Origin of the sequence: Pseudomonas sp. PAMC 26793 (assembly GCF_000313235.1) — a bacterium.
GTDB lineage: Bacteria > Pseudomonadota > Gammaproteobacteria > Pseudomonadales > Pseudomonadaceae > Aquipseudomonas > Aquipseudomonas yamanorum.
This window is the reverse complement of sequence record NZ_AMXG01000035.1, coordinates 1-113508: the sequence shown is the minus strand read 5'-3', so window position 1 is coordinate 113508 and position 113508 is coordinate 1. Positions and strand designations below refer to the sequence as shown.

General features: G+C 61.1%; 107 protein-coding genes and 1 pseudogene (1 of these 108 only partly in view). 29 read left to right on the top strand and 79 right to left on the bottom strand.

Annotated elements, in window-relative coordinates; all coding sequences use genetic code 11:
• Positions 1 to 1079, top strand: partial view of a glucarate dehydratase gene (gene gudD, locus D109_RS0114555; protein ID WP_017477547.1) — the 3' portion only. 271 nt of this gene lie to the left of the window's left edge; the window shows 1079 of its 1350 coding nt (coding positions 272-1350); the start codon falls outside the window, past its left edge; it ends in the stop codon at positions 1077 to 1079.
• Positions 1080 to 1081: 2 nt separating this feature from the next.
• Here gudD and D109_RS0114550 read toward each other — a convergent pair whose 3' ends face one another.
• On the bottom strand, positions 1082 to 1969 hold the full coding sequence (locus D109_RS0114550; protein ID WP_017477546.1) for an NAD(P)/FAD-dependent oxidoreductase: 888 nt from the start codon (positions 1967 to 1969) through the stop codon (positions 1082 to 1084).
• A gap of 144 nt (positions 1970 to 2113) precedes the next feature.
• Between D109_RS0114550 and D109_RS0114545 the strand changes: the two genes are divergently transcribed.
• On the top strand, positions 2114 to 2563 hold the full coding sequence (locus D109_RS0114545) for an Rrf2 family transcriptional regulator (protein ID WP_026077973.1): 450 nt from the start codon (positions 2114 to 2116) through the stop codon (positions 2561 to 2563).
• A gap of 7 nt (positions 2564 to 2570) precedes the next feature.
• On the opposite strand, the gene D109_RS0114540 is transcribed toward D109_RS0114545, so the two are convergent.
• Positions 2571 to 3188 carry a TetR/AcrR family transcriptional regulator gene (locus D109_RS0114540; protein WP_017477544.1) on the bottom strand — a complete coding sequence of 206 codons (618 nt, stop codon included), beginning with the start codon at positions 3186 to 3188 and terminating at the stop codon, positions 2571 to 2573.
• A 146-nt stretch (positions 3189 to 3334) separates the two neighbouring features.
• Here D109_RS0114540 and D109_RS0114535 point away from each other — a divergent pair, with 146 nt between their 5' ends.
• Positions 3335 to 3775, top strand: coding sequence for a hotdog fold domain-containing protein (locus D109_RS0114535; RefSeq protein ID WP_026077972.1), 441 nt, complete (start codon positions 3335 to 3337; stop codon positions 3773 to 3775).
• Between the two features lie 822 nt (positions 3776 to 4597).
• Here D109_RS0114535 and D109_RS01000000131935 read toward each other — a convergent pair.
• Both D109_RS01000000131935 and D109_RS0114525 read right to left on the bottom strand, forming a co-directional pair.
• Positions 4598 to 5200: pseudogene (locus D109_RS01000000131935) on the bottom strand (HAMP domain-containing protein); the annotation flags it as partial.
• Positions 5201 to 5236: 36 nt separating this feature from the next.
• Entirely contained in the window at positions 5237 to 6241 is a 1005-nt protein-coding gene (locus D109_RS0114525; protein ID WP_017477541.1) for an amidohydrolase family protein, read from the bottom strand.
• 140 nt (positions 6242 to 6381) lie between these two features.
• Here D109_RS0114525 and D109_RS0114520 point away from each other — a divergent pair, with 140 nt between their 5' ends.
• Together D109_RS0114520 and D109_RS0114515 are read left to right on the top strand one after the other, a co-directional pair.
• On the top strand, positions 6382 to 6798 hold the full coding sequence (locus tag D109_RS0114520) for an OsmC family protein (protein WP_017477540.1): 417 nt from the start codon (positions 6382 to 6384) through the stop codon (positions 6796 to 6798).
• 63 nt (positions 6799 to 6861) lie between these two features.
• Positions 6862 to 7734: a pirin family protein gene (locus D109_RS0114515; RefSeq protein WP_017477539.1), complete on the top strand. Its 873-nt coding sequence runs from the start codon at positions 6862 to 6864 to the stop codon at positions 7732 to 7734.
• A gap of 135 nt (positions 7735 to 7869) precedes the next feature.
• On the opposite strand, the gene D109_RS0114510 is transcribed toward D109_RS0114515, so the two are convergent.
• From D109_RS0114510 to D109_RS0114495, 4 genes are all read right to left on the bottom strand, one after another.
• On the bottom strand, positions 7870 to 8598 hold the full coding sequence (locus D109_RS0114510) for a dienelactone hydrolase family protein (RefSeq protein WP_017477538.1): 729 nt from the start codon (positions 8596 to 8598) through the stop codon (positions 7870 to 7872).
• A 66-nt stretch (positions 8599 to 8664) separates the two neighbouring features.
• Positions 8665 to 10569 (bottom strand): molecular chaperone HtpG, encoded by a 1905-nt coding sequence (htpG, locus tag D109_RS0114505; protein WP_026077971.1) that lies wholly within the window; start codon positions 10567 to 10569, stop codon positions 8665 to 8667.
• Between the two features lie 89 nt (positions 10570 to 10658).
• A complete protein-coding gene (locus tag D109_RS0114500) occupies positions 10659 to 11111 on the bottom strand; it encodes a PaaI family thioesterase (protein ID WP_017477536.1) in 453 nt (150 codons plus the stop codon).
• Complete coding sequence (locus D109_RS0114495; RefSeq protein ID WP_017477535.1) at positions 11108 to 11584, bottom strand: PaaI family thioesterase; 477 nt, start codon at positions 11582 to 11584, stop codon at positions 11108 to 11110. Before D109_RS0114495 ends, D109_RS0114500 begins: the two co-directional genes overlap by 4 nt.
• Before the next feature lie 158 nt (positions 11585 to 11742).
• Here D109_RS0114495 and D109_RS0114490 point away from each other — a divergent pair, with 158 nt between their 5' ends.
• A complete protein-coding gene (locus tag D109_RS0114490; RefSeq protein ID WP_017477534.1) occupies positions 11743 to 11985 on the top strand; it encodes a hypothetical protein in 243 nt (80 codons plus the stop codon).
• 244 nt (positions 11986 to 12229) lie between these two features.
• The gene (locus tag D109_RS01000000131930) at positions 12230 to 15952 is read left to right on the top strand and encodes a dermonecrotic toxin domain-containing protein (RefSeq protein WP_152416369.1); all 3723 of its coding nucleotides are present in this window, start codon (positions 12230 to 12232) and stop codon (positions 15950 to 15952) included.
• A gap of 127 nt (positions 15953 to 16079) precedes the next feature.
• Here D109_RS01000000131930 and brnQ read toward each other — a convergent pair whose 3' ends face one another.
• The 10 genes from brnQ to sdhC form a co-directional block, all read right to left on the bottom strand.
• Positions 16080 to 17393: a branched-chain amino acid transport system II carrier protein gene (brnQ, locus tag D109_RS0114480; protein ID WP_017477532.1), complete on the bottom strand. Its 1314-nt coding sequence runs from the start codon at positions 17391 to 17393 to the stop codon at positions 16080 to 16082.
• 417 nt (positions 17394 to 17810) lie between these two features.
• Positions 17811 to 18692 (bottom strand): succinate--CoA ligase subunit alpha, encoded by an 882-nt coding sequence (gene sucD / locus D109_RS0114475; protein WP_003210566.1) that lies wholly within the window; start codon positions 18690 to 18692, stop codon positions 17811 to 17813.
• Positions 18692 to 19858 carry an ADP-forming succinate--CoA ligase subunit beta gene (sucC, locus tag D109_RS0114470; RefSeq protein ID WP_003210567.1) on the bottom strand — a complete coding sequence of 389 codons (1167 nt, stop codon included), beginning with the start codon at positions 19856 to 19858 and terminating at the stop codon, positions 18692 to 18694. The genes sucD and sucC overlap by 1 nt, the downstream gene beginning before the upstream one ends.
• Positions 19859 to 20072: 214 nt before the next feature.
• Positions 20073 to 21509, bottom strand: coding sequence for a dihydrolipoyl dehydrogenase (gene lpdA, locus D109_RS0114465; RefSeq protein ID WP_017477531.1), 1437 nt, complete (start codon positions 21507 to 21509; stop codon positions 20073 to 20075).
• A gap of 94 nt (positions 21510 to 21603) precedes the next feature.
• A complete protein-coding gene (odhB, locus tag D109_RS0114460) occupies positions 21604 to 22839 on the bottom strand; it encodes a 2-oxoglutarate dehydrogenase complex dihydrolipoyllysine-residue succinyltransferase (RefSeq protein ID WP_017477530.1) in 1236 nt (411 codons plus the stop codon).
• Between the two features lie 44 nt (positions 22840 to 22883).
• Complete coding sequence (locus tag D109_RS0114455; RefSeq protein WP_017477529.1) at positions 22884 to 25715, bottom strand: 2-oxoglutarate dehydrogenase E1 component; 2832 nt, start codon at positions 25713 to 25715, stop codon at positions 22884 to 22886.
• A gap of 261 nt (positions 25716 to 25976) precedes the next feature.
• Positions 25977 to 26681 (bottom strand): succinate dehydrogenase iron-sulfur subunit, encoded by a 705-nt coding sequence (locus D109_RS0114450; protein WP_003210571.1) that lies wholly within the window; start codon positions 26679 to 26681, stop codon positions 25977 to 25979.
• Between the two features lie 11 nt (positions 26682 to 26692).
• Positions 26693 to 28468 (bottom strand): succinate dehydrogenase flavoprotein subunit, encoded by a 1776-nt coding sequence (gene sdhA, locus D109_RS0114445; protein ID WP_003210572.1) that lies wholly within the window; start codon positions 28466 to 28468, stop codon positions 26693 to 26695.
• A 3-nt stretch (positions 28469 to 28471) separates the two neighbouring features.
• Positions 28472 to 28840, bottom strand: coding sequence for a succinate dehydrogenase, hydrophobic membrane anchor protein (gene sdhD / locus D109_RS0114440; protein WP_003210573.1), 369 nt, complete (start codon positions 28838 to 28840; stop codon positions 28472 to 28474).
• Positions 28834 to 29208: a succinate dehydrogenase, cytochrome b556 subunit gene (gene sdhC / locus D109_RS01000000131925; protein ID WP_008433998.1), complete on the bottom strand. Its 375-nt coding sequence runs from the start codon at positions 29206 to 29208 to the stop codon at positions 28834 to 28836. The genes sdhD and sdhC overlap by 7 nt, the downstream gene beginning before the upstream one ends.
• A 363-nt stretch (positions 29209 to 29571) precedes the next feature.
• Between sdhC and gltA the strand changes: the two genes are divergently transcribed.
• Entirely contained in the window at positions 29572 to 30861 is a 1290-nt protein-coding gene (gltA, locus tag D109_RS0114430) for a citrate synthase (RefSeq protein ID WP_003210575.1), read from the top strand.
• A gap of 161 nt (positions 30862 to 31022) precedes the next feature.
• On the opposite strand, the gene D109_RS0114425 is transcribed toward gltA, so the two are convergent.
• The 3 genes from D109_RS0114425 to D109_RS0114415 form a co-directional block, all read right to left on the bottom strand.
• Positions 31023 to 32681 carry a cation acetate symporter gene (locus tag D109_RS0114425; protein WP_017477527.1) on the bottom strand — a complete coding sequence of 553 codons (1659 nt, stop codon included), beginning with the start codon at positions 32679 to 32681 and terminating at the stop codon, positions 31023 to 31025.
• The gene (locus tag D109_RS0114420) at positions 32678 to 32989 is read right to left on the bottom strand and encodes a DUF485 domain-containing protein (protein ID WP_017477526.1); all 312 of its coding nucleotides are present in this window, start codon (positions 32987 to 32989) and stop codon (positions 32678 to 32680) included. The genes D109_RS0114425 and D109_RS0114420 overlap by 4 nt, the downstream gene beginning before the upstream one ends.
• 239 nt (positions 32990 to 33228) lie before the next feature.
• Entirely contained in the window at positions 33229 to 34080 is an 852-nt protein-coding gene (locus D109_RS0114415; RefSeq protein ID WP_026077970.1) for a glycine betaine ABC transporter substrate-binding protein, read from the bottom strand.
• Positions 34081 to 34410: 330 nt separating this feature from the next.
• Here D109_RS0114415 and D109_RS0114410 point away from each other — a divergent pair, with 330 nt between their 5' ends.
• Positions 34411 to 35964, top strand: coding sequence for a glycosyl hydrolase family 17 protein (locus tag D109_RS0114410; RefSeq protein ID WP_026077969.1), 1554 nt, complete (start codon positions 34411 to 34413; stop codon positions 35962 to 35964).
• 87 nt (positions 35965 to 36051) lie between these two features.
• On the opposite strand, the gene D109_RS0114405 is transcribed toward D109_RS0114410, so the two are convergent.
• Positions 36052 to 36420, bottom strand: a complete 369-nt coding sequence (locus D109_RS0114405; protein WP_017477523.1) for a hypothetical protein — start codon at positions 36418 to 36420, stop codon at positions 36052 to 36054.
• A 236-nt stretch (positions 36421 to 36656) separates the two neighbouring features.
• Here D109_RS0114405 and D109_RS0114400 point away from each other — a divergent pair, with 236 nt between their 5' ends.
• Positions 36657 to 37955 (top strand): serine protein kinase PrkA, encoded by a 1299-nt coding sequence (locus D109_RS0114400; protein ID WP_017477522.1) that lies wholly within the window; start codon positions 36657 to 36659, stop codon positions 37953 to 37955.
• Complete coding sequence (locus D109_RS0114395; RefSeq protein ID WP_003210582.1) at positions 37948 to 38736, top strand: VacJ family lipoprotein; 789 nt, start codon at positions 37948 to 37950, stop codon at positions 38734 to 38736. The genes D109_RS0114400 and D109_RS0114395 overlap by 8 nt, the downstream gene beginning before the upstream one ends.
• Positions 38737 to 38766: 30 nt before the next feature.
• On the opposite strand, the gene D109_RS0114390 is transcribed toward D109_RS0114395, so the two are convergent.
• From D109_RS0114390 to D109_RS0114365, 6 genes are all read right to left on the bottom strand, one after another.
• Positions 38767 to 40758, bottom strand: a complete 1992-nt coding sequence (locus tag D109_RS0114390; protein WP_017477521.1) for an FUSC family protein — start codon at positions 40756 to 40758, stop codon at positions 38767 to 38769.
• Positions 40759 to 40830: 72 nt separating this feature from the next.
• Positions 40831 to 41814 carry a GlxA family transcriptional regulator gene (locus tag D109_RS0114385; protein ID WP_017477520.1) on the bottom strand — a complete coding sequence of 328 codons (984 nt, stop codon included), beginning with the start codon at positions 41812 to 41814 and terminating at the stop codon, positions 40831 to 40833.
• A gap of 95 nt (positions 41815 to 41909) precedes the next feature.
• Positions 41910 to 43331, bottom strand: coding sequence for an efflux transporter outer membrane subunit (locus D109_RS0114380; RefSeq protein ID WP_017477519.1), 1422 nt, complete (start codon positions 43329 to 43331; stop codon positions 41910 to 41912).
• Positions 43328 to 46453: an efflux RND transporter permease subunit gene (locus D109_RS0114375; RefSeq protein ID WP_026077968.1), complete on the bottom strand. Its 3126-nt coding sequence runs from the start codon at positions 46451 to 46453 to the stop codon at positions 43328 to 43330. The genes D109_RS0114380 and D109_RS0114375 overlap by 4 nt, the downstream gene beginning before the upstream one ends.
• A 5-nt stretch (positions 46454 to 46458) precedes the next feature.
• Positions 46459 to 49521 (bottom strand): efflux RND transporter permease subunit, encoded by a 3063-nt coding sequence (locus D109_RS0114370; RefSeq protein WP_017477517.1) that lies wholly within the window; start codon positions 49519 to 49521, stop codon positions 46459 to 46461.
• A 13-nt stretch (positions 49522 to 49534) separates the two neighbouring features.
• Complete coding sequence (locus tag D109_RS0114365; protein WP_026077967.1) at positions 49535 to 50662, bottom strand: efflux RND transporter periplasmic adaptor subunit; 1128 nt, start codon at positions 50660 to 50662, stop codon at positions 49535 to 49537.
• A gap of 241 nt (positions 50663 to 50903) precedes the next feature.
• On the opposite strand from D109_RS0114365, the gene D109_RS0114360 reads away from it, so the two are divergent.
• Together D109_RS0114360 and D109_RS0114355 are read left to right on the top strand one after the other, a co-directional pair.
• Entirely contained in the window at positions 50904 to 51509 is a 606-nt protein-coding gene (locus D109_RS0114360) for a TetR/AcrR family transcriptional regulator (RefSeq protein ID WP_017477515.1), read from the top strand.
• A 210-nt stretch (positions 51510 to 51719) separates the two neighbouring features.
• Positions 51720 to 52178 carry a transposase gene (locus tag D109_RS0114355; RefSeq protein WP_017477514.1) on the top strand — a complete coding sequence of 153 codons (459 nt, stop codon included), beginning with the start codon at positions 51720 to 51722 and terminating at the stop codon, positions 52176 to 52178.
• A gap of 118 nt (positions 52179 to 52296) precedes the next feature.
• Here the strand turns inward: D109_RS0114355 and D109_RS0114350 are convergent, their stop codons facing one another.
• Positions 52297 to 52737 carry a heme-binding protein gene (locus D109_RS0114350; RefSeq protein ID WP_017477513.1) on the bottom strand — a complete coding sequence of 147 codons (441 nt, stop codon included), beginning with the start codon at positions 52735 to 52737 and terminating at the stop codon, positions 52297 to 52299.
• Between the two features lie 267 nt (positions 52738 to 53004).
• Here D109_RS0114350 and gcl point away from each other — a divergent pair, with 267 nt between their 5' ends.
• The 8 genes from gcl to D109_RS0114310 all read left to right on the top strand — a co-directional run bounded on the left by gcl (position 53005) and on the right by D109_RS0114310 (position 62462).
• Positions 53005 to 54780 (top strand): glyoxylate carboligase, encoded by a 1776-nt coding sequence (gene gcl, locus D109_RS0114345; protein ID WP_017477512.1) that lies wholly within the window; start codon positions 53005 to 53007, stop codon positions 54778 to 54780.
• Positions 54781 to 54790: 10 nt separating this feature from the next.
• Complete coding sequence (hyi, locus tag D109_RS0114340; protein ID WP_017477511.1) at positions 54791 to 55573, top strand: hydroxypyruvate isomerase; 783 nt, start codon at positions 54791 to 54793, stop codon at positions 55571 to 55573.
• Positions 55574 to 55749: 176 nt separating this feature from the next.
• On the top strand, positions 55750 to 56640 hold the full coding sequence (locus D109_RS0114335; RefSeq protein ID WP_017477510.1) for a 2-hydroxy-3-oxopropionate reductase: 891 nt from the start codon (positions 55750 to 55752) through the stop codon (positions 56638 to 56640).
• Between the two features lie 153 nt (positions 56641 to 56793).
• On the top strand, positions 56794 to 58059 hold the full coding sequence (locus tag D109_RS0114330) for a glycerate kinase (RefSeq protein ID WP_017477509.1): 1266 nt from the start codon (positions 56794 to 56796) through the stop codon (positions 58057 to 58059).
• 17 nt (positions 58060 to 58076) lie between these two features.
• A complete protein-coding gene (gene pyk, locus D109_RS0114325; RefSeq protein WP_017477508.1) occupies positions 58077 to 59492 on the top strand; it encodes a pyruvate kinase in 1416 nt (471 codons plus the stop codon).
• Between the two features lie 128 nt (positions 59493 to 59620).
• Positions 59621 to 60496, top strand: a complete 876-nt coding sequence (locus D109_RS0114320; RefSeq protein ID WP_017477507.1) for an urea transporter — start codon at positions 59621 to 59623, stop codon at positions 60494 to 60496.
• A gap of 31 nt (positions 60497 to 60527) precedes the next feature.
• Positions 60528 to 61352: an ion transporter gene (locus tag D109_RS0114315; protein WP_017477506.1), complete on the top strand. Its 825-nt coding sequence runs from the start codon at positions 60528 to 60530 to the stop codon at positions 61350 to 61352.
• Between the two features lie 105 nt (positions 61353 to 61457).
• The gene (locus tag D109_RS0114310; protein WP_017477505.1) at positions 61458 to 62462 is read left to right on the top strand and encodes a sulfate ABC transporter substrate-binding protein; all 1005 of its coding nucleotides are present in this window, start codon (positions 61458 to 61460) and stop codon (positions 62460 to 62462) included.
• Positions 62463 to 62603: 141 nt separating this feature from the next.
• Here the strand turns inward: D109_RS0114310 and D109_RS0114305 are convergent, their stop codons facing one another.
• Positions 62604 to 63218, bottom strand: coding sequence for a DUF5666 domain-containing protein (locus tag D109_RS0114305; protein ID WP_017477504.1), 615 nt, complete (start codon positions 63216 to 63218; stop codon positions 62604 to 62606).
• 178 nt (positions 63219 to 63396) lie between these two features.
• On the opposite strand from D109_RS0114305, the gene D109_RS0114300 reads away from it, so the two are divergent.
• Entirely contained in the window at positions 63397 to 64593 is a 1197-nt protein-coding gene (locus D109_RS0114300) for an MFS transporter (protein WP_026077966.1), read from the top strand.
• Here the strand turns inward: D109_RS0114300 and D109_RS0114295 are convergent, their stop codons facing one another.
• Together D109_RS0114295 and D109_RS0114290 are read right to left on the bottom strand one after the other, a co-directional pair.
• Positions 64594 to 64998 carry a type II toxin-antitoxin system HicB family antitoxin gene (locus D109_RS0114295; protein ID WP_017477502.1) on the bottom strand — a complete coding sequence of 135 codons (405 nt, stop codon included), beginning with the start codon at positions 64996 to 64998 and terminating at the stop codon, positions 64594 to 64596.
• Positions 64999 to 65019: 21 nt separating this feature from the next.
• Complete coding sequence (locus D109_RS0114290) at positions 65020 to 65208, bottom strand: type II toxin-antitoxin system HicA family toxin (protein WP_026077965.1); 189 nt, start codon at positions 65206 to 65208, stop codon at positions 65020 to 65022.
• 215 nt (positions 65209 to 65423) lie between these two features.
• On the opposite strand from D109_RS0114290, the gene D109_RS0114285 reads away from it, so the two are divergent.
• The gene (locus D109_RS0114285; protein WP_017477500.1) at positions 65424 to 66305 is read left to right on the top strand and encodes a LysR family transcriptional regulator; all 882 of its coding nucleotides are present in this window, start codon (positions 65424 to 65426) and stop codon (positions 66303 to 66305) included.
• Here D109_RS0114285 and phnP read toward each other — a convergent pair.
• The 13 genes from phnP to phnC form a co-directional block, all read right to left on the bottom strand.
• A complete protein-coding gene (gene phnP / locus D109_RS0114280; RefSeq protein ID WP_017477499.1) occupies positions 66302 to 67051 on the bottom strand; it encodes a phosphonate metabolism protein PhnP in 750 nt (249 codons plus the stop codon). The genes D109_RS0114285 and phnP overlap by 4 nt on opposite strands.
• Positions 67042 to 67605 carry a phosphonate metabolism protein/1,5-bisphosphokinase (PRPP-forming) PhnN gene (gene phnN / locus D109_RS0114275; protein WP_017477498.1) on the bottom strand — a complete coding sequence of 188 codons (564 nt, stop codon included), beginning with the start codon at positions 67603 to 67605 and terminating at the stop codon, positions 67042 to 67044. Before phnN ends, phnP begins: the two co-directional genes overlap by 10 nt.
• Positions 67605 to 68753: an alpha-D-ribose 1-methylphosphonate 5-triphosphate diphosphatase gene (locus tag D109_RS0114270; protein WP_017477497.1), complete on the bottom strand. Its 1149-nt coding sequence runs from the start codon at positions 68751 to 68753 to the stop codon at positions 67605 to 67607. The genes phnN and D109_RS0114270 overlap by 1 nt, the downstream gene beginning before the upstream one ends.
• Positions 68743 to 69462, bottom strand: coding sequence for a phosphonate C-P lyase system protein PhnL (gene phnL / locus D109_RS0114265; protein WP_017477496.1), 720 nt, complete (start codon positions 69460 to 69462; stop codon positions 68743 to 68745). The genes D109_RS0114270 and phnL overlap by 11 nt, the downstream gene beginning before the upstream one ends.
• A complete protein-coding gene (gene phnK, locus D109_RS0114260) occupies positions 69462 to 70271 on the bottom strand; it encodes a phosphonate C-P lyase system protein PhnK (RefSeq protein ID WP_085988730.1) in 810 nt (269 codons plus the stop codon). Before phnK ends, phnL begins: the two co-directional genes overlap by 1 nt.
• Positions 70232 to 71098, bottom strand: a complete 867-nt coding sequence (locus D109_RS0114255; RefSeq protein WP_017477494.1) for an alpha-D-ribose 1-methylphosphonate 5-phosphate C-P-lyase PhnJ — start codon at positions 71096 to 71098, stop codon at positions 70232 to 70234. The genes phnK and D109_RS0114255 overlap by 40 nt, the downstream gene beginning before the upstream one ends.
• Positions 71091 to 72167, bottom strand: coding sequence for a carbon-phosphorus lyase complex subunit PhnI (locus D109_RS0114250; protein ID WP_017477493.1), 1077 nt, complete (start codon positions 72165 to 72167; stop codon positions 71091 to 71093). Before D109_RS0114250 ends, D109_RS0114255 begins: the two co-directional genes overlap by 8 nt.
• A complete protein-coding gene (phnH, locus tag D109_RS0114245; protein WP_017477492.1) occupies positions 72167 to 72757 on the bottom strand; it encodes a phosphonate C-P lyase system protein PhnH in 591 nt (196 codons plus the stop codon). The genes D109_RS0114250 and phnH overlap by 1 nt, the downstream gene beginning before the upstream one ends.
• A complete protein-coding gene (gene phnG, locus D109_RS0114240) occupies positions 72757 to 73194 on the bottom strand; it encodes a phosphonate C-P lyase system protein PhnG (protein WP_017477491.1) in 438 nt (145 codons plus the stop codon). The genes phnH and phnG overlap by 1 nt, the downstream gene beginning before the upstream one ends.
• A gap of 11 nt (positions 73195 to 73205) precedes the next feature.
• Positions 73206 to 73910, bottom strand: a complete 705-nt coding sequence (gene phnF / locus D109_RS0114235) for a phosphonate metabolism transcriptional regulator PhnF (RefSeq protein ID WP_166742177.1) — start codon at positions 73908 to 73910, stop codon at positions 73206 to 73208.
• Between the two features lie 35 nt (positions 73911 to 73945).
• Positions 73946 to 74728, bottom strand: coding sequence for a phosphonate ABC transporter, permease protein PhnE (gene phnE / locus D109_RS0114230; RefSeq protein WP_003210621.1), 783 nt, complete (start codon positions 74726 to 74728; stop codon positions 73946 to 73948).
• A gap of 148 nt (positions 74729 to 74876) precedes the next feature.
• Complete coding sequence (gene phnD / locus D109_RS0114225; protein ID WP_017477489.1) at positions 74877 to 75878, bottom strand: phosphonate ABC transporter substrate-binding protein; 1002 nt, start codon at positions 75876 to 75878, stop codon at positions 74877 to 74879.
• Between the two features lie 32 nt (positions 75879 to 75910).
• Positions 75911 to 76744 (bottom strand): phosphonate ABC transporter ATP-binding protein, encoded by an 834-nt coding sequence (gene phnC, locus D109_RS0114220; RefSeq protein WP_017477488.1) that lies wholly within the window; start codon positions 76742 to 76744, stop codon positions 75911 to 75913.
• A gap of 373 nt (positions 76745 to 77117) precedes the next feature.
• Between phnC and D109_RS0114215 the strand changes: the two genes are divergently transcribed.
• On the top strand, positions 77118 to 77528 hold the full coding sequence (locus tag D109_RS0114215; RefSeq protein WP_017477487.1) for an NUDIX domain-containing protein: 411 nt from the start codon (positions 77118 to 77120) through the stop codon (positions 77526 to 77528).
• Between the two features lie 141 nt (positions 77529 to 77669).
• Here D109_RS0114215 and D109_RS0114210 read toward each other — a convergent pair whose 3' ends face one another.
• Positions 77670 to 78566 carry a LysR family transcriptional regulator gene (locus tag D109_RS0114210; protein ID WP_026077962.1) on the bottom strand — a complete coding sequence of 299 codons (897 nt, stop codon included), beginning with the start codon at positions 78564 to 78566 and terminating at the stop codon, positions 77670 to 77672.
• 136 nt (positions 78567 to 78702) lie between these two features.
• On the opposite strand from D109_RS0114210, the gene D109_RS0114205 reads away from it, so the two are divergent.
• Entirely contained in the window at positions 78703 to 79902 is a 1200-nt protein-coding gene (locus tag D109_RS0114205; protein WP_085988729.1) for an MFS transporter, read from the top strand.
• Positions 79903 to 80084: 182 nt separating this feature from the next.
• On the opposite strand, the gene D109_RS0114200 is transcribed toward D109_RS0114205, so the two are convergent.
• The 10 genes from D109_RS0114200 to ccmA form a co-directional block, all read right to left on the bottom strand.
• Positions 80085 to 80489, bottom strand: a complete 405-nt coding sequence (locus D109_RS0114200) for a hypothetical protein (protein ID WP_003210627.1) — start codon at positions 80487 to 80489, stop codon at positions 80085 to 80087.
• Positions 80490 to 80504: 15 nt separating this feature from the next.
• Positions 80505 to 81698 carry a c-type cytochrome biogenesis protein CcmI gene (gene ccmI / locus D109_RS0114195; protein ID WP_017477484.1) on the bottom strand — a complete coding sequence of 398 codons (1194 nt, stop codon included), beginning with the start codon at positions 81696 to 81698 and terminating at the stop codon, positions 80505 to 80507.
• Positions 81691 to 82164, bottom strand: coding sequence for a cytochrome c-type biogenesis protein (locus tag D109_RS0114190; RefSeq protein WP_010166149.1), 474 nt, complete (start codon positions 82162 to 82164; stop codon positions 81691 to 81693). Before D109_RS0114190 ends, ccmI begins: the two co-directional genes overlap by 8 nt.
• A complete protein-coding gene (locus D109_RS0114185) occupies positions 82161 to 82697 on the bottom strand; it encodes a DsbE family thiol:disulfide interchange protein (RefSeq protein ID WP_017477483.1) in 537 nt (178 codons plus the stop codon). The genes D109_RS0114190 and D109_RS0114185 overlap by 4 nt, the downstream gene beginning before the upstream one ends.
• Positions 82694 to 84682, bottom strand: a complete 1989-nt coding sequence (locus D109_RS0114180) for a heme lyase CcmF/NrfE family subunit (RefSeq protein WP_017477482.1) — start codon at positions 84680 to 84682, stop codon at positions 82694 to 82696. Before D109_RS0114180 ends, D109_RS0114185 begins: the two co-directional genes overlap by 4 nt.
• A gap of 3 nt (positions 84683 to 84685) precedes the next feature.
• Positions 84686 to 85141 carry a cytochrome c maturation protein CcmE gene (gene ccmE / locus D109_RS0114175; protein ID WP_008434786.1) on the bottom strand — a complete coding sequence of 152 codons (456 nt, stop codon included), beginning with the start codon at positions 85139 to 85141 and terminating at the stop codon, positions 84686 to 84688.
• A complete protein-coding gene (gene ccmD / locus D109_RS0114170) occupies positions 85138 to 85314 on the bottom strand; it encodes a heme exporter protein CcmD (protein ID WP_008434788.1) in 177 nt (58 codons plus the stop codon). Before ccmD ends, ccmE begins: the two co-directional genes overlap by 4 nt.
• Positions 85311 to 86066, bottom strand: a complete 756-nt coding sequence (locus D109_RS0114165) for a heme ABC transporter permease (RefSeq protein ID WP_017477481.1) — start codon at positions 86064 to 86066, stop codon at positions 85311 to 85313. The genes ccmD and D109_RS0114165 overlap by 4 nt, the downstream gene beginning before the upstream one ends.
• Positions 86067 to 86151: 85 nt before the next feature.
• Positions 86152 to 86820, bottom strand: a complete 669-nt coding sequence (ccmB, locus tag D109_RS0114160) for a heme exporter protein CcmB (RefSeq protein ID WP_003210635.1) — start codon at positions 86818 to 86820, stop codon at positions 86152 to 86154.
• A complete protein-coding gene (gene ccmA / locus D109_RS0114155) occupies positions 86817 to 87398 on the bottom strand; it encodes a cytochrome c biogenesis heme-transporting ATPase CcmA (protein ID WP_017477480.1) in 582 nt (193 codons plus the stop codon). Before ccmA ends, ccmB begins: the two co-directional genes overlap by 4 nt.
• Before the next feature lie 252 nt (positions 87399 to 87650).
• On the opposite strand from ccmA, the gene D109_RS0114150 reads away from it, so the two are divergent.
• From D109_RS0114150 to D109_RS0114140, 3 genes are all read left to right on the top strand, one after another.
• Positions 87651 to 89234, top strand: a complete 1584-nt coding sequence (locus D109_RS0114150) for a flagellar hook-length control protein FliK (protein ID WP_017477479.1) — start codon at positions 87651 to 87653, stop codon at positions 89232 to 89234.
• The gene (locus D109_RS0114145; RefSeq protein ID WP_003210638.1) at positions 89231 to 89560 is read left to right on the top strand and encodes an EscU/YscU/HrcU family type III secretion system export apparatus switch protein; all 330 of its coding nucleotides are present in this window, start codon (positions 89231 to 89233) and stop codon (positions 89558 to 89560) included. The genes D109_RS0114150 and D109_RS0114145 overlap by 4 nt, the downstream gene beginning before the upstream one ends.
• A gap of 228 nt (positions 89561 to 89788) precedes the next feature.
• Complete coding sequence (locus D109_RS0114140; protein ID WP_017477478.1) at positions 89789 to 90952, top strand: hypothetical protein; 1164 nt, start codon at positions 89789 to 89791, stop codon at positions 90950 to 90952.
• A 33-nt stretch (positions 90953 to 90985) separates the two neighbouring features.
• On the opposite strand, the gene D109_RS0114135 is transcribed toward D109_RS0114140, so the two are convergent.
• The 14 genes from D109_RS0114135 to flhA form a co-directional block, all read right to left on the bottom strand.
• Positions 90986 to 91381, bottom strand: coding sequence for a DUF2802 domain-containing protein (locus D109_RS0114135; protein WP_017477477.1), 396 nt, complete (start codon positions 91379 to 91381; stop codon positions 90986 to 90988).
• On the bottom strand, positions 91382 to 91867 hold the full coding sequence (locus tag D109_RS0114130; RefSeq protein ID WP_003210641.1) for a chemotaxis protein CheW: 486 nt from the start codon (positions 91865 to 91867) through the stop codon (positions 91382 to 91384).
• A gap of 73 nt (positions 91868 to 91940) precedes the next feature.
• Positions 91941 to 92717 carry a CheW domain-containing protein gene (locus tag D109_RS0114125; protein WP_017477476.1) on the bottom strand — a complete coding sequence of 259 codons (777 nt, stop codon included), beginning with the start codon at positions 92715 to 92717 and terminating at the stop codon, positions 91941 to 91943.
• A 151-nt stretch (positions 92718 to 92868) separates the two neighbouring features.
• Positions 92869 to 93657, bottom strand: a complete 789-nt coding sequence (locus D109_RS0114120) for a ParA family protein (protein WP_017477475.1) — start codon at positions 93655 to 93657, stop codon at positions 92869 to 92871.
• A 51-nt stretch (positions 93658 to 93708) separates the two neighbouring features.
• Complete coding sequence (gene motD, locus D109_RS0114115; protein WP_003210644.1) at positions 93709 to 94596, bottom strand: flagellar motor protein MotD; 888 nt, start codon at positions 94594 to 94596, stop codon at positions 93709 to 93711.
• A gap of 15 nt (positions 94597 to 94611) precedes the next feature.
• On the bottom strand, positions 94612 to 95352 hold the full coding sequence (locus tag D109_RS0114110; protein WP_017477474.1) for a flagellar motor protein: 741 nt from the start codon (positions 95350 to 95352) through the stop codon (positions 94612 to 94614).
• Positions 95352 to 96473, bottom strand: coding sequence for a chemotaxis response regulator protein-glutamate methylesterase (locus D109_RS0114105; protein WP_017477473.1), 1122 nt, complete (start codon positions 96471 to 96473; stop codon positions 95352 to 95354). Before D109_RS0114105 ends, D109_RS0114110 begins: the two co-directional genes overlap by 1 nt.
• A 49-nt stretch (positions 96474 to 96522) precedes the next feature.
• Positions 96523 to 98745, bottom strand: coding sequence for a chemotaxis protein CheA (locus tag D109_RS0114100; RefSeq protein ID WP_017477472.1), 2223 nt, complete (start codon positions 98743 to 98745; stop codon positions 96523 to 96525).
• 11 nt (positions 98746 to 98756) lie between these two features.
• The gene (locus D109_RS0114095) at positions 98757 to 99545 is read right to left on the bottom strand and encodes a protein phosphatase CheZ (protein WP_017477471.1); all 789 of its coding nucleotides are present in this window, start codon (positions 99543 to 99545) and stop codon (positions 98757 to 98759) included.
• Between the two features lie 18 nt (positions 99546 to 99563).
• Positions 99564 to 99938, bottom strand: coding sequence for a chemotaxis response regulator CheY (locus D109_RS0114090; RefSeq protein WP_005790040.1), 375 nt, complete (start codon positions 99936 to 99938; stop codon positions 99564 to 99566).
• A 170-nt stretch (positions 99939 to 100108) separates the two neighbouring features.
• On the bottom strand, positions 100109 to 100849 hold the full coding sequence (gene fliA / locus D109_RS0114085; protein ID WP_003214541.1) for an RNA polymerase sigma factor FliA: 741 nt from the start codon (positions 100847 to 100849) through the stop codon (positions 100109 to 100111).
• Positions 100846 to 101679, bottom strand: coding sequence for a flagellar synthesis regulator FleN (fleN, locus tag D109_RS0114080; protein WP_003192912.1), 834 nt, complete (start codon positions 101677 to 101679; stop codon positions 100846 to 100848). Before fleN ends, fliA begins: the two co-directional genes overlap by 4 nt.
• A 105-nt stretch (positions 101680 to 101784) precedes the next feature.
• A complete protein-coding gene (flhF, locus tag D109_RS0114075) occupies positions 101785 to 103101 on the bottom strand; it encodes a flagellar biosynthesis protein FlhF (RefSeq protein WP_017477470.1) in 1317 nt (438 codons plus the stop codon).
• A gap of 11 nt (positions 103102 to 103112) precedes the next feature.
• Entirely contained in the window at positions 103113 to 105227 is a 2115-nt protein-coding gene (gene flhA / locus D109_RS0114070; protein WP_017477469.1) for a flagellar biosynthesis protein FlhA, read from the bottom strand.
• Positions 105228 to 105836: 609 nt separating this feature from the next.
• On the opposite strand from flhA, the gene D109_RS0114065 reads away from it, so the two are divergent.
• Positions 105837 to 106109 carry a DUF6124 family protein gene (locus tag D109_RS0114065; RefSeq protein WP_017477468.1) on the top strand — a complete coding sequence of 91 codons (273 nt, stop codon included), beginning with the start codon at positions 105837 to 105839 and terminating at the stop codon, positions 106107 to 106109.
• Positions 106110 to 106275: 166 nt separating this feature from the next.
• On the opposite strand, the gene flhB is transcribed toward D109_RS0114065, so the two are convergent.
• From flhB to D109_RS0114020, 9 genes are all read right to left on the bottom strand, one after another.
• Complete coding sequence (gene flhB / locus D109_RS0114060) at positions 106276 to 107412, bottom strand: flagellar biosynthesis protein FlhB (RefSeq protein ID WP_017477467.1); 1137 nt, start codon at positions 107410 to 107412, stop codon at positions 106276 to 106278.
• Positions 107413 to 107415: 3 nt separating this feature from the next.
• Positions 107416 to 108192 (bottom strand): flagellar biosynthetic protein FliR, encoded by a 777-nt coding sequence (gene fliR / locus D109_RS0114055; RefSeq protein WP_003214551.1) that lies wholly within the window; start codon positions 108190 to 108192, stop codon positions 107416 to 107418.
• A gap of 13 nt (positions 108193 to 108205) precedes the next feature.
• The gene (fliQ, locus tag D109_RS0114050; protein ID WP_003214552.1) at positions 108206 to 108475 is read right to left on the bottom strand and encodes a flagellar biosynthesis protein FliQ; all 270 of its coding nucleotides are present in this window, start codon (positions 108473 to 108475) and stop codon (positions 108206 to 108208) included.
• Positions 108476 to 108478: 3 nt separating this feature from the next.
• Positions 108479 to 109222, bottom strand: coding sequence for a flagellar type III secretion system pore protein FliP (gene fliP, locus D109_RS0114045; RefSeq protein WP_003214554.1), 744 nt, complete (start codon positions 109220 to 109222; stop codon positions 108479 to 108481).
• Positions 109222 to 109656: a flagellar biosynthetic protein FliO gene (gene fliO, locus D109_RS0114040; RefSeq protein ID WP_026077957.1), complete on the bottom strand. Its 435-nt coding sequence runs from the start codon at positions 109654 to 109656 to the stop codon at positions 109222 to 109224. The genes fliP and fliO overlap by 1 nt, the downstream gene beginning before the upstream one ends.
• Position 109657: 1 nt before the next feature.
• Positions 109658 to 110125 (bottom strand): flagellar motor switch protein FliN, encoded by a 468-nt coding sequence (gene fliN / locus D109_RS0114035; RefSeq protein WP_017477465.1) that lies wholly within the window; start codon positions 110123 to 110125, stop codon positions 109658 to 109660.
• A 34-nt stretch (positions 110126 to 110159) separates the two neighbouring features.
• The gene (gene fliM, locus D109_RS0114030; protein WP_017477464.1) at positions 110160 to 111128 is read right to left on the bottom strand and encodes a flagellar motor switch protein FliM; all 969 of its coding nucleotides are present in this window, start codon (positions 111126 to 111128) and stop codon (positions 110160 to 110162) included.
• A gap of 9 nt (positions 111129 to 111137) precedes the next feature.
• A complete protein-coding gene (gene fliL, locus D109_RS0114025) occupies positions 111138 to 111638 on the bottom strand; it encodes a flagellar basal body-associated protein FliL (protein WP_017477463.1) in 501 nt (166 codons plus the stop codon).
• A 223-nt stretch (positions 111639 to 111861) separates the two neighbouring features.
• Entirely contained in the window at positions 111862 to 113232 is a 1371-nt protein-coding gene (locus D109_RS0114020) for a flagellar hook-length control protein FliK (protein WP_017477462.1), read from the bottom strand.
• Positions 113233 to 113508: the final 276 nt, after the last annotated feature.

Genomic DNA, 113508 nt, shown 5'->3' with positions numbered 1-113508 from the left:
CCATGCGCCAGACCTTCGCCGCACGGGATTCGGCGGGCCGGGGTTTGCAGACGTTTGACCTGCGCATCACCATCCATGCCGTCACGGCGATGGAAGCTGCACTGCTGGACTTGCTCGGCCAGTTTCTTGAAGTCCCAGTGGCAGCCCTTCTCGGCGAAGGCCAGCAACGCGACGCAGTGAAGATGCTTGGCTATCTGTTCTACATCGGTGATCGCCAGCAAACCGACCTGGCTTATCGCAGTGAAGACAACGCCGAAGACTGGTTCCGCCTGCGTCACGAACAAGCCATGACCCCCGAAGCCATCGTGCGTCTGGCGGAGGCGGCCAAGGCGCAATACGGCTTCAATGACTTCAAACTCAAGGGCGGCGTACTGCGCGGCGCCGAAGAAATCGAAGCGGTCACGGCGCTGGCCGAGCGCTTCCCCGATGCGCGCATCACCCTGGACCCCAATGGCGCCTGGTCACTGAAAGAAGCCATCACCCTGTGCCGCGACCAGCACCACGTACTGGCCTACGCCGAAGACCCTTGCGGTGCGGAAAACGGTTACTCCGGGCGTGAAGTCATGGCCGAATTCCGCCGTGCCACCGGACTGCCGACCGCCACCAACATGATCGCCACCGACTGGCGGGAAATGGGGCACGCGATCCAGTTGCAGTCCGTGGACATCCCCCTGGCCGATCCGCACTTCTGGACCATGCAGGGCTCGGTACGGGTCGCGCAGATGTGCCACGAATGGGGCCTGACCTGGGGCTCGCATTCCAACAATCACTTCGACATTTCCCTGGCGATGTTCACCCAGGTGGCCGCCGCCGCGCCAGGGGAAATCACCGCCATCGACACGCACTGGATCTGGCAGGACGGCCAGCGGTTGACCAAGGCTCCATTGAAAATCGTCGACGGGCATATCAAGGTGCCGGCCAAACCGGGCCTGGGCGTGGACATCGACATGGACGCCGTGGCCCACGCCCACGAACTGTACAAAGGCATGGGCCTGGGGGCGCGTAATGACAGCGTGGCGATGCAGTTCATGATTCCGGGCTGGACGTTCGATAACAAGCGGCCGTGCCTGGTGCGCTGACCTCAGCTGAAGATCATCGAAAAGTGCGCGCCCACCCCGGCGCGCACGCCCTCACCTACTGCCAGCGCTACCGAGCCGCCGGCCAGGTTGGCATCACCACAGGCAAACACGCCAGGCACCGTGGTTTGGCGCGTTTCGTTGGTCAGTAGATAAGGTCCGGTCGGCCCCTCGACAAATTCACATCCCAACTGCTCGGCCAACGGGCTGGTTATGCGCGTTCGGGACAGGGTGAAAATACCGTCCAGGTTGATCACCCGGCCGTCTGCCAATTCCACATCCGCCCGCTCCCCGACAATCCGCCGTACCGCCTGGCTTTCGATATGGACGCTACGCCGCTCCAGTTGCGCCTGCTGATCGGCATCCGGCACAAATACGCCGTTGGTAAACAGCGTGGTGGTGCCCCAATCCGGCAGCAGCATGGCGTGATGCATCGCCAGCGGCGAAGTCGCCAGCACGCCGATGCGGCCTTGATCCAACTCGTAGCCGTGGCAATACGGGCAATGGAACACATGCTTGCCCCAGCGCTCCTTCAGCCCTTCCACCTCGGGCAACTCATCCACCACGCCGGTAGCAAGAATCAGGCGCTTAGCGTTGAACCCACCGTTGCAGCGGGTGTGCACCACGAAACCGTCCTGGCGCTGGGTCGCTTCAACGGCGGTGTCCTGCACCCAGGTCACCGTCGGATACGCCATCAACTGCCCTCGCCCTTCGGCGGCGATCAGCTCCGGCGGCTGGCCATCCTGGCTGAGGAAACCATGGGAGGTGGCCGCAAACCTATTGCGCCGCTGCCCGGCATCGATCACCAGCACCTTGCGCCGAGCCCGCGCCAGTTGAAGCCCAGCGGACATTCCGGCGTAGCTGCCGCCCACGATAATCACGTCGTAAACCATGAATATGACCTCTCTGATGCCCCTGGCATCGGTTGCCGGGCATTCACGACACACCATAAGTTACATAAAAATACCTCGTCAAGTGTCTCGCAACTCTAATCGTTACGAACGATACTTTCGGGCAGGACATCCAGAGGTTTGCAGATGAGAAACGACACTCGACTTTCGCGCATGCTCCACGTGCTGATCCACATGGGCCGTCACGAGGAACGCGCCACCTCGGAGACCATCGCGCAGATGCTCGGCACCAATGCGGTGGTGGTGCGCCGCACCCTGGGCCTGCTCAAGGAGAAGGGTTATGTGCGTTCAGAAAAAGGTCATCAGGGCGGCTGGAGCCTGGGCAAACCCTTGAGTGAAATCACCCTGCTGGACATCCACAACGCCCTCGGCACGTCGTCGATCTTTGCCGTCGGCTTGTCCACTGATCATCCGCAATGCCTGGTGGAACAGGCCGTTAACGCGGCGCTGAACCAGGCCTTTGATGACGCCCAGGCGTTGCTCCTGCAGCGCTTGGGCGAGGTGACGCTGGCCCAGTTGGCGGATGATTTTGATGAACGCTACCAGGTAGCGATGACGCCGGTGCCGTGCGCGTAACGGCGCCCTAAGCACCGCCCACCGAACGCCACGCGGCCTCGGCCAGGGCTTCCCGGTAAACCCGCGGGCTGCTGACTGACGGGCCGGCCAGCCAGGCGCGGCAATAGCTGTCGGCCTGGCCGATAATCAGTGATGGCAAGAGTTCGGCGGGTACCTGGTTGAGCTGATCACTACGCCCAGGCAGCGCCATCCAATCCTTCAGCACGGCATTGCGCGCCTGGTTACGGCTTTCCAGTTCGGCGGCGAACGGCCCCTTGGTCACGGCGAAATGCGCGTGGTACTGGAAACGCGCCCATTGCGGTTCGCTGTCGACCCAATCGACATAGCTGTGGACCAGCGCGTACACGCCCTCCTTCGCCGTTTCGGCCGACTCAAGATAGCGCCCACGCAATTCGGCCTGGTCCTCCAGCGCGGTGAAAAACAGCGCGGCGACCAGGCCTTCCTTGTTGCCGAAGTGGTGATAGATCGCGCCGACGCTGGTGTCGCATCGCGCACGAATCATCTCGATGGTGGTGGCTTCAAGGCCCTGTTCGTTAAACAGGTCGAGGGCGGCCTTGAAGATGTCGCGCTTCAATTCGGCCCTTCGGCCAGGGAAGCAACGCTGGAGCAGATCCGGGGTTTGCATGCTGAACACGAACTCAATCGCTGAAGAAAGGATAAGCCCGGGCAGCTTGACAGATTTCCCGTGGGCAGAATAGTGTTCCGTTACAGAACACTATTCTGTAACGGAACAAGATTCCGTAAATCTCACACCCTCAGCGAGGCAGCACCATGAGTCAGGCTTTGAGCATGTTCAACAGTGTGGGTCCCGAAGCGTTCAGCACACTGGCGTGTCAGATGGCGCCCTACTTCAGCACCATCAATCCGTTGATGACCCAGTTGCGTCCGGGTTTTGCCTCGGTGGAAGTGCCGTTCAGCAAGGCCATTACCAACCACCTGGGCACGGTGCACGCCATTGCCATGTGCAACGCTGCGGAGTTGGCGGCGGGCACCATGACGGACGTTTCTGTGCCGGCCGGGGCGCGGTGGATTCCCAAGGGGATGACGGTGGAGTATCTGGCCAAGGCCAAGAGCAGCGTGACGGCGACGGCTAATGGTGAGGGGATTGATTGGCAAACGGCGGGTGACAAGGTGGTGCCGGTGGAGATGCTGGATGCGGAGGGGAAATTGGTGTTTACCGCGCGGATTACCATGAATGTGAAATTGGGGTGAGGGGGTTGGGGGTTGGGGGCATATCCTTTGCTGCGGTAACGGCTGCTGACGGTTCCGCTCTTACAGCGGCTCACTTTTGAAGATCGCAAAAGTAAGCAAAACGCTCTTGCCCCACCACTCGGCTCCTCGCCCAGGCTCGGTGTGCCCACTCCGGCTTTGGACCGTGGGCCGCCGCGATGGGCCATCCATGGCCCAGCGCGGCTAACCCGGCGTCCTGCCGGGTTACCCACGCTCCAAAGCCTGCGTTCGGCCAGCGTGGTTTAACGGGGCGCCTAAGATCAAGATCAAAAGCAGATCAAGAGCACAGCGGCCTACCGGCCGGCTTGAGTGTTGAAGAGCAAAAGCCAAATCAAAATCTAAAGCGGGCACGGTCCAAAAAATGTGGGAGCGGGCTTGCTCGCGAAGGTCGTTAACGATGACGCTGGCATCCTGAATGAACGCGGCGCCCTCAGGTTTTTCGCGAGCAAGCCCGCTCCCACAGAAAAGCAGCTTTGCTTTCGCTCTGGCTTTTAACACTCAAGCCGGCCGGGAGGCCGCTGTGCTCTGCTTTTGATCTGCTTTTGATTTTGATCTGCAGGTCCCGTTAACCACGATGGCCGTGCCGGAGTGCGGGCATGCCGAGCCTAAGCGAGGCACCGAGTGGTGGGGCAAAGACCTTTTGGTTACTTTTGGCTGGGCCGGCATTCCGGGCGTTTGCCAAAAGTGACCCGCTGTAAGAGCGGAACCCTAAGTGGCCGTTACCTAGATAACGGATATACACCCCACTCTCCAAAAAACACGGGCCTACACAGCAAACCTAGCCACCATGGTGTTGAGTTCCACCGCCAACCGCGACAACTCCTGGCTCGCCGCACTGGTCTGATTCGCCCCCGCCGACGTCTGCTGCGCCGAATCGCGAATATTCATCAAATTGCGATCCACCTCCCACGCCACCGCCGCCGTCATCTGGTTCACCGCCGTGGCCGCCTGCTCAATTTCCTGACTTTGCTGATGCAGCCCACGGGTGGCATCTTCCGTTACACAACTGAGCTCTTCGGAAGCCGACGCCAATTGGCTGGACGAATCGGATATACGCCGAATGGTTTCCCGCAGGCTCTCCTGCATGCTTTTCAGCGCCTGCTGCAAACGCGCCGGTTCATCCTTGCCACTGACGGTAATCACGCCGGTAAGATCGCCACTGGCCACGCCCTGGGCGACTTTCAGCGACTGGGATAACGGCAGCACGATGCTGCGGGTCAGCAGCAACACCAGGCCAATGGTGATCAGTGCCGTCACGGCAATCATGCCGACCACCCAACTGCGCGATTGGGTGAATACACTTTGGGCCAGGCTCGGCGCCTGATTGGCGCTGACCTTGTTCAGCGTCACCAGCTCACGCAGGGTGCCGGCCAACTCATCGGCCAACTGGTTCATCTCACCGTTGACCGCCCCGCCTCGGCTGTAGCGATTCAGCTAAACCAATCACCTGGGCTTAGGCAGAATCGCCAGGAAATTGTCCCGTGCGACCTTTCTGGCCACGTCTTCAGGCAGCGCATCAAGGAACGGGTCAAAGCTGCGCATTTCCTTACCCAGCTTGTTGAACCGTCCTACCACGTCTGAGCCGAGCATGAAGCGGTCCGGGAAGCGCTCTACCAGCTTTATCCACTCAGGGCGTGGCTTTCCCGCCTCATCCAGCAAGTAAGGCGTGAGCACGCTCCAGGACAGGTCGACGTACAGGTTCGGATAAGCCTCCAGCATCCGCGCCAGGGTCGGCAGCAGGAAATCCATCTGCGTCTGGTGCCGGTGGATTTCCATGCTGCTGCCCGCGTGGGCCCAGATAAACCGGGTGTGCGGATGATTGCGCAGCGGCTCTTCCATTTCCGCCAGGTACAACGGATTTTTCTCACGCTTGGAGGTGATGTTGGAATGCACCATCACTGGCAGATCATTCTCCGCCGCTAAGTGATAGATGCGCGTCATCGCCTCGTTATTGGCCCTCGGGGTGTCGCCGGAGGTCAGCGCAGTCAGGTCGTCGTGACGGGTGAAGACTTCACCGATGCCTTGCCACAGCCCTGGATTGAGGTCGAGCATGCGCTGGATGTGGGACGCGGCGTTTTTATCGTTGGGGTTGAAACCGCTGAGGAACGGGTGAAAGTGCTGGCGTTGCTCCGGGGCCAGCTTATTCACCGCATCGGCGACAAAGACGTCAGTGGCGCTGTACCAATACGCGTCGGCATCGTCACCGGCGTAATAACGCGGACGCTTGGGTTCGTCTTCATGCCATTTCTTGGCCACGGGAATGCCGGAAATCATCACATGTTCGATGCGATTATCGGCCATAGCCTTGAGCAACTTGTCCATGCCCGCCGACTCCTGAAAGAAGTCGACATAGTGCAGGTGTGCATCGCTGTAGGCATAGTCGCGGGCCTGCACCGCAAGGCTCGCGGCGGCCAGTAACAGGGCAATACTCAGGCGGGTCCGGCGCACAGGGGTCTCTCAAACAAGGGCTAATGAAGGTAGACCTCAGGCCTCATCCGCGGGTTCAGCGGTAAACAATGGGGAACACCAAGGTGCCAGCATGCTCTATAACTGCATGACCTTCTCCCTGCCACCCTGTGAGGTTTGCCATGCCTGTTACCGTGAACACGCTGAACGCCGAAAACTTTCGCCACAGCGTCAACATCAATAACCATGAGCTGTTTACCGACCTGCCCAAGAGCCTGGGCGGCGACGATTCGGCGCCCTCTCCCCACGATTACTTCGATGCCGCGCTGGCGTCGTGCAAAGCCCTGACGGTCAAGCTCTATGCGCAGAAAAAAGACATTCCGCTGACCGGCGTCACGGTGGAAGTCACCCACGACAGTACCGAAGAGCAAAAGGGCAAATACAAGCTCAGCGTCAAACTCACCCTCAAGGGCGTACTCACCGACGAGCAGCGTGATGAACTGCATCGCGTGGCGGATCGCTGCCCGGTGCACAAGCTGATGACTACCGCCGAAGTCACCATCGAGACCAAGCTCTCGGAAGGCGCCTTCAGCCAGTAGCGGCAACCTCAAGTCGAGCGGGTTATGCTCATGCCATCTAACCCGCTCAGACTGGGATGCACCATGACCACAACGACCGTGATCCGCCCGCGCGCCGAAGATGTGGAAGGCCAACCGATCCTGCGCCCGCTGCCCTCCCGGCAATGCCGCAGCGTCGGGCCTTTCGTGTTTTTCGACCATATGCTGCAAACCCGTTATGCCCCGGGCACCGGCATGAATATTCGCCAACACCCGCATATCGGCCTCTCCACCCTGACCTACCTGTTTGAAGGCGAACTCCTGCACAAGGACAGCCTCGGCTCCGACCAGTTGGTCAAGGCCGGGGACGTCAGCTGGATGACCGCCGGCAGCGCCATTGCCCACGTTGAACGTAGCCCCGAGGCGTTGAAGGCCAGTGGTTTCAGCCTGCACGGGTTGCAAGTGTGGCTGGCCTCGCCCCGGGAACATGAGCAAGGACCTGGGCACTACAGCCATCACCCCGCCGCCAGCTTGCCGGTAAGTGACAACCTCGGCGTGCAGATTCGCCTGATTGCCGGCAGCGGCTTTTGCCTCGAGTCACCCGTGCCGGTGTTGTCGCCCACCTTGTATGCCGAGGTGCGGATGCAGACGGCTACGACGCTGCTGATCCCGGATGAGCATGCAGAACGGGCGGTGTATGTGCTGGAGGGTGAGGCGCAGTTGGATGGCGAGGTGCTGGAGGTGCATAGCCTGGTGGTATTGCCGGCAGGCGAAAGCATGGCGCTGTTTGCCGAGACCGATTGCCATCTGGTGGTGTTCGGCGGCGCGGCGCTGGATGGGCCACGGCGGATTAACTGGAATTTTGTGGCGAGTGATCCTGCGTTGATCGAGCAGGCTCGGCAGCGTTGGGCGGCTGGGGATTGGCCGACAGTGCCGGGGGAAAGCGAGCGGATTGAGTTGCCTGGAGGCAAGGCTTAAGCGCTTTATTGCCGGTGAAACAGCCTTCGCGAGCAAGCCCGCTCCCACATTTTGACCGTGTACACCCTGAAGGAACGCGGTCGAAAGGTGGGAGCGGGCTTGCTCGCGAAGGGGCCAGCTCAGGCAACCGAACTATCAGCCCTTGAACACTTCATCCAGCAAGTTATGCATCGACTGGAAGGCCCGTGCAGCGGTCTTCGCGTCATACATCATCTTGCCCGGAACGTTCGCGTGCGGATCGGTAAACGAGTGCACCGCACCGCCGTAGCTCAGCAATTGCCAATCCACACCAGCCGCGTTCATTTCATCTTCAAACGCCGGCAGTTGCTCTTTCGGCACCAACGGGTCGGAAGCACCGTGCAACACCAGCACGGAACCCTTGATGTTTTTCGCATCGTCCGGGTTCGGTGTGTCGAGGCTGCCATGGAACGAAACTGCCGCTTTCAACGGCGCACCGGTACGCGCCAGCTCCAGGGAGCAGCAGCCACCGAAGCAGAAACCGAAGGTTGCCAGCTTCGAGGTATCCACCGCGGCTTCGGTCTGGTGTTTCAGGTGATCAAGGGCGACCTGCATGCGTTTGTTCAGCAGTACCCGGTCATTCTTCAACGGCATCATTGCCGCGCCCGCTTCATCGCCATTCGACGGGCGAACCGTTTGCCCGTACAGGTCGGCGAGCAGCACCACGTAGCCCTTGCTGGCCACACTCTTGGCGATCTCTTCAGCACCGGCGCTGACACCCATCCAGTTCGGCGCCATCAACAACCCTGGCAGCGGGCCTTTATGACTGGCATCAAACGCCAGGCGGCTTTCATAAGGCTGGCCATCAATCTGATAGACCACGGAACGCACGGTGATTTGGCTCATCATTTACTCCAGGTGAAAGGCTCTAGAACGAAAAAACCCGCCGAAGCGGGTTTTTCTACAACGGTGTTAAACCGACAGTTCAACCAACAGCTTGTTCAGTCGGCGCACATAAGCGGCCGGGTCTTTCAGGCTGTCGCCGGCAGCCAGGGCTGCCTGGTCGAAGAGGATGTGCGACAGGTCGCCAAACCGCTCTTCGCTCTGCTCGCCGTCGAGTTTCTCGATCAGCGGATGAGCCGGGTTGAATTCGAAGATCGGCTTGGAGTCCGGAACCTTCTGGCCGCTGGCTTCCAGGATCTGACGCATCTGCATGCCCAGGTCCTGCTCGCCGATGGCCAGGATCGCCGGGGAATCAGTCAGACGGTGGGAAACCCGCACTTCGCTGACGGCATCGCCCAAGGCGGTCTTGATTCGCTCAACCAGGCCCTCTTTGGACTTGGCCACTTCTTCGGCAGCTTTCTTGTCTTCTTCGGAATCCAGGTTGCCCAGGTCCAGGTCGCCACGGGCGACATCAACAAAGCTCTTGCCGTCGAAGTCGCTGAGGTAACTCATCAGCCACTCGTCGATACGGTCGGTCAACAGCAGCACTTCAATGCCTTTCTTGCGGAAGACTTCCAGGTGCGGGCTGTTCTTGACCTGAGCGTAGGTTTCGCCGGTCAGGTAGTAGATCTTGTCCTGACCTTCCTTGGCGCGAGCCAGGTAGTCGGCCAGGGAAACGGTCTGCTCACCGTCGTCACCGTGGGTCGATGCGAAACGCAGCAGGCCGGCGATTTTTTCCTTGTTGGCGAAATCTTCTGCCGGGCCTTCTTTCATGACCTGGCCGAAGTTTTTCCAGAAGCCCTTGTATTGCTCAGGCTCGTTCTTCGCCAGTTTTTCCAGCATATCGAGGACACGCTTGGTCAGCGCCGACTTCATCGAGTCGATGATCGGGTCTTTCTGCAGGATTTCCCGCGACACGTTCAGCGACAGGTCGTTGGAGTCGACCACGCCTTTGATAAAGCGCAGGTACAACGGCAGGAACGATTCCGCCTGGTCCATCACGAACACGCGCTGCACGTACAGCTTCAGGCCTTTCGGCGCTTCACGCTGGTACAGGTCGAACGGAGCACGGGCCGGTACGTAGAGCAGCGAGCTGTATTCCAGCTTGCCTTCGACCTTGTTGTGGCTCCAGCTCAGCGGGTTCTCGTAGTCATGGGCGATGTGCTTGTAGAACTCCTGGTATTCCTCGTCTTTGACTTCGGTACGAGGACGGGTCCACAGGGCGCTGGCACGGTTGACCACTTCCCATTCCTGGGCAGGCGCCTCTTCGCCTTCGGCCGCCGCTTGTTCTTTCGGCAACTCGATCGGCAACGCAATGTGGTCGGAGTACTTCTTGATGATATTGCGCAGGCGCCAGCCATCGGCGAACTCGTCTTCACCGGACTTCAGGTGCAGCACGATGCGGGTACCACGGTCTGCCTTGTCGACGGTGGCAATTTCAAATTCGCCCTCGCCTTTGGACGACCAGTGCACGCCTTCGCTGGCAGCAAGGCCGGCGCGGCGGCTGAATACTTCAACCTTGTCGGCAACGATGAAGGCCGAGTAGAAACCCACGCCGAACTGGCCGATCAGGTGCGAATCTTTCTTCTGGTCGCCCGACAGGTTTTTCATGAAATCAGCGGTGCCGGATTTGGCGATGGTCCCCAGGTGGGTGATCGCATCGTCACGGCTCATGCCGATACCGTTGTCTTCGAGGGTGACGGTTTTCGCGTCTTTGTCGAAGCTCACACGGATTTTCAGTTCCGCGCCGCCTTCCAGCAACTCAGGCTTGGACAGGGCTTCGAAACGTAATTTGTCGACAGCGTCAGAGGCGTTCGAGATCAATTCGCGAAGGAAAATTTCCTTGTTGGAATACAGCGAATGGATCATGAGGTGCAGCAGTTGCTTCACCTCGGTCTGGAAGCCCAGGGTTTCCTTTTGAGTTTCCACACTCATGGTCATCAAACTCCAATTGGATGGCAGTGGCCGCGCCCTTGAGGGTTGGCGGCGGGTTGTCATCAAAGTTGGGGGCTAAGACCAGGATTTCAAGGGCGGGCCGATTCCTCAATCTTGAAATGTGCACGGGCGGTGGCAATCGGTTCGGCCTGGGTACTTTGCCACGCGGTAATCGCCACATTGGCTACCCGTCGGCCCTGGCGCCACACCTGGCATTTGGCGTAAGTGTCGCGAAACTGGCCGGCGCGCAGGTAATCCAGGGAAAAGTCGATGATTTTGGGGACGCCTGGTGCACCGGTAAATACCAGCAAATGCAAGGCTGCGGACAGCTCCATAAAGCCTGCAATCACACCACCATGGATTGCCGGCAATATCGGGTTACCAATATTGTCCTTGTTGGCCGGCATGCGGAACAGCAATTCATCCCCCAGCCGCGTGCATTCGATGCCAATTAGCTTGGCGTAGGGAATCAGGTTGAGCAGTGCCTCATAGTTGCCCCGCTCGTGGGCTTGCTGCAGACGGGTCTTGAACTGATGTTTCATGGTTGTTCTCCCTTGATCGTACTGCCCAGTCCCTGACTGCCCTTGAGGCGCTTGCCCATGCGCATGAAGGTGCCCACCACATGGGCAATCGGCTGCTGTGGGTCGTCCTGATAGGCGAAGCCGCGGGTGAAGATCACGTCGGTGGTCACCCGGTAGCACTGGGCAAAACCGAATACCGGCTTGTGGGGCTCGGCCGGGTGCATGTAGTCGACACGCAGGTCCAGGGTCGGGCAGACCTCGAACTCCGGCAACACACACAAGGTGGCCATGCCGCAGGCGGTGTCCATCAAGGATGTGAGCGCGCCGCCGTGGATCACACCGGTCTGCGGATCACCGACAATATGCGGTCCATAGGGCAGCACCAGCGTCATGCCGTCTTCACTGGCGGCATGGACCTGGATACCCAGCACCTGGCAGTGGCGCAAGGCTGAAACAAAGCGCGTGGCACGGGATAAAAGAGGATTTTCGGTCATTCAGTCTGGACTCTTATTAGTGTTGACCCGCTGTGTAGACCGTGCGGGTGAAAGTTCCTTGGCGGCTGTGGTTTATATATCTGTGTAATAAAAGGAACTAATGCTGAACCCCTACGCTCGAAAGGCCAGAAGATATCTTCAATAAGGAGAAACACCCCATGCGCAAGACTTTAGCTATTTCCATGATGCTGGCCGCTGCCCTCGGTCTCGCTGCCTGCGACAAGAAATCCGAAGACAAAGCCCAAGATGCCGCAGCACATTCTGAGCAAGCTCAGAAAGACATGGCGAAGGCTCAGGATAAAGTGAATGACGCTGCGAAAGAAAACGCCGATGCTGCCAAAGCTCAGGCCGAATCGAACGAAGCCGCTGCAAAAGAAGCAGCACCTGCAACCGGTTCTTGAGTCTGACGACTTGAACACCGTGGCTTGAAAAGCCAATGCTGCAAAGAAAGCCCGCCAAGTGCGGGCTTTACTTTGCCTGCTGTTTTTATCAGCGCAGCAAAGTGCAAAAGGTTGGACTAAGCCTCAATTGGCCTGAGGAACCAGCCCCACTCTTTGAATCACTCAATAGACGCCCCGAGGGTACGGAGCTCCGCCATCGATGGAATAAAAGGGAGTGCCATGCTACTTCAGAGATAGAACCCTCATGCTCGCGCCCTCCAAACGCTCCAGCCCGGCATCCACTCCACACTTTGCCCCGCCGCCCACCAACAAACCGACGGCGCCCGCGGGGCCGCCAGCGCGACAAATTACGCAGCCTTATACAGCGGGCTTGAATCACAGTGATTTCGTCACACCCACAGTGCGCGGCATAACGCCGGTCGTCGCGAATACCAACCGCCCCGCCACCGTCACCGCTCAATCCCAATTGATTGATCAGCACCGGAAACTGAACAAACAAATCACTGACCTGCTAAGCCACCAGACGACATTCCATCGATTTATTCAGGTCCAGTTGAAAAAAGCCTTTCCCGAACTTGAATCAATTGATCCGAATTCCATTCACGTCAAAACGTACGGTCAAAAGCCCGGCGCAGAACGCATCCTGACATCTACACAAACGCTGTCCCAGGCACTGTTCGACAAGATCATGGAAGTGAACCTGAACGCGCTCACCGGTTCGCCTGACAAAGAAACTGAGACCGCCTTTTATATTGATGCACCAGACGGTGGTGCTCAGCGTAAGCTCGAACCCCGTTGTTCATTGCTCACGATCGCCCAAAATATTGCGACCCGGCTTCCCACCGCGCTCAGCAGCTATTGGAAAAAACCACCCTCAGGCCCCGGGCCCCAAGCGCCGCGACAAGAGCAGTTGCTGGCCTTGCACCGGCAGATGCTCTCCACCGAGGCGGCGCTGCGCGTTGAAGACGGGACACTTAGCCACCCCGGCAAACAGCTGATCGACGCAGCGTTTCAGTACCCGACACTCGCAGCACGCGAAGGTGCATTTGCATCAGGCAGTCGCCCCGGGGTGTACCCCATCAGGATTGATGACAATACCCCCAATGGAGCCCTGCTAGCCGGCTGCTTCCTTATCACCAGCAAAGACGGATCGTCAGCTGAAGCGCCCTACTCAGCAACGGACATCCGAAATATAGGGCTCGATGCGCCTAACGGGCCCGTTGTGCTTTACACCCCCTGCGACGGTTTCGAGGAGTTCGCGACCCCGGCTGATGCCCGTGAAGCCTTGTTACGCAGGATCAACGGTGATGAGGAGAAAGCAGGCGTACTGCTGAAAAGCTTGCCGCTGTCGGTGCAGCACAGTCGCGACCCGCAATGGGGCGACGACTTGATGCTGGGGTTCGCGCCGGTATCGGGAGACGTGGTGGCCCAGACACTGCCCTTGCTGCTGAAGCGCCAGGCAGATGAGGTCAAGGAAACGCTGCAGTTCGCCTTCACCGCCGAGCCCGGCAAATATGGCACCGGGAATTTGCTGGATCCCGCAATCGCCACGGGCATCAATGACGCCGCCGACCTGTCGCTGCAATTTGATGGCAGCAATGCGATGCTCGCACGCAACGAAAAGCTAATGGAAAAACGCCAGCCACCGTGGCTAAAAGAACTGACTCCGGAGCAGGAAGCCCACTACCGGGAGCTTGAACAGGCGGAACAGGCCAGTTTCTCCCGCCTGCAACCGCTGCTGGAGAAACTTCCCTCCCTTGGAGGTTTTGCAAAAGAACGGCTGGCGCAGGCACTGAAAGACAAATTGCAAAAGCGCCACCCGAAGGAGGACATCGACCCCGACAAACTCATGGTCCGGGTCACGACAGAAAGATCCATAAACCTTCGTCAAATTGTGCTGCCCCGTATCCCCTTGCCGCCTACCACCGAAATGATATCGCTGACCGACCTGGCCCTGAGGAACACCTCGGCCTGGGATTCTGGCGTTTCACTGCTGTCCACCCAAACAATCTGGGAAGCGCACTGGGTCGGCGCCGACGGAAAACGCGTGACACTGGATAAGCAATGGCTTGAGGAGCTGATCAAGCCAGCCGATGTGGGTGGCAACTACCTGAGGCTGCTCGGTGAAAAGCTGGACCCGAGCGTCACATCGGGAGAGGCTGCGGCGTTGCGCAACGCCTGGAAGCACAACCAACAGGCGAGGCTGGCCAAGGACGCTTTTTTGACATCCCTGGATCCGGATGCCTATCTGAACAAGCAAAGAATCGCCGAGCAGTGGATCAACGCAACAATAGCCCATGCCGATCCCACCACATGGCCGGTTGTGAATGGGTCCTCCATCATCTCCCACCGTGTCTCAAGGGATGGAAAACCGGTTCGAGGCATGCTGGTCATCAAGCCGGCCGACCATCCATCGTTGGTGCTATACAGCCCGGACGCCCCCGACGGACGTCCCTTCAGGGAAATAGTCGGCCAGGGCCAACTGAACACTCTGCTGGCCAAACCTGAGTGGCAAACCTATATGGACCAGCGGGTTTCACCTGCAGACAAGTACTCGATTCACGACAAACTCTTCATACACCCGGTCAACATGATCCTGAAGCAGCTGGCAGTCGACCATGAAGCCGGTATCGCGCTCAAACCGATCAAAGGCTCACTCGGCGACCATCTCTACGCGCAAAACGTGGCCTTGGTGGCCGCCAAAGCCGGTGCCCAATTCATCACGAGCGCTGAAGTAGCGGCCCAAAGCACCACCAACCAGCTGATATTTGCCGGTGAGGTGGCAATGTTGGTAATGGACTTGATCCCTGCCACCAAAGGAATTTCCACTGTCAGCAGGCTCTCCAAAGCCGCCTTGAAAGCCTTGCGCGTTCCCGGGCGAAGCTTGCCTAAACTACTCACCCAGCCGGGCCAATGGGGCGCCGTCTATTCGGACTTTTCCATGGCCGCGGCAGGCCTGCCATTGCTTAGAAAAGCACCGTTACGCCCGGTGTTCAGAGCGCCCGCGCGCGTACCTCAACAGCGCTTGGCAATCACTGCCGGCAAAGCTACCGGGCCAAGCCGTCACGTCGCGCCGGTTCCGGGGACGTCTATGTCGGCAGCCCGCCCCTCCAGCCCCCCTACCCCACTGGCAACCCCGGCTCGCCCCGTGCAGACGTTGAACCGTGGAGATCTCGCCGCTCATGCTTTGGATAATCAACTGCTGGCAGGACGCTCCATGCCTACCGCTGGCCCCCAGCAAATCGGAAACAAATGGCTGATTCGTTACACCGATAACTCAGGGATCAGCAAGGTTTACGAGGTAAGCCCGGCGTTTAAATTCGAATCGGGGTATGTAAACGTTATAAACCCACAGACGGGACGACGGGTTGTCACGCTACTGAACAAGGGAAACCACGAGTGGGTACCCACCGGGTTGCCAGGAGGCGTCAAGCTCCCCCAACCGTTAAGGAACCTGCTGCGTCGCCCACCTGTGCCCAAGCCTGTAACGTCGGTGGAAATGGGCATTTCGAAAACCATTCAGGGCGGTAAATCCACGCTGTCCACTCGCGGTCTCTCGGACTGCTCCGCAATCGCTGTTTTGTCAGACTGGAATGGCAAGACCTACGGTACCCGAACGCTGATGCACCTGCAGGGCAGCACCCTCGAAGCCAACTTGAACGGACGCAAGGGTTTTGATGTAGTCAAAGAACTGCAAGCCACATTGAAAAGCGGCGACAAAGTCATCCTGGTGGGCGGGGACCTTTCTCAATCCAGAACCGGCCTGGCGATCACCCTGGGTCAGTCAGACAGCAGCGGCCGGCAACCGCTGTTGGATTTGATCAATACCAACGGCGTGTCCTTCGAAATGGCAGGATCCTCGGGGGTTGATGTTATGGCCGATGGCAGCTTCAAGTTGATGGACGGCGGCATTGGCGTAGTGGATGAAGCGACGATGAAGTGGGTTATTGACTTCGCCCAGGACTAAGGCGAGCAATTGGCGACAGTTTTTGCGCTCGGGGTCTCACGCTGGCGACTTCCAATAATTGCCAATAAAAAATGCCCCGAATCGGTTGATACGGGGCATTTTCGATTACAGCACGTGAACCAAGGCTTTAAGCAATCGCTTCGCTACGTTTGCCCAGCACGCGGTCAACTACCACAGCGACGACCAGGGTCATCACCGAAGGCACCAGCCACGCCAGGCCCTGCTCGCTCAGCGGCAGGTGAGCCAGTTGCGATGGCATCCAGTCCGCCAGGCCAGCGCCCTTCAGTGCGTCAATGCAGCCGAAGATGAAAGACACCAGCATCACCGGGCCGACGATCCGGCCCTGCTCCTGCCAGAAGTCCTTACAGAAGCTCAGGGCCACCAGCACGATGCATGGCGGGTAGATCGCGGTCAGTACCGGAATCGAGAACGCAATCAGCTTGGTCAGGCCCAGGTTGGACACAAACAGCGAGAACACCGCGAGGATCACCACCAGGGTCTTGTAGGACAGCGGCAATACACGGCTGAAGTACTCGGCGCAGGCACAGGTCAGGCCTACAGCGGTCACCAGGCACGCCAGGGAAATCAGCACGGCGAGGAAGCCGCTGCCCAGGGAGCCGAAGGTGTGCTGGACGTACTCGTGCAGCACGGCGGCGCCATTGGCGGCGCCGGCGGCCACTTCATGGCTGCCCGAACCGAGGCGGAACAGGCTGATGTACACCAGCGCCAGGCCCACGCCGGCAATCAGCCCGGCAATGATCGCGTAGCGGGTAATCAGCTTCGGCGACTCAACACCACGGGAGCGAATCGCGTTGACGATCACGATGCCGAACACCAGGGCGCCCAGGGTATCCATGGTCAGGTAACCATTGATAAAGCCTTGGGAGAACGGTGCAGCCACGTATTCAGGAGTGGCAACACCCACATCACCGGCCGGCAAGGCAAAGGCGGCAATGCCCAATACGGCCAGGGCGATGATCTTCAACGGTGCCAGGAAGCGACCAACCGTATCCAGCAGGCGGCCTGGGTACAGGGAGATGAAGAACACCAACAGGAAGTACACCGAGCTGTAGAGGAACAGCGCCAGCGGGCTTTCACCGGTCAGCGGCGCCAGGCCCACTTCAAACGACACGGTCGCGGTTCGCGGGGTAGCGAACAGCGGGCCGACTGCCAGGTAGGCAGCCGCTGCCAGCAAGCCACCGGCGATCTTGCCGATCGGGCTGCTCAACGCGTCCATGCCGCCACCGACCTTGGCCAGGGCGACAACGGTGATCACCGGCAAACCAACGGCGGTGATCAGGAAGCCCAGCGCCGCCATCCAGACATGAGGCCCGGACTGCAAACCGACGATAGGCGGGAAGATGATGTTGCCGGCGCCCACGAACAGGGCAAAGGTCATAAAGCCCAACGCCAGGATGTCCTGGCTTTTCAACACTTTCATTTGAGGAAATACCACACTACTGAATCGGAATTTAGAGAGGGCTTCCCTATGGATGAGGGAAATACTGCCGGTCCTGATGGGGACCGACCGGTCTGGCGCGGGGCTTCCTTTTGGGATGCGTACGCATAAAGAGGCGGCTAGCCTAACGAATTTGCGGGTCAAACGCACTGTTGGGGGGCGAACTGTCCGATAAGCGACATTTTTATGTCGCGTTTTTATATTTAAATTTTGAAATGCGATGGAATGTGGGAGCGGGCATGCTCACGAAGGCAGTCTTTCAGTTGTGAATCTGTTGACTGATACACCGCCTTCGCGAGCAAGCCCGCTCCCACAAGTTGATCTCCACCAACCTTCAGAAAGCACAAAGGCCACCCGAAGGTGGCCTTTGTGGGGTGAAGCGTCAGTTAAGCACGAGGCTTATTTGACAGCCCAACCGGTCAGCTCGGACAAAGCCTTGCCGATGTCTGCCAGCGAACGCACGGTTTTAACGCCTGCGTCTTCCAGGGCAGCAAACTTCTCGTCTGCAGTGCCCTTGCCGCCAGAGATGATTGCGCCAGCATGGCCCATGCGCTTGCCAGCAGGGGCAGTCACACCAGCGATGTAGGAAACAACCGGTTTGGTCACGTGTGCCTTGATGTAGGCAGCCGCTTCTTCTTCAGCCGAACCGCCGATCTCACCGATCATTACGATCGCTTCGGTCTTCGGGTCTTCCTGGAACAGCTTCAGGATGTCGATGAAGTTCGAGCCTGGGATCGGGTCACCGCCGATGCCGACGCAAGTCGACTGACCGAAACCGGCGTCAGTAGTCTGCTTGACAGCTTCGTAAGTCAGGGTACCGGAACGCGAAACGATACCGACTTTACCTGGCAAGTGAATGTGACCTGGCATGATGCCGATCTTGCATTCGCCTGGAGTGATCACGCCAGGGCAGTTAGGGCCGATCAGGACTACGCCCAGCTCGTCGCACTTAACTTTAGCGTCCAGCATGTCCAGGGTAGGAATGCCTTCGGTGATGCAAACGATCAGCTTGATGCCGCCGAAGGCTGCTTCCAGGATGGAGTCCTTGCAGAAAGGAGCTGGAACGTAGATCACGCTGGCGGTGGCGCCAGTGGCAGCTACAGCATCTTTCACGGTGTTGAACACTGGCAGACCCAGGTGCTCGGTGCCGCCTTTACCAGGAGTAACGCCACCGACCATCTTGGTGCCGTATTCGATGGCTTGCTGGGTGTGGAAACTACCTTGGGAACCGGTAATACCCTGGCAGATAACCTTGGTGTCTTTATTGATCAGGACGCTCATTATTTGCCCTCCGCAGCTTTGACAACTTGTTGAGCAGCGTCGGTCAGGCTGGTAGCAGCGATGATGTTCAAACCGCTTTCTGCCAGTACTTTAGCGCCCAGTTCAGCGTTGTTACCTTCAAGGCGCACAACAACCGGGATTTTAACGCCGACTTCTTTCACTGCACCGATGATGCCTTCGGCAATCATGTCGCAACGAACGATGCCGCCGAAGATGTTGACCAATACTGCCGCGACGTTGGAGTCGGACAGGATGATCTTGAACGCTTCGGTAACGCGTTCTTTGGTGGCACCGCCGCCTACGTCGAGGAAGTTGGCTGGTTTGCCGCCATGCAGGTTGACGATGTCCATGGTACCCATGGCCAGGCCAGCACCGTTGACCATGCAACCGATGTTGCCTTCCAGGGCTACGTAGTTCAGTTCGAACTTGGCAGCGTGCGCTTCGCGCGGATCGTCTTGCGACGGATCGTGGAAAGTCTTCAGCTTAGGCTGACGGTACATGGCGTTGGCGTCGATGTTGATCTTGGCGTCGAGGCAATGCAGATCGCCGTCAGCCTTGATCACCAGCGGGTTCACTTCCAGCAGGGCCAGATCGTGATCCTGGAACAGTTTGGCCAGACCTACGAAGATCTTGGCGAACTGGGCAACTTGCTTGCCTTCCAGACCCAACTGGAATGCCAGCTCGCGACCCTGGAATGGCTGAGCGCCAACCAGTGGATCGATAGTGGCTTTCAGAATTTTTTCTGGGGTTTCTTCGGCGATCTTCTCAATGTCCACGCCACCTTCGGTGGAGGCCATGAACACGATGCGACGGCTCGAACGGTCAACGACAGCGCCCAGGTACAGCTCTTTAGCGATATCAGTGCACGATTCAACCAGGATCTTGGTGACTGGCTGGCCATTGGCATCAGTCTGGTAAGTCACCAGACGCTTGCCCAGCCACTGCTGAGCGAAGGCCTTGGCGTCTTCTTTGCTGCGAACCAGCTTAACGCCGCCCGCTTTACCGCGACCACCAGCGTGAACCTGGGCTTTGACAACCCACTCGGTGCCGCCGATTTTGTCGCAAGCTTCTGCTGCTGCTTCCGGGGTGTCTACTGCGTAACCCTTGGATACTGGCAGGCCGTATTCAGCGAACAGCTGCTTACCCTGATACTCGTGAAGATTCATGCTTATTACCGTCTTCGTTAGGTACTGCGCATTCGGCGCTGCGCTCTTTATTGAGTGCCGCGCCACCTGTGACTGCTGCTTGCACAGTCAAACCACCAAAGGCCTGGAGCCTGGGTGGTGAAACTGCGCAAGACTGCGTCCGGCGGATATTCCGCGGTGAGTCTTGCGCACAAGGCTCACGACGGGCAACCGCCGTGGTTTCTTATTATCTCGCTTAGCGCTTCTTCTTGTTGGCGATGTGGATGGCATGGCCATTCACTGCCAACGCGGCTTCGTGCAGCGCTTCAGACAGGGTCGGATGGGAGAAAACCATCATGCCGATGTCTTCGGCGCTGGTGCCGAATTCCATACCGATTGCGCCTTGCTGGACCAGTTCTGCTGCGCCTGGGCCAATCACGTGGACGCCCAATACGCGGTCAGTCTTGGCATCAGCGATGACTTTGACAAAACCACCGGTGTCGTTGGCTGCCATGGCACGGCCAGAAGCGGCAAACGGGAAGGTGCCGACGTTAACTTCAACGCCTTCAGCTTTCAACTGCTGTTCGTTCTTGCCGACCCATGCAATTTCCGGGTGGGTGTAGATAACAGACGGGATCAGGTCGTAGTTCATCTGGGTCTTGTGACCCTTGATGCGCTCAACAACCATGATGCCTTCTTCGGAAGCCTTGTGCGCCAGCATCATGCCGCGAACCACGTCACCAATGGCGTAGACGCCTGGCACGGTGGTAGCGCAGTGATCGTCAACGTGGATGAAGCCACGCTCGTCGATGTTCACGCCGCTGTCGGAAGCCAGCAGATCAGTGGTCACTGGACGGCGACCAACGGCTACGATCAGCTTGTCGAAAGTGATGGTCTTTTCGCCATCCTTGTCGGTGTAGGTCACGACGACTTCTTCACCGTTAACCTTGGAACCGGTAACGCGAGCGCCCAGCTTGATGTCCAGACCTTGTTTGGTCAGGGTTTTCAACGCTTCTTTGGACACTGCGGTGTCGGCAGCCAGCAGGAACGTGTCCAGGGCTTCCAGCACGGTCACTTCGGAACCCAGGCGGGACCAGACCGAACCCAGTTCCAGGCCGATCACGCCAGCGCCGATCACGCCCAGACGCTTTGGAACCGATTGGAATTCCAGGGCGCCGGTCGAATCAACGATCACCTTCTGGTCAACAGGAGCCGGTGGAATGTCGATTGGACGCGAACCTGGAGCCAGGATCACGTTCTCGGCTTCGATGACTTCTACCGAACCGTCAGGCTTGGTGATTTCAACTTTCTTGCCGGCCAGCAGTTTGCCGTGGCCTTGCAGGGAAGTCACGCCGTTGGCCTTGAACAGGGTGGCAACGCCGGAAGTCAGGCCTTTAACGATGTTGGCCTTGCGGCCGACCATTGCTGGCACGTCCATGGTCACGCCAGCGTGGTTGATGCCGTGGATGGCAAAACCGTCTTGGGCTTCGTGGAATTTCCAGGAGCTGTCCAGCAGCGCCTTGGAAGGAATGCAACCAACGTTCAGGCAAGTACCGCCCAGAGCCAGTTTGCCTTCCTTGTCGGTGTATTTTTCGATGCAAGCAGTCGAGAGGCCCAGTTGTGCGGCCTTGATGGCGGCAACGTAGCCGCCAGGGCCTGCGCCAATCACTACAACGTCAAATTTCTGCGACATGAAAAAAAATCCTCTTTAGCTAAAAGCTTCAAGCCGTGAGCCGCACTCCGGACTGCCTTGCGGCAGACCGGCAGTACGGCGCACCGCCGCTTTATCAGATATCCAGCAGCAGACGAGCCGGGTCTTCCAGCAGGTTCTTGATGGTCACCAGGAAAGTCACGGCTTCTTTACCATCGATCAGGCGGTGATCGTACGACAGCGCCAGGTACATCATCGGGCGGATCACCACTTGGCCGTTGATTGCCATAGGACGCTGCAGAATGTTGTGCATGCCCAGGATCGCAGCTTGTGGCGGGTTGACGATCGGAGTCGACATCATCGAACCGAAAGTACCACCGTTGGTGATGGTGAAGGTACCACCGGTCATCTCGTCGATGGTCAGCTTGCCGTCACGGGCTTTCTTGCCGAAGTTGGCGATGCCGCCTTCGATTTCAGCCAGGCTCATCAGTTCGGCGTTACGCAGAACCGGTACCACCAGGCCACGGTCGCTGGAGACGGCAACGCCGACGTCAGCATAACCGTGGTAAACGATGTCGCCGCCGTCGATGGAAGCGTTGACTGCCGGGAAGCGTTTCAGCGCTTCGGTGGCCGCTTTCACGAAGAACGACATAAAGCCCAGGCGCACGCCGTTGTGGGACTTCTCGAACAGATCCTTGTACTTCGAACGCAGCGCCATGACTTCGGTCATGTCGACTTCGTTGAACGTGGTCAGCATCGCCATGTTCGACTGTGCTTCAACCAGGCGCTTGGCCACGGTGGCACGCACGCGAGTCATCGGTACGCGCTTCTCGGTGCGGTCGCCAGCGGCGAACACAGGAGCAGCGGCAGCCGGGGCAGCAGCCTTGGCAGGTGCGGCAGCTGGAGCGTTTTTCTTGGCTTCAACAGCGGCAACTACGTCTTCCTTGGTTACACGGCCGTCTTTGCCGGTGCCCTTGATGGAAGCCAGGTTGATGCCGTTTTCGTCAGCCAGCTGACGTGCAGCCGGTGCAGCGATTGGATCTTCGCCGCCCGCAGCCGGTGCAGCAGCTGGAGCTGCGGCAGCAGCAGCGGCCGGTGCAGGAGCGGCGGCAGCAGGAGCAGCGGCAGCAGCGCCGCCCTCTTCGATCGAGCCCAGAACCTGGTTCGACAGAACGGTAGCGCCTTCTTCGGCAACGATTGCGCCCAGCACGCCGTCAGCTTCAGCCAACACTTCGAGCACGACCTTGTCGGTTTCGATGTCGACGATCAGGTCGTCACGCTTGACGGCCTCGCCTGGTTTCTTGTGCCAGGTGGCAACGGTGCCATCGGCAACCGATTCCGGGAATGACGGGGCTTTGATTTCGATAGCCATTATCTGTGGGTCCTTAAAATTCGGTTTCAGTCAGCGCGAAGGCGTTAAACAGTGAAAGCATCTTGCAGCAGTTTTTCCTGCTGCTCGGCGTGCATCGACGCATAACCACACGCAGGTGCAGCAGAAGCAACACGACCGGCGTACTCCAGGCCCAGGGCCTGTTTGTGGTTGCCGATGCTGCGACGCAGATGATGCTGACTGCTGTACCAAGCGCCCTGGTTCATCGGCTCTTCCTGACACCACACCACGTTGGTGAGGTTGGTGTAAGGCGCGATGGCCTCCATCAGGTCGTCTTCCGGGAACGGGTAAAGCTGCTCGATCCGCACGATGGCGATGTCTTCGCGGCCTTCGGCACGGCGTTTTTCCAGCAAGTCGTAGTAAACCTTGCCGCTGCACAGGATCAGGCGAGTGACCTTGGCCGCGTCCAGGGTGTCGATTTCTGAAATAACGGTCTGGAACGAACCATCCGCCAGATCTTCCAGGGTCGAGATGGCCAATTTATGACGCAACAGCGATTTCGGGGTCAGCACTACCAGCGGCTTGCGCAGCGGGCGGATCACCTGGCGACGCAGCAAGTGGTAGATCTGGGCCGGGGTCGTCGGCACGCACACCTGGATGTTGTGCTCGGCGCACAATTGCAGGTAACGCTCCAGACGGGCCGAGGAGTGCTCCGGCCCCTGACCTTCATAACCGTGTGGCAGCAACATGGTCAGGCCGCACAGACGGCCCCACTTGTGCTCGCCGCTGGTGATGAACTGGTCGATAACCACCTGGGCACCGTTGGCGAAGTCGCCGAACTGGGCTTCCCAGATCACCAGCGCCTGAGGCGTGGTGGTCGAGTAACCGTATTCGAACGCCAGTACGGCTTCTTCGGACAGGAACGAATCGAACAGGTCGAAACGTGGCTGGCCTTCGTACAGGTTCTGCAACGGGATGTAGGTGCCCGCGTCTTTCTGGTTGTGCAACACAGCGTGACGGTGCGAGAACGTACCGCGGCCGATGTCCTGGCCAGTCATGCGAATCGGGTGACCTTCGAACGCCAGGGTCGCGTACGCCATGGTTTCAGCGTAACCCCAGTTGATCGGCAGGCCGCCGGCTTGCATCTTCTGACGGTCTTCGTAGATCTTCGCAACCTGGCGCTGTACGACGAAACCGTCTGGAATTTCCAGCAGCTTGGCCGACAGTTCCTGCAGGGTCTTCAGATCGAACGAGGTGTCGTGACGCGCAGTCCAGGCGTGGCCCAGGTACGGACGCCAGTCGACGAACAGCTCTTTGTTCGGTTCTTTAACCAGGCTTTTCACGACATGCAGGCCGTTGTCCAGCGCGTTGCGGTATTCATCGATCTTCGCCTGAACACGCGCATCGTCCACCACGCCGGCCTTGATCAGGCTATCGGCATACAGCTCACGGGTGGTGCGCTGCTTGGTGATTTGCTGGTACATCAACGGTTGGGTGCCGCTAGGCTCATCCGCTTCGTTGTGACCGCGACGACGGTAGCAGACCAGGTCGATGACCACGTCACGCTTGAACTGCATGCGGTAATCGATGGCCAACTGGGTCACGAACAACACGGCTTCCGGATCATCACCATTCACATGGAGGATCGGCGCCTGGATCATCTTGGCAACGTCGGTCGCGTACTCGGTAGAGCGCGCGTCCAGCGGGTTGCTGATGGTGAAGCCCACCTGGTTGTTGATGACGATGTGAACGGTACCGCCGGTCTTGAAGCCGCGAGTCTGCGACATCTGGAAGGTTTCCAGGACCACACCCTGACCGGCAAATGCCGCGTCACCGTGGATGGAAATCGGCAGGACCTTCTCACCGGTGGAATCGTTACGACGATCCTGGCGAGCACGTACCGACCCCTCGACCACTGGAGAAACGATTTCCAGGTGGGATGGGTTGAACGCCATGGCCAGGTGAACTTCACCGCCGGTGGTCATTACGTTGGACGAGAAGCCCTGGTGGTATTTAACGTCACCGGAGCCCAGCTCGACCTTCTTCTTGCCTTCGAACTCGTCGAACAGCTCGCGCGGGTTCTTGCCGAAGGTGTTGACCAGCACGTTCAAACGGCCACGGTGGGCCATGCCGATCACGATTTCCTTGGTGCCGTAGGAACCGGAACGCTGGATCAGCTCGTCGAGCATCGGGATCAGGCTTTCGCCGCCTTCCAGGCCGAAACGCTTGGTGCCCGGGTATTTGGTACCCAGGTATTTTTCCAGGCCTTCCGCTGCAGTGACGCGCTCGAGCAAGTGGCTCTTGACGTCTGCAGACAGCACCGGGCGACCACGCACGCCTTCAAGACGGTGCTGGAACCAGTGGCGCTGCTCGGAATCGGTGATGTGCGTAAATTCGGCACCGATGGTGCGGCAATATGTCTGCTGCAACGCTTCGTGAATTTCGCGTAGGCTCGCTTCCTCTTTGCCGATGAACAGGTCGCCGGCACGGAAGGTCGTATCAAGATCGGCATTGGTCAAGCCGTAATGATTGATCGACAGGTCTGCAGGTGCAGGACGCTGCCACAGCCCCAGCGGGTCAAGCTGGGCTGCCTGGTGGCCACGCATACGGTAGGCCTGGATCAGTCGCAGTACTTCAACTTGCTTCTTCTCGTGCTCACTGCTCACGCTTGCGGCAGAAACCGGCTGGGCGCGGCGCTGGTTCTTTGCCAGCAGCACGAACTGATCGCGAATTGTTGCGTGCGATACATCGGTGGCAGCGTTGCCGTCTGAAGACAACGTCTGAAATTTGGTGCGCCATTCTTCTGGCACAGCGTTAGGGTCGTGCAGGTAGAGCTCATAAAGCTCTTCCACATAGGCAGCGTTACCACCTGAAAGATAGCCGCTGTTCCACATGCGCTGCATCACGCTTTCTTGCATGCTTGGTCACCCTCGATTTGGGGACACCACCGGCGAAAACACCGAGTTTGCTTGCAAAAGGCCAAGTGCAGCGACCAAAACAAGCCACTTAGGATCACGCTGATAGTTCGGGTACCAACCCGAATGCCCCTGCTTGTCTCATTTCTTCAAAATAAGAGCCGCGTCTTTGTAAGTCGCTGCTCAAGTTAAAACTACGGCGCCGGTTGAAGCCTGCGCCGTAGCATCTACGGGCACAACGGTCCTGCTTTATTACAACGTCGGTTACACGCCGCTTTGCAGCAGCATGCTACGTACGTGACCAATGGCCTTAGTCGGGTTCAGGCCTTTGGGACATACGTTGACGCAGTTCATGATCCCGCGGCAGCGGAATACGCTGAACGGGTCATCCAGCGAAGCCAGACGCTCGGCAGTCTTGGTGTCACGGCTGTCTGCCAGGAAGCGGTACGCTTGCAGCAGGGCAGCTGGGCCCAGGAACTTGTCCGGGTTCCACCAGAAGGACGGGCAGGAAGTCGAGCAGCAAGCGCACAGGATGCACTCGTACAGACCGTCCAGCTTCTCGCGCTCTTCCGGAGTCTGCAGACGCTCGATCGCCGGAGCCGGCGTGTCGTTCTGCAGGAATGGCTTAACCTTCTCGTATTGCTTGTAGAAGATGCTCATATCGACGACCAGGTCACGGATAACCGGCAAACCTGGCAGCGGACGAACAACCAACTTGTTGCCTTTCACCACGGAAGACAGCGGCGTGATGCACGCCAGGCCGTTCTTGCCGTTGATGTTCATGCCGTCGGAGCCGCAAACACCCTCGCGGCAAGAGCGACGATAGGAGAAACCTTCGTCCTGCTCTTTAACCAGGGCCAGCACGTCCAGCACCATCAGGTCTTTACCACCGGTATCGACCTGGAATTCCTGCATGAACGGCGCAGCGTCCTGATCAGGGTTGTAGCGATAAACACTGACTTTCAACATGGCAGCCACCCTTAGTAAGTCCGAATCTTCGGTTCAAACGTCGGAACCGTCTTCGGCGAGAAGTTCACGGCACGCTTGGTTACGCGCTTGTCACCCGGGAAGTACAGGGTGTGGCACAACCAGTTTTCGTCGTCGCGGTCTTCATAGTCTTCACGAGCGTGAGCACCACGGGATTCTTTACGAACCTCGGCGGCGATCGCAGTCGCTTCAGCCACTTCCAGCAGGTTTTGCAGCTCAAGGGCTTCGATTCGAGCAGTGTTGAACGCCTGGCTCTTGTCGTTGATCTTGACGTTGGCGATGCGCGTACGCAGGTCAGCCAGCTGGGCGATACCTTTCTGCATGTATTCGCCGGTACGGAACACACCGAAGTAGTTCTGCATGCAGCTTTGCAGCTCTTTGCGCAGGGAGGCGACGTCTTCGCCATCGGTACGCGAGTTCAGGCCATCCAGGCGTGCCAGGGCAGCGTCGATGTCGGACTGGCGTGGACGAGCGTAATCAACGCCTTCCTTCAGGGTCTGTTCCAGGAACAGGCCGGCGGCGCGACCGAATACCACCAGGTCGAGCAGCGAGTTGCCGCCCAGACGGTTGGCACCGTGAACCGATACGCAAGCCACTTCACCTACCGCGAACAGACCAGGGATGATCTGGTCAACGCCGTCGGCGTCCTGGGTGATCGCCTGGCCATGAATGTTGGTGGCAACGCCGCCCATCATATAGTGGCAAGTTGGAACAACCGGGATCGGCGCAACAGCCGGGTCAACGTGAGCAAAGGTCTTGGACAGCTCCATGATGCCTGGCAGACGGCTGTGCAGAACTTCTTCACCGAGGTGATCAAGCTTCAGCATTACGTGGTCGCCATCGGGACCACAGCCGTTACCGGCGATGATCTCTTTAACCATGGAACGGGCTACAACGTCACGACCGGCGAGGTCTTTGGCGTTCGGAGCATAACGCTCCATGAAGCGCTCGCCGTTCTTGTTGATCAGGTAACCACCTTCACCACGGCAACCTTCTGTAACCAGTACACCGGCACCGGCGATGCCGGTCGGGTGGAACTGCCACATTTCGATGTCTTGTACCGGGACGCCTGCACGCAGGGCCATGCCGATACCGTCACCGGTGTTGATCAGGGCGTTGGTCGTCGAAGAGTAGATGCGGCCTGCACCGCCGGTCGCCAATACGGTGGCGTTAGCCCGCACGTAAGAGGTTTCGCCGGTTTCGATGCAGATAACGATCATGCCTACGAAGGCACCGTCTTCGTTCTTCACCAGGTCGACGCCGTAGTATTCGTTGAGGAATACGGTGCCGGCCTTCAGGTTGGCCTGGTACAGGGTGTGCAACAGCGCGTGACCGGTACGGTCGGCTGCGGCACAGGTACGAGCGGCCTGGCCACCCTTACCGAAGTCTTTCGACTGACCGCCGAACGGACGCTGGTAGATGCGGCCCTGCTCGGTACGGGAGAACGGCAGCCCCATGTGTTCCAGCTCGAAGACCGCTTCCGGGCCTACGGAGCACATGTATTCGATAGCGTCCTGGTCACCGATATAGTCGGAACCCTTGACGGTATCGTACATGTGCCAGCGCCAGTCATCGTTTGGATCGGCGGACGCGATGGCGCAGGTGATGCCACCCTGGGCCGAAACGGTGTGGGAACGGGTCGGGAACACTTTGGTGATCACGGCAGTCTTGTGACCGCCCTGGGCCAGTTGCAGCGCAGCGCGCATGCCGGCACCGCCGCCGCCAATGATGATGGCGTCGAATGAAAGCGTATTAACTGTGTTAGCCATGAATCAGATACCCCAAAGAATCTGCACACCCCAGACGAAGTAAGCGAACATCGCGACGCCGCATACTGCCTGGAAGAGAAACCGTACTGCTGTCGCGGACTTGCCCAGCGCCATCGGCGTCAGGTAGTCGGTCGCGATGGTCCACATGCCAACCCAGGCGTGAGCGCCCAGGGCTACAAGGGCCAGCAGACTGAAGATGCGCATCCCGTTATGAGCGAACAGGCCGTGCCATTGGGCGTAGCCAATGCCAGGGTTCGCCGCGAGGTACCCGATCAGGAAGATGAAATAAGCCGCGAGAACAACCGCAGACACACGTTGCGCCATCCAGTCATAGAGGCCCGAACGCGACAGGTTCGTAACGCTGGTTACCATATCCAAACTCCCGCCAGAACGATCAGCACCACGGAAATGGCGATGACGATTTTCGAGCCCAGCTTGCCGCCTTCCAGCGTCTCACCGATACCCATGTCCATGATCAAGTGGCGAATACCGGCCACCAGGTGATAAAGCAGAGCGGACAGGAGGCCCCAGGCGACGAATTTGGCCAGCGGACTGGTCAAGCATGCCTTCACCTCGGCGTACCCTTCTTCCGAACCCAGGGATTTGCTCAATGCATAAAGCATGATGCCCAGGCCAAGAAACAGGATGATGCCGGATACACGGTGCAGGAACGACGTTACGCCGGTGATGGGGAGTTTGATGGTCCTTAGGTCTAGGTTTACAGGTCGTTGGCTATTCACGGCTTTTTTTCACACTGAAGAGCCCCTAACAATCAGGGCAAAGTTGTTGGGGAGTGCACTGGTCAGGTAACCACCACCCAGGGAGTGCGACCCCCATCAAAACGGGCCCAAAAGCCCCTGGCGGTCGGAGGCCGAGTATAGACAGTTAGGCAACTAATGACAACGCGCACTCCTCACCCTAATAGCGCATTGCGCTGGCGGCATAAAAGGCGTAAACGGCAGGTAATTTCGAGGAAAAAGTACGGTTAAAGCCTTCTGGAGCAAGACTTTAGGCAAATTGACATCTGAATTTATCTCACTATAGTGGTGCGGGCCCTGCGTGGGGGGTCTGTCTGATGATTTGAAGCATAAATAGGAGGCCACATGGCTGACAAAAAAGCGCAGTTGATCATCGAGGGCGCAGCCCCCGTCGAGCTGCCCATTTTAACCGGCACCGTTGGTCCCGATGTTATCGACGTACGGGGCCTGACGGCCACGGGCCGTTTTACATTTGACCCAGGCTTCATGTCGACCGCCTCTTGCGAGTCGAAGATCACCTATATCGACGGTGATAACGGTATCTTGCTGCACCGCGGCTACCCGATCGAACAGCTTGCTGAACAGTCGGACTACCTGGAAACCTGCTACCTGCTGCTCAATGGCGAATTGCCAACAGCCGAGCAAAAGGCCCAGTTTGTCAGCACCGTGAAGAACCACACCATGGTTCACGAGCAGTTGAAGACCTTCTTCAACGGCTTCCGTCGCGACGCCCACCCGATGGCCGTCATGTGCGGCGTAGTCGGCGCCCTGTCGGCCTTCTATCACGACTCCCTGGACATCAATAACCCGCAGCATCGCGAAATCTCCGCGATCCGCCTGGTTGCCAAGATGCCTACCCTGGCCGCAATGGTTTACAAGTACTCCATGGGTCAACCCATGATGTACCCGCGCAACGACCTGACGTACGCGGAAAACTTCCTGCACATGATGTTCAACACCCCGTGCGAGATCAAACCGATCAGCCCGGTGCTGGCCGCCGCGATGGACAAGATCTTCATCCTCCACGCCGACCACGAACAGAACGCCTCGACGTCTACCGTGCGCCTGGCGGGCTCTTCGGGTGCCAACCCGTTCGCCTGTATCGCCGCCGGTATCGCCGCACTCTGGGGCCCTGCCCACGGCGGTGCGAACGAAGCCGTATTGACCATGCTCGATGAAATCGGCGATGTATCCAACATCGACAAGTTCATCGCCAAGGCCAAGGACAAGAACGATCCATTCAAGTTGATGGGCTTCGGTCACCGGGTCTACAAGAACCGCGACCCGCGCGCCACCGTGATGAAGAAGACCTGCGACGAAGTGTTGAAGGAACTGGGGATCAAGAACGATCCGCAACTCGAACTGGCCATGCGCCTGGAAGAGATCGCTCTGACCGACCCGTACTTCATCGAGCGCTCGCTGTACCCGAACGTCGACTTCTACTCGGGGATCATCCTCAAGGCGATCGGCATTCCAACCAGCATGTTCACCGTGATCTTCGCCCTGGCGCGGACCGTGGGCTGGATCTCCCACTGGAAAGAAATGCTCTCCAGCCCGTACAAGATTGGCCGCCCGCGCCAGTTGTACACCGGCTACGAGTCGCGTGATATCACCAAGCTGGAAGACCGCAAGTAAGCTGACCGCTACCTGGCCACACCGAAAACGGCCTCCTTTGATAGGGAGGCCGTTTTTATTTGTGCCGGTTTTGAGAAACAGTTTTGTCGTATTCGTTACCAATAAAGGCAAAAAAAAGCCCCGATCTCACGATAGGGGCTTTTTTTGTAACGGTTACACGCTTAGTGGTTTACCGCCCCACTCGCCCCCAGGCCAGTCTGCGAACGCACAAACTGCGGGAAGTACAGCGCACGTTCCTTCTCTGCCGCCGCCGACTTGTCGGTGATGGAGAAGAACCAGATGCCGATGAACGCAATGATCATCGAGAACAGCGCCGGGTACTCGTAAGGGAAGATCGCCTTCTCATGGTGCAGGATCGAGACCCAGATGGTTGGGCCGAGGATCATCAGGCCAACGGCACTGATCAAGCCCAGCCAGCCACCAATCATCGCACCGCGGGTGGTGAGGTTTTTCCAGTACATGGAAAGCAGCAGCACCGGGAAGTTACAGCTCGCCGCAATGGAGAACGCCAGGCCCACCATGAACGCAATGTTCTGGCTTTCAAACAGGATGCCCAAGCCAATCGCCAGCACTGCCAGGGCGATGGTGGTGATCTTCGATACCCGAATCTCATCCTTCTCGTTGGCCTTGCCTTTCTTGATCACGCTGGCGTACAGGTCATGGGACACCGCCGAAGCACCCGCCAGGGTCAAACCGGCAACCACTGCCAGGATGGTGGCAAACGCCACGGCCGAGATGAAGCCCAGGAAGATACTGCCGCCCACCGCGTTGGCCAGATGCACCGCCGCCATGTTGTTACCGCCGAGCAAGGCACCTGCAGCATCCTTGAACGCCGGGTTGGTGCTGACCAGCAGGATCGCGCCGAAGCCGATGATGAAGGTCAGGATATAGAAGTAGCCGATGAAGCCAGTGGCATACAGCACGCTTTTGCGAGCTTCCTTTGCGTCACTCACGGTGAAGAAGCGCATCAGGATGTGCGGCAGGCCGGCGGTACCGAACATCAGTGCCAGGCCGAGGGAGAACGCCGAAATCGGGTCTTTCACCAGGCCGCCCGGGCTCATGATCGCTTCACCTTTAGGGTGAACCTTGATCGCCTCGGCAAACAGCATGTTGAAGTCGAAGTTGACGTGTTTCATCACCATCAGCGCCATGAACGAGGCACCGGACAGCAGCAGCACTGCCTTGATGATCTGTACCCAGGTGGTCGCCAGCATGCCGCCGAACAACACATAGAGGCACATCAGGATACCCACCAGGATCACCGCGACGTGGTAATCCAGGCCGAACAGCAGCTGGATCAACTTGCCCGCGCCGACCATCTGCGCGATCAGGTAGAACGCCACCACCACCAAAGAGCCGCACGCCGACAGGCTGCGGATCTGGGTTTGCCCGAGGCGGTAGGACGCCACGTCGGCAAAGGTGTATTTGCCCAGGTTACGCAGGCGCTCGGCGATCAGGAACAGAATGATCGGCCAGCCCACCAGGAAGCCGATCGAGTAGATCAGGCCGTCGTAGCCGGAGGTGAACACCAGCGCGGAAATCCCCAGGAAGGACGCCGCCGACATGTAGTCACCGGCAATCGCCAAACCGTTCTGGAACCCGGTGATCTTGCCGCCGGCCGCATAGTAGTCGGCCGCCGACTTGTTGCGCTTGGACGCCCAGTAGGTGATGCACAACGTCGCGCCGACAAAGGCCACGAACATCAGGATCGCTGCGATATTCAGCGGTTGTTTATGCACTTCGCCGGTCAATGCATCGGCCGCCCAGACGGCAGGTGCGAAGGCCGAGGCGCCGAGTACAGCCAATAGACGACGGATCATTGCGCAGCCTCCTTGAGAATCGCATTGTTCAGGTCGTCGAATTCGCCGTTGGCGCGTCGTACATAGATGGCGGTGAGGACGAAGGCCGACACAATCAGCCCGACCCCGATAGGGATTCCCCAGGTGATGGACGAACCGGGGCTGATCTTGGCCCCCAGTATTTGCGGCCCATAGGCAATCAGAAGAATGAAAGCGGAGTACAGCCCAAGCATGATTGCCGAGAGAATCCAGGCGAATCGTTCCCTTTTACTAACCAGCTCCTTGAAACGCGGGCTGTTTTGAATCGAGAGGTAAATGCTGTCGTTCATTGTTTTTATCCTCGCAGCACAGCTTTTTATTATTGGAACATATCCACTGTATGCGGCTGAGGAACAGGTTCCAGACGACCTTAGTAGTAGAAGGAGTGTAGCGAGGGTTTACGGGTGTGCAGAAACAATTGTAGGAGCGAGCTTGCTCGCGAAAAACGACAACGATAACGCGTTCATTCTGGATGATCGCGGTGCCCTTGCCTTCTTCGCGAGCAAGCTCGCTCCTACAGTTTTGGGTATTACTTAGCAGTCCACTCGGCGACACGCTCAGGGTGCTTGGCCACCCAATCCTTGGCGGCCGCTTCAGGCTTGGCGCCCTCTTGGATCGCCAGCATGACTTCGCCGATCTCATCCTTGGAGGCCCACTGGAATTTCTTCAGGAACGCCGCGACTTCCGGGGCTTTCTTTTCCAGGCCTTTGCTGCCGATGCTGTTGACGGTTTCAGCAGCACCATAAATTCCTTTTGGGTCGTCCAGGAAACGCAGTTTCCACTTGGCGAACATCCAGTGTGGCACCCAACCGGTGACCGCAATGGATTCCTGTTTGTCTTCGGCACGGGTCAGTTCGGCGATCATTGCCGCGCCCGAACTGGCTTGCAGCTTGTAGTCCAGGCCATAGGCCTTGATCGCTTCGTCGGTCTTGAGCATCACGCCTGAACCGGCGTCAATGCCGACGATCTTGTTCTTGAAGGTGGTGTCGGTCTTGAGGTCTTCGATGGATTTGGCTTTCACGTACTCAGGCACGATCAGGCCAATCTTGGCGTCCTTGAAGTTGGGGCCATAGTCGACCACCTTGTCCTTGTTCTTGGCCCAGTATTCACCGTGGGTCACCGGCAGCCAGGCGGAGAGCATGGCGTCGAGTTTGCCAGTGGCCACGCCTTGCCACATGATCCCGGTGGCGACCGCTTGCAGTTTCACGTCATAACCGAGCTTTTGCTTGATCACTTCTGCCGCCACGTGGGTGGTGGCGACACTGTCCGACCAGCCATCCACGTAACCGATGCTCAGGGTTTTGCTGTCGGCGCTGGCCAGTGTGGAGCTCATCGCAACTACCAGCGTGGCAGCTGCGCCCAAGAGTCGTCGCATCTTCATAGTGCTTCCCCGAAAGTGCTGCGCCCGGCGGATGCCGAGCGACGTCAACCTGTTGTTATGTGGTGCACCGCGCCCCCTTCACGCGCATCAATCACGTGGGTGCCTCGTCAGTGGAGGGCTGACACTTCGATCATCAACCTGCTGCCACAAGCGACCTGCTCTGACTGCGACCTCAGGTAAGCAAGAAACGACATCACATCGCCAGCAGGACGATTTGTAGGATATTCACCGACGATCCCGCCCGAACTTTGCATGTCAAAACTATGCAGCTCCACTGGGACGGCACAAATCCGGGTAAGATGCGCGCCTTTGCCCCCAGACGGCCTGATCATGCCCGCGACTGCCCGCTTCCCGCTCCTGCCCTATCTATTTGCCCTGATCCTCGGTGTGTTGGCCCTCGGCGGCTATTGGTATGGCCTCGGCCAACCGGTGGTGCTGCCGGACGTGGCCAGCGCCAGCCACAAGCTGCAATGTGCGTCCTACACGCCCTTCGACAAAGACCAATCGCCGTTCGACCAGCCGTTCAAACTGCGCCCCGAGCGCATGGACGCTGACCTGGCGTTGCTGGCCACCCGTTTTGAGTGCATCCGCACCTACTCCCAGACCGGCCTTGAAGCCTTGCCGGAGCTGGCGCGCAAACACGGCCTGAAGTTGATGAGCGGCGCGTGGGTCAGCAGCGATCCGGTGGCCACCGCCAAGGAAGTCGACGCACTGATCGCCTCGGCCAACGCCAACCCCGACGTCGTCACGTCGGTGATCGTGGGTAACGAAACCCTGCTGCGCAAGGAAGTGACCGCCAAGCAGTTGGTCAAGCTGATTCACCAGGTCAAAAGCCAGATCAAGCAGCCCGTCACTTATGCCGATGTGTGGGAGTTCTGGTTGCAACACCCGGAAATCGCCCCGGCGGTGGACTTTCTGACCATTCACTTGCTGCCTTACTGGGAAGATGACCCATCAGGCATCGACCAGGCGCTCAAGCATGTAGGCGATGTACGCCAGACCTTCGGCAACAAGTTCGCCCCCAAGGACGTGATGATCGGCGAGACCGGCTGGCCGAGCGAAGGCCGCCAGCGGGAAACCGCAGTGCCGAGCCGGGTCAACGAAGCCAAGTTCATGCGCGGATTCGTGGCCATGGCTGAGGCCAATGGCTGGCACTACAACCTGATCGAAGCCTTTGACCAGCCGTGGAAACGCGCCAGCGAAGGGGCTGTGGGTGGTTATTGGGGTCTGTTCGATGCGGATCGCCAGGACAAGGGCGTTCTCGCCGGCCCGGTGACCAATGTGCCGTACTGGCCCGTGTGGCTGGGGGTTAGCGGGATTATCCTGCTGGGTACGCTGCTGCTGGGCGGCCGCGTACGCAGCACCCGTGCTGCGTTGTTGTTGCCGTTGCTCGGTGCCGTGGCTGCCTGCTCGATCGGCACCTGGGGCGAATTGAACCGGGTCACAGCGCGCTTCACCGATGAGTGGGTGTGGGCTGGATTGCTGGTGGCCTTGAACCTTGCGGTACTGGCTCACGCCGCCCTGGCGTTGAGTGCACGAGAAGGTTGGCGTGAACGCGCCTTCAACTGGCTGGAGCAACGCGCCGGCTGGCTGGTGGCAATCGCCGGGTTTGCCGGTGCAGTCATGATGCTCGCGCTGGTGTTTGACCCGCGTTATCGCAGCTTCCCGAGTGCCGCGCTGGTGTTGCCGGCGCTGGTGTACCTGGTGCGTCCGGTGAGCGGGCTGCGTCGGGAGATTGCATTGCTGGCGTTCATCATCGGTGCCGGCATTGCGCCGCAGTTGTTCCGTGAAGGGGTGATGAACCAGCAGGCGTGGGGTTGGGCGGTGGTTAGCCTGCTCATGGTCGTAGCCTTGTGGCGTTGCTTGCGGGTGCGCAAGGCTTAAGACCGCTATCGCAGGCAAGCCAGCTCCCACATTTGAACTGTGAACACGGTCAAATGTGGGAGCGGGCTTGCTCGCGAAGAGGCCCTGTCAGGCGACGCGAGGCTTACGGACCAACCGCAACCCCGCAATCACCACAGCAAACACCGCAAAGGTCGTGTTGTACAACGCCAACGCCGGAAACCCGAACACCAGCGCCAACACCGCCAACCCCCACCCGGCCCGGCCCGGCACAAAAAACGCCAGCATCGACGCGATCAGCGCCGCCCAGCCCAGCACCTTGAAGTGAATCATCAACCCCAGGTTGGAACGCACCTGGCATTCCCAACGGCTGGCTTCGTCAGCACAAATGCCCACCCAACGGCCGTCCTCCATGAATCCGTAACGCGCGCCATAACTGGCGGCCAGCCAAAGCGGCAGGGCGATGAGCAACAGGATCAGCGGAAAACGGCGGGACATGGGGCACTCCGATAGGCGAAAACGGCGCCCAGCTTAATCCCCCGGTGGCCGTTGGCAAGTTTTGCACACAGATAAGTGTTCATTAGGGCGTGCCAAAGTGTATCGTCTCGCTACTATTACCCCGATTCCGACGTTTTTTCCGACTTTTAGTGCCGAAGGCTGGCACTTCGGCAGCAACGCGGTGGTCATAGCCTGCGAACTCCACTTCAGCACGTTTTCCTCTTAGGGATTTAGTCATGCTCCGTTCCTTGCGCTGTGCGGCCCTGTTGGGCAGCCTTTTTCTGAGTGCGTCAGCACTGGCGGTCGATATCGACCAGGCCAGCTATGGCTACCCTTTGACCAACCCATTTGAAGCGACCATCGCGACCACCCCGCCGAACCTGCGGCCGGAACTGCCGTCCGACGATGAAATCAATCAGTCCGACTACACCCTGACGATGCGCCCCGAGCGCGAATTCAGCCTGCCCGACAACTTCTGGGCGGTGAAGAAACTCACCTACCGCATCGCCAAGCAAGACCGTGCCGCACCGCTGATCTTCCTGATCGCCGGCACCGGCGCACGCTTTGACAGCACCATCAACGAATACCTGAAAAAGCTGTACTACAAGGCCGGTTACCACGTCGTCCAGCTGTCGTCCCCCACCAGCTTCGACTTCATCGCCGCCGCCTCGCGCTTCGCCACGCCCGGCATCAGCAAGGAAGACGCCGAAGACATGTACCGCGTGATGCAGGCCGTACGTGCGCAAAACCCGACGCTGCCCGTGACCGACTTCTACCTCACCGGCTACAGCCTCGGCGCCCTCGACGCAGCCTTTGTCAGCAAGCTGGATGAAACCCGTCGCAGCTTCAACTTCAAGAAAGTCCTGCTGCTGAACCCGCCGGTCAACCTCTATACCTCGATCACCAACCTCGACAAGCTGGTGCAGACCGAAGTGAAGGGCATCAACAACAGCACCACCTTCTATGAACTGGTGTTGAACAAGCTGACCCGATACTTCCAGCAAAAGGGCTACATCGACCTCAACGATGCCCTGCTGTACGACTTCCAGAACTCCAAGGAACACCTGACCAACGAACAGATGGCGATGCTGATCGGTACTTCGTTCCGCTTCTCGGCGGCCGACATTGCCTTCACCTCGGACCTGATCAACCGCCGCGGCCTGATCATCCCGCCCAAGTACCCGATCAGCGAAGGCACCAGCCTCACCCCGTTCCTCAAGCGTGCGCTGCAGTGCGACTTCGACTGCTACCTCACCGAACAGGTGATCCCGATGTGGCGTGCCCGTTCCGACGGTGGCAGCCTGTTACAACTGGTTGACCAGGTCAGCCTGTATGCCCTCAAGGACTACCTGCACGACAGCCCGAAAATCGCCGTCATGCACAACGCCGACGACGTGATCCTGGGCCCGGGCGACCTTGGCTTCCTGCGTAAAACCTTCGGCGATCGCTTGACCGTCTACCCCCTGGGCGGCCATTGCGGCAACCTCAATTACCGCGTCAACGCCGACGCCATGCTGGAGTTCTTCCGTGGCTAAATATCTTCTGCTGCTCGCCGCCCTGATGTGCGCGGGCGTGGCCAATGCCGACAACAGCAAGGCCCACACGCCGACTGTAGTGGACTCCGACGGCTTCAAGGAGCCACTGAGCCATCTCAAGTTCAACCCCGGCCTGGACCAGCGTGAGTTCGAGCGTTCGTCGGTCAACGCCCTGAATGTCTACGACCCGCTGGAGTCGTGGAACCGTCGGGTGTACCACTTCAACTACCGCTTCGACCAGTGGGTGTTCCTGCCGGTGGTGGACGGTTACCGCTACGTCACCCCAAGCTTCCTGCGCACCGGCGTCAGCAACTTCTTCAACAACCTGGGGGATGTGCCCAACCTGTTGAACAGCCTGCTGCAGCTCAAGGGCCATCGTTCCCTGGAAACCACCGGGCGCCTGCTGCTCAACACCACCATCGGCATCGCCGGCCTGTGGGACCCGGCTACCGCCATGGGCCTGCCGCGCCAGAGCGAAGACTTCGGCCAGACCCTGGGCTTCTACGGTGTACCGGGTGGCGCCTACCTGGTGCTGCCGCTCTTCGGCCCCTCCAACCTGCGGGATACCACCGGCCTGCTGGTGGACTACGGCGCCGAGACCGAGATCAACTTCCTGAACGTGTCCAAGGTCAGCGAAAACCACCCGGAAATCTGGGCCCTGCGCGCGGTCGACAAGCGCTACCAGACCAGCTTCCGCTACGGCCAGATGAACTCGCCGTTCGAGTATGAAAAGGTGCGCTACGTGTACACCGAGGCGCGCAAGTTGCAGATCGCCGAGTAATACCCCATGTAGGCGCTGGCTTGCCAGCGCCTACATCCCCCGCCGACACCACTTCCGCCACGTAAACCGCAATTGCAGCACGGCCGCCCTGGCCATATCCCGGTCCTGCGCAGCCAGCACCGAAGGCTGCTCAAGGGCTTCAAGCATCTCAACGCTGGCCGCGTCCATCAGTGACTCATTCGCCACGCTCGGTCCACCCTCCTCCAGCGCCGTCTCCAACGCCCGCAAATAGCGATCGCGTTCAATCGCCAACGCGCCCCGGCTGCCCGCCAGGCAGGCACGCAATTCCAGCAACTCATCCCCCAGGTCCAGCCCGAGCAATCCATTGTCCCAATGGGCACGGCGATCAGCAGGCAAGGTCTCGCTGTAGCGCGACAAGCGAATCAGCCGGTCCGCCATGCGCCCGCCAAACCAGCTTTCAGCCTGCTCCAAGGGACGGGAAGTCAATTGCGCCAGGTCGAACAACGACGCCTTGAACATCCGCCGATAGTGATGCTCACCTGGATTGAGCTGGATCAGCCGAAACACCAGTACGGCAATCCCGACCCCCACCAACGTCGCAATGGCCTTGTTGAGGAAGGCGGCGAAGTCGTAGGTCATCACATTGCTGGGCCCGACGTTGTTGACGAAAAAGATGCAGAACGCTGAAGCCGTCGCCGCCAGTTTGAGGCGGCTCATGCACAGCGAAGCGAAAAACAGCGGCACGCCCAACGCCAGGCATAACAAGGGAAAGCCATCGAAGCCGGGCAACAGCACGAAGCACACAAACCCCGCCATCGGGATCGAAAGCGCAATGCCCTTGAGGAAATTCAGACTGGAGGCCGACGGGTTTTCCCGTGCCGCAAACAGGCTCAGCACCACACCACAAATCGACACCGCGCCCAACCCCGAAGGCCATGCCGTAAAGATCCAGAACGCCGCCACCGCCAGGAACGCCAAGGCACTGCGCAACCCGCCGAGCACGCCCTGCTCAATATCCCTGTGCCAGGACATCGCCCCCGGCGCGCCGGGCGGCACCCTGCCTTCTTCGACCGCGACCAGCGTCAATCCCCCCAGCTCAATCAAACGCAGTACTCGAGCCAGTTGCATCAGGCAAAAGTGCGCCTCCTGGCCAAGATGCGAATCCTGCAACACCAGGCCAAGCCGTTGCGCCAGCTCGGGCAGGTCATCGAGACGCTCCTGCTGCAACGCACCCGCCACCTCTTCAATCAGTGGCACCACCGCTGCCGTCTCATCGAGCATCATCCGCTGGCGCGCCACACCCCGCGCCGCCCGCAGCAGGCTGAGCAGGTCACGGCTGAGCACGCGCAAGGCCTGGGAGCGGCGTCGGCCCTTGGGCCCTTCAAACCAGGCGTGGTCGCGCTGGCTGTCCACCGCCACCAGGCGGCTCAACGCTTCGAGCAACCCTTTACGCTGATCATTGCCCAACAACTCCGAAGCCGCGGCGCGCACTCCGGCCTGCCACGCGGCCCGCGCTTGAACCGCCAACACCTGCTCGACCCGGCGGGGCCATAAAATCGTGCTGGCGATGGAGGCGCAAAGGATCCCCAGGCTAATCTCCTGACAGCGTGCCACCGCCTCATCGAACCCCCCCAGAGGGGCTGCGGTAGCCGGCAACGCAATAATCGCCGTGGTGTAACCCGCCAGTACAAAACCATAGGACGCGTGATTGCGCAGCAGCGAAGCCCCAGTGGTACAGAACGCCAGCCACAGCGCCATGCACAGCAGGAACAACAGCGGTGCCTGGCCAAACACGCCGATCATCGCGATAGAGACCATGGCCCCGACAAACGTGCCTACCAGCCGATACGCGCCTTTGGCCAAGACCATGCCGCTGGTGGACTGGCCAACGATAAACACCGTGGTCAAAGCCCATTGAGGCTGCTGCAAGTCAAAACAGAAGGCCAGGTACAACGCGACCCCGCCGGCGATCATGTTGCGCAAGGCAAACAGCAGGTCGTTGCGGGACGGGGCCAGCGTCGCTTGCCAGAAATCAGGGAGCTGAAAGGTGGAGGATTTCATGGAACCCGCACATAGATAGCAAGCTAATGATTAGCATCGTATCTATATTTCTTGCGAATGCCAATGTCGCGGTTATTTGACCAACCGCTTTTCCTTGGACGGCCTGTAGCCAAAGTAGGCGCTGTAGCACTTGCTGAAATGGCTCGGCGAGACAAACCCGCAAGCCACCAGCACATCCACCTGGGACAGCTCGGTATGCTGCAGCAGCCGGCGGGCCTCGGTGATGCGCAATTCCAGGTAATAACGCTGAGGCGTGGTGCCCAGTTGCTCCTTGAACAAGCGCTCCAACTGGCGCCGGGAACGCCCCGCATAGACGGCCAGTTGCTCAAGTTCCAGAGGCTCTTCGAGGTTGGCGTCCATCAGGTTGACCACCTCGCGCAACGGCGCGCTCAAGCAGACGTTCTCAGTCGGTTTCACCCGCCGGTAGCGCGACTCCTCAAACGCCAGGATGTCCTCGATCCCCTCCACCAACGCTTTGCCGTACAGCCCCTTGATCCAGTCCAGCGCCATATGAAACGCCCCGGACGGACTCGATGCCGTCAACCGGTCGCGGTCAATCACATACGGCTCGCTGCTGACCTGGGTCGCCTTGCAGAACTCGGCCAGGGCCGGGCGATGTTCCGGGTGCACGGCGCAGCGGTAGCCCCCCAGCAAACCCGCACGCCCGAGGAACCAAGCACCATTCCACAAACCGGCGAGGTTCACTCCCTGCTCCGCAGCGCTTTTCAGCAGATGGATGAATTCGTCGCAGGCCTTCAGTTCGGTGCGATAGCCACCGCAAATCACCAACAGGTCCAACGCTTTAAGCGCCGAAGACTCAAGCCGCGCATCGGGCCGGATCACCAGCCCCAGGTCGCTGGTCACCTCGCCTTCCTGCAAGCCGAAGGTCGAGGTAGAAAACGACGCGGGCCGCAGCAGGTTCGCGGTGATCAGCGTATCCAGCGCCTGGGTAAACGCCGGCAGCGAGAAATGTTCGAGCAACACAAATCCCGCACGCACCGTTTGCCGGGGCTCGCCGTTTTTTTCATTCAAGTAGCGCAGGTTCTTGCCTTTCATGCCCCCGCTGAATTGCCGTCGCTCGATCAATACCCGCGTCCCCAGATTCAAAGTGCACCGAGAATAACGCGGTGCCCACCGGGCAGGCGAGCCTGTCAGCGACCGTCGACGTGCCAGCCACCGCCAAGACTCTGGATCAACGCCACACTGCCCTGGCTGAGTTGGCCTTGGGTATCGCGAAGATTCTGCTCGGCTTGCAGCAGCACCAGTTGCTGGGTCAGCACATTCTCCTGGCTGACCGTGCCGGCGCGCAGCTGCGCTTCCTGGCTGCCGAACAGTTGCTGGTTGCGCTGGTAGACCTGCTGGAAGGCGTCGGCCTGGGTTTGCAGGTGGTTGATTGCCGAGAGGTTATCTTCGACGTTCTGCAAGGCACTGAGCACGGTGCCCCGGTAGTTGGCGGCGATCTGGTCGTAGCTGGCCTCGGCCTGCTTGACCGCTGCTTCACGGGCGCCGCCGTCAAACAGGGTTTCCGCCAGGGCCGGGCCCAGGGTCCAGATGCGATTGGGCAGCGAGAATAGCCCGCCAAGGGCACTGCCCCGATAGCCGGCTTCAGCGGTGAGGTCCAGGGTCGGGAAGAATGCGGCTTCAGCCACGCCAATTTTCGCGTTGGCCGCCGCGGCCGAGCGCTCCGCCGCGACCACATCGGGACGCCGTTGCAGCAGGGTCGATGGCAAGGTCAAAGGGGGGCGCGGCAGGACGAAGCGGTAGTCATCCCGCACAGCCACGGCAAACTCGCTCGGCGCCACGCCCACCAGCACGGCCAGCGCATGTTCGTACTGCTCGCGGTCACGCAGCGAGGTCTGTAGATCGGCGATCGAGGTGGTCAACTGGTCCTGGGCCACCAGCAACTGGTCGTTGGTGGCGACGCCCTGGGTGAACTGCACCTGGATCATGTCCAGCAGTTGCTGATTGATCTTCTGCTGTTGTTGCAACAGGCGCACGTCGATATCCATCTGCCGCAAGGCCAGGTAGTTGCTGGCGACGCTGGAACTGATGGACAAACGTACCCCGGCCAGCAACGCATCCGATTGCTGGGCAGTGGCCTGGCTGGACTCGATCCCGCGCCGCACCAGGCCCCACAGGTCCGGCTCCCAACTGGCGGTGAGGGTTGCGCTGACACTGTTCGAGACCCCGCCCGTCGTGGTGCCGGTAGTCGACGTACCGCTGCCGCTGCCTGTCGACCCCCGCGAACCCGATAACCCTACGCCGACGGTCGGCCACAACCCGGCACGGCTGGACGCCACCTGCGCCTGGGCCAAACGATAAGCGGCCTCCGCCGCGATGATCGACTGGTTGGCCTTGGCCGAGCGCGCCACCAGGTCGTTCAACACCGGGTCCTGATAAGCCAGCCACCACTGACTGTCCATCGCCCCCTGGGGATTCGACGCCGCACGCTGCCACTGCGCGCCTTCCTTGAATGACTGCGGCAGCTCCATGGCGGGCTTCTGGTAATCGGGCCCGACCATGCAGCCGCCGAGCAGCAGGCTGATGCAAAGCACGCTGTATTTCACGTTCATAACCTTGCTTCCTTACGCCGCCCCAGGCGCTGTGACGCCCGGTCGAGCCACAGGTAGATCACCGGGGTGGTGTACAGCGTCAGCACCTGGCTGAACAGCAGGCCACCAATAATCGAAATCCCCAACGGCCGGCGCAACTCCGAACCGTAGCCGGTGCCCAGCACCAGCGGCAGCGCGCCAAGAATCGCCGCCAGGGTGGTCATCATGATCGGCCGGAAACGGATCAGGCACGCCCGGCGAATCGCTTCCTTGGCCGTGAGGCCGAACTCCCGCCGCTCGGTGATCGCGAAGTCGATCATCATGATCGCGTTCTTCTTCACGATGCCAATCAACAGAATCACCCCCACCAGCGCAATGATCGACAGCTCGGTGCCGGTCAGCAACAAGGCGATCAACGCACCGACACCGGCCGAGGGCAAGGTCGAGAGGATGGTCAGCGGGTGCATCAGGTTTTCGTAGAGGATGCCCAGCACGATATACACCGAGAGCAACGCGGCGACGATCAGCAACGGTTCGCTGGCCACCGACGACTGGAACACCTGGGCCGTACCGGCAAACTGGCCCACCACACTGGCGGGCATGCGCAGCTGCTTCACCGCGTCGTCCACCATTGCCGTGGCCTGGCCGATGGACGTGCCGGGGGCCAGGTTGAACGAGACCGTCACCGCCGGGAACGTGCCCTGGTGACTGATGGAAATCGCCGTGCGCGCCACCGTGTTGTCCGCCAGGGCCGAAAGCGGCACCAGGGTCTGCTCGGTGGTCAGGTTGGGCGCTGCCGTGGTGCCTTTGGTGGTCGTGGCCTGGGTGCCCGTCGGCACGTAAATACCCTTGAGCGCTGAAGGGTCGGTCCAGTATTCCGGGGCGATTTCCATCACCACGTGGTATTGGTTGGCCGCGCGATACAGGGTGGCGACCTGACGCTGGCCAAAGGCGTCGTACAGCGCCTGGTCGACCGCCGAGATACTCACCCCGAGGCGCGCCGCCGTGTCGCGATTGATCTGCACATTGGCCAGCAGGCTGTTGTCCTGCTGGTCGGTATTGAGGTCGGTCAGTTGCGGCAACTTGTGCAGCACCTCCACCACCTTGGGCACCCATTCGTCCAGGGATTCCTGGTCATCGGCGGTCAGGGTGTACTGGTATTGCGCGCCACTTTGCCGACCACCTACGGTGATGTCCTGGGCCGATTGCAAATACAGCTTGGTGCCCGGCAGGTCGCCAAGGCTGCGCCGGATCTGCCCGATCACCTCGGTGGCGTTGTCCTTGCGGTCGCCCAGGGGCTTGAGCAAGACAAACATCTGCGCGCTGTTGACCGCCCCGCCGCCGCCTCCGCCACCCCCGACAAAGCCAGCCACGGTTTCGATGTTCGGGTTCTTCATCACCTTGCGGTTGATCTCGGTGAAGTCCTTCTGCATTGCCCCGTAGGAAATGCTCTGGTTCGCCAGGATGCTGCCTTGCAAGCGTCCGGTGTCTTCCTGGGGAAAGAAGCCCTTGGGCACCAGCACGTACAGCACGCCAGCGAGGACGATCACCAGCACCGTGACAAAGCCCATCAGCACCGTATGGTCGATCACCCAGCCGAGGGTGCGATCGTAGAAGCGGTGAAAGCGCGAATCCGGGTGTTCGTTGCCTTGGTGAATCTCATTCGGCGCCCGCAGCAGCACACTGGCGAGCATCGGCGTAACGGTCAGGGAGATCAGCATCGAGATCACGATGGCCACCGACAACGACACCGAAAACTCACGGAACAGCCGCCCGACAATCCCGCCCATCAGCAGCAGCGGAATAAACACCGCCACCAGGGACACGCTGATGGTCAGTACCGTAAAGCCGACTTCACGGGCCCCTTCCAGCGCGGCCTCCACCCGGGTCTTGCCGCGCTCCAGGTGGCGCATGATGTTTTCCACCACCACGATGGCATCGTCCACCACGAAGCCGGTGGAAATGGTCAGCGCCATGAGGGACAGGTTGTTCAGGCTGTAGCCGAGGAAGTACATCGCGCCGAAGGTGCCAAGCAACGACAGCGGTACCACGATCGCCGGCACCAGGGTGCTGCGCCAGTCGCGGAAGAAACCGAACGTCACCAGGGTCACCAGCAGGATCGACACCAGCAAGGTCACTTCCACGTCGTGCAACGAGGCACGAATGGTGGTGGTGCGGTCCATCAGCAGGCTGAGCTTGATTGTCGCGGGAATCGAGCTCTGCAAAAACGGCAGCGAGGCTTTCACCGCGTCCACCGTCTCGATCACGTTGGCCCCCGGCTGCTTGAACACCACCAGCAACACCGCCGGCTTGCCGTTGGACAGGCCGAAGTTGCGCAGGTCCTGCACATCTTCGCGCACGTAGCCCAGGTCGGAGATATGGATCAGGTCGCCGTTGTGGGCCTTGACCACCAGTGGCCCATAGTCCTTTTCATCGAGTAACTGGTCGTTCGCCGCAATCCCGTAGTTACGGTCGCCGATGGCCACGTTGCCCTTGGGCAGGTTGACGTTGGAGGCGTTGATCACCTGGCGCACCTGCTCCAGGCTGACGCCGTACTGGTTGAGCCGGTCGGGGTTCAATTCCACCCGCACCGCCGGCAGCGCGCCGCCGCCCACCGTCACGTCACCGACGCCGGTGGTCTGCAACAACTTCTGCTCCAACAGGGTCGAGGCCACGTCATACATCTGCCCCGGCGTGGCGCTGTCGGAGGTCAGGCTGATGATCAGGATCGGCGAGTCCGCCGGGTTGACCTTGCGGTACGTCGGGTTGCCCGACAGGTCACTGGGCAGGTTGCTGCGGGCGGCGTTGATCGCGGCCTGCACATCCCGGGCGGCGCCGTCGATGTCGCGGTTCAGGTCGAACTGCAAGATGATCCGCGCCGAGCCGAGGCTGCTGGACGAGGTCATCTGCGTGACCCCGGCGATCTGCCCGAACTGCCGCTCCAGGGGCGTGGCCACCGAACTGGCAACCGTGGTGGGATCGGCACCGGGCAACGAGGCGCTGACGCTGATGGTGGGGAAATCCACCTCCGGCAGCGGCGCCACCGGCAACAGCATAAAGGCCAGCGCGCCAAACAGCGCGAGGCCGGCCGCCATCAAGGTGGTTGCAATCGGGCGGCGAACAAACGGCGCGCTGAGGTTCATCGCCATCAGACCGCTTCAGCCGGACGGCGGCTGAAGCGCTGCCCCAGGCTGTGCATGGCCAGAAAGATTACGGGTGTGGAAAACAGCGTCAGCAACTGACTGAGCAACAACCCGCCGATAATCGCGATGCCCAGCGGATGCCGCAGCTCCGAGCCAATCCCGGTGCCCAGCGCCAGCGGCACCGCGCCGAACAGCGAGGCCATGCTGGTCATCAGGATCGGCCGGAACCGCAACTCCGCCGCCTGACGGATCGCCGCCACAGGGCTCAGGCCCCCCTCACGTAAGAGTTCCAGGGCGAAGTCGACCATCATGATGCCGTTTTTCATCACGATGCCGATCAGCAGCACAATCCCGATCAAACCGATAATGTCGAACTGCGTGCCGGTCACCAGCAGCGCCAGCAAGGCCCCGAGCGCCGCCGACAGCAGCGTCGAAAGGATCGTCACCGGGTGCACGAAGCTCTCGTACAGAATCCCCAGCATCAGGTACACCACCACAATCGCCGCCACCACCAGGAACACCTGATTCGACAGCGACTGCTCGAACGTCGCCGCTGCACCTTCGAGGTTGGCCTGCACCGACAGCGGCAGGCCGACCTTGGCCTCGATGTCCTTGAGCCGCGTGACCGCCGCGCCAAGGGTCTGGCCGGGCGCGAGGTTGAACGACACGTCGGCATACGGAAACTGGCCCAGCCGGTTGATGGTCACGGGCGTACGCACCACCTGCAGGGTCGCCATGCTCGACAACGGCGCAACCCCGCCGCCCGGGATATCCACGTACAAGCCCGTGAGCAGGTCCGGCAGGTTGCGCGGCGGATGGTCGGTGGCGATCACCACGTGGTACTGGTTGAGCTGGGTGTAGATGGTCGAGACCTGGCGCTGGCCGAAGGCGTCGTACAGCACGTCATCGATTGCCTGGGGCGTGATGCCCAGCCGCGAGGCCGTGGCGCGGTCGAATGTCAGCTGGATCTGGTTGCCGAACTGCATCGCCTGGCTTTGCACATCGGTGAACATCGGGTCTTGCTTGATCGCCGCCAGCAACTTGGTGGTCCACTGTTCCAACTCGTCCGGGTCGGTGGCTTGCAGGCCCAGGCGGTAGCTGGTGGTGGACACCGTGGCGTCGAGGGTCAGGTCCTGCACCGAGTGCAGGTACAGGCGGATGCCGGCGTCATCGGCATTGGCATCGGAGAGCCGGCGGATCACCTCGGTGGCGCTGTCACGCTCGCCCCGCGGCTTGAGGTTGATCAGCAGGTTGCCTTGGTTGATGGTCGGGTTGGTCTGGTCGATCCCGACAAAGGACGACAGGCTTTGCACCGCCGGGTCCTTGAGGATTCGGGCGGCCAGGCGCTGCTGTTCGGTCTGCATCTGCTGGAACGAAACCGTCGGCGCCGCCTGGGAGATGCCCTGGATCAGGCCGGTGTCCTGGTCCGGGAAAAAGCCCTTGGGCATGATCACCAGGGTCAGCAGGGTCAGTGCGGCGGTGAGCACCACCGAGATCAGCGTCAGGGTGCGGTGGGCCAGCACCCAGTCGAGGCCACGCACGTAGTGGGTGTTGATGCGGTCGAAGAAATCCGCGCGGCGTTCTTCGTGCTTATTCTTGAGCATCCGCGCGCACATCATCGGCGTCAGGGTCAGCGAGATGAAGGCCGAGATAACGATGGTCACGGCCACCGTCATGGCGAATTCGCGGAACAACCGGCCGACCACATCGCCCATGAACAGCAGCGGGATCATCACCGCAATCAGGGCAATCGACAGCGAAATAATCGTGAAACCAATCTGCTCCGAGCCCTTGAGCGCCGCCTCCAGCGGCGAGTCGCCCGCCTCGATGTAGCGCGTGATGTTTTCGATCATCACGATGGCGTCATCCACCACAAAGCCGATGGCGATGGTCAACGCCATCAACGTCAGGTTGTTAAGGGAGAAACCCAACGCATAGGCCACGGCCAGGGTGCCCACCAGCGTCAGCGGAATGGTGACGGCGGGAATGATCGTGGCCGGCACATTGCGCAGGAACGCAAAAATCACGATCACCACCAGCCCGATGGCCATGGCCAGTTCGTACTGCACATCGGTGACCGAGGCGCGGATGGTTTGCGTGCGGTCGGTCAGTACATCGACCTTCAAAGTGCCCGGCAAACTGGCGCGCAGTTTGGGCAGCAATTGCTGCACGCGGTCGACCACTTGAATCACGTTGGCGCCGGGTTGGCGCTGGATATTCAGCACAATCGACGGCGTGCTGTTGGTCCACGCAGCCTGGCGCGGGTTCTCCGGGCCCTGGGTGGAAGTGGCGATCTGCGACAGGCGAATCGGCGCGCCGTTTTTATAGGCGATCACCAGGTCGCGGTATTCCTCGGCCGATTGCAGCTGGTCGTTGGCACCGATGGAATACGCCTGGAACTTGCCGTCGATATTGCCCTTGGCCTGGTTGACGTTGGCCGTGCCGAGGGAAGTGCGCAGGTCGTCGATGGACAGGCCCAGGCTGTTGAGCGCCGAGGTATTCGCCTCCACACGCACCGCCGGGCGCTGGCCGCCGCTGATGGTCACCAGGCCGACACCGGTGATCTGCGAGATCTTCTGCGCCAGCCGTGTATCCGCCAGGTCTTCGACCTTGGTCAATGGCAACACATCCGAGGTCAGGGACAGGGTCAGCACCGGCGCATCCGCCGGGTTGACCTTGCTGTACACCGGCGGGTACGGCAGGTTGGCCGGCAGGAAAGTGCCCGCGGCGTTGATCGCGGCCTGCACTTCCTGTTCGGCGACGTCCAGGGACAGCGACAGGTCGAATTGCAGGGTCACCACCGAAGCGCCGTCGGAACTGGTGGAGTTCATGGACTTGAGGCCCGGCATCTCACCGAGTTGGCGTTCCAGCGGCGCGGTAATCGACGAGCTGACCACGTCCGGGCTCGCGCCGGGGTACTGGGTGAAGACCTGGATGGTCGGATAATCGACTTCGGGCAAGGCCGACACCGACAGCAAGTGATACCCCAACAGGCCCAGCAACAGCACCGCCACCATCATCAAGGTGGTGGCGACGGGTCGTTCGATAAAGGGCCGCGAAATGTTCATGCTCGGCAGCTCCTCACTGGGCGACGACCTTCACGACCGAACCATTATCCAGTTTGTCGGCGCCTTCGGTGATCACCTGCTCCCCCGGCTTGACCCCGTTCTCAAGCACCGCCGATACATCGCCCATGGACGGGCCGGTCTTGATATTGCGCAGGCTGGCCTTGTCGCCATTCACCACGAACACGAAATCCCCTTTGCTGCCGTGCTGGATCGCCCGGGTGGGCACCACGGCGACCTGGGCCAGGGTGTCGGCCTTCAGGCGCGCATTGACGAATTGGTTGGGGAACAGCGCATTGCCCGAATCATCGAACTGCGCCTTGACCTTGATGGTGCCGGTGGTGGTGTCCACCTGGTTATCCAGAGCCAACAGGCTACCGGTGGCCAGCAGGGCTTTTTTGTTGCGGTCGTAGGCCAGCACCGTCACGGCGCCACGGCCCAGGGCCTGGTTGATAGCGCCCAAGTCGTCCTCGGGGACCGCGAACACCACGGTGGCCGGGTTCATCTGGGTAATCACCACGATACCGGTGGTGCTGGTGGTGGTGACGTAGTTGCCGGGGTCTACCAGGCGCAGGCCTACCACACCGTCGACCGGCGAGGTGATGGTGCAGTAACCGACCTGCACTTCAAGGTTCTGCACATTGCCTTGGTCGGCGGCCACGGTGCCCAGTTGTTGCTGGACCAGGGAGGCCTGGGTATCGACGGTTTGCTGGCTGGTGGAGCCGGCCTTGACCAGTTCGCGGTAGCGCGCCAGATCGCGCTGGGCATTGCTCAATACGGCCTGGTCATGGGCCAGGGTGCCCTTGGCCACGGCCAGTTGGGCCTTGAGGGCACGGTCATCGATCCGCGCAATCACCTGGCCCTTGCTGACGTGCTGGCCTTCCTTGAATTCCACGCTGCTGAGGATGCCATCGACCTGGCTGACCACGGTCACGCTGCGGGTGGGAGTGACGGTGCCGAGGGCATCGATGTAAACCGGCACGTCCTGCAAGACGACAGGCACCACGGCTACCGGTTCGCCGGGAGCGGGTGACTTGCCTTTATGCCCACCTGCAAAGAAGTGCAAACCCAGGGCAATCAACAACGCTACCAGTAACAACGTGCCAACTGCCCAGGCGAACGTACGTCGTCTGCTTCTCTCCACGGTTTCTCTCTCGAACGCCGAAATCAGGATGGAGCGAGCCGCCTGATTGGCCGCTCGCTGCCCTGAACTCTAGCAGTGCATACAACTCATGCCTGTACGACCGTGAATGTGTTCAGCATCAAGACAGACAAAGTCAGCTGAGCGCCCCGTAACGCAAGGGCTGCAGCACGATTCTTGAGCCCTGCGCAAAGCCGGTGCTACCATGCCCGACCGCCTGTCTTGGCAAGGAACCTCCTGGTCTATGAGCACCATTCGCGAGCGCAACAAAGAACTGATCCTGCGGGCTGCCAGTGAGGAGTTTGCCGACAAGGGCTTCGCCGCGACCAAAACCAGCGACATCGCCGCCAAGGCCGGGCTGCCCAAGCCCAACGTCTATTACTACTTCAAGTCCAAGGACAACCTCTACCGCGAGGTGCTCGAAAGCATTATCGAACCGATCCTGGCGGCCTCCACCCCGTTCAATCCCGACGGCGACCCCAAGGAAGTGCTGAGCGGGTACATCCGCTCGAAAATCTGCATCTCCCGGGATTTGCCGTTTGCCTCGAAAGTATTCGCCAGCGAAATCATGCACGGCGCCCCGCATTTGAGTTCTGAGCAGGTGGAGCAGTTGAATGCCCAGGCCAAGCACAACATCGACTGCATCCAGAGCTGGGTGGACCGGGGGCTGATTGCGCCGATTGATCCGCATCACCTGATGTTCAGCATTTGGGCGGCGACGCAGACCTATGCGGATTTTGACTGGCAGATTTCGGCGGTGACCGGAAAGGCGAAGTTGGATGACGCGGATTATGAGGCGGCGGCGCAGACGATTATTCGGTTGGTGCTTAAAGGGTGTGAGCCGGACTGATAGACCGCAGCGCCTTCAAGATTCGCGAGCAAGCCCGCTCCCACATTTGGATTTGTGCCAGACATAAATTGTTTAAACGCCGCAGATCCAATGTGGGAGCGGGCTTGCTCGCGAAAGCGCCCTCCCAGACACATCCAGCACCAGCCAGACCATCACCTCCAGGTTCCCCGATATAGCCTCTCAGGACACTTTCCGAAGAGAGGCAAAGGAATGCCTGATCCAGCTGCTTCATATCGCCTGCGTATCGGGCGATTCAGCGAATCCAACCGCATTTACCTGATCACCACCAACACCCACGAACGCGTGCCAATATTCAGCGACTTTTATCTGGGTCGGCTGGTGGTCTGGCAATTCAGGCTCGCTCAATACCAAGGGTTGGCGAACTCCCTGGCCTGGGTGGTCATGCCCGACCACTTTCACTGGTTGATTGAGCTGAAAAAAGGCTCATTGGGAGACCTGATGTGCCAGGTGAAGTCCAAAAGCACTCGAACCGTGAATGGCGCTACGGGCCGCAAGGGGCGGCTTTGGCAAACCAGTTTTCATGATCGGGCGCTGCGCAAGGACGATGACTTGGTGAAGATGGCTCGGTATGTGGTGGCTAACCCGCTAAGAGCCGGGTTGGTGGAACGGATTGGCGACTATCCGTTGTGGGATGCGGTTTGGGTTTAGAGCCGGGACCGAGTTGCCGCTTTCGCGAGCAAGCCCGCTCCCACATTTTGATTTGTGAACGCGGTCAAAAATGTGGGAGCGGGCTTGCTCGCGAAGAGGCCCTGACAGTCACCTCAATTCAAGCAGACACCCCCGCATCCGCCCACAACCCCTGCCCCTCGATCGCACTGATCGCACACTGCTCATCAATATCCGACGTATCCCCGCTGATCCCGATCGCCCCCAGCACCACACCCGCTTGATCCCGAATCAACACACCGCCCGGTGCCGGCACCACGCTGCCCTGCCCCAAACTATTCAACGCCGCAATAAACGCCGGCCGCTGCTGCGCATCCAGCGCCAGCAGCCGCGAGCCTTTGCCCAGGGCTATCGCACCCCAGGCCTTGCCGATCGCGATCTGCGGGCGCAGCAGGCTCGCGCCATCTTCGCGCTGCAACGCAATCAAATGCCCGCCGCTGTCGAGTACCGCAATGGTCAGTGGCGCTGACGAAAGGGTGCGGCCTGCTGCGATGGCATGACTGGCCAGGTTGACTGCGACTTTCAAGGTTAAAGCGCTCATGGGTGCCGTCCTTATCTTGTTATGGGAAAGCCGTGGGGCTCTGTTTGATCAGAAGCCGGATCAAACAAATAGAACACAATAGATTTGCTTTTTGTATACAATATTTAGAAACATGCGCACCACACGTCGAAATATTCCTGTCCAGAAGCCTTCCGACGAACGTAAAGGCCACCCAAGAAAATGGATTGACCTGCCACGCTCGCCGTGAATACACTTCGGACCAACACCACTTGTATACAATTACAAAACGCAAGAGGCACCAAAACCATGAGCAAAATGAGAGCAATCGAAGCCGCTGTCCTGGTGATGCGCCGTGAAGGGGTCGACACCGCCTTCGGTATCCCGGGCGCCGCGATCAACCCGCTGTATTCGGCCTTGCAGAAGGTCGGTGGCATCGATCACGTCCTTGCTCGCCACGTTGAAGGCGCCTCGCACATGGCCGAGGGCTACACCCGCACCAAGGCCGGCAATATCGGCGTGTGCATCGGCACCTCGGGCCCGGCGGGCACCGACATGGTCACCGGCCTGTACAGCGCTTCGGCGGACTCGATCCCGATCCTGTGCATCACCGGCCAGGCGCCCCGCGCACGCATGCACAAGGAAGACTTCCAGGCCGTCGACATCACCAGCATCGTCAAGCCGGTGACCAAGTGGGCAACCACCGTCCTGGAACCGGGCCAGGTGCCGTACGCGTTCCAGAAAGCCTTCTATGAAATGCGCTCCGGCCGCCCTGGCCCGGTGCTGATCGACCTTCCATTCGACGTACAAATGGCCGAGATCGAATTCGACATCGACGCCTACCAGCCGCTGCCCCTGGCCAAGCCGTTGGCGACCCGCATCCAGGTGGAAAAAGCCTTGGCCCTGCTGGACCAGGCCGAACGTCCATTGCTGGTGAGCGGTGGTGGCGTGATCAACGCCGACGCCAGCGAACTGCTGGTGGAATTCGCCGAATTGACCGGCATTCCGGTGATCCCGACCCTGATGGGCTGGGGCACGATCCCGGACGATCACCCACAGATGGTGGGCATGGTCGGCCTGCAAACGTCCCACCGTTATGGCAACGCCACGATGTTGAAATCGGACCTGGTGCTGGGCATCGGTAACCGCTGGGCCAACCGTCACACCGGTTCGGTGGAGGTGTACACCGAAGGCCGCAAATTCATTCACGTGGACATCGAGCCGACGCAAATCGGCCGCGTGTTCACCCCGGACCTGGGCATCGTTTCCGACGCCGGCTCTGCATTGACTATGTTCATTGAAGTGGCCCGCGAGTGGAAAGCCGCCGGCAAGCTCAAGGACCGCAGCGCCTGGCTCCACGATTGCCAGCAGCGCAAGGCCACCCTGCACCGCAAGACCCACTTCGACAACGTGCCGGTGAAACCACAACGGGTATACGAAGAGATGAACCAGGTGTTCGGCAAAGACACCTGCTACGTCAGCACCATCGGCCTGTCGCAGATTGCCGGCGCGCAGTTCCTGCACGTCTACAAACCCCGCCACTGGATCAACTGCGGCCAGGCCGGCCCGCTCGGCTGGACCATTCCGGCAGCGCTGGGCGTGGTCAAGGCAGACCCGACCCGCAAGGTAGTCGCGCTGTCGGGCGACTATGACTTCCAGTTCATGATCGAAGAACTGGCGGTGGGCGCGCAGTTCAAGCTGCCGTACATCCACGTGGTGGTAAACAACTCCTACCTGGGGCTGATCCGCCAGGCCCAGCGCGGGTTTGAAATGGACTACTGCGTGCAGCTGTCCTTCGACAACCTCAACGCCCCGGAACTCAACGGTTATGGCGTCGACCACGTGGCCGTCGCCGAAGGCCTGGGTTGCAAGGCCCTGCGCGTGTTCGAGCCGGGTCAGATCCAGCCTGCACTGCGCAAGGCTCAGGAGATGATCGAGGAGTTCAAGGTGCCGGTGATCGTTGAAATCATTCTGGAGCGGGTGACCAATATTTCCATGGGCACCGAGATCAACGCCGTCAACGAATTCGAAGATCTGGCACTGGTGGGCAACGACGCGCCAACTGCCATTTCACTGCTCGATTAAGGAGAACCCCATGCCGCGTTTTGCCGCCAACCTGTCCATGCTGTTTACCGAACAGGACTTTCTTGCCCGTTTCAAAGCCGCCGCCGACGCGGGGTTCAGTGGCGTGGAATACCTGTTTCCCTATGAATTCAGCTCGGCTGAAATCAAGGCACAACTCGATGCCCACGGCCTGACACAAGTGCTATTCAACCTGCCGGCCGGTGACTGGGCCAAGGGCGAACGCGGCCTGGCCTGCCACCCGGACCGGGTCGAGGAATTCCGTGCCGGGGTCAACCTGGCCATCGCCTACGCCCAGGTGCTGGGCAACACCCAGATCAACTGCCTGGCGGGGATTCGTCCTGCCGGTGTGGATGACGCCACCTTGGAAAAAACCTTCGTCGCCAACCTCAAGTACGCCGCCGACAAGCTGCAAGCGGTGGGCATCCGGCTGGTGATGGAGATGATCAACACCCGCGACATTCCGGGCTTCTACCTGAACAACACAGCCCAGGCCCTGTCGATTCGCGAACAGGTGGGCAGTGCCAACCTGTTCCTGCAATACGACATCTATCACATGCAAATCATGGAAGGCGACCTGGCCCGCACCATGGCCGCGCACCTGGGTGAGATCAACCACATCCAGCTGGCGGACAACCCGGGGCGCAACGAGCCAGGCACGGGTGAGATCAACTACCGCTTCCTGTTCGAACATTTGGACCGCATTGGTTATCAGGGTTGGGTCGGCTGTGAGTACAAGCCGTTGACCACCACCGAAGCGGGTTTGGGTTGGTTGAAAACCCATAACGCGATCTAACTCAACAAACACAGCACACAATGTGGGAGCGGGCTTGCTCGCGAAAGCGGTGGATCAGTCGACATCAATGCTGAATGTCGGCCCCCATTCGCGAGCAAGCCCGCTCCCACAGTGGATCTCCTGTGTTTAGCAGGCCGCGCCAGGCCTGCACACCTAACAATAAGAGGATTTTCATCATGGCTAAAATCGGATTTATCGGCACCGGCATCATGGGCCAACCCATGGCCGCCAACCTGCAAAAGGCCGGTCACCAACTGTTCCTTTCCGAGCATCACGGCAAGGCGCCGGCTGAGTTGATCGACGCTGGCGCGGTGGCCCTGGCCAACCCGCAGCAAGTGGCTCAGGAAGCCGAGTTCATCATCGTCATGGTGCCCGACACCCCACAGGTCGATGACGTGCTGTTCCGCGCCGACGGCGTTGCTGCGGGCCTGGGGCCGAACAAAGTGGTGATCGACATGAGCTCGATCTCGCCCACCGCCACCAAAGCCTTCGCCGCGAAGATCAACGAGACTGGCGCACGTTACCTTGACGCTCCGGTGTCCGGTGGTGAAGTCGGTGCCAAGGCCGGCACCCTGAGCATCATGATCGGCGGCGACCCGCACACCTTCGAACGCGCCCTGCCGCTGTTCCAGGCCATGGGCAAGAACATCACCCTGGTGGGCGGCAATGGCGATGGCCAGACCGCCAAAGTGGCCAACCAGATCATCGTTGCCCTGAACATCCAGGCGGTGGCCGAAGCGCTGCTGTTCGCCTCGAAGAACGGCGCCGATCCGGCCAAGGTGCGTGAAGCGCTGATGGGCGGTTTTGCGTCCTCGAAAATCCTCGAAGTGCATGGCGAGCGGATGATCAAAGGCACCTTCGACCCGGGTTTCCGTATCAGCCTGCACCAGAAGGATCTGAACCTGGCCCTGGCCGGTGCCAAGGAGCTGGGGATCAACCTGCCGAACACCGCCGGCACCCAGCAGGTGTTCAGCACCTGCACCGCCATCGGTGGCGGCAACTGGGACCACTCGGCGCTGATCAAGGGCCTGGAACATATGGCGAATTTTTCGATTCGCGATAAATAACGCGCTGATCGTTCCCACGCTCTGCGTGGGAATGCAGCCCGTGACGCTCCGCGTCACAACAGCGGACGCAGAGCGTCCAGTGATTCATTCCCACGCGGAGCGTGGGAACGATCTGTTGCACCCCTAATAACAAGAATCCCCGGGAGCCCGCTTATGTCGGTCGATCCGCAACACCTGCTTCGCGAGCTGTTTGCCACAGCCATCGACGCCGCCCACCCCCGGCAAGTCCTCGAGCCCTATCTTCCCGCCGACCGCAGCGGCCGTGTCATCGTGATCGGTGCCGGCAAAGCCGCCGCCGCCATGGCGCTGGTGGTGGAAAACTGCTGGCAAGGCGAAGTCTCGGGCCTGGTGGTGACCCGCTACGGCCACGGCGCACCCTGCAAGAAAATCGAAGTGGTCGAAGCCGCGCACCCGGTCCCGGATGCCGCAGGCCAGGCCGTCGCCAAGCGTGTGCTGGAGCTGATCAGCAACCTCAGCGAAGACGACCGCGTGATCTTCCTGCTCTCCGGCGGCGGCTCTGCACTGCTCGCCCTTCCGGCCGCCGGCATCACCCTGGCAGACAAACAAGCCATCAACAAAGCCCTGCTCAAATCCGGCGCCGCCATTGACGAGATGAACTGCGTGCGCAAGCACCTCTCGGCGATCAAGGGCGGGCGCCTGGCCAAGGCCAGCTGGCCGGCCACGGTCTACACCTATGCGATTTCCGATGTGCCGGGTGACCAGGCCACGGTCATCGCTTCCGGCCCCACCGTCGGCGACCCGAGCACTTCGCAACAGGCGCTGGCGATTCTCAAGCGCTACCAGATTGAAATCCCGGCGTCCGTACACACCTGGCTGCAAAGCCCGGAGTCGGAAACCGTCAAGCCCGGCGACCCGGTCCTCGCCCGCAGCCATTTCCAACTGATCGCCCGCCCGCAGCAATCCCTGGAAGCCGTGGCGGTGAAAGTCCGCCAGGCCGGTTTCAGCCCGCTGATCCTTGGCGACCTGGAAGGCGAAGCCCGAGACGTGGCCAAGGTGCACGCCGGTATCGCCCGGCAGATCATCCAGCACGGCCAACCGCTGGCGGCGCCTTGCGTGATCCTTTCTGGCGGTGAAACCACCGTGACCGTGCGCGGCAATGGCCGTGGCGGGCGCAATGCCGAATTCCTGCTGAGCCTCACCGACAGCCTCAAGGGCCTGCCCGGCGTCTACGCCCTGGCGGGTGACACCGATGGCATCGACGGCTCGGAAGACAACGCCGGGGCGATCATGACGCCCACCAGCTACGCCCGCGCCGAAGCCCTGGGCTTGAGCGCCAGTGACGAGCTGGACAACAACAATGGCTATGGCTACTTCGCGGCCCTCGACGGCTTGATCATCACCGAGCCCACCCGCACCAACGTCAACGATTTTCGCGCCATTCTGATCCTAGAGCCCTGAAAGAGAGTCCCCTGAACATGACGCCTGACAAGAAGGTCAAGATCCTCGCCACGCTGGGCCCGGCCACCGACAGCATCGATGACATCCGCGAGCTGGTGGAAGCCGGGGTGAATATCTTCCGGTTGAACTTCAGCCATGGCGATCATGCCGACCACGCCCAGCGTTACCAGTGGATTCGCCAGGTGGAACGCCAGCTCAACTATCCCCTCGGCATCCTCATGGACCTGCAAGGCCCGAAGCTGCGGGTCGGGCGTTTTGCCGAAGGCAAGGTGCAACTGATTCGCGGCCAGGCCCTGCGCCTGGACCTCGACCCGACGCCCGGCGACCAGCGGCGGGTCAACCTGCCGCACCCGGAAATCATCGCCGCCCTCAAGCCCGGCATGGACCTGCTGCTGGACGACGGCAAACTGCGCCTGCGGGTGATCACCAAGCACGCCGATGCCATCGACACCACCGTGCTCAATGGCGGCGAACTGTCAGACCGCAAAGGCGTGAACGTGCCCCAGGCGTTGCTGGAACTCAGCCCGCTGACCACCAAGGATCGCCGCGACCTGAGCTTCGGCCTGGAACTGGGTGTGGACTGGGTGGCGCTGTCGTTTGTGCAACGCCCGGAAGATATCCGCGAAGCCCGCGAATTGATCGGCGACAAGGCATTCCTGATGGCCAAGATCGAGAAGCCCTCGGCGGTGCAGCGCCTGCAGGAAATCGCCGAGCTGAGCGACGCGATCATGGTCGCCAGAGGGGACCTGGGGGTGGAAGTGCCGGCGGAGAGCGTGCCGCAAATCCAGAAGGACATCATTGGCGTCTGCCGCCAGTTGGGTAAACCGGTGGTGGTGGCCACGCAGATGCTCGAGTCCATGCGCTTCTCACCGGCGCCGACCCGCGCCGAGGTCACGGACGTGGCCAACGCGGTGGCGGAAGGGGCGGATGCGGTGATGCTCTCGGCGGAAACCGCTTCCGGTGAATACCCCTTGGAGGCCGTGCTGATGATGAGCAAGATCATTCGCCAGGTGGAAAACGGGCCGGATTACCAGACGCAACTGGACGTCAGCCGGCCCAAGGCGGATGCCACGGTGTCGGATGCCATCAGCTGCGCGATTCGCCGTATCAGCAGCATCCTGCCGGTGGCGGTGCTGGTGAACTACAGCGAGTCGGGCAGCTCCACCCTGCGGGCGGCGCGGGAACGGCCGGCGGTGCCGATTCTGAACCTGACGCCGAACCTGTCCACGGCACGGCGCTTGAGCGTGGCGTGGGGCGTGCATTCGGTGGTGAATGACCGGCTGCGGCAGGTGGATGAGGTGTGTTCCACGGCGCTGGAAATTGCCCAGGCGCAAGGTATGGCGCAGCGCGGGGATACATTGGTGATTACCGCGGGGGTGCCGTTTGGGCAGCCGGGGTCGACCAATTCGTTGCGGATCGAGACATTGATCTAATCCCCTGTGGCGAGGGAGCTTGCTCCCGCTGGACTGCGCAGCAGGCCCATCTTTTGGGGCCGCTGCGCGCCCCAGCGGGAGCAAGCTCCCTCGCCACAGGATTCGGCGCTTTCCTGCAGATATTGATCATGCCCAACCAATCCTGCCCCGACTGGGCCGAAGCCCTGCTCAACGGCTTCAGCCAGATTTTCCTCCAGCGCCACCCGCTGTGTGGCCTGCTCTGCCTGCTGGCGATCCTGATCGGCGCCCCGGCCCTGCTGGGCGGCGCACTGCTGGGTGGTGTCGCCGGTTTGCTGACTGCCCAACGCCGCGCCTATCCCAAGGCCGAGCGTCAGGCTGGCCTCTATAGCTATAACGGCGTGCTGCTCGGCTTGCTGATCAGCCAGCATTTCACCTGGTCGGCACTCTTGCCGCCGTTGATCCTCGCCTGTGGCGGCCTCAGCGCGATCCTCACCCGACAATGGCTCAAACGCGCCGCCAACCCCCATGACCTGCCCGCCTACACCGCACCGTTTGTGCTGCTCGGCTGGCTGCTGCTGGGCACCCCTGCGCCCGCCGCCTTCGCCGCCAGCGAACCCGGCACCTGGGCGCTGCTCTGCGCACCGTTTAACGGCCTCGCCCAAGTCATCCTGCTGGACCAGCCTCTGGCCGGCCTGTTGATCGCCCTCGGCCTGCTGCTCGCCAACCGCCGCGCCGCGTTGTGGGCATTGACCGGTGCGAGCCTAGGCGTGCTGCTCGCCCTGCTGAAGGACGAGCCCGCCCGCGCCCTGCTCGGCCTGCACAGCTATAACCCGGCGCTGGCGGCATTGGCCCTCAGCCAGCAACGCCGCCACCCCTGGCTGCCGCTGACCGGCATCCTGCTGGCGATCATCCTCACGCCGGGCTTCACCGGCCTGAACCTGCCCGCGCTGACCGCGCCGTTTATCCTCGCCACCTGGCTGGTGCGCGCCAGTCAGCGGGTGATGCAGAAAACCCGCATGGACAGCCCCTTCGAATCCCCCTAGGCTTCGCTGATCTTCGATTCAGGCGACTTCCATGGACAGCAATAAACACTGGCGTGAACGTCTCTACGTCATGGTGTTCCAAAGCGACACCCCGGCCGGCCGGCGCTTCGACAGCACCCTGCTGCTGATCATTCTCGCCAGCCTGGTGATCGTGATCCTCGACAGCATCCAGGCGGTCCACGACAACTACGCCAACGTGCTGGCCTATATCGAGTGGGGCTTCACCATCATCTTCGCCATCGAGTACGGCCTGCGGCTGTATTGCTCGCCCAAGCCGTTGCGCTATGCCTTCAGCTTTTATGGGCTGGTGGATTTGCTGGCCATCGTGCCGGGGATCCTGGCCCTGTATTACAGCGATGCGCAGTACCTGTTGATCATCCGGATCATTCGGATGCTGCGGATCTTCCGGGTGCTCAAGCTCGGCCCGTATCTCAAGCAGGCCAACTACCTGATGTCGGCGCTGCGGGGCAGCAAGCAGAAGATCGTGGTGTTCCTGCTGAGCGTCTGCACCCTGGTCACGGTGTTCGGCACCTTGATGTACGTAATCGAAGGCCCGGAACACGGCTTTACCAGCATTCCCAAGGGCATCTATTGGGCGATCGTGACCCTGACCACCGTGGGTTTTGGCGATATCGTGCCGAAGACCCCGCTGGGCCAGGTGATTTCGTCGCTGGTGATGATCACCGGTTACTCGATCATCGCCGTGCCTACCGGGATCTTCACCGCCGAACTGGCCAACGCCATGCGTGGCGAAATGCTGCAAACCGATTGCCCGGTGTGCAAGAAAAACAGCCATGAGCCAAACGCCGCGTTTTGCTCGCGCTGTGGCAATGGGCTTTTCAAGAAAGTGGAATAAGCAAAGTTCTTTTTAATCTTTAAGCGACTATGCGCCCCCCGTTATAGTCGCTGGCATATTGCCCCCATGTGTTTCAAAACCTTCTCGAACAACAAGGAATGAGCAGTGAAAAAACTCGTTAGTGCTTCTCTCCTGGCTGCCGGTCTTGCACTGGCTGGCGTCGTCCAGGCCGCCCCGGTCACCCTGCTCAACGTCTCCTACGACGTGATGCGCGACTTCTATAAAGACTACAACGCCGCCTTCCAGAAGCACTGGGCCGCCGAGCACCCGGCCGACAAGCTGACCCTGCAGATGTCCTTCGGTGGTTCGAGCAAACAGGCGCGCTCGGTAATCGACGGCCTGCCGGCTGACGTGATCACCATGAACATGGCCACCGACATCAACGCCCTGGCTGATAACGGCAAGCTGGTGCCCGACAACTGGGTCACCCGCCTGCCGAACAACAGCGCGCCCTTCACCTCGGCCACGGTGTTCATCGTACGTAAAGGCAACCCGAAAGCCCTGAAAGACTGGCCGGATCTGCTCAAGGACGGCGTACAAGTCATCGTGCCGAACCCGAAGACCTCCGGTAACGGCCGCTATACCTACCTGTCGGCCTGGGGTTATGTGCTGAAGAACGGCGGCGACGAGGAGAAGGCCAAGCAGTTTGTCGGTGACCTGTTCAAGCACGCACCCGTGCTGGACACCGGTGGCCGTGCGGCGACTACCACGTTCATGACCAACCAGATCGGCGATGTGCTGGTGACCTTTGAGAACGAAGCAGAAATGATTGCCCGTGAATTCGGCCGTGATCAGTTCGAAGTGATCTACCCGAGCGTTTCCGCAGAAGCTGAGCCGCCGGTGTCGATCGTCGACAAAGTGGTCGAGAAGAAAGGCACCAAAGCGGCTGCCGAGGAATACCTGAAGTACCTGTGGTCGCCGGAAGGCCAGGAAATTGCCGCCAACAACTACCTGCGTCCACGTGACCCGAAAGTGCTGGCCAAGTACACCGACCGCTTCCCGAAAGTCGACTTCCTGTCGGTAGAGAAAACCTTTGGTGACTGGCGCACCGTGCAGAAGACCCACTTCAATGATGGTGGGGTTTTTGACCAGATCTATTCCGGCCAGTAAACAGCTCTAACTGGAGAAACCCGGTCAAAAATGTGGGAGCGGGCTTGCTCGCGAATGCGGTGGATCAGTCGGTACATCCGGTGACTGTCACACCGCATTCGCGAGCAAGCCCGCTCCCACATTTGTTTCAGTGTTGAGCTGTTACATCGGTGGCGTCACGCCATCCTTGCCCGCAGAAATCGCCTGGGCCGTCACGCTCCCATCCTCGCCCTTCGCCGCAAACATCACCACTTTCACCCCCGGCTTCAGCAAACTGCGATCACCCGGCTCCAGGTTGACGATGGGCACATCATCCGGCACTACGATCTTCTGCTCGCCGCCCTTGTACTTGACGGTCAACGTCCGGCCCTTGCTCACCACCAGGTCACCCACGGTACCGTTGGTCATGCTGCTGCCTTCCTTCAGGTCGAACGCCCGATGCCCGTCGCCGGTACCCGCCATGGCCGGTGGGAATACATGCACTTCCAGCGCCGTCAGGGTGCCATCCGCGTTCGGCATGGCCGCCGAGCCGATGTAGCTGCCAGGCTTGATGTCTTCGATCTTGGCCAAGGTGACTGCACGCACCAGCGTGTCCTTGGTCAGGTGCACGGTGACGTCTTCACCGCTGTTGACCTTGACGTGCATCGCGTCGCCGTCCATCGCGGTAATCGCACCCCGTACGCCAACACGCGGGGCATCCGCGGCCTGGGCAACGCCCACGGTCATCAGCGCGGCCAGGCTTGAGGCCAGGAGCATCTTGTTGAATGTCGTCTTCATGGCAGTGGATTTCCTGTTTATGCAGTTGTGACTGAATGTATCATCGACCTTCAGCCCAAAAGTTAACGTTTCAGTCATTAATTCCCGGCATGAGTGTTATCACCGCAGACGGGCTACTCCCGCTCCGGCTCAATCATTATTCTCGCTCGCCTCTTTCCTTCGCTTTTATGAGAACACCATGAACGCTACGCCCCACGCTACAAACACCATGACCCGAGGCATGGTGATGCTGTTTGCGTTCTGTTGCGGCGCCATCGTCGCCAACATCTACTACGCGCAACCGATCATCGAACTGATCGCCCCGGACATCGGCCTCACGCCGGCCATGGCCAGCCTGATCGTGTCCCTGACCCAGATCGGCTATGCCCTGGGCCTGTTCTTCCTGGTGCCGTTGGGCGACCTGCTGGAAAACCGCCGGCTGATGATCATCACCACCGTAGTGGCCATCGCCAGCCTGCTGGGTGCGGCGTTCACCGAACAGCCGAACCTGTTCCTGCTGGTGTCGCTGCTGATCGGTTTCAGCTCGGTGTCGGTACAGATCCTGATTCCGCTGGCGGCGCACCTGGCGCCGGCCGAATCCCGTGGCCGGGTGGTCGGCAGCATCATGGGCGGCTTGCTGCTGGGTATCCTGCTGGCCCGGCCGGTGTCCAGCGTGGTGGCCGACCACTTCGGCTGGCGCGCCATGTTCATGGCTGCCGCGGCACTGATGGCGTTTATCAGCGTGGTGCTGATGCTGACCATCCCCAAGCGCCAACCCGATCACGCCGCCAGCTATGGCCAGTTGCTGGGCTCCCTGGGCACCTTGCTGCGCCGCCAGCCGGTACTGCGCCAGCGGGCGTTTTACCAGGGCTGCATGTTCGCCACCTTCAGCCTGTTCTGGACCGCCGCCCCACTTGAACTGTCCCGCAACCATGGCCTGAGCCAAAGCCAGATTGCCCTGTTTGCCCTGGTCGGTGCCCTGGGCGCCATCGCCGCCCCCATCGCCGGGCGCCTGGCGGATGCCGGCCACACTCACCGCGCCTCACTGCTGGCGATGCTGTTTGCTGCGCTGAGTTTCCTGCCGGCCTTCGTGCACCCGCTGTACAGCGTGATTGGCCTGGCGGTGACCGGCGTGGTCCTGGACTTCTGCGTGCAGATGAACATGGTCCTCGGCCAACGTGCCATCTACGCCCTAGACGCCAACAGCCGCAGCCGCCTGAACGCGCTGTACATGACCAGCATCTTCATCGGCGGCGCCTTCGGCTCGGCGATTGCCAGCAGCGTGTATGAACATGGCGGCTGGCTGGGGGTGATGCTGGTAGGCAGCGCCTTCCCGCTGGTGGCCTTGTTGCGCTTCCTGAGTGCCTCGCGGCAAGGGGCGGTAGCAACTGCCTGATTACAACCGCACCAACTTCTCCAGAGCCGCATCCGCCAGAAATGACGAGCGGCTTTTTACTTTGTGCTCCCGCACATAACGGTCGATGCGCTGGATCACATAGCCGGGCAAGGTCACATTGACCTTCTCGGTCTTGCCCAGATACGGCGAGATGTCGAGCTCCAACATCCCCCAGCCCATGCCGGCGTAATCCTCATTATCGTGATGGGCGGCCACCGACGTTGGCATCGGAATCACCCGGCCTTCTGCGGCGATCTCTTGCAGCATGATGTGCGCCACTTCAACCGCCGCGTTGTAAGCCTCTTCAAAACTGTCCCCGGCGGTCACCGCACCTGGAATGTCGGGGATCTGGATACCGGTGGCGACAAAGTCATCGCCCCATTCGATACAGATTGGATATTGCATGGAAAATCTCCTTAAACCGTCCTAAAACGAAAACAGCCCGGCACGTTTCCTGATACTTCGCACGGTGCCCATGGGCAGATCCTTCTTGGGATGGGGCACCGGTATCGTGTACGGGTTATAGCGATGGGTGAAAAGATGATGGCTGCCCGTCACCCGATCCAGCACCCAACCTGCCTCTTGCAGCTCTTTGATCAATAGCCTGCTTTGCACCACAGCCTCCTTGCTCCGGCTCGAATAAAGGTAGCTCCAGAGTTATCTTTACTCAAGCACAGAATTCATCAGGCTGACTGGCGGCTGTTTGACCGGATGTTGGAAAAACAACGAATTTATTCCTTTAAGGAATAAATTCTATGCCCCCGAATTGACTTCCACGCTTTTCCTAAAGGCCCCATGATTCTCGAAACGCCACGCCACAAGGACACCCGATGGACCGCCTCACTGCCATGGAAACCTTCGTCCACGTCGTCGAGACCGGCTCGTTTTCCGCTGCCGCAAAACGTATGGGAATCGGCCAGCCTGCCGTTTCCAAAGGCATTGCGCAACTGGAAGCCCGGTTGGCGGTCAGCTTGCTGATGCGCTCCACCCGGGGCCTGACGCCCACCGAGGCCGGCCTGGTATTTTTTAAAAAGGCCAAGCGCGCGGTCGACGAAGCCAACGGTGCCGACGACGCCGCCCGGGGCGCCGGCAACGGCCTGTCGGGCAACTTGCGTATCAGCGCCGGCGTGACCTTGTCCCGCTTGCACATCATTCCCAACCTGGGCCCGTTCCTGGAGCAGCACCCCGGTTTGAATGTGGACGTGGTACTCGACGACCGCCTCCTCAACCTGGTGGAAGAAGGTATCGACGTCGCCCTGCGCATCGGCAACCTGAGTGACTCCGGCCTCACTGCCCGCAAGATCGGCCAAAGCCCCAGCCGGGTGTTCGGCACCCCGGCCTACTTCGAACGTTACGGCGAGCCCCACACCCCGGCAGATCTGCTGCACCACCAGGCGGTGATCTATAGCTTGAGCGAAAGCACCTGCTGGCCCTTCAGCCAAGGTGCTCATCAATACCCCATCGTCGCCGACGGACGCCTGCGCGTTACGTCATCCGAGGGCATTCGCGCAGGTGTCCTCGCCCACCATGGGGTGGCCATGACCGCCGAATGGATGTTCGCCCCGGAGATCGCCAGTGGCGAGGTCAAGGCGGTGCTGACCGACTGGGAACTACCGCCCCGGGACTTGTGGGCAGTAACACCGACAGGCCGGATGGCCAGCGCCAAGGCCCGGGCGTTTATCGAGTACGTGGAGGGCGTGTTCAGCCGCTAAACCACCCGCCCATCCCAGCCTACCGTCACATGGCGCGGCAACTCCCGCCGATGCTGCAACAACCACGCATCCAGCGTGTGCCCCACATGGGTCAGCACGCCCAACTCGGCCTTCACCTCATCAATGCACTGCAACGCCAACGTCAGGTCATTGTGATTGCGAGGTGCCTGGGGTTGCGGCGGCATGGAGCAGTCCAGCACCAGCACATCCAGCGGTTCACGCAGCAGCCAGTCACGGGTAGCCGGTGGCAGGCCAACGGTGTCGGTGAGGTAGGCGATGCGCCGCCCTTCGCCTTCCAGCAGATAACCCAAGGTGGGTTTGGAATGCACCAACGGCAGCGCAGTGACGCTCAGCTCACCCAACCGGCGGGTTTCAAACTCGGCAAACGGCTGGCTGAAATCGAGGATGCCGGGGTGCTTGTACAGGTCGGACAACCCTTCCGGATCCACCGGACCATGCACCGGAATCACCAGCCCTTGCCCCCAACGCAAATGCAGCAGGCCTTGCGCATGATCGGCGTGGTAGTGGGTCTGGAGAATCCCGTTGAAACTGCGGGGCGGGAAGCGTTCGGTGAGGTCCGGCAACCCGCTGTCGATCAGCCAGCGCTGGTCGCCGCACTCGATCAACGCGCTGCATGGGCGACGCCGCAGGCTCTCGTCACGGCGGGCCAAATCACAGGCCGCGCACTCACAGCCATACACCGGGACTTGCCGCGCATCGCCGGTGCCCAGCAGGGTCAGGCGCATGCCGGTTGCCCGCCGAGGCAGCCCAGCAGGCGCTCGACCGTATGTTCCAGTTGGCCGGAGTTGTCCAGCAGGAACACATCCGGTGCCGTGCTCAAACCTTCAGCGAATCGCGCATTGCGTGCCAGCCGCTGATCTATCTCCACCACGGATTCGCGGCCCCGCGCCAGCAAACGCTGGCGCAACACGCCTTGATCCACCGTCAGCAAAACCACCAGCAGGTTCGGGTAACGCAAGCGGGTTTGCGCCAGGTGGCCGCGAGAACCGTTGACCAGCACGTCATCTCCCGCCGCCAGCCACCCATCGATTTCCCGAGGGATGCCATAGGACAACCCATTGGCGTGCCAACGGAGGGCAAACGCGCCCTCAGCTTCCATCGCGGCAAACTGCCCGGGGCTCACGCCCTGCGCGGCTTCGCCCACCGCTTCCGCCGAACGGGTGATAACCCGCCGCACAATGCGGCAGCCACGCTCGGCCAAACGCGGGCGTGCGGCATCCAGCAGGCTGTCCTTGCCCGAACCCGACGGTCCGATGAGATAGATCAACCTGCCTGCCATCAAAACACCCTCTTCGCTTGTCGCCAGACTTGTTGGACCACGGGCAGTCCGTCGCGGCTTTTTTTGGCTTGCACCAGGTCGGCCCGCAGACCGACAGCGATTTCGCCGCGATCACTCAGGCCCGCCGCGTGTGCGGGTGCCAGGCTGATCATCTTGACCGCACGGGAGAGGTCGCCGCCGTCCTGTTGATCGGCCAGCACGAACGCCGCCTGCAGCAGGCTGGCCGGGTAGTAGTCACTGGAAAGTATATCCAGCAATCCTTCGGCAGCCAGGCCGGCGGCGGCCACATTACCCGAGTGGGACCCGCCACGCACCACGTTCGGCGCGCCCATCAGAACTTTCATGTTCAGTTGCTGGCAGCCACGTGCCGCTTCCAGGGTGGTGGGGAATTCGGCGATGGTCATGCCATAGCGCGCCGACTCCTCCACATGCGCCAGCGTTGCATCGTCATGGCTGGCCACGGACAAGCCTCGCGCCAGGCAATGCTCGACGATAGCGGCGCGGTAGCGGTCGCTGTATTCCTTCGAGTTGGCCATCTGCAGCTTGATGAACGCGTCCATGGTCTCGTCGTTCAGGTGGTACTTGCCCATGTAGTACTCACGGTACTTGGATTCGAGCACGAACTGGCGCTGGCCCGGCGAGTGGTCCATCACCGACACCAACTGCACCAGCGGGTTTTCCACCAGGTCGCGGAACACGCTCAAGGTGTCGGGGTGGCACAGCTCGCAGCGCAGGTGCAGGCGGTGTTCGGCGCGGGTCAGGCCGGCGCTTTCTGCCGAGACGATGGCATTGAGCATCGCCGGCAGTTTTTGCATGCGGTTGCCCTTGGGGTTCACGTCGCCGATGGACACCGCGTCGAATACCGTGGTGATGCCGGCCGCGATGATTTGCGCGTCATGGCTGAGCACCGCCGAGGTCGACGGCCAGTCCACGCCGGGGCGCGGGGTCATGTGTTTTTCCAGGTTGTCGGTGTGCAGTTCCACCAGCCCCGGCAGCAGGAAATCACCGTCGAGGTCCTGGGCCTGGGGCAACTGGCTGCGGCCTTCGGCGATGTCGACGATCCGTCCGTCCCGCAGCACTACGCTGCCAAGGAACATGCGATCCGCCGTCACCAGCCGGGCATTACTGAGGATCTGTTCAGCGGGCATGGGCGTATTCCTCTTGGGCAACGGGCGCGGGAGTCATGTCGAAATGGCGGTCGGCGACCGCTTCACGGGCGGCGCGGTCGTGGAAGATGCCGATCAGTGCGGCACCGCCGGCCTTGGCTTCGTTCATCAGTTCCAGCACCACCTGGCGGTTGCTGTCGTCGAGGGACGCGGTGGGTTCGTCCAGCAGCATCACCGGCCAGTCCACCATAAAGCCGCGGGCGATGTTGACCCGCTGCTGCTCGCCGCCGGAGAACGTGCCGGGTGCCAACTGCCATAGGCGCTGGGGAATGTTCAGGCGGGTCAGCAGATGCTCGGCGCGGGACTGTGCATTGGCCTTCGACCAGCCACGGGCCAGGGCGGGCTCCATCACCACATCCAGGCAGGCCACGCGCGGGATCACCCGCAGAAACTGGCTGACGTAGCCCAGGGTCTGCTGGCGCACTTGCAACACCTCCCGAGGCTCGGCACCGACCAGCTCCAGCCATTCGCCGAGGTGCTGCACACGAATGCTGCCGCCTGCCGGTAAATAGTTGCCGTACAAGGTGCGCAGCAGCGTACTTTTACCGGCGCCGGACTGCCCATGCAGCACCAGGCATTCACCGCCTTTTACGCTGAATTCCACTGCGCGCAGCACGTTCAGCACCACGCCGTTCTGCTGGTGCAGGGTGAAGGTTTTCGAGAGGTCACGGACCTCGATCAAGGCATTCATCATGGCTGCAATACCGAAGACACCAGCAGTTGAGAGTAAGGGTGCTGTGGATCGTCGAGGATCTGGTCCGTCAGGCCGGTTTCCACCACCCGGGAACGGCGCATCACCATCAGGCGGTCGGCCAGCAGGCGTGCCACGGCGAGGTCGTGGGTCACGATCACCACCGCCAGGTCCAGCTCGCGAACGAGACCACGCAGCAGGTCGAGCAAGCGCGCCTGTACCGATACATCCAGGCCGCCAGTGGGTTCGTCCATAAACACAAGGCGCGGACTGGAGACCAGGTTGCGGGCGATTTGCAGGCGCTGTTGCATGCCGCCGGAAAAGGTCCGGGGCAAGTCGTCGATGCGCTGCGGGTCGATTTCTACCTGGCCGAGCCAGTCGAGGCCGGCGCCACGCAGTTGCTCATAGTTGCGCACGCCTTGAGCCATCAAGCGCTCGCCGATGTTGGCGCCGGCCGACACGCCCATGCGCAAACCGTCCCGTGGGTTTTGCTCGACAAAGCCCCACTCGGTGCGCAGCAAGGTGCGGCGTTCGGCTTCGCTAGCGCTGTACAGATCCAGCCACTCGCCGTCCTTGCCGCGATAGCCGATGTTCCCGGCCTGCGGCGGCAAACGTCCGCTGAGCAACGAGAGCAAAGTGGACTTGCCCGAGCCGGATTCGCCAACAATCCCCAGCACCTCGCCGGGGTACAAATCGAAGCTGACGTCCTGGCAGCCCTTCTCTTCGCCGTATAACAACGACAGGTCACGCACTTGCAAAAGAGGCTGGCTCACTGGTTGTTCTCCTTGACCCGTTGGGCGCAATACCAGGTGTCGGAACACACAAAACTCTGGGTACCGGCATCGTCCAGAATCAGCTCATCGAGGAACGATTCATGGCTGCCGCAGATGGCGCAGTTGTGTTCCCACTTCTGCACTTCGAACGGGTGGTCTTCAAAGTCCAGGCTGGTGACCTGGGTGTACGGCGGCACCGCGTACAGACGCTTTTCGCGACCGGCACCGAACAGCATCAGCGCCGGGCTCATGTCGAGTTTCGGGTTGTCGAATTTCGGGATCGGCGAGGGGTCCATCACGTAGCGCTCATCCACCATCACCGGGTAGGCGTAGCTGGTGGCGATATGGCCGAAGGTGGCGATGTCCTCGTAAAGTTTTACGTGCATCACCCCGTAGTCATTCAGGGCGTGCATGGTGCGGGTCTCGGTTTCCGACGGCTCGATAAAGCGCAGCGGCTCCGGGATCGGCACCTGGTAGACCATGATCTGGTCCGCGTGCAACGGAGTTTCCGGGACACGGTGGCGGGTCTGGATCACCGTGGCGTCCGGGGTGCTTTCAGTGGTGGCGACGCCGGCGGTGCGCGCGAAAAAGCGGCGGATCGACACGGCGTTGGTGGTGTCGTCGGCGCCCTGGTCGATGACCTTGAGCACGTCGTCAGCCCCCAGGATCGCGGCGGTCAGCTGCATGCCGCCGGTGCCCCAACCGTAAGGCAGCGGCATCTCGCGGCCACCGAACGGCACCTGGTAACCGGGGATCGCCACGGCCTTGAGCAAGGCGCGGCGGATCATGCGTTTGGTCTGCTCGTCGAGGTAGGCGAAGTTGTACGCAGGGTCACGGGCAGGTGTTTGGGTCAGGTCATTCATGGCGCGTGCCCTCGGCCGGTTGGCGCAGTTTGCGGATCAATTCCAGCTCGGACTGGAAGTCCACGTAGTGAGGCAATTTAAGGTGGGAAACGAAGCCCGCCGCCTCGACGTTGTCGCAGTGGGACAGCACGAATTCTTCCTGCTGGGCCGGCGAGACGATCTCTTCGTTGAACTCATTGGCCCGCAGCGAGCGGTCCACCAGCGCCATGCCCATCGCCTTGCGCTCGGCATGCCCGAATGCCAGGCCGTAGCCCCGGGTGAACTGCGCCAGCTCGGTGGCCGAGCCGACGAACTGGTTGACCATCTCGCACTCGGTGACTTCGATGCTGCCCAGGCAGATCGGGAAACCCAACTCTTGCGGGTCGATCCACACCTCGACGTCACCGATGCGAATCTCACCGGCAAACGGGTGGTTGCGGCCGTAGCCGCGTTGGGTCGAGTAACCCAGCGCCAGCAGGAAACCTTCGTCGCCACGGGCCAGGGCTTGCAGGCGCTGGGCACGGTTGGCCGGGTATTCCAGCGGGTCGCGGGTGATGTCGGCGACGCTGCCGGTGTCGTCGGATTCGTTCTTGATCAGCCCTTCCTTGGCCAGCAAGCCGAGTACCCGAGGGCATGGTTCAAGGGCAGCCTCCGGCGTGGTTTGCGGGCCCGGGTATTCACCTTCCGCCAGCAGCGCGAAGTCCAGCAGACGGTGGGTGTAATCGAAAGTCGGGCCCAGCAGTTGCCCGCCCGGCACGTCCTTGAAGGTGGCCGACAACCGCCGGCTCAGGGACATCTGCGCAGTATCGATCGGTAGGCTCGGACTGAAGCGCGGCAACGTCGTGCGGTAGGCCCGCAGCAGGAAGATCGCTTCCACCAGATCTCCCGCCGCTTGCTTGATCGCCAGCGCAGCCAGCTCTGTGTCGTACAGCGAGCCTTCGCTCATCACTCGCGCCACCGCCAAAGGCAGTTGCTCGCGGATCTGCTCCACGCTCAGTTCCGCAATGGAGGTATCGCCCCGGCGTTTTTTCGCCAGCAGGCGGTGGGCATTGTCGATGGCCTGTTCGCCACCCTTGACGGCTACGTACATCAGGCATGCTCCTGTGTAATTCGAGTGCTGCGTGGCAGGCCGATCAGGTGATGGCCGGCGGCGAACAACATGTCCAGGCCACGGGGAAACGTCTCGCGGCGTTGACGTTCAAGCCAGAACGCCTGGGGCACCGGCAGGTTGACCTGACGCTGGGTCTTGATCCCCGGACCGCGCCAGTTCAAGGCGCGACCGGCTTCCAGGTCGGTCAACTGGACCAGCAAGGTGCAGGACTGATCGGGGTAGCGGTCATTGCCGTGGTCGAAGCCGCTGAGGTCGAGCAAGTCCTGTTCACCGAGCAAGGCGAACGCGGCCTCTTCACGGTTGGCGGTCAGCGGGCAGCCGCAGTGGAACGCCAGGTTGGCGCGAATCAGCGGTGTGTCGAAGCACGGCGCCAGCCACAGCGGCGTGTCCATATCCAGCAGCGCCAGGCACAGCGCGTAGGTAGCGGGGGCCAGGCCTTCAAGGCTTGGGGCCGCGGGCAAGGACTGGATCAGGCCGGGCTCGGCGAGGGCCTTGAGGGCGCCGCGAAAACCGCGCTGGGCGCCCAGCACCGGGTCTACAAAGGCCGGTTGCAAGCGTTGGGCATTCATCAGTTTTCTCCTCGAACCAGGGTGAAGAACTCGACCTTGGTGGCGGCGGTGTCGGCCTCTTTGTGCGCCCGGCGTTCGGCCTGGGCGTTGGCCAGTGAGCCGATCAGGTCGCTGAGCCAGGGGCTCGGGTGCGCGCCCTGCAAATGCGCATCCGCCAGGGCCGCCAGTTCGGCATGGACCTTGTCGCGCCCGGCCAGGTAGCTGTAGCCGGTGCGCCCGTCCGCCAGGCGCACCACGCAGCGGGTCACGCTCATTTCGCCGAGGTTGAACGGCGCGCCATTGCCGCCCATGCGACCGCGCACCAGGGTCATGCCGATTTCCGGGGCGCGGATCAGTTGGTAATCCACGTCGCGCAGGGCGTCTTCATGGGGCAGCAATTCACTGCGAAAGGCGCGGGCGAGCACGCCGATCCAGTGTTGACGCGGGGACAGGTTCATCGAGGTCTCCATCAGGTCACCACTTGGTACTGGAAGCGATCCGAGCGGCTGGTGGACTGCGCCAGCTCCACCGGGCGGCCGTCGCGATCGCGGGAAAGGGTGAATACAGTCAGCGCCGGCAAGTGCCGGGGCATCATCAGCAGTGCGGCTTCGTCGCGGTTGGGCAAACGCGCGCCGATCAGGCTCTGGGTGCGGGTCAACGGCAGGTCGCGTTCACGCAGGTACTGGCGCAGGGAGCCGCCGTTGTAATCCGCCAGCAACGGTGCATGGCTGGCGCAGTAACGATGGCGGATCAGGCTGACCGGCTGGTGGTCGAGCTTGCGCAGGGTCTGCAGCTCGATCATTGGCGCCATCTCGGCGATGCCCAATTGCTGCGCCTCTTCGCGGCTGGCGAAGCAGTAGCGACGCTTGAGCAGCATCGCTTCCACGCCCACGCCTTGGGCCGACAACGACTGGCTGTAGGAGGTCTCGGCCCCCATCGGGTAAATCAGCGGGCGGTCCAACACTTGGGTGCCCTTGCCCTGGCGGCGCAACAGGCTGCCTTCGAACACCAGCTCATCGATGGCGCGGCGCAGGGTGTGGCGGTTGACACCGAAGCGTTCAGCCAACTGCACCTCGCCCGGCAGGAATTCACCGGCCTGGTAGCTGCTCAGTTCGCGGCGCAGGATGTCGGCGAGTTCGCGGTACACCGGCTCATCTTGTCTAGACAACTGCATGCTTAAAAAAAGCGCCCTGGGGCACCCCTCCGACGTCAGATGAACTGCTTGCGCAGGCGTTGGGACAGCACGTCGATACAGCTCACCACCACGATGATCACCAGCAGCACCGCGCAGGTCTGCACGAACTGGAAAGCGCGGATGTTCTCCCAGAGGATCACCCCGATCCCGCCGGCACCGACCATCCCCACCACCGTCGCCGAGCGCACGTTGGCCTCGAAGCGGTAGAGCGCGTAGGACACCCACAGCGGCATCACTTGCGGGATCACGCCGTAGATCACTTCCTGCAAGGCACTCGCGCCGGTGGCTCGCACACCTTCAACGGGGCCCGGGTCGATGGCTTCGACGGCTTCGGCAAACAGCTTGGCGAGGACCCCGGTGGTGCTGATCCACAAAGCCAGCACACCCGCGAAAGGACCGAGGCCCACCGCGACCACGAACAACATGGCGAATACCATTTCGTTGATCGAGCGGAACGCATCCATCACCCGGCGCAGTGGCTGGTGAATCCACCACGGCGTGATGTTGTCGGCGCACAGGATGCCCAGCGGCACCGAGCAGACAATCGCCAGCACCGTGCCCCAGAGGGCGATTTGCACGGTGACGATCATCTCCTTGAGGTAGGAGCGCCATTCGTGGAAGTCCGGCGGGAAGAAGTCGGCGGCGAAAGTCGCCATGTTCCCGGAATCGCGGTACAGCGCCAGCGGGTTCATCTCGGCGCCGTGCCAGGCCCAGGCCAGCAGGATCAGGAACAGGCCCCAGCCCAGGTATTGCGGCCAAGTCCTTTTGCCCACTGCTTCAGCATGCAAGGTAGTCATGGGTCACTCTCGGTGTAGGGTTGGAACTGGGCTTAATGTGGGAGCGGGCTTGCTCGCGAATGCGGTGACTCAGTCGCCGGATGCGTTGAATGACGCACCGTATTCGCGAGCAAGCCCGCTCCCACATGAACCCGATTCCTACAGGGGGTTAGCCGTTGGCTGCGGTCTTTTTGTCCAGTTCGGTGATGCGCTGTTGCAGCTTGGCGAGGTCGGCGTCGATATCCGCGAGCTTCTTGGCCTTGTCAGCGGCTTCCAGCTTGTCGTCGGCGCTGATGGTGGTGCGCTGCTTGAACAGCTCCAGCTGGCGGATCGGCAACAGCTGGTCGTCGCTGGACTTGAGGAACTTGCCCAGTTGCATGTTCTTCAGCACGGCCTTCTCTTCGTCGGTGTCACCGTAGTTGGCGAAGAAATCGCGGATCTTGGTCTTCTCGCTGTCGCTCAGGGCCTTGCTCCACACCATCGGGTCGGCGGGGATCAGCGGCGACTTCCAGATCACCTTGAGCATCGCGGCCTTTTCCGGCTGGGTGACTTCCAGGCGGTCCCAGCTTTCGGTGTTGAAGGTGGCAACGTCCAACTGCCCCTTGGCCACGCTCAGTGCGTTGACTTCATGGCTGGAGTTGAGGGTGCGCTTGAAGGCGGTGGCGGCGTCGACATGGTTCTTGGCGAACACGTAGTAGCCGGGTACCAGGTAGCCCGAGGTGGAGTTCGGGTCACCGTTGCCGAAGGTCAGGTTCTTGGCGTTCTTGAGCATGTCATCGACGTTGTTGATCGGGCTGTCCTTGCGCACGATCAGCACGCTCCAGTAGCCGGCAGCCCCGTTGGCGGCGGCGGTCTGGGCGAAGATTTCGCCGTTGGAACGGTCTACCGCTTCCATCGCCGCCTTGTTGCCCAGCCAGGCCACGTCGACCTTGTTGAAACGCATGCCCTGAATCAGGCCGGCGTAGTCGGAGGCGAAAGTGGCGTTGATGGTCAGGCCGGTCTTCTTGTGCATGTCATCCAGAAAGGGCTGCCAGATGCTCTTGAGGTTCTGCGAAGACTCGGTGGACATGATGCCGAAATTGATCGCCTTGTCGGCGGCCTGGGCGTTGCCCATGGCCACGCTGGCTAACAGCACGGCGGACAGAAACACATGACCGATACGGTTCAACATGGAGAGGATTCCTGTGGGTCGTTAGTAAGGTTTCAAGCGCGGGCCAGGGCCAACCGTGCGGGGACGACGGGTGTGCGGGTCTGGTCGGAAAACATCAGGCTGGTGTCGACATCAGCACCGTACAAATCATTGAGGAACTGGCTGCTCAGGTCGCTGGCCTGCCCATCGAAGTGAATCCGCCCACCCTTGAGCGCCACGGCTCGGGGGCAATAGCGCATGGCGTAATCGACCTGGTGAAGGGTGACCACCACGGTCTTGCCGTCGCGGCCGTTGATGTCGGCGAGGATCTCCATGACCTTGCGCGCCGACTCCGGGTCCAGGGAGGCGATGGGTTCATCGGCGAGGATCACTTCGGCGCGTTGCGTCAAAGCGCGGGCAATGGCTACGCGCTGCTGCTGGCCGCCGGACAAGGTAGAGGCGCGTTGCGCGGCCAGGTCCGCCAGGCCGACACGGGCCAGGGACTCCATGGCGAACTGTTTTTCCTCGGCGTTGAACAACCCGAGGTTGCCACGCCAGCTCGGCATGCGGCCCAGGCAACCGAGCAGCACGTTGTCGAGCACGCTCAGGCGGTTGACTAGGTTGAACTGCTGGAAGATGTAGCCGATGTCGGCGCGCAGGCGCCGCACCTTGCCATTCAACCGCCCGCTGGCCTGCACTTCCCGGCCCAGCACCTTGACGCTGCCGCCGTGGCTCTTGTCGCAACAGGCCAGGCCCGCGAGGTGGCGCAGCAAAGTGGATTTGCCGGAGCCGGAAGCGCCAATCAGCGCGACCATCTCACCGGTGGCAACGGTAAGCTCGAGGTCGACCAATGCGGATTTTTTCGCAAAGGTCTTGTTCAGATGATCGACATGGATAGCTGGAGTCATGGGCTTCTCTGTCTGGTTGAACAGCCGTCCGTGGCTGCGTTTGAGTTCAAACGACAGTAGGCGCGGGCTGTGTCAGCCCTATGACTTGCACATGACTGGAGTAAAACCGTTTGATGAAGGTTTGATGAAAGGTTGGAAGTAGCTGTAGGACTTTGATCGTTCCCACGCTCTGCGTGGGAATGCCGCCTCGGACGCTCTGCGTCCAGCTGGGGATGGAAGGTTGAAGTCTTGCGCAGTGGTGACGCGGAGCGTCACGGGATGCATTCCCACGCAGAGCGTGGGAACGATCTAATGAAAGGTCTTCGCCCGGGGTTGGAAATGTGCCGGACTGTGGTGCAATAGCTGGTGTCAATATGTGCAAGAGCGCAACGTGATGGGAAAAGACAAGGCATGTCCGGTCGTTCTGCGAACCCGCCAATCGCTGGAAATCCTCGCCTTCAAACACCCACTGGCCGGCCTTCAACTGGTCAAGGGCAGCGTGGAGCCTGGCGAAAGCACCGACGCAGCTGCGATTCGGGAATTACAGGAAGAAGCCGGGATAACCGGCAAGGTGATACGTGACCTGGGCACTTGGCACTCAGCGTCCACGGGGCATACATGGGCCTTTCATCAATGCCTGATCCCTGAAGACCTGCCAGATACCTGGACCCATTTTGCAGAGGATGATGGCGGCCACGAGTTCCAGTTCTTCTGGCACCCGCTGGCGAGCGAGTCGTCAGAAGAGTGGCATCAGGTGTTTAAAGATGCCCTGGAGTTTCTAAAGTCGCGCCTTGCCGAGATCTAACTGGCAACGTAAATCCAATGTGGGAGCCGGGCTTGCCCGCAATAGCGGTGTATCAGCAACAGTTTCAAAACCTGATACACCGCTATCGCAGGCAAGCCAGCTCACACATTTTGATTTTCATCAGGTTCAAATTCGTCGGTGTTATTGGGCGATGCGGGCGCGCAATCGCGGCATTATAAAATCCAGAAACGCCCGCAGCTTCAGCGGTAACGGTGACTGGCCTTTGTGCACCAAACTGATGGGCAGCGGCGCCGACTCATATGCCTCAAGCACCACCGCCAATGCCTCTTCCCGCAGCGCATCCGCCACTTGATACGACAGCACCCGAATCACCCCAACTCCCAACGTCGCCGCCGCAATCGCCGCTTCTGCGGTGTTCACCGACAACCGCGAATGCACCGGTACCGAGAGCCCGGTTTTACCCGCGCCAAATCCCCACGCCCCTTGGGATGCCAGCACTTCGAAAGTGATGCAGTCATGTGCCGCTAGGTCCTGGGGTTCGGCTGGTATACCGCGAGCGGCGAGGTACGCCGGGCTGGCACACACCACCCGCCGCACCGTGCCCACCTGCATGGCCTTGAGCGAGCTGTCGGGCAGTTCACCGATGCGCACGGCCACGTCGCAATGTTCTTCCATCAGGTGCACGACGCGGTCGGTGAGGATCAGGTTGATGTCGATCTCCGGGTACTGCGCCAGAAATTCTGCCACCACCGGCACGATGTGCAGCCGTCCGAAGACCACGGGTGCGGTGACCACCAATTCGCCCCGGGGCTGGGAATATTCGCCGGTGGCCGCGCGCTCAGCCTCGCTGATGTCTTCAAGAATCCGCCGGCACGCGTCGAGGTAGGAGGCGCCGGCATCGGTCAACGACAGCTGGCGCGTGGTGCGGTGCAGCAGGCGGGTTTTCAGGTGCGTCTCAAGTTCAGCCACCTTGCGGCTGACGCTGGCCAGCGGCATGTCGAGGCGCCGCGCGGCAGCGGTCAGGCTGCCTGCATCAACCACGGCAACGAAGATGGACATGGATTCAAGACGGTTCATGGCAACCTATCAAATTCTGGAAGGATGATTCCAAATCCTAGGGGATTATCCTGCCAAGCGCGAGTGCGTAACGTTGTCCACTCATCTCCGCCCCCGGAGACCTGCATTGAAGGAGATCGCCGTGAGTGGCCAACCGATGACATCCCACACTTCCACAGCCCCTGCGGTCGCGCCGCGCGGCAAGATCATCATGATGGCGGTGATCGCCGGCGCGGTGATCACCAATATTTACTGCACCCAGCCGATCCTGCCACTGATCGCTTCGGACATGGGCGTGGACGTGACCACCGTGGACCTGGTGGCCGGTTCCGCTCTGTTGGGTTTTGCTACCGGGCTGGCGTTGCTGCTGCCGATGGGCGACCGTTTTGACCGGCGCAAACTGGTGCTGGGGCAAATCGCCCTGGCATTCTGTTTCGCCCTGGCGGCGGCGTTTTCACCGGGTATCTGGGCGCTGGTCACAGCATCTTTTGGCTTGGGGATTGTGAGCTGTGTACCGCAGCAGCTGGTGCCGTTCGCGGCGGTGATGTCACAGCCCCACGAACGTGGGCGCAATGTGGGCACGGTGGTCAGCGGGATCATGGTGGGCATTCTGCTGGGGCGCACGATCGCCGGCGTGGTCGGTGAGGCTTATGGCTGGCGGGCGGTGTACGCGATGGAAGCGGCCTTCATGATCCCGGTGTGGATCGCCGCCGCCAAGCTGCTGCCACGGGGCGTGCCCAGCACCAACCTGTCCTACCCTCGCCTGCTGGCTTCGCTGTGGCCGCTGATGCGCGACAACAGCCCGATTCGCCAGTCGATGATGGTGCAGGCGTTGTTGTGGGCTTGCTTCAATGCGTTCTGGGTGAATCTGGCAGCGTTGCTGGCCCACGGGCCGTGGCAGTTGGGCAGTGCCTGGGCCGGTGGCTTCGGGATTATCGGGGCGGCAGGTGCATTGGCGGCGTCGCTTGGTGGACGGGCTTCCGACCGGTTGGGTTCACGCAAGGTGATTGGGGCGAGTATTGGTATTGTCACCTTGGCATTCCTGCTGCTGGCGGGGGCAGAAACCTCGATTATTTTGCTGGTGCTGGGGGTGATCGTGCTGGATATCGGGGTGCAGTCGGGGTTGGTGTCGAATCAGACGCGGGCGTTTGCGGTGGACCCGAAAGCCCAGGGCCGCATCAACAGTTTGTACATGACGGCGACGTTTTTTGGCGGCGCGGTGGGGGCGACGGTCAGCGGCTGGTTGATGGAACGGTTGGGCTGGATGGGGATTGTCGAGTTTGGGGTGATGCTGGGGGTGATTGCCGGGGTGATCCATTGGATAGGTGCGTCGAGGCAGACTGAGGAGCAGGCGTAGTTTCAAATCAAACGAGATTAAAAATGTGGGGGGCTTGCTCGCGAATACGGTATATCAGTGCCCGATTTGTTGGCTGACACACCGTATTCGCGAGCAAGCCCGCTCCCACATTTGAGCTTTGTTGTTGGGTGGACTGTATTCCAAACCAGCCATGAAAAAGGCGACCCGAAGGTCGCCTTTTCTTATTGCGCGTACTGCTTGCTCAACCCCGGCGGCACGCCATGGACGTCGGTCTCTTCCCAAGGCCCGTTCGGGCTGATGGAGCGGCTCCAGCCGTTGCTCCAACGGTAGTAGGTGCGCTGGCGGTAGAACGTGTCCGGCTGTTCATCCAGCACATACACCTGCATCTTCCCGTCCCAGTGGCTGGCAGCACCTGGCGGAGGTGCGAAGGTCGGCGAGGAGCTAGGCACCGGCTTCGACGGTTTGATCACCGGGCCGGAAGGCTGGGTGCCTGGCTGTGTGCTCGGCTGGGTCGACGGCCCTGTCGGTGGAATGGTCGGCCCGGTAGGCGACGGAGGCCGATGGACCGCACAAGCACTCAACCCCAATACCAGGCTGAGCAGGGTGATACGTGCGATAGCGGTCATGGGCATTTCCTCGAATTATTTATCCGGACTGTCGATGGTCAGCTGCTGCAGCGCAGTGGTGCTGCTGGCCAAGGGTTGGCTGCGGCCGATCCACTCGCCAGCTGTCGGAACACCTGCCCGGGATATGCGCGCAACCAGTTGGACTTCGGGAAAGTTGGACAGTTTCAACTGCGGCATCATCGCGTCGGCATCGCCCAGTTCGACGGTGATCGGCAGGTCGGCGACGGTCACGCGCTTGGCGGCCAATGGCGCCGGCGGGCCTTTGACGGCGCGGGCGAAAATGAACACGCTGTCGGTCGGAAAGGCCTTGGCCTTCACATCCGGCGCCAGGTCCACACGCACTTGCATCTGCTTTTGTGCCTTCACGGGCGCCACGCTACCGCCGCTCTCTCTGAGCTTCTCGGCAGCCCGGTCAATCCCGCCTTGCAGTGCGACACGGGAGTTGTCTTCCGGCGGCAGTTGCGCCAGCAGGCGGTTCCAGTAGTCGATCGCTTCCTGGTAACGCTGGCCTTCAAAGGCGGCGATGCCCAGCAGGCCAAGGCTGGTGACTTCTTTCGGATCGAGTTTCAGTGCTTCGTCGGTCAAGGCCTGGACCTTGGGCGACCACTGTTTGTTGTCGGCAAAGTACTGGGCCTGGGCCCACTGGCCAAGCAATTCCGGCTGGCGGCCGGCCAGGGCCACGGTGCGTTCGAAGACTTTGGCCGCATCGGCGGAACGGTCCTGGGCCATGTAGGCGCGACCGAGGAAGTACAGGCCTTCGGGCGAGTCCGGCTGGGCCGCTGCGGCGCGCTCAAGGCGGCGGGTCATGTCTTCCATGGACACCGGCGGCTGGGAGAATTCGCGGGTCAGTTCGACCTTGTCACTGGCGCCGTAATGCAGGTACAGCGCCACGCCCAGCACCGGCACCAGAAAGGCCGCGAGCAACGGCAACGGTTTGCCGAGGCGTGACTCCCGGGGCTTTTCCACACCTTCGGTATCGGCCAGCAACTCACGGGCCGCTTCGGCGCGCCCGCTGTCCAGTTGGGCCGCATCCAGCACGCCTTCGGACTGCTGGGTTTGCAGCTCCGCCACACGTTCTTGATACAGCGCCACGTTCAGCGCGGTGCGATCCTCTTCACGCTGGGCACGGCGGCCGCGTAACACCGGGATCAGCAGGAAACTCAAGGCAATCAGAAGCAGCAGACCGGCTGCGAGCCAGAAATCAATCATCAGTTTTTTTGTCCAGCAGTTGGTCGAGGCGTTGACGCTCATCGACGGAAAGCGAGTCCGAGCCATCGGCCGGGGCGACACGACGGCGGCGCACAATCACCGCCATCACCACGACACCGGCGAGCAACAACCCGGCCGGGCCGAACCACAGCAGCGCAGTCTTGCCGGTGAGCGCCGGCTTGTAGCGCACGAAGTCACCGTAGCGGTCGACCATGAAGTCGATGATCTGCTGATTGTCCTTGCCCTCGCCGAGCATGCGGAAAATCTCTTTGCGCAGGTCGGCGGCGATCGGTGCGTTGGAGTCGGCGATGTCCTGGTTCTGGCACTTGGGGCAGCGCAGTTCCTTGGTCAGTTCGCGAAAACGCTCGCGGTCTCCGTCCTTGGCAAATTCGTAGGTGTCGATGGCGGCGTGGGCCACGCCGACCATGCTCAAGCCCAATACAGCGGCGGCTAACCAACGCTTCATGGCTTGGCCTCATCCACCAGCGCCTGGTATTTGGCGGCCAGTTGTTCGCGCCACACCACTTCATCGATCACGCCCACGTACTTGTCGCGGATCACGCCCTTGGCGTCGATGAAGAAGGTTTCCGGGGCGCCGTAGACGCCGAGGTTCAGGCCGAGGTTGCCGTCTTCGTCGCGGATATCCAGCTGGTACGGGTTATGGAACTCTGCCAGCCACTTCAGGGCGGCAGCGTTGTCGTCCTTGTAGTTAATGCCGTAGATCACCACGCCCTGCTCCGCCAGCTTGTTCAGCACCGGGTGCTCGACGCGGCAGGAAATGCACCAGGTGCCCCACACATTGACCAGCGCCGGTTTGCCCAGCAAGTCAGCCTGGGTCAGGGTTTTGTCGCCCTGCACCGTCGGCAGCGAGAACGCCGGGAATTGTTTGCCGATCATGGCCGACGGCAACTCGGCCGGGTCCAGGTACAGCCCGCGATACAGGAACACCGCCACCACCAGGAACGCCGCCAGGGGTAACACCATCAACCAACGCTTCATACCGCCGCTCCTTGCAGGCCGAGGGCTTCACGCACCCGGCTCTTGACCTTGACCCGGTAGCGCCGGTCCATCGCTGCCAGCAAACCACCGAAGCCAGTGAGCAGGCCGCCGAACCAGATCCAGCGCACAAACGGTTTGACGTGGACCCGCACGGCCCAGGCGCCATCGCCCAGCGGTTCACCCAGGGCGACGTAGAGGTCGCGGGTGAAACCGGCGTCGATCCCGGCTTCGGTCATCATCGAGCTTTGTACGGTGTACAGGCGTTTTTCCGGGTGCAACACCGCCACTTCCTTGCCATTGCGCACCACACGTACGGTGCCTTTGTCGGAGGTGAAGTTCGGGCCTTCGAAGTGCTTGGCGCCTTCGAAAATAAAGTGGTAACCGGCCAGGTCCATGGACTCGCCGGGCGCCAGGCGCAGGTCGCGCTCGGCACTGTTCTGGCTGGACAACACCACGCCCAGCGCACACACGGCGATGCCGATATGCGCGACCTGCATGCCCCAGTAGCTGCGGGTCATGGTCGGCAGGCCTTTGATCAAACCTTTGTGGCGGGTCTTGTCGATCAGGTCACGTACGCCGGCCAGCAATACCCAGGCAGCCAGCATGAAGGTGGCGAGCACGGCCCAGTTGAAGTCGCCGTAGGCTATACCGGCGATCACGGCCAGCGCGGCGCTGCCCAGCAGTACCGGGGTGAGCATGCCCACCAGCCATTTCACCGGGGTGTCTTTCCAGCGCACCAGTACGCCGACCGCCATCACCACCATCAACAGCGCCATCAACGGGATGAACAGTGCGTTGAAGTACGGCGGGCCGACGGACAGTTTGGCGCCGCTCAGGGCATCCAGGACCAACGGGTACAAGGTGCCGAGCAGGATCATCGAAGCCGCCACCACCAGCACCAGGTTATTGCCCAGCAACAGGGTTTCCCGGGACCAGAGGTTGAAGCCCACGTGGCTCTTGACCACTGGCGCACGCAGGGCGAACAGGGTCAGCGAGCCGCCGACCACGAACAGCAGGAAGATCAGGATGAACACGCCGCGCTCCGGGTCGGAGGCAAACGCGTGAACCGATGTCAGTACGCCGGAACGCACCAGGAACGTACCCAGCAGGCTCAGGGAAAACGCGGCGATGGCCAGCAACACGGTCCAGCTTTTGAACACGCCGCGTTTTTCAGTGACTGCCAACGAGTGAATCAGCGCCGTGCCCACCAACCAGGGCATGAAGGAGGCGTTTTCCACCGGGTCCCAGAACCACCAGCCGCCCCAGCCGAGTTCGTAGTAGGCCCACCAAGAGCCCAAGGTGATGCCGATGCCGAGGAACGCCCAGGCGACGATGGTCCACGGCCGCGACCAGCGCGCCCAGGCGGCATCGAGGCGTCCGCCGAGCAAGGCGGCGATGGCAAAGGCGAAGGCGACCGAGAACCCGACGTAGCCCATGTAGAGCATCGGCGGGTGCACGATCAGGCCGATGTCTTGCAGCAGCGGGTTGAGGTCGTGGCCGTCTACCGGGATCTGCGGCAGGATGCGGGTGAACGGGTTGGAAGTCATGATCAGGAACAGCAGGAAGCCGATGCTGATCATGCCCATCACCGCCAGCACCCGGGCCAGCATGACTTGCGGCAGTTGGCGGGAGAAGATCGAGACAGCAAAGGTCCAGCCGCCGAGGATCAACGCCCACAGCAGCAACGAACCTTCGTGGGCACCCCACACGGCACTGAACTTGTAGTACCAGGGCAAGGCGCTGTTGGAGTTGTTGGCGACATAGGCGACGGAAAAGTCGTCGGTCATGAAGGCGTAGGTCAGGCAACCGAAGGCGAACACCAGAAAGGCGAACTGGCCCCAGGCGGCCGGCTGGGCCAGGCTCATCCACAGGCGGTCACCGCGCCAGGCGCCCAGCAACGGGACCACGGCCTGGACGATGGCGAAGCACAGGGCGAGGATCATCGCCAACTGGCCCAGCTCTGGAATAAACAATGCGGACGTCATGACTTAGCCCTCCTTGGCGGGGGTCGGGGCGGATTGGCCGCTGTCTTTGAGGGCCTTGGTGACTTCCGGTGGCATGTATTTTTCATCGTGCTTGGCCAGCACTTCATCGGCCACTACCACGCCGTCGGCGTTGAGCTTGCCGAGGGCGACGATGCCCTGCCCTTCGCGGAACAGGTCCGGGAGGATGCCGCGGTAGGTGATGGTCACGGATTTGTTGAAGTCGGTGACGATGAATTTCACGTCCAGAGAGTCCCCGGAACGTTGCAGCGAGCCCTTCTCGACCATGCCACCGGCACGGATTCGCGTGTCCAGCGGTGCTTCGCCGTTGGCGATCTGGGTCGGGGTGTAGAACAGGTTGATGTTCTCCCGCAAGGCGCTCAGGGCCAGGGTCACGGCAATGCCCACACCGGCCATGATGGCCAGGATGATCAACAGACGCTTTCTACGCAGCGGATTCACTTTTCGGTCTCCCGGCGCAAACGACGCGCCTCTTGTTGCAGGTAACGCTTGCGGGCCAGGATCGGCGCGGCGACGTTGAGGGCCAGCACCGCCAGGCAGATGCCATAGGCCGTCCAGACGTACAGGGCGTGATGGCCCATGGCGAGAAAATCACTGAAAGAGTTGAAGCTCATCCACGGGCTCCCAGGCTGTTTTGCACTTCGGCCTTGACCCAACTGGTGCGGGCTTCACGCTTGAGCACTTCGAGGCGCATGCGCATCAGCAGCACGGCGCCGAAGAAGCAGTAGAACCCCAGCACCATCAGCAGCAGTGGCGCCCACATTTCCACGGGCATTGCCGGCTTTTCGGTGAGGGTGAAGGTGGCGCCCTGGTGCAGGGTGTTCCACCACTCCACCGAGTATTTGATGATCGGGATGTTGATCACGCCGACAATCGCCAGCACCGCGCAGGCCTTGGCGGCGCTGTCACGGTTGCTGATGGCGTTGCCCAGGGCGATCAGGCCGAAATACAGGAACAGCAGGATCAGCATCGAGGTGAGGCGCGCGTCCCAGACCCACCACGAACCCCAGGTCGGCTTGCCCCAGATCGCCCCGGTGACCAGCGCCACGGCGGTCATCCAGGCACCGATGGGCGCGGCGCATTGCAAGGCGACGTCCGCCAGCTTCATCTTCCACACCAGGCCGACGACGCCGCACACCGCCAGCATCACGTAGCAGGACTGGGCCAGCATCGCGGCGGGAACATGGATATAGATGATGCGAAAGCTGTTGCCTTGCTGGTAGTCCGGCGGCGCGAAGGCCAGGCCCCAGACCAGGCCGATGCCGATCAGCAATACGGCGGCGATGCTCAACCACGGCAGCAGTTTGCCACTGATGCCGTAAAACCATTTGGGCGAGCCGAGCTTGTGAAACCAGGTCCAGTTCATGCTGTTTCCATCACGGTTGCTTCTCGTCGTTGCGAGAAGCTTAGGGTCTTTACTGGTTAAGGTTATATCGCTTAACCAGACCTCATTATTCGCCGACGCTGATCTTCAGGCCAGCCGCTATAGCAAAGGGTGTCAGGGTTACCGCCAGGGCGGCCAGGCTGCCAAGCCACAGGAGGTAACCGGTCGCCGGCATGCCCTGGAGCGCGGCTTGCAAAGCACCGCTGCCCAGGATCAACACCGGGATATACAAAGGCAGAATCAGCAGGGCCAACAACAGGCCGCCGCGTTTCAAACCGACCGTCAGCGCCGCACCTACGGCGCCTAACAAACTGAGCACCGGCGTACCCAGCAATAATGACAGGAGCAACACCGGCAGGCACTCGGTGGGCAATCCCAGCATCATCGCCAGCAACGGCGCGAGCAATACCAGCGCCAGGCCGGAAAACGCCCAGTGTGCCAGTACCTTGGCCAATACCAGAAGTGGCAGGGGGTGCGACGAAAGGACCCACTGCTCAAGGGAACCATCTTCGAAATCACTGCGAAACAGCCCGTCCAGCGAGAGCAGGACCGACAAAAGCGCCGCCACCCAGACCAGTCCCGGAGACAAGGTTTGCAACAGTTTAGTCTCGGGGCCCACCGCCAACGGGAAGAGCGCGATCACTATCGCGAAGAACACCAGCGGGTTGGCCAATTCGGCCGGGCGGCGACAGAGTAACCGCGCTTCGCGGGCGACCAACAGGGCAAAAACACTCATACCGACCACCGGCCCAGGTCGAGGTCGCGGTAACCGGCAGGCATGCGCGTCAAGGTGTGGTGAGTGGTCAGGACCACCATACCGCCCTGCTCGCAGTGCGCGGCAAGGTGTTCTTCCAACTGGGCGACGCCTTGTTTGTCGAGGGCGGTGAAGGGTTCGTCGAGAATCCACAGCGGCGGGCCGTCCAGATACAAACGGGCCAGGGCCACGCGGCGCTGCTGGCCGGCGGACAGGGTGTGGCAGGGAACGTCTTCGAAACCCTTCAGGCCAACGGCAGCGAGGGCCTGCCAGATCGCCTCGCGGCTTGCGGGATGATGCAGGGCGCTGAGCCAACTGAGGTTTTCTTCGGCAGTGAGCACATCCTTGATCCCGGCGGCGTGGCCGATCCAGATCAGGTTGCGCGCCAGCTCGGTGCGTTGCTCGTGCAACGGTTTGCCATTGAGCCGCACTTCCCCCGCCGTCGGCTGCATCAGGCCGGCCAGCAGGCGCAACAGGCTGGTCTTGCCGCTGCCGTTGGGGCCGCTGACCTGCACCATGTCGCCGCCCGCCAGACGCAGTTCGAGGTGTTCGAACAGCATCCGCAGGTCACGTTCACAGGCGAGCGCTACGGCTTCTAGAAGAGGGCTGGTCAAGAGATCGCGGGCCTTTACGGTTCAAGTCGGCGGTGGAACGGCCGTTAAAGAGATGCACATTAACTGCTTTGGCGACCGTTTTTAGAGAGCTGGATCAATCAGTTGTGTTGTTTTTAACGCTCTCTTTGAAGACGGGCGGCATTATACATGTGATGCCCTACTCTAAAGAGGGCAATTTCCCTTGAGACGGCGCGCACGATGACCGGTGAGATCAATCTTCCCACGCTTCCTCCGACGCTGCCGGCCGGGCCTGCGCCCGCGCCTGCGACGGGTGAGCTGCTGAAACTGCTGGAGCCGCAGACCGGCCTGATTGACCCCGGGAAAACCGTGAATGCCGAGGTGCTGGCGCTGAAACAAGGCGGCGATGCCTTTCAGTTATTGCTCAAGCTGACCCTGGAAGGCGGCCGGCAAACCCTGGTGCAGGCCAGCAGCAGCCAGCCGCTGCCGCTTGGCGCCCAGGTGGAAGTCAGCCAGACCCCTTCGGGCAATTTGTCCATCAGCCTTCAGCAGGCGTTGAGTTCCAGCGTGGCTGCGCTGACTCGCATCGACACCACCCAACTGCCGGTGGGCACCCTGCTGCAAGGCAAGGTGCTGACCACCCAGACGCTGCCCCAGGGTGCCAACCAGCCGGTGGTGTATCGCTCGCTGGTGTCGGTGCTCAATAACGTCCTCAGCGGCGCGACCCTGACCGTCGAAAGCCCGCAGCCATTGCGCGTCGGCAGCCTGCTCAGCGCCGTGGTGCAAAGTGCCCAGACCTTGAGCTTTGTGCCCCTGAGCGGGCGCCAGGACCAACTGGCCGTGGCCCAGCAACTCTCCACCCAGCAAAGCCGCCAGGGCTCGCTGGACGTGGTATTCACCGCGTTGCAAAGCCTGCCGGCGACCAGCAGCGACAGCACCTCGGTCGATTTGCGCGCCGCCGCCGAGCGATTGCTGGCGAGCCTGCCCGACCTGGCCCAAGCCAGCAATCCGAAGGTACTGGCGCAACTGATCCAGAACAGCGGCACATTCCTCGAAGCCAAGCTGCTCGCCGGGCAAAACCCGCAGATACCGCCGCTGGACATGAAGGGCGCCCTGCTGCGCTTCGTCGCCGACCTGCTGCCGGCCCTGCCCGCCAACACCAATCTCAATGGGATCCTGGCGTCCAACACCCTGGCGCAACTGCTGCCCAGCTTCGTGCGCAGCCCGCTGGGCACCCTCGGCCAGGTCGGCGCCCGCCAAGCGCCCGCAGGCTTTCCGCTGCCGGATCGGCTGATGCAACGCCTCGAAGGTGAGAGCGACCTGGAAAACCTGCTGCGCCTGGCCGCCGGCGCCATTTCCCGCTTGCAAAGCCATCAGCTGTCGAGCCTGGAACAAACCGGCACCACCGCCGATGGCAAGCTCTTGACCACCTGGCAGTTGGAAATCCCGATGCGTACCTTGCAGGACATCGTGCCGTTGCAGGTCAAGTTCCAGCGTGAAGAACCGGCCCCCGACAAGGACCAGCCGGAACGCAAGGACAGCAAGGACCCCAAGCAAATGCTCTGGCGCGTGGAAATGGCCCTCGACATGGAGCCCCTGGGCCCGTTGCAGGTCCAGGCGCAACTGAGCCAGGGCAAACTGTCGAGCCAGCTGTGGGCGACCCGTCCGTTCACCGCCAGCCTGATCGAAAGCCACCTGGGCAGCCTGCGCGAGCGGCTGGTGTCGTCGGGACTCAACGTCGGCGACCTGGACTGCCACCTCGGCACCCCGCCGCGCGGCCCGAAAACCGGACTGGAACAACGCTGGGTGGATGAAACCGCATGAAAAACCCCAACCCGCCGCGCCAGGCCATTGCTCTCAAATACGACGGGCAACAAGCACCGACCCTGACGGCCAAGGGCGACGACGCCCTGGCCGAAGCCATCCTGAAGCTGGCCCGGGAAAACGAAGTCCCGATCTACGAAAATGCCGAGCTGGTCAAATTACTGGCGCGCATGGAGCTGGGGGACAGCATCCCGGAAGAGCTGTACCGCACCGTCGCCGAGATCATCGCGTTTGCCTGGACGTTGAAGGGAAAGTTCCCGGTGGGTTATGACCCGGACGCGGGGCCGGTGGAGCGGGATGTGACGGAAAGAGGCGACGATTATTAATGAGGGAGCGGGCTGATCGTTCCCACGCTCTGCGTGGGAACGCCGCCTCGGACGCTCCGCGTCCAACTGGCGCTACCAAGTTCACGTCTTGCGCAGTGGTGACGCGGAGCGTCACGGGATGCATTCCCACGCAGAGCGTGGGAATGATCAGTTGCGGCGGGTGATGTATAGCAATTATATCTTTCAAGGTATAGATTATCTCGAACTCGATAGTTCAGGATAAAACCCATGAGCCCCACCCGCCCAATCCTCAGTCGAAAGCTACTCGCCGAAGCGCTCGCCCGTGATTTGGCGGGCGAGTCATTTGCCGATTACAGCTCCGGCATGTTCCTCGCGGCGCCTCGTCGCACGGGCAAAAGTACGTTCCTGCGCAACGACCTCATCCCCGAATGCAAGGCCCGAGGCTGGCTGCCGGTTTACGTGGACCTCTGGATGAACCGCGAAATCGACCCCGCCGAGCTGATCTCCGGCGCCATCGGCAAAGCCCTGGGCGAGTTCGAAAGCGCGGTGAGCAAGGCGGCCAAGAAAGCCGGTATCGACAAGATCAGCCTGCTGCGCACCTTGAGCTGGGATTTCACCAAGCCTCAACTGCCCGCCGGCACCACGCTCAGCCACGCCCTGGACGTGCTGCATCAGGTCTCGGGGCAAATGATCGTGCTGATCGTCGACGAAGCCCAGCACGCCCTCAACAGCGAAGGTGGGGTGAACGCCATGTTCGCCCTCAAGGCAGCGCGAGATCATCTCAACGGCAGCAGCACCACCGATGGCCTGCGCCTGGTCTTCACCGGGTCCAGCCGGGACAAACTGGCCAACCTGGTACTCAAGAGCAAACAACCGTTCTTCGGCGCCCACATCACGCCGTTCCCACTGCTGAGCCGGGACTTTGTGGAGTTCGTGACGGACCTGTGGAACCAGCGCCTGGCCGCAACCAACCAGTTCAACCTCGAAGATATGGACTATGCGTTCCAACTCGTCGGCCGGCGCCCGGAAATGCTCAACAAACTGTTGACCGAAGTGAGCGTGGGTCTTGGCGAGGCCAGCAATCTTGGCGAGCTGCTGAGGACGGGAGCACTGAATCACCAGGCCGGCATCTGGAGCGACTACGAGAGCGCCTACAACGACCTCTCCCCCCTGCAACAGGCGGTACTCGAAGTGATGGGTGAACGAACCCTGGGCAAGCAAGCGTTTTCGCCTTTTGCGGAAAAAACCTTCCAGGATGTGAACCGCAAACTGGAGCAGGCCCAGGTCGAGCCGAACGCCAGCACCCCAAACGTGCAGAAAGCACTGGAAGTGCTGCGGGAGAAGGAGTTGGTCTGGAAAGCCAACCGTGGTGAATATGCGCTCGAAGACTCGACCATGGCCGAATGGCTGAGCAATCGGCATCAGCTATAAGCGACAAGCCAACCTGCTTGCCGCTCGTAACCTTCAGTTGTCCTTGTGCAGCCGGCTCATCAACTGCGCTTCAGCCTGGGTCAACCCGCAGGACTGCGTCAGCTCATCCACCGTCGCGCCCATGCCCACCAGCTTCGCCGCCTGGGCGAATGAGAGGCTCGACGGGTCGCGCTGCTCGAGTGCCGACAGCTTGTCCGGCAACGGCGCCAGCACCGCACGCAGTTCGTGCACTTCATCCCCCACACGCACCGCGCTTTGCTGGAAGTGGTCGACCCGCTTGGCCAGCTCCAGGATTCGCCGGTCGCGCGCAGCGTCGCGCTCGACCTGTCGAGCAGCCAATTCCCGTTGCTGGCGCACGTAGCGCAGCAGAAAGCCCAAAGTCCCGGCCCACAGGATGGCCAGGACGATCACCGCTACCTCAAGGAACAATCAGATATTCTCCAGATCCTGCCATTCTTCTTCGCTCATCATCTTGTCCAGCTCAACCAGAATCAGCAGTTCGCCGTTCTTGTTGCAGACACCCTGGATGAACTTGGCCGATTCTTCGTTGCCGACGTTCGGCGCGGTCTCGACTTCAGATTGGCGCAGGTAAACCACTTCCGCCACGCTGTCGACCATGATCCCGACCACTTGCTTGTCGGCTTCGATGATCACGATGCGGGTGTTGTCGTTGACTTCGGTCGGCACCAGGCCAAAACGCTGGCGAGTGTCGATCACGGTCACCACGTTGCCGCGCAGGTTGATGATGCCCAGCACGTAGCTTGGGGCACCCGGCACCGGAGCGATTTCGGTGTAGCGCAGCACTTCCTGCACACGCATCACGTTGATGCCGTAGGACTCGTTGTCCAGCTTGAAGGTGACCCATTGCAGGATTGGATCATCCACCAGACCTTGTGCGGACACTGACTTGTTCATACTCCAGACCCCTTCAAATACCGTTGGTTACGGTGTGTGTTCTTGGGCAGCGCCGTAGCACTGCTGCTTGTTATCAAGTGCGTTTGTTGAGCGGCATGGCTTTTACCGCGCCGCTGGCAATCAGCTCCGCCAGTTCGGCGACATCCAGCAACGCGCACATGTGTTCGATCACGGTGCCCGCCAGCCATGGCCGCTGGCCGCGGTGGCTGCGCCATTTGATTTCGTTCGGGTCCAGGCGCAATGAACGGCTGACCTGATGCACTGCCAGCCCCCACTCGTAGCCCTGGACCGAAATAACGTATTGCAGGCCCTGGCGGAAATCATCCCGATAGCGGTCGGGCATGACCCAACGCGCGGTGTCCAGTACCTTCAAGTTGCCCTGCTGGCTCGGCAGGATCCCGAGGAACCACTCCGGCTGGCCGAACAGCGGCGTCAACTCCTGGCCTTCCAGGGAGTAGATCGACCCCAGGCACACCAGCGGCACCGCCAGGGTCAACCCGGCGACGTCGAACAGCAAGCATTCGAACGGTTCTGCGGCCCACACCGGGCGACCATCGCCCTGCACCGGCGGCGGGGTGATGCTCGGCGGGAGGTGAACCTCAACCACCGGCGCGACCACCACAGGCGCAACAGGCTCCGGAACGGCTACGGGAACCACCAACGCATCACGTGCCTGTTCTTCCAGGACCGCCAACTGAAACTCGTCCAGAGCCGCAGGTTCAGGCTCGATGACTTCATCGAGGATCAGAACCGGTTCCGGCATTTCCTCGGTCGCTTCCTGGAGCAAGGCGTCCAGGTAGGACTCCAGCGCCAGTTGCGGCCGGGTCTTGAAATCAACGGGACGGTTCATCTGTATGCCCACGCGCAAGCCCCACCAACCCTGTATGCAGAGGTTATCGGCCTGTAAGTGCCCGGACTTGAATCGAGAGCCGGTTTTGTCAGAAAAACTGCGGCGTCTGCATCGCTGGCAAGCCAGGCGCCTACAGGGCTGTTTATGATCATCACGCCACCTGCGCCACAAGTTGCTGGGACAACAGGTGCTTGAGCAACGCCCGATACGCCAGCACCCCACGGCTCTTGCCGTCGAATTGCGATGGCGTCAGCCCTGCCCGGCTCGCATCCCGCAGGCGCGTATCCACCGGGATGTAGCCTTGCCAGATGGTGTCCGGATAAGCGTCGCGCAATACCCGCAGGGTTCCGAGGGAGGCCTGGGTACGGCGGTCAAACAGGGTCGGCACGATGCTGAACGGCAACGCCTGTTTGCGTGAGCGGTTGATCATTGCCAGGGTGCTGACCATGCGTTCCAGGCCTTTGACGGCCAGGTGCTCGGTCTGCACCGGGATCACCAGCTGTTGGCTGGCGGCCAGGGCGTTGACCATCAGCACACCCAGCAACGGCGGGCTGTCGATGATCGCATAGTCGAAGTCCTGCCACAGCTGCGCCAGGGTCTTGGCGATCACCAGGCCCAGGCCGCTCTGCCCCGGCGACTGACGCTCAAGGGTGGCCAGGGCGGTGCTGGACGGCAACAGCGAGATCTTTTCATTGCTGGTGGGCAGCAACAGTTCGCCCGGCAAATCGGTCGGCACGCTGCCCTTGTGCAGGAACAGGTCGTAGCAACTGTGCTCCAGAGCATCCGGGTCATAGCCGAAATAGCTGGTCATGGAGCCGTGGGGGTCCAGGTCGACCACGACCACACGCTTGCCGGCCTCTGCCAGCAAGCCGGCCAAGGCGATGGAAGTGGTGGTTTTACCGACACCACCCTTTTGATTGGCAACTGCCCAGACTCTCATTCTGATTGTTCCTCCCGGCAGACACAGGCTCGACCGAGAAATGGCATGGGGTTATAGAGCCGGTGACGGAGAATTGACGGCACTCCCGCGAACCGGCGCCTTTACGGGCGCTGGTGCAGTTTGTGTGCCAGCCCGCTTCAACGCGGCATCCGGTGTTGCATTGGCGGTGCCGGTACCGGTCAGGCTGCGGCGCACATCCAGGTTGCGCGACACCACCAGCACCACCCGACGATTGCGCGCGCGGCCTTCCGCCGTGGCGTTATTGGCCACCGGCTGGAACTCGCCATACCCCACCGACGCCAGGCGCCCGGGGTTCACACCCTGCATCGCCAGCATCCGCACAATACTCGCCGCGCGGGCCGAAGACAGCTCCCAGTTGGTCGGATACTGCGCCGTGCTGATCGGCAGGTTGTCGGTAAATCCTTCAACGTGGACCGGGTTCTCAAACGGCTTCAGGATCGCCGCCACCTTGTCGATGATGGTGAACGCCTGGTCACTGGGCATCGCATCGGCGCTGGCGAACAGCAGGCTGGAATTCAGCTCGATTTCCACCCACAACTCATTGCCGCGCACGGTCATCTGGTTGGAGCTGATCAGGTCGCCAAAGGCCGCACTGATGTTATCGGCGATGCTTTTCAGCGGGTCACTGGTGCCACCGATGCCGGCGGCGGTTTCATCGCTGTCATTGACCAGCGGCTTGGCCGGGGTCACGGTCTTGGGGCGTTCTTCGCCGATGGGAATCGGCTTGAGGGCACGGTCAGCGTCGTTGAACACGCCGATCAGCGCCTGGGAAATGACTTTGTACTTGCCTTCGTTGATCGAGGAAATGGAGTACATCACCACAAAAAAAGCGAACAACAGCGTAATGAAGTCGGCGTAGGACACCAGCCAGCGTTCATGGTTGACGTGTTCTTCAGGCTCGCGGCGGCGACGGCTCACAACAAATACCTCCCATCAATCCATGAAGCCCTGGAGCTTCAATTCGATGGAGCGCGGGTTTTCACCCTCGGCAATCGAGAGGATGCCTTCCAGCAACATCTCGCGATAACGCGACTGGCGCATGGCGATCGACTTGAGCTTGCTGGCCACCGGCAACAACACCAGGTTGGCACTGGCCACGCCGTAGATGGTAGCGACGAACGCCACGGCGATCCCGCTGCCCAGTTGCGACGGATCCGCCAGGTTGCCCATCACGTGGATCAAGCCCATCACCGCACCGATGATGCCGATGGTCGGCGCATAGCCGCCCATGCTTTCAAAGACTTTGGCCGCGTTGATGTCGCGGCTTTCCTGGGTGTAGAAATCCACTTCCAGGATGCTGCGAATCGCTTCCGGCTCAGCACCGTCCACCAGCAATTGCAGGCCTTTGCGTGCGTAGCTGTCGGGCTCGGCATCGGCCACGCCTTCCAGGCCCAGCAGGCCTTCCTTGCGCGCCGTGAGGCTCCAGTTGACCACCCGGTCGACGCCGCCCGGCAGGTCGACACGCGGCGGGAAAATAATCCAGATAAGGATCTGCATCGCGCGCTTGAACGAACTCATGGGCGACTGCAGCAAGGCTGCGCCCACCGTGCCGCCGATCACAATCAACGCTGCCGGGCCATTGGCCAGGGCACCCAGATGGCCGCCTTCGAGGTAGTTGCCGCCGATAATCGCGACAAACGCCATGATGATGCCAATCAGGCTCAATACATCCATTACAGGCAGGCCTCCACCAGATGCTTGCCGATGTCGTCCAGGCTGTAGATGGCGTCGGCCAGGTCGGCTTTGACGATGGCCATGGGCATGCCATAGATCACACAGCTGGCTTCATCCTGGGCCCAGATCGCGCTGCCGCCCTGCTTGAGCAGGCGCGCGCCTTCACGGCCGTCGGCGCCCATGCCGGTCAATACCACCGCCAGAACTTTGTCGCCGTAGGACTTGGCGGCGGAACCGAAGGTGATATCCACACACGGTTTGTAGTTCAGGCGCTCGTCACCCGGCAGGATTTTGATCGCACCCCGGCCATCGACCATCATCTGCTTGCCGCCAGGGGCCAGCAGCGCGAGGCCCGGGCGCAGGATGTCGCCATCCTCGGCTTCCTTGACGCTGATGCGGCACAACTTGTCCAGGCGCTCGGCGAAGGCCTTGGTGAACGCAGCCGGCATGTGCTGGATCAACACGATCGGCGCAGGAAAGTTGGCCGGCAGCTGGGTCAACACCCGCTGCAAGGCAACCGGGCCGCCCGTGGACGTACCGATGGCCACCAGCTTGTAGGCCTTGCGCTTGGGTGCAGGCGAATGCGCGGCGGGCGCAGCCGTACGCACAGGTGCTGCGGCCGGGCGCGCAACCGGCGCAGGCGCCGGGCGACCAAAGGTGCTCGGGGCTGCCGGTGGCGGTGTAACAGGTGCCGGCGCCGGTGCACTGAACAGGCTGCGTCGGTTACTGCGGGAGATGCTGTGCACCTTCTCGCATAGCATCTGCTTGACCTTCTCGGGATTGCGCGAGATGTCTTCGAAATTCTTCGGCAGGAAGTCCACCGCGCCGGCGTCCAGCGCATCCAGGGTGACCCGGGCGCCTTCGTGGGTCAGCGAAGAGAACATCAACACCGGAGTCGGGCAGCGCTGCATGATGTGCCGCACCGCCGTGATGCCGTCCATCATCGGCATCTCGTAGTCCATGGTGATCACGTCTGGCTTGAGGGCCATGGCCTGATCGATCGCCTCTTTGCCGTTGGTGGCCGTGCCGACCACCTGGATATTGGAATCCGATGAAAGAATTTCCGAGACGCGGCGGCGGAAGAAACCTGAATCGTCCACCACCAGGACCTTGACTACCATAAACACTCCGTTAGGCCGGGCGAGGGACAACCGCCCTGCCCGGACCGAATCAAATACGCCGTGCGGCGTAACGCTTGAGCATGCTCGGAACATCCAGAATCAGCGCGATCCGACCGTCACCGGTAATGGTCGCACCCGACATGCCCGGGGTTCCCTGCAGCATTTTGCCCAAAGGCTTGATGACCACTTCTTCCTGGCCCACCAGCTGATCGACCACAAAGCCGATCCGCTGGGTGCCCACGGAGAGAATCACCACATGGCCTTCGTGCTGCTCTTCATGCTTGGCCGAAGCCACCAGCCAGCGCTTGAGGTAGAACAGTGGCAGCGCCTTGTCGCGTACGATCACCACTTCCTGGCCGTCCACCACGTTGGTGCGCGACAGGTCGAGGTGGAAGATTTCGTTGACGTTGACCAGCGGGAAGGCGAACGCCTGGTTGCCCAGCATCACCATCAGGGTCGGCATGATCGCCAGGGTCAACGGCACCTTGATGACGATCTTCGAGCCCTGGCCCTTGGTCGAGTAGATGTTGATCGAGCCGTTGAGCTGGCTGATCTTGGTCTTCACCACGTCCATGCCCACGCCACGGCCCGACACGTCGGAAATCTCGGTCTTGGTGGAGAAGCCCGGGGCGAAGATCAGGTTGTAGCACTCGGTGTCGGTGAGGCGGTCGGCGGCGTCCTTGTCCATCACGCCACGCTTGACCGCAATGTTGCGCAGTATCGTGGGGTCCATGCCTTTGCCGTCGTCGGTGATCGACAGCAGGATATGGTCGCCTTCCTGTTCGGCCGCCAGGATCACTTTGCCCTGGCGGTTCTTGCCCGAGGCTTCGCGTTCTTCCGGCGTCTCGACACCGTGGTCGACCGCGTTGCGCACCAAGTGGACCAGCGGGTCGGCCAGGGCCTCGACAAGGTTTTTGTCGAGGTCGGTTTCTTCACCCACCAGTTCCAGGTTGATCTCTTTCTTGAGCTGGCGTGCCAGGTCGCGAACCAGGCGCGGGAAGCGGCCGAAGACTTTCTTGATCGGCTGCATCCGGGTCTTCATGACGGCGGTTTGCAGGTCGGCGGTGACCACGTCGAGGTTCGACACGGCCTTTTGCATGGCCTCATCGCCGCTGTTCAGGCCCAGGCGCACCAGGCGGTTACGCACCAGCACCAGTTCGCCGACCATGTTCATGATGTCGTCCAGGCGCGCGGTATCAACCCGCACGGTGGTTTCGGCTTCACTGGCCGGTTGCTTTTCGGCGGCCGGAGCGGCAGCGGCACGCGCGGGTGCTGGGGCCGGTGCAGGTTTGGCAGCTACTGGTGCAGCGGCCTTGGCGGCCACCGGCGCTGGAGTTGCCACCGCTGCGGCAGCTGTAGCAGCCGGTGCAGCAGCGCCGACCACTTCGGTGAACTTGCCCTTGCCGTGCAGTTCATCCAGCAGCGCTTCGAATTCGTGATCGGAGATCAGTCCATCGGCGGCCGGTGCAGCGTCAGCAGTAGCAGCCGGTGCTGCGGTTGCGGCGGCGGTTGCGGCAACTTCCGGCAGTGCATCGGCAGCAAACGAGCCTTTGCCGTGCAACTGGTCCAGCAGCGCTTCAAATTCGTCGTCGGTGATTTCGTTGCTGGCAGGCGCCGCGGCTTCCGTAGGCGCTGGCGCTGCGGCCACCGCGTCCGGGGCAAACTGGCCCTTGCCGTGCAACTGGTCGAGCAATGACTCGAACTCGGCGTCAGTGATGTCCTCAGTGGTCGGCACCACGGCCGGCGCACTGGCCGCCGGAGCCTCGGCTTCGGCCTTGACGGCGTTCAGCGAGTCCAGCAGTTGCTCAAATTCGCTGTCGGTCACGTCGCCCGCAGGCTCGGCGACAGGCTCAGCCACCGCCTCGACCACCGGCGCATTGGCCGCCGGTTCCGCCAGGCGCGCCAGGGCGGCCAGCAGTTCCGGAGTGGCGGCCGTGATCGGTGCACGTTCGCGCACTTCACTGAACATGCCGTTGACCGCGTCCAGCGCTTCCAGGATCACGTCCATCAGTTCCGAGTCGACGTGCCGCTCACCCTTGCGCAGGATGTCGAACACGTTCTCGGCGATGTGACAGCACTCCACCAGCTCGTGGAGCTGGAGGAAGCCGGCGCCCCCTTTTACAGTGTGAAAACCGCGAAAAATTGCATTGAGCAGGTTCGCATCATCCGGTCGGCTTTCCAGCTCGACCAGTTGTTCGGACAGTTGCTCTAAAATTTCGCCGGCCTCTACAAGGAAATCCTGAAGGATTTCTTCATCGGCGCCGAAGCTCATGGGTGTGCTCCTTAGAAGCCTAAACTGGACAGCAAATCGTCTACGTCGTCTTGCCCGGATACAACGTCTTCACGTTTATCGGCATGAATCTGCGGACCTTCACCCTTGGCGAGGTGTTTTTGTGGATCTTTTTCAGAAAGGATCGCTTCGCGGTCATGTTCGATGCCGGCAAACCGGTCGACCTGGCCCGCCATCAACACCAGTTTGAGCAGGTTGCTTTCCACTTCGGTGACCAGTTGGGTAACGCGCTTGATCACCTGACCGGTGAGGTCCTGGTAGTCCTGGGCCAGCAGAATGTCATTCAGGTTGCTGGAAACCGTACGGTTTTCCTGCTCGCTGCGGGACAAAAAGCCCTCGACCCGACGCGCCAGCTCGCGAAACTCTTCCGCGCCCACTTCCCGACGCATGAACCGGCCCCAGTCAGTGCTCAGGGCCTTGGCTTCACTGGCCATACCGTTGACCAGAGGCGTGGCGTTTTCCACCAGGTCCATGGTGCGGTTGGCCGCCGCCTCAGTCAGCCTGACCACATAGGACAGGCGTTCGGTGGCATCCGTGATCTGCGAGATTTCTTCGGCCTGGGGCATGTGCGGGTCAATCTGAAAATTGACAATCGCACTGTGCAACTCACGCGTGAGCTTGCCCACTTCCTGGTACAGGCCGCGGTCACGGGTCTGGTTGAGCTCATGGATCAACTGCACCGCGTCACCGAAATGGCCTTTTTCAAGGCTTTCGACAAGTTGGTGAGCATGTTTTTTCAGGGTCGACTCAAAGTCGGCCTGCGATGATTCTTTATGCTCCATAGCTCCCCCGTGGCAGCATCAATGACCGATGCGTTCGAAGATCTTTTCGATCTTCTCTTTCAAGGCCAGTGCAGTGAATGGCTTGACCACGTAGCCGTTAACCCCGGCTTGGGCGGCTTCGATGATCTGTTCACGCTTGGCTTCAGCGGTCACCATCAGCACAGGCAGGCTGCGCAGTTTTTCATCAGCGCGCACGTGGCGCAGCAGATCGATACCGGTCATGCCCGGCATGTTCCAGTCTGTTACCAGAAAGTCGATGCTCCCGCTGTTGAGGATCGGAATCGCCGTAATGCCGTCATCCGCCTCGACCGTGTTAGTGAACCCAAGGTCACGCAACAGGTTTTTTATGATCCGCCGCATCGTTGAGAAGTCATCAACGATGAGGATTTTCATGTTCTTGTCCAATTCGACCTCCAAGCAGTCTTAAACGCGCCCAGCACCTGGGCGCGCCATATCAATCAACAGGCGTTACACAAAAAGGACTACCGGGGGCGCACCACGGGCCAAGCCCGTCCGGGCGCAGAGCCCGGACGGTATCGTTCGCAGTGTCCCCACACTGCCTGTCAGCGCGCTCGCCACTCTCCCAAACGCCCCCGCAAGCGGGCCGCGCACTGGCTGTGTAACTGGCTGACCCGCGATTCGCTGACTCCCAGGACCTCACCGATTTCCTTGAGGTTCAGCTCTTCGTCGTAGTACAGCGCCAACACCAGTCGCTCACGCTCCGGCAAATTAGCAATCGCGTCCGCCAGCGCACGCTGGAAGCGTTCATCTTCCAGATCGCGTGACGGTTCGAGATGAGCACTCGCGCCGTCCTCGTGCAGCCCTTCATGCTCGCCGTCCTGCAACAGGTCGTCGAAACTGAACAGGCGGCTGCCCAAGGTATCGTTCAAAATCCCGTAATAATCGTCGAGACTCAATTGGAGTTCGGCCGCAACTTCGTGATCTTTAGCGTCGCGACCGGTTTTTGCTTCAATTGAGCGAATTGCGTCACTCACCATCCGCGTATTGCGGTGTACCGAACGCGGCGCCCAATCACCTTTACGCACCTCATCGAGCATGGCCCCACGGATACGAATCCCCGCGTAGGTCTCGAAACTCGCGCCCTTGCTCGCGTCGTACTTGGTCGACACTTCGAGCAAGCCGATCATCCCGGCCTGGATCAAGTCTTCGACCTGGACACTGGCAGGCAAGCGCGCCAGCAAGTGATAGGCAATGCGCTTGACCAGGGGCGCATAGCGCTCGATCAATTCGACCTGACTGTCACGTGCCGACTTTTTGTAAAGGTTGTAGCCGCTGGCTGTCATAGCACCGGTCCTGCGCTCGTCTGATGCACCAATCGCTCGACGAAAAACTCCAGATGCCCCCGAGGATTGGCGGGCAACGGCCAGGTATCGACCTTCTGGGCAATAGCCTTGAACGCCAATGCGCACTTCGAACGAGGGAACGCTTCATAGACCGCACGCTGCTTTTGCACGGCCTTGCGTACGCACTCGTCGTAAGGAACTGCGCCAACGTATTGTAAGGCGACATCAAGGAAGCGATCTGTGACCTTGGTCAACTTGGCGAACAGATTCCGCCCTTCCTGCGGGCTTTGGGCCATGTTGGCCAGCACGCGGAAGCGGTTCATGCCGTAGTCGCGGTTGAGCAGTTTGATCAGGGCGTAGGCGTCGGTGATCGAGGTCGGTTCATCGCACACCACCAGCAATACTTCCTGGGCGGCGCGCACGAAGCTGACCACGGATTCGCCGATCCCGGCGGCGGTGTCGATCACCAGCACGTCGAGGTTGTCGCCGATGTCGCTGAACGCCTGAATCAGGCCGGCATGCTGCGCCGGGCTCAGGTGCACCATGCTCTGGGTGCCGGAAGCGGCCGGCACGATGCGAATCCCGCCGGGGCCTTGCAACAGTACGTCGCGCAGCTCACAGCGGCCTTCGATCACATCGGCCAGGGTATGTTTGGGCGTCAGTCCCAGCAGAACGTCGACGTTCGCCAGGCCCAGGTCAGCATCCAGCAGCATGACGCGACGGCCAAGCTCTGCCAGAGCCAGGGACAAATTCACTGACACGTTAGTTTTCCCGACGCCACCTTTGCCGCCGGTCACCGCGATCACCTGTACGGGATGCATGCTGCCCATTTTATTTCTTTACCTTGTCTTGCTTAGACGCAGGCTACATAAGTTGGCCGCGGGAACTGCTGGCAGGCCATCGATGTAGATACTTTGCAATGTGTTCATATTGCCTCAGCCGACTCGCTTGTTCGGGCTGTGGTAGAGGTCAGCAAACATGTCAGCCATCGCTTCCTCACTCGGTTCTTCCTGCATTTGCACGCTGACAGCCCGGCTGACCAACTGATGACGGCGCGGCAGATGCAAATCATCCGGGATCCGCGGCCCGTCGGTCAGGTAGGCAACCGGTAACTCATGACTGATGGCCAGGCTCAACACTTCGCCCAGGCTTGCCGTTTCATCCAGTTTAGTCAGGATGCAGCCCGCCAGCCCACAGCGCTTGTAGCTGTGGTAGGCGGCCGTCAATACCTGCTTCTGGCTGGTAGTGGCAAGTACCAAATAGTTTCTGGATTTGATCCCGCGCCCGGCCAGGCTTTCCAGCTGCATGCGCAGAGCCGGGTCACTGGCTTGCAGGCCGGCGGTGTCGATCAGCACCACGCGCTTGCGCAGCAGCGGGTCGAGGGCGTTGGCCAGGGACTGGCCCGGGTCGACGTGGGTCACCGGCACATTGAGGATGCGGCCCAGGGTCTTGAGTTGCTCCTGGGCGCCAATGCGGTAGCTGTCCATGCTCACCAGCGCGATGTTCTGCGCGCCGTACTTGAGCACATAACGTGCGGCCAGCTTGGCCAGGGTGGTGGTCTTGCCCATGCCGGCAGGGCCGACCATGGCAATCACACCGCCTTCTTCCAGGGGTTCGATTTCCGGGGTGACGATCATCCGCGCCAAGTGGGCCAGGAGCATGCGCCAGGCCTGGCGAGGTTCTTCAATTTGGGTGGTCAGTTGCAGCAGGTCGCGGGACAACGGGCCGGACAGGCCGATGCGTTGCAGGCGACGCCACAGGTTGGCCTGTTGTGGCTGGCTGCCCTGCAACTGGTTCCAGGCCAGGGAGCCCAACTGCACTTCCAGCAGTTCACGCAGGCCGTTGAGTTCGAAACGCATCGAGTCGAACACCCGCTGGTCTACCGCTGCCGCCGGGGCGGGCGCAGCAGGACGCGGCGGCTCAACAAAAGTCGGCTCTACCAGAGGCTCGGACGCCGTCAGCGGCAACCCGGCAAACAACTGGCGATTGGTGGAAGCGTCACTGTCGCCACGCATGCTCAGTTCAGCCTGGGCCGAGACAATGCGCGAAGCGGTCTTGCGCAGCTCGTCTTCCAGTTCCATGTTCGGCACACGCGGCGCCAGGGCCGAGGGCTTGTAATCCAGGGCAGCCGTCAGCTCCACACCGCCGGCAATACGACGGTTACCGATAATCGCAGCGTCGGCGCCCAACTCATCACGTACCAGTTTCATGGCCTGACGCATATCGGCGGCGAAAAAACGCTTCACTTGCATATCCCACTACCTCAGCCGTTGGGCCCTACTGTCGCGACGATAGTCACTTGCTTATTGTCAGGAATTTCCTGGTAAGCCAATACATGCAAATTCGGTATAGCCAGGCGTCCAAACCGCGACAACATCGCCCGGACGGGGCCAGCCACCAGCAGGATCACCGGATGGCCTTCCATTTCCTGGCGCTGCGCGGCCTCAATCAACGAACGCTGCAGCTTCTCAGCCATGCTTGGCTCCAGCAACACGCCTTCATCAGCGCCCTGCCCAGCCTTCTGAATACTATTGAGCAATATTTGTTCCAACCTTGGTTCCAAGGTGATCACAGGCAGCTCAGAGTCAAGCCCTACAATGCTTTGGACGATTGCACGCGACAATCCGACGCGCACTGCGGCCACCAAGGCGGCAGTATCTTGACTCTTGGCGGCATTGTTGGCGATAGCTTCGGCAATGCTGCGAATATCCCGCACCGGCACCTGTTCGGCCAACAGCGCCTGCAGCACCTTGAGCAGTTGCGAGGTAGACAGCACGCCCGGCACCAGCTCTTCGGCCAGCTTTGGCGAGGCTTTGGCCAGCAATTGCAAGAGTTGCTGGACTTCTTCGTGGCCGATCAGCTCGTGGGAATGCTTGTACAGAATCTGGTTAAGGTGGGTCGCGACCACAGTGCTGGCGTCGACCACGGTGTAGCCCAACGACTGCGCCTGGCTGCGCTGGCTGATTTCGATCCACACAGCTTCCAGCCCAAAAGCCGGATCTTTGGCGGTAATGCCGTTGAGCGTACCGAACACCTGGCCCGGGTTGATCGCCAGTTCGCGGTCCGGGTAGATCTCGGCTTCGGCCAGGATCACCCCCATCAGGGTCAGGCGGTAGGCGCTGGGGGCCAGGTCTAGGTTGTCGCGGATGTGCACGGTAGGCATCAGGAAGCCCAGGTCCTGGGACAACTTCTTGCGCACACCCTTGATCCGCGCCAGCAACTGCCCACCCTGGTTGCGATCCACCAGGGGAATCAGACGGTAACCGACTTCCAGGCCGATCATGTCGATCGGGGTCACGTCGTCCCAGCCCAACTCCTTGGTTTCAAGGGCCCGGGCCGGCGATGGCAGCAGTTCCTGCTGACGCGCCACTTCCTGCTGGGCAATCACCTTGATGTTGTTTTGCTTTTTCCAGAACAGGTAGGCACCACCGGCGGCCATGGCAGCCATGCTCAGGAACGAGACGTGAGGCATGCCCGGCACAATGCCCATAATGGCCATGATGCCCGCCGCCACGGCCAGCGCCTTGGGCGAGGCAAACATCTGCCGGCTGATCTGCTTGCCCATGTCTTCGGAGCCCGAAGCACGGGTCACCATGATCGCCGCCGCTGTAGATAACAACAGTGATGGCAATTGCGCCACTAAACCGTCACCGATGGTCAGCAAGGCGTAAACCTTGCCGGCGTCGCCGAAGGTCATGCCGTGCTGGAAGATGCCGACCGCCATGCCGCCGATCAGGTTGATAAACAGAATCAACAGGCCGGCGATGGCGTCACCGCGCACGAATTTGCTGGCACCGTCCATGGAACCGTAGAACTCGGCTTCCTGGGCGACTTCAAGACGACGGGATTTAGCCTGGTTCTGATCGATGAGGCCGGCGTTGAGGTCGGCGTCGATGGCCATCTGCTTGCCGGGCATCGCGTCGAGGGTGAAACGCGCGCTCACCTCGGAAATCCGCCCGGCGCCCTTGGTCACTACCACGAAGTTGATGATCATCAAGATCGCAAAAACCACGATACCGACCACGTAGTTACCGCCGATCACCACCTCACCGAAGGCCTGAATCACCTTGCCTGCGGCGGCGTGGCCGTCCTGGCCGTGGAGCATCACCACCCGGGTGGAGGCCACGTTAAGCGCCAGCCGCAGCAGCGTGGCAATCAGCAGAATCGTCGGGAACACCGCGAAATCCAGCGGCCGCAGGGCGTACACACACACCAGCAGCACGACCACGGACAGCGCAATGTTGAAAGTGAAGAACACGTCCAGCAGGAACGGCGGCATTGGCAACATCATCATTGCCAGCATCACCAGCAACAACAACGGCACACCCAGATTGCCTCGCGAGAGGTCAGTCAGGGTGCCACGGGCCGTGCTGAGCATTTGAGAGCGATCCACCGGTATTCCTCGTTTCCTTGAAGCAAACTTTTGACGCCGGGAGGCGTCCTGAATGCGGTATTGCAAGAAGCCTTCCAACTTTTGCTTGAGGGAGCAGATCGGTCTCACGGACAGCGAAGGGCTAGCGCCGTACACACATCACCTGTGGCGAGGGAGCTTGCTCCCGTTGGGCTGCGCAGCAGCCCCAGAACGGCTTACGCGTTTTTGCCTGAATAACCGCGATAGCTTCATTGGGGGCGCTTCGCGCCCCAGCGGGAGCAAGCTCCCTCGCCACACAAGCTCGTTCACGGGAGATGGCGAAACGTCCGACAGGGATTTAGGGTTGCTGGTGGGAAAGTCGATCTCTAGTCTTCGGGCACCGCTGCAAACGCAGCGGGCGGGCGTCGCGGCCCGAGTGAATTCAGGCGCAAAGCGCCATTGTCCGCTTTCAGTTGACGCCTTTTTATCGTCTACTGTGCGGCGCCATGGTGGCTGTGCGTGGGATACCTTCGGGTATGCCGGTTTCCTGATCCCGGTCCGCGAACCTGCGTACAGCTACCACCCCATCGCGTCGCGGCGATAAGTGGCAGCTCCACTTAATTCAGGAGCTTCACCATGATTAAACCCACACCAAATCCTCCACTCGGTTCCGAAACCAACAACGCCCCCGTCGTGCTATTCACCGTCATCGACGGCATCAGTACCGAAGACCTGCTGGTCAACCTCACCGAAACACTGGCTTCGGCCCACGCTCTGACCTGCGACTTTGCCTTTGAACTGGAAGGATCGCGGCGGGAAGGCGCGCTGGGGATTGCGCAGTTGATTGAAGTCGCGCGGTTGCTGGCTGATCGGGTGCTGGATGACATAGCGCCCTTGCCGGCGACTTAAACGCTGCCAGGTGCAATGGCGGGTACGCTCAGGAGATTTTTGTTGCCTGGGCAGACGCCTTCGCGAGCAAGCCCGCTCCCACATTGAACCGTGTACCTTCTGTAGAAACGCGGTCGAATGTGGGAGCGGGCTTGCTCGCGAAGAGGCCGGCACAGGCGCTACAAAATCAGGAATCCCGACGCAAATCCGGCGGAATCGGCAGGTCTTTGAGCGGATCCGGACGCTTGCCCTTGCCCGCGCGGTATTGGCGGATCTGGTACACGTACGCCAACACCTGAGCCACCGCCAGGTACAGCCCGGCCGGAATCTCCTGGTCCAGGTCGGTGGAGTAGAAGATCGACCGCGCCAGCTCCGGCGATTCGAGCAGCAGAATGTCATTGGCCACGGCAATCTCACGGATTTTCAATGCCGTGAAATCACTGCCCTTGGCCAGCAACATCGGTGCCCCACCCTTCTCCGGGTCGTACTTGAGCGCCACGGCATAGTGAGTCGGGTTGGTGATAACCACGTCGGCGTCGGGAACCGCAGCCATCATCTTGCGCTGGGACATCTCGCGCTGCAGCTGGCGAATCCGCTGTTTGACCTCGGGCCGGCCTTCCTGGTCCTTGTGTTCGTCACGCACTTCCTGCTTGGTCATCAGCAGTTTCTTGTGGCTTTCCCACAGCTGGATCGGCGTATCCACCGCGGCAATGATGATCAACCCGCAGGCCATCCACAGCGAACTCCAGCCCACCACCTGCACGCTGTGGATAATCGCCAGCTCGATCGGCTCATGGGCGATGCGCAGCAGGTCGTCGATGTCGGACGACAACACCGTCAACGCCACAAACAGGATCAGGATGAACTTGGCCAAGGCCTTGAGCAGTTCCATCAGGGCCTTGGTGGAAAACATCCGCTTGAGCCCGGGCCCCGGGTTCATCCGGCTGAACTTGGGCGCCATGCTGCCGGCGGCAAACAGCCAGCCGCCGAGGGAAATCGGCCCGATCAGTGCGGCCAGCAGCAAGGTAATCAGGATCGGCTGCACCGCGAGGATCGCGATCTTGCCGGAGTGCAGCAGGTACAGGCCCATGGCCCCCGGGCTGAGCAGCACGTCACGGGGCAGGGAGAAATTCAGGCGCATCAGCTCCATCAGGTCCAGGGCCAGACCACCGCCGTAGATCAGCAGGCCACCGGAGCCGGCGAGCATGATCGCCACAGTATTGAGCTCTTTGGAGCGGGCAATCTCGCCCTTTTCCCGGGAGTCCTTTTTTCGTTTCTCCGTGGGGTCTTCTGTTTTGTCCTGGCCACTCTCGCTCTCGGCCATGGCTTACCGCGCCCGCGCCAAGTCACGTAAAAACTGCAAGGCGTCAGTCGCCAGCGGTTGATACTGATTGAGAATGTCAGCCATGCCGACCCAGAAAATCCCCATGCCCAGCACCAGGGTCAACGGGAAACCGATGGAGAAGATGTTCAACTGCGGCGCCGCCCGGGTCATCACGCCAAAGGCGATGTTGACCACCAGCAACGCGGTGATCGCCGGCAATACCAGCAGCAACGAGGCGCCGAGCACCCAGCTCAGGCGCCCCACCAGCTCCCAGAAGTGATTGACCACCAACCCACTGCCCACCGGCAAGGTGGTGAAGCTTTCAGTCATGACCTCGAACACCACCAGGTGGCCGTTCATGGCCAGGAACAGCAAGGTCACCAGCATCGTCAGGAACTGCCCGATCACCGCCACCGACACGCCGTTGGTAGGGTCGACCATGGACGCGAAACCCATGCCCATCTGGATCGAGATGATTTGCCCGGCAATCACAAAGGCCTGGAAGAACAGCGTCAGGGAGAAACCCAGCAAGGCACCGATGATGATTTGCTCGGCGATCAACATCATCGCACTGAGGTCCAGGGCATTCACCGGCGGCATCGGCGGCAAGCCCGGCACGATAACCACGGTGATCGCCACCGCGAAATACAGGCGGATGCGCCGTGGCACCAGGGTGGTACCGAACACCGGCATGGTCATCAACACCGCCGTGACCCGGAACAACGGCAGGATGAACGAGGCCACCCAGGTGCTGATCTGGGTGTCGGTCAACGCCAACATCGAATTCACGGGGTCAGCCAATCAACTGCGGAATACTGCCGTACAGCTGCAGGATGTATTCCATGAAGGTTTGCACCAGCCACGGGCCGGCAACGATCAGGGTGATCAGCATTACCAACAGGCGCGGCAGAAAGCTCAGGGTCTGTTCGTTGATCTGGGTCGCAGCCTGGAACATCGCCACCAGCAGGCCCACCAACAGGCTCGGCACCACCAGTACGGCGACCATCATGGTGGTCAGCCACAGGGCTTCACGAAACAGGTCGACCGCTACTTCTGGCGTCATCGTCTACACCCCACCGAAACTGCCGGCCAGGGTGCCGATAATCAGCGCCCACCCGTCCACCAACACAAACAGCATGATCTTGAACGGCAACGAAATGATCAGCGGCGACAGCATCATCATACCCATAGCCATCAGCACACTCGCCACGACGAGGTCGATGATCAGGAACGGAATGAAGATCATGAAGCCGATCTGGAATGCGGTCTTCAGCTCCGAGGTCACGAACGCCGGCACCAGGATGGTCAGCGGCGCCATGTCGGGGCTGGCGATGTCGGTCCGCTTGGACAGCCGCACGAACAGTTCAAGGTCGCTGGAACGGGTCTGCGACAGCATGAAATCCTTGATCGGGCCCTGGGCCTTGTCGATCGCATCCTGGGCGGTCATTTTCTCCGCCAGGTACGGTTGCAGGGCTTGCTGGTTCACCTTGTCGAACACCGGCGCCATGATGAACAGCGTCAGGAACAGCGCCATGCCGGTCAGGATCTGGTTCGACGGCGTCTGTTGCAGGCCGAGGGCCTGACGCAAAATCGAGAACACGATAATGATGCGGGTGAAGCTGGTCATCAGCATCACGAACGCGGGGATGAAGCTCAGCGCGGTCATGATCAGCAGGATCTGCAGGCTGACCGAATACTCCTGCGCGCCCGCCGCATTGGTGCCCAGGGTAATCGCCGGGATCGACAACGGATCCGCCGCGTACGCCAGCGGCGCTGCCAGCAACAGCATGAGCGTCAATAAAACGCGCATTACTTCTTATCCTTCTGATCCTTGCCCAGCAACTCCATGAGGCGCTGGGCGAATTCCGGCGTGGCCGCTTGGGTCTGGGCCACGTCCACAGGCTGCTTGAGCACGTGCAACGGGGTGATGCGGCCGGGGGTGATGCCTAGCAGAATCTGCTCGTCGCCCACCTGCACCAGCACCAGCCGGTCCCGCGGGCCAAGGGCGCGCGAACCCACCAGTTCAATCACCTGGGCATTGCCCGGGCCGATGCGCTGCACGCGGCGCAACACCCAGGCGAGCACGAAGATCAGCCCCACCACCAGCAACAAGCCCAGCACCAACTGAGTCAGTTGCCCGCCAACGCCACTGCCGAGCGCCGGTGCGGCCGCCTGGGCGACCGGTTCTGCTGCCATTACGCTCAAGGGCAGCGTCGATAACAGTCCTACCAATGAGCGCTTCATATCAACGCAACTTCTTGATGCGTTCGCTCGGGCTGATCACGTCGGTCAGGCGGATGCCGAACTTCTCGTTGACCACCACCACTTCGCCATGGGCGATCAGTGTGCCGTTGACCAGCACGTCCAGCGGCTCACCGGCCAGGCGATCCAGCTCGATCACCGAACCCTGGTTGAGTTGCAGCAGGTTGCGGATGTTGATTTCGGTGCTGCCGACTTCCATGGAGATCGACACCGGGATGTCGAGGATCACGTCCAGGTTCGGACCGTCCAGGGTTACCGGCTCGTTGTTCTTCGGCACGCTGCCGAACTCTTCCATGGGAAGGCGGTTGCCCACCGGTGCGGTGGCCGCATCAGCCGCCAGCAGCGCGTCGATATCGTCCTGACCGACATCGCCGGTTTCTTCCAGGGCAGCCGCCCACTCGTCAGCCAAGGCCTGGTCTTCGGCGGAAGTGTTTTCTTGTTCAGTAGCCATTACATGTCCTCGGCGGAGCAGAAATTAGTATGGATCAGCGGCGGTTGATCGGTTCAATCACTTGCAACGCGAGGTTGCCTTTGTGAGAACCCAGCTTGACCTTGAACGACGGCACGCCGTTGGCGCGCATGATCAGTTCTTCCGGCAGCTCGACGGGAATCACATCCCCCGGCTGCATGTGCAAAATATCCCGCAACCGCAACTGGCGACGGGCCACGGTGGCGGTCAGGGGTACGTCGACGTCCAGCAGGTCTTCGCGCAAGGCCTTGACCCAGCGTTCGTCCTGGTCGTCGAGGTCGGACTGGAAGCCGGCATCGAGCATTTCGCGCACCGGCTCGATCATCGAGTACGGCATGGTCACGTGCAGGTCGCCGCCACCGCCATCGAGTTCGATGTGGAAGGTGGAGACCACAATGGCTTCGCTGGGGCCGACGATGTTGGCCATGGCCGGGTTCACTTCCGAGTTGATGTACTCGAAATTGACTTCCATGATCGCCTGCCAGGCTTCCTTCAAGTCGATGAAGGCCTGCTCCAGCACCATGCGCACCACGCGCAATTCAGTCGGGGTAAATTCGCGACCCTCGATCTTGGCGTGACGGCCGTCACCGCCGAAGAAGTTGTCCACCAGCTTGAACACCAGCTTGGCGTCGAGGATAAACAACGCGGTGCCTCGCAGCGGCTTGATCTTCACCAGGTTGAGGCTGGTGGGCACGTACAGCGAGTGCACGTATTCACCGAACTTCATCACCTGCACGCCGCCCACCGCCACGTCCGCCGAGCGACGCAGCATGTTGAACATGCTGATGCGGGTGTAACGGGCGAAACGTTCGTTGATCATCTCCAGGGTCGGCATGCGTCCACGGACGATGCGATCCTGGCTGGTCAGGTCGTAGCTTTTGACGCTGCCGGGCTCGGCAGCCATTTCGGTCTGTACCAGACCATCGTCGACGCCATGGAGCAGCGCATCGATTTCATCCTGGGACAGCAGGTCCTGCACGGCCATGTCGTGATCCTACTGCAATACGAAATTAGTGAAGAGCACCTGCTCGATCACCGGTTTGCCGACTTCCTTCTGGGCCACTTCCTGCACGCTGGCCGTGACCTTCTGGCGCAGCATTTCCTGGCCCACCGGGGTGGCGAGGGTGTCGAAGGGCTGGGCGGAAAACAGCATCACCAGGTTGTTGCGGATCACTGGCATGTGCACCTTGAGGGCATCCAGGTCTGCCTGGTTACGCGCCAGCAGGGTAATGCTCACCTGCAGGTAGCGTTGACGGCCGTTCTGATTGAAGTTGGCGACAAACGCCGGAAGCATCGGCTCGAAGATTGCCGGTTGCTTGACGTTAGGGTTGACCTCGGCCGTCGCGGCCGGTTTGCTCTGGGCGCTGTGCATGAAGTACCAGGTAGCCCCCACGGACAAGCCGATCGCCAGGAACAAGGCCAGGACAATCAGCAGGATAAGCTTGAGCTTGCCCTTGCCTGCGGGTGGTGTTGCTACGTCGTCGCTCTTCGCCATGCCAATAATCCGTCACTATTCAGGGATTCATAGTTCTGGGGAAAGGCAAGAGCAAGTGTTATGCCAGAGTTGTCAGTTCGGTCACGGTTTCGCCGACACTGCAAAACCAATGTGGGAGCGGGCTTGCTCGCGAAAGCGGTGGATCAGCACCTGTAACGGTGACTGACACTCCGTATTCGCGAGCAAGCCCGCTCCCACATTTTGATCATCGCCAGGCCTTGGATTAGGCGTAGTAGTCCACGGCGCTGGAGCCAATCACGGAATGCACCACCGGCGCAGCAACCTCTGCCACCTCACCGATACCGCCACCATCAACCCCATCACCCCGCCCGCCAGTGCCGCTGACGCCGCGTGCCTGGTTCTGCTGTTGTTGATCCTGGCCCTGCTGACCCTGCCAGCCACGGGACTGGTCCGACACGTTGACGTCGACCTGGCCCATGCCCTGCTGGGCAAACATCTCCCGCAGACGGCCCGACTGGCTTTCCAGCGCTTCACGAACCACCGCGTGCCCGCTCATGAAAGTGACCTGCGCCTGTTGGTCGGCGGACATTTTCACGCTGATGTCCAGGCGGCCCAGTTCAGCGGGTTGCAGCTGGATTTCTGCCGACTTGAGGTTGGCGCTGGACAGGTACATGACCCGGTTCACCACCTCGTCGGTCCAACCGCTCTGGTGCATGGCCAGGGGTGCATTGGCCACCGGTGGCAGGGCATTTGCGGTTTTCGGCGTGGCGGCCTGGGTCAGTGCGGCGAGGCGATTGGCGAAATCGTCGACACGGGTGTCGCTGCGGGCGTCTTTCAGGTCTTTGAGGGCGCCGTCGATCAGGCCGGTGAAGGCTTTGTCGCCGCCCTGGTCAGTGCTGTCCTTGGACGCTTGCTGATCGACCATGCTGGCCAGGCCAGTGGCGAAGTTTTGCGCGGCCGTTGGCTGATCCTGGGTCGGGGCCGACGTGCCTTTGGCTGGGGTTTGGCTGCTGGCGGATACGTGACCGCCCTGTTCCATGGCCAGGCGTACGGCAGGCATGGCGTCCAGTGGGTCGGCTTCGGGGTCGAAGGCGGGCTTGGCGTCATCGGTGGCAGCCACGGGTGGCGCTACCACTGGCTGGGCCTTGTCGTCTTTCGCGGCAGCCGGTGCCGGTGTTTCGACGGGCGCTGGCGTTGCCGGGACGGGAACGGGGACTACCGCGGCCATCAGCGCCGGGTCGACGGCTGGGTCGACCGGGGGTTGCTGGGCCAGGGTTGGGTCATCTGCCGGGGCCGTGTCGTCGGTCTTGGCGGTGGTGTCCGGGGTGTCGGGCTTGGCCGGCGGGGTGACAGGCAAAGTCTTGCCGTTATCGGCAACCGATGGAGTGCCGGCGGCAGGCTTGTCGTTGTTGGCGGCGGGCTTGGCGCTGGCGTCCGCAGGCTTGTCGCGGGTCGACCGGGTGGTGGTGTCGGTGGGTTTTGCCGCGGGCGCGGGGGCCTGTTTGGCGAACACCTGAGCGAAGCCCGGGGCCTTGTCCCGCGGGTCCGCAGCCACTGCCGGTGGATTGGCAGCGGGCGCTTGAGGCTTGGCCGCTTGGGCCGCCTGAAGAAGCGAGTTCGGGGTGATTGCCATGATAAGAGTCTCCGCCGCACAGGGGTCGAGGGTGCGGTTACAGGAGGTAGAGCAAGAGTTGGGCCAGGTTTTGGTTTTGGGTGTATATCCGTTATTTGGGTGATGGCTGGTATGGGTTCCGCTCTTACAGCGAGTGTTGAAGAGCAAAAGCAAAGACCAGAGCGAAAACAGATCTGCTTTTCTGTGGGAGCGGGCTTGCTCGCGAAAAACCTGAGGTCGCCGCGTTCATTCAGGATGCCCGCGTCATCGTTAACGACCTTCGCGAGCAAGCCCGCT

What these genes read in the sequence shown, in the direction of transcription:
- D109_RS0114550 (WP_017477546.1), bottom strand. Translation starts at nt 1,969, where the DNA reads ATGGTTTACGACGTGATTATCGTGGGCGGCAGCTACGCCGGAATGTCC.
- D109_RS0114545 (WP_026077973.1), top strand. Translation starts at nt 2,114, where the DNA reads ATGAGAAACGACACTCGACTTTCGCGCATGCTCCACGTGCTGATCCAC.
- D109_RS0114540 (WP_017477544.1), bottom strand. Translation starts at nt 3,188, where the DNA reads ATGCAAACCCCGGATCTGCTCCAGCGTTGCTTCCCTGGCCGAAGGGCC.
- D109_RS0114535 (WP_026077972.1), top strand. Translation starts at nt 3,335, where the DNA reads ATGAGTCAGGCTTTGAGCATGTTCAACAGTGTGGGTCCCGAAGCGTTC.
- D109_RS0114520 (WP_017477540.1), top strand. Translation starts at nt 6,382, where the DNA reads ATGCCTGTTACCGTGAACACGCTGAACGCCGAAAACTTTCGCCACAGC.
- D109_RS0114515 (WP_017477539.1), top strand. Translation starts at nt 6,862, where the DNA reads ATGACCACAACGACCGTGATCCGCCCGCGCGCCGAAGATGTGGAAGGC.
- D109_RS0114510 (WP_017477538.1), bottom strand. Translation starts at nt 8,598, where the DNA reads ATGAGCCAAATCACCGTGCGTTCCGTGGTCTATCAGATTGATGGCCAG.
- htpG (WP_026077971.1), bottom strand. Translation starts at nt 10,569, where the DNA reads ATGAGTGTGGAAACTCAAAAGGAAACCCTGGGCTTCCAGACCGAGGTG.
- D109_RS0114500 (WP_017477536.1), bottom strand. Translation starts at nt 11,111, where the DNA reads ATGAAACATCAGTTCAAGACCCGTCTGCAGCAAGCCCACGAGCGGGGC.
- D109_RS0114495 (WP_017477535.1), bottom strand. Translation starts at nt 11,584, where the DNA reads ATGACCGAAAATCCTCTTTTATCCCGTGCCACGCGCTTTGTTTCAGCC.
- D109_RS0114490 (WP_017477534.1), top strand. Translation starts at nt 11,743, where the DNA reads ATGCGCAAGACTTTAGCTATTTCCATGATGCTGGCCGCTGCCCTCGGT.
- D109_RS01000000131930 (WP_152416369.1), top strand. Translation starts at nt 12,230, where the DNA reads ATGCTCGCGCCCTCCAAACGCTCCAGCCCGGCATCCACTCCACACTTT.
- brnQ (WP_017477532.1), bottom strand. Translation starts at nt 17,393, where the DNA reads ATGAAAGTGTTGAAAAGCCAGGACATCCTGGCGTTGGGCTTTATGACC.
- sucD (WP_003210566.1), bottom strand. Translation starts at nt 18,692, where the DNA reads ATGAGCGTCCTGATCAATAAAGACACCAAGGTTATCTGCCAGGGTATT.
- sucC (WP_003210567.1), bottom strand. Translation starts at nt 19,858, where the DNA reads ATGAATCTTCACGAGTATCAGGGTAAGCAGCTGTTCGCTGAATACGGC.
- lpdA (WP_017477531.1), bottom strand. Translation starts at nt 21,509, where the DNA reads ATGTCGCAGAAATTTGACGTTGTAGTGATTGGCGCAGGCCCTGGCGGC.
- odhB (WP_017477530.1), bottom strand. Translation starts at nt 22,839, where the DNA reads ATGGCTATCGAAATCAAAGCCCCGTCATTCCCGGAATCGGTTGCCGAT.
- D109_RS0114455 (WP_017477529.1), bottom strand. Translation starts at nt 25,715, where the DNA reads ATGCAAGAAAGCGTGATGCAGCGCATGTGGAACAGCGGCTATCTTTCA.
- D109_RS0114450 (WP_003210571.1), bottom strand. Translation starts at nt 26,681, where the DNA reads ATGTTGAAAGTCAGTGTTTATCGCTACAACCCTGATCAGGACGCTGCG.
- sdhA (WP_003210572.1), bottom strand. Translation starts at nt 28,468, where the DNA reads ATGGCTAACACAGTTAATACGCTTTCATTCGACGCCATCATCATTGGC.
- sdhD (WP_003210573.1), bottom strand. Translation starts at nt 28,840, where the DNA reads ATGGTAACCAGCGTTACGAACCTGTCGCGTTCGGGCCTCTATGACTGG.
- gltA (WP_003210575.1), top strand. Translation starts at nt 29,572, where the DNA reads ATGGCTGACAAAAAAGCGCAGTTGATCATCGAGGGCGCAGCCCCCGTC.
- D109_RS0114425 (WP_017477527.1), bottom strand. Translation starts at nt 32,681, where the DNA reads ATGATCCGTCGTCTATTGGCTGTACTCGGCGCCTCGGCCTTCGCACCT.
- D109_RS0114420 (WP_017477526.1), bottom strand. Translation starts at nt 32,989, where the DNA reads ATGAACGACAGCATTTACCTCTCGATTCAAAACAGCCCGCGTTTCAAG.
- D109_RS0114415 (WP_026077970.1), bottom strand. Translation starts at nt 34,080, where the DNA reads ATGAAGATGCGACGACTCTTGGGCGCAGCTGCCACGCTGGTAGTTGCG.
- D109_RS0114410 (WP_026077969.1), top strand. Translation starts at nt 34,411, where the DNA reads ATGCCCGCGACTGCCCGCTTCCCGCTCCTGCCCTATCTATTTGCCCTG.
- D109_RS0114405 (WP_017477523.1), bottom strand. Translation starts at nt 36,420, where the DNA reads ATGTCCCGCCGTTTTCCGCTGATCCTGTTGCTCATCGCCCTGCCGCTT.
- D109_RS0114400 (WP_017477522.1), top strand. Translation starts at nt 36,657, where the DNA reads ATGCTCCGTTCCTTGCGCTGTGCGGCCCTGTTGGGCAGCCTTTTTCTG.
- D109_RS0114390 (WP_017477521.1), bottom strand. Translation starts at nt 40,758, where the DNA reads ATGAAATCCTCCACCTTTCAGCTCCCTGATTTCTGGCAAGCGACGCTG.
- D109_RS0114385 (WP_017477520.1), bottom strand. Translation starts at nt 41,814, where the DNA reads ATGAAAGGCAAGAACCTGCGCTACTTGAATGAAAAAAACGGCGAGCCC.
- D109_RS0114380 (WP_017477519.1), bottom strand. Translation starts at nt 43,331, where the DNA reads ATGAACGTGAAATACAGCGTGCTTTGCATCAGCCTGCTGCTCGGCGGC.
- D109_RS0114375 (WP_026077968.1), bottom strand. Translation starts at nt 46,453, where the DNA reads ATGAACCTCAGCGCGCCGTTTGTTCGCCGCCCGATTGCAACCACCTTG.
- D109_RS0114370 (WP_017477517.1), bottom strand. Translation starts at nt 49,521, where the DNA reads ATGAACATTTCGCGGCCCTTTATCGAACGACCCGTCGCCACCACCTTG.
- D109_RS0114360 (WP_017477515.1), top strand. Translation starts at nt 50,904, where the DNA reads ATGAGCACCATTCGCGAGCGCAACAAAGAACTGATCCTGCGGGCTGCC.
- D109_RS0114355 (WP_017477514.1), top strand. Translation starts at nt 51,720, where the DNA reads ATGCCTGATCCAGCTGCTTCATATCGCCTGCGTATCGGGCGATTCAGC.
- D109_RS0114350 (WP_017477513.1), bottom strand. Translation starts at nt 52,737, where the DNA reads ATGAGCGCTTTAACCTTGAAAGTCGCAGTCAACCTGGCCAGTCATGCC.
- gcl (WP_017477512.1), top strand. Translation starts at nt 53,005, where the DNA reads ATGAGCAAAATGAGAGCAATCGAAGCCGCTGTCCTGGTGATGCGCCGT.
- hyi (WP_017477511.1), top strand. Translation starts at nt 54,791, where the DNA reads ATGCCGCGTTTTGCCGCCAACCTGTCCATGCTGTTTACCGAACAGGAC.
- D109_RS0114335 (WP_017477510.1), top strand. Translation starts at nt 55,750, where the DNA reads ATGGCTAAAATCGGATTTATCGGCACCGGCATCATGGGCCAACCCATG.
- D109_RS0114330 (WP_017477509.1), top strand. Translation starts at nt 56,794, where the DNA reads ATGTCGGTCGATCCGCAACACCTGCTTCGCGAGCTGTTTGCCACAGCC.
- pyk (WP_017477508.1), top strand. Translation starts at nt 58,077, where the DNA reads ATGACGCCTGACAAGAAGGTCAAGATCCTCGCCACGCTGGGCCCGGCC.
- D109_RS0114320 (WP_017477507.1), top strand. Translation starts at nt 59,621, where the DNA reads ATGCCCAACCAATCCTGCCCCGACTGGGCCGAAGCCCTGCTCAACGGC.
- D109_RS0114315 (WP_017477506.1), top strand. Translation starts at nt 60,528, where the DNA reads ATGGACAGCAATAAACACTGGCGTGAACGTCTCTACGTCATGGTGTTC.
- D109_RS0114305 (WP_017477504.1), bottom strand. Translation starts at nt 63,218, where the DNA reads ATGAAGACGACATTCAACAAGATGCTCCTGGCCTCAAGCCTGGCCGCG.
- D109_RS0114300 (WP_026077966.1), top strand. Translation starts at nt 63,397, where the DNA reads ATGAACGCTACGCCCCACGCTACAAACACCATGACCCGAGGCATGGTG.
- D109_RS0114295 (WP_017477502.1), bottom strand. Translation starts at nt 64,998, where the DNA reads ATGCAATATCCAATCTGTATCGAATGGGGCGATGACTTTGTCGCCACC.
- D109_RS0114285 (WP_017477500.1), top strand. Translation starts at nt 65,424, where the DNA reads ATGGACCGCCTCACTGCCATGGAAACCTTCGTCCACGTCGTCGAGACC.
- phnP (WP_017477499.1), bottom strand. Translation starts at nt 67,051, where the DNA reads ATGCGCCTGACCCTGCTGGGCACCGGCGATGCGCGGCAAGTCCCGGTG.
- phnN (WP_017477498.1), bottom strand. Translation starts at nt 67,605, where the DNA reads ATGGCAGGCAGGTTGATCTATCTCATCGGACCGTCGGGTTCGGGCAAG.
- D109_RS0114270 (WP_017477497.1), bottom strand. Translation starts at nt 68,753, where the DNA reads ATGCCCGCTGAACAGATCCTCAGTAATGCCCGGCTGGTGACGGCGGAT.
- phnL (WP_017477496.1), bottom strand. Translation starts at nt 69,462, where the DNA reads ATGAATGCCTTGATCGAGGTCCGTGACCTCTCGAAAACCTTCACCCTG.
- D109_RS0114255 (WP_017477494.1), bottom strand. Translation starts at nt 71,098, where the DNA reads ATGAATGACCTGACCCAAACACCTGCCCGTGACCCTGCGTACAACTTC.
- D109_RS0114250 (WP_017477493.1), bottom strand. Translation starts at nt 72,167, where the DNA reads ATGTACGTAGCCGTCAAGGGTGGCGAACAGGCCATCGACAATGCCCAC.
- phnH (WP_017477492.1), bottom strand. Translation starts at nt 72,757, where the DNA reads ATGAATGCCCAACGCTTGCAACCGGCCTTTGTAGACCCGGTGCTGGGC.
- phnG (WP_017477491.1), bottom strand. Translation starts at nt 73,194, where the DNA reads ATGAACCTGTCCCCGCGTCAACACTGGATCGGCGTGCTCGCCCGCGCC.
- phnF (WP_166742177.1), bottom strand. Translation starts at nt 73,910, where the DNA reads ATGCAGTTGTCTAGACAAGATGAGCCGGTGTACCGCGAACTCGCCGAC.
- phnE (WP_003210621.1), bottom strand. Translation starts at nt 74,728, where the DNA reads ATGACTACCTTGCATGCTGAAGCAGTGGGCAAAAGGACTTGGCCGCAA.
- phnD (WP_017477489.1), bottom strand. Translation starts at nt 75,878, where the DNA reads ATGTTGAACCGTATCGGTCATGTGTTTCTGTCCGCCGTGCTGTTAGCC.
- phnC (WP_017477488.1), bottom strand. Translation starts at nt 76,744, where the DNA reads ATGACTCCAGCTATCCATGTCGATCATCTGAACAAGACCTTTGCGAAA.
- D109_RS0114215 (WP_017477487.1), top strand. Translation starts at nt 77,118, where the DNA reads ATGGGAAAAGACAAGGCATGTCCGGTCGTTCTGCGAACCCGCCAATCG.
- D109_RS0114210 (WP_026077962.1), bottom strand. Translation starts at nt 78,566, where the DNA reads ATGAACCGTCTTGAATCCATGTCCATCTTCGTTGCCGTGGTTGATGCA.
- D109_RS0114205 (WP_085988729.1), top strand. Translation starts at nt 78,703, where the DNA reads ATGACATCCCACACTTCCACAGCCCCTGCGGTCGCGCCGCGCGGCAAG.
- D109_RS0114200 (WP_003210627.1), bottom strand. Translation starts at nt 80,489, where the DNA reads ATGACCGCTATCGCACGTATCACCCTGCTCAGCCTGGTATTGGGGTTG.
- ccmI (WP_017477484.1), bottom strand. Translation starts at nt 81,698, where the DNA reads ATGATTGATTTCTGGCTCGCAGCCGGTCTGCTGCTTCTGATTGCCTTG.
- D109_RS0114190 (WP_010166149.1), bottom strand. Translation starts at nt 82,164, where the DNA reads ATGAAGCGTTGGTTAGCCGCCGCTGTATTGGGCTTGAGCATGGTCGGC.
- D109_RS0114185 (WP_017477483.1), bottom strand. Translation starts at nt 82,697, where the DNA reads ATGAAGCGTTGGTTGATGGTGTTACCCCTGGCGGCGTTCCTGGTGGTG.
- D109_RS0114180 (WP_017477482.1), bottom strand. Translation starts at nt 84,682, where the DNA reads ATGACGTCCGCATTGTTTATTCCAGAGCTGGGCCAGTTGGCGATGATC.
- ccmD (WP_008434788.1), bottom strand. Translation starts at nt 85,314, where the DNA reads ATGAGCTTCAACTCTTTCAGTGATTTTCTCGCCATGGGCCATCACGCC.
- D109_RS0114165 (WP_017477481.1), bottom strand. Translation starts at nt 86,066, where the DNA reads ATGAACTGGACCTGGTTTCACAAGCTCGGCTCGCCCAAATGGTTTTAC.
- ccmB (WP_003210635.1), bottom strand. Translation starts at nt 86,820, where the DNA reads ATGAGTGTTTTTGCCCTGTTGGTCGCCCGCGAAGCGCGGTTACTCTGT.
- ccmA (WP_017477480.1), bottom strand. Translation starts at nt 87,398, where the DNA reads ATGCTGTTCGAACACCTCGAACTGCGTCTGGCGGGCGGCGACATGGTG.
- D109_RS0114150 (WP_017477479.1), top strand. Translation starts at nt 87,651, where the DNA reads ATGACCGGTGAGATCAATCTTCCCACGCTTCCTCCGACGCTGCCGGCC.
- D109_RS0114145 (WP_003210638.1), top strand. Translation starts at nt 89,231, where the DNA reads ATGAAAAACCCCAACCCGCCGCGCCAGGCCATTGCTCTCAAATACGAC.
- D109_RS0114140 (WP_017477478.1), top strand. Translation starts at nt 89,789, where the DNA reads ATGAGCCCCACCCGCCCAATCCTCAGTCGAAAGCTACTCGCCGAAGCG.
- D109_RS0114130 (WP_003210641.1), bottom strand. Translation starts at nt 91,867, where the DNA reads ATGAACAAGTCAGTGTCCGCACAAGGTCTGGTGGATGATCCAATCCTG.
- D109_RS0114125 (WP_017477476.1), bottom strand. Translation starts at nt 92,717, where the DNA reads ATGAACCGTCCCGTTGATTTCAAGACCCGGCCGCAACTGGCGCTGGAG.
- D109_RS0114120 (WP_017477475.1), bottom strand. Translation starts at nt 93,657, where the DNA reads ATGAGAGTCTGGGCAGTTGCCAATCAAAAGGGTGGTGTCGGTAAAACC.
- D109_RS0114110 (WP_017477474.1), bottom strand. Translation starts at nt 95,352, where the DNA reads ATGGATGTATTGAGCCTGATTGGCATCATCATGGCGTTTGTCGCGATT.
- D109_RS0114105 (WP_017477473.1), bottom strand. Translation starts at nt 96,473, where the DNA reads ATGGTAGTCAAGGTCCTGGTGGTGGACGATTCAGGTTTCTTCCGCCGC.
- D109_RS0114100 (WP_017477472.1), bottom strand. Translation starts at nt 98,745, where the DNA reads ATGAGCTTCGGCGCCGATGAAGAAATCCTTCAGGATTTCCTTGTAGAG.
- D109_RS0114095 (WP_017477471.1), bottom strand. Translation starts at nt 99,545, where the DNA reads ATGGAGCATAAAGAATCATCGCAGGCCGACTTTGAGTCGACCCTGAAA.
- D109_RS0114090 (WP_005790040.1), bottom strand. Translation starts at nt 99,938, where the DNA reads ATGAAAATCCTCATCGTTGATGACTTCTCAACGATGCGGCGGATCATA.
- fliA (WP_003214541.1), bottom strand. Translation starts at nt 100,849, where the DNA reads ATGACAGCCAGCGGCTACAACCTTTACAAAAAGTCGGCACGTGACAGT.
- fleN (WP_003192912.1), bottom strand. Translation starts at nt 101,679, where the DNA reads ATGGGCAGCATGCATCCCGTACAGGTGATCGCGGTGACCGGCGGCAAA.
- flhF (WP_017477470.1), bottom strand. Translation starts at nt 103,101, where the DNA reads ATGCAAGTGAAGCGTTTTTTCGCCGCCGATATGCGTCAGGCCATGAAA.
- flhA (WP_017477469.1), bottom strand. Translation starts at nt 105,227, where the DNA reads ATGCTCAGCACGGCCCGTGGCACCCTGACTGACCTCTCGCGAGGCAAT.
- D109_RS0114065 (WP_017477468.1), top strand. Translation starts at nt 105,837, where the DNA reads ATGATTAAACCCACACCAAATCCTCCACTCGGTTCCGAAACCAACAAC.
- flhB (WP_017477467.1), bottom strand. Translation starts at nt 107,412, where the DNA reads ATGGCCGAGAGCGAGAGTGGCCAGGACAAAACAGAAGACCCCACGGAG.
- fliR (WP_003214551.1), bottom strand. Translation starts at nt 108,192, where the DNA reads ATGTTGGCGTTGACCGACACCCAGATCAGCACCTGGGTGGCCTCGTTC.
- fliQ (WP_003214552.1), bottom strand. Translation starts at nt 108,475, where the DNA reads ATGACGCCAGAAGTAGCGGTCGACCTGTTTCGTGAAGCCCTGTGGCTG.
- fliP (WP_003214554.1), bottom strand. Translation starts at nt 109,222, where the DNA reads ATGCGCGTTTTATTGACGCTCATGCTGTTGCTGGCAGCGCCGCTGGCG.
- fliO (WP_026077957.1), bottom strand. Translation starts at nt 109,656, where the DNA reads ATGAAGCGCTCATTGGTAGGACTGTTATCGACGCTGCCCTTGAGCGTA.
- fliN (WP_017477465.1), bottom strand. Translation starts at nt 110,125, where the DNA reads ATGGCTACTGAACAAGAAAACACTTCCGCCGAAGACCAGGCCTTGGCT.
- fliM (WP_017477464.1), bottom strand. Translation starts at nt 111,128, where the DNA reads ATGGCCGTGCAGGACCTGCTGTCCCAGGATGAAATCGATGCGCTGCTC.
- fliL (WP_017477463.1), bottom strand. Translation starts at nt 111,638, where the DNA reads ATGGCGAAGAGCGACGACGTAGCAACACCACCCGCAGGCAAGGGCAAG.
- D109_RS0114020 (WP_017477462.1), bottom strand. Translation starts at nt 113,232, where the DNA reads ATGGCAATCACCCCGAACTCGCTTCTTCAGGCGGCCCAAGCGGCCAAG.